Origin of the sequence: Chryseobacterium panacisoli (assembly GCF_008274625.1) — a bacterium.
In the GTDB taxonomy this organism is placed as follows: Bacteria; Bacteroidota; Bacteroidia; order Flavobacteriales; family Weeksellaceae; genus Chryseobacterium; species Chryseobacterium panacisoli.
The window spans coordinates 806021-921363 of the sequence record NZ_VTRU01000001.1 but is presented as its reverse complement, the minus strand read 5'-3'; the positions used below and the strand labels follow the sequence as shown (position 1 = coordinate 921363).

The 115343-nt window shown below is 36.0% G+C and carries 98 protein-coding genes and 1 tRNA gene (1 of these 99 cut by a window edge); 71 read left to right on the top strand and 28 right to left on the bottom strand.

The window, feature by feature from the left end; genetic code table 11:
- From FW781_RS04330 to FW781_RS04305, 6 genes are all read left to right on the top strand, one after another.
- On the top strand, positions 1–375 hold the final stretch of the coding sequence (locus tag FW781_RS04330; RefSeq protein ID WP_149386285.1) for a SusC/RagA family TonB-linked outer membrane protein. The gene continues 2664 nt to the left of window position 1, outside the view; 375 of the gene's 3039 nt are visible here — the last part of the coding sequence; its start codon lies beyond the left edge, outside the window; the stop codon is at positions 373–375.
- Between the two features lie 19 nt (positions 376–394).
- The gene (locus FW781_RS04325; protein ID WP_172625661.1) at positions 395–2473 is read left to right on the top strand and encodes a RagB/SusD family nutrient uptake outer membrane protein; all 2079 of its coding nucleotides are present in this window, start codon (positions 395–397) and stop codon (positions 2471–2473) included.
- Positions 2474–2748: 275 nt separating this feature from the next.
- A complete protein-coding gene (locus tag FW781_RS04320; RefSeq protein WP_149386283.1) occupies positions 2749–4851 on the top strand; it encodes a bifunctional aldolase/short-chain dehydrogenase in 2103 nt (700 codons plus the stop codon).
- Between the two features lie 190 nt (positions 4852–5041).
- The gene (locus tag FW781_RS04315) at positions 5042–6322 is read left to right on the top strand and encodes a sugar isomerase (RefSeq protein WP_149386282.1); all 1281 of its coding nucleotides are present in this window, start codon (positions 5042–5044) and stop codon (positions 6320–6322) included.
- A 341-nt stretch (positions 6323–6663) separates the two neighbouring features.
- A complete protein-coding gene (locus FW781_RS04310) occupies positions 6664–8049 on the top strand; it encodes an FGGY-family carbohydrate kinase (RefSeq protein ID WP_149386281.1) in 1386 nt (461 codons plus the stop codon).
- A gap of 3 nt (positions 8050–8052) precedes the next feature.
- Positions 8053–9201, top strand: a complete 1149-nt coding sequence (locus FW781_RS04305; RefSeq protein WP_149386280.1) for an alpha-hydroxy acid oxidase — start codon at positions 8053–8055, stop codon at positions 9199–9201.
- Between the two features lie 193 nt (positions 9202–9394).
- On the opposite strand, the gene FW781_RS04300 is transcribed toward FW781_RS04305, so the two are convergent.
- From FW781_RS04300 to FW781_RS04270, 7 genes are all read right to left on the bottom strand, one after another.
- Positions 9395–9838 carry a nuclear transport factor 2 family protein gene (locus tag FW781_RS04300; RefSeq protein ID WP_149386279.1) on the bottom strand — a complete coding sequence of 148 codons (444 nt, stop codon included), beginning with the start codon at positions 9836–9838 and terminating at the stop codon, positions 9395–9397.
- A gap of 86 nt (positions 9839–9924) precedes the next feature.
- Entirely contained in the window at positions 9925–10971 is a 1047-nt protein-coding gene (locus FW781_RS04295; protein ID WP_149386278.1) for a GntR family transcriptional regulator, read from the bottom strand.
- A 224-nt stretch (positions 10972–11195) separates the two neighbouring features.
- Positions 11196–12284: a glycoside hydrolase family protein gene (locus tag FW781_RS04290; RefSeq protein WP_149386277.1), complete on the bottom strand. Its 1089-nt coding sequence runs from the start codon at positions 12282–12284 to the stop codon at positions 11196–11198.
- A 184-nt stretch (positions 12285–12468) separates the two neighbouring features.
- Positions 12469–14607 (bottom strand): hypothetical protein, encoded by a 2139-nt coding sequence (locus tag FW781_RS04285; RefSeq protein WP_149386276.1) that lies wholly within the window; start codon positions 14605–14607, stop codon positions 12469–12471.
- 6 nt (positions 14608–14613) lie between these two features.
- On the bottom strand, positions 14614–18177 hold the full coding sequence (locus FW781_RS04280; RefSeq protein ID WP_149386275.1) for a DUF4450 domain-containing protein: 3564 nt from the start codon (positions 18175–18177) through the stop codon (positions 14614–14616).
- 1 nt (position 18178) lies between these two features.
- The gene (locus FW781_RS04275) at positions 18179–19582 is read right to left on the bottom strand and encodes a glycoside hydrolase family 28 protein (protein WP_149386274.1); all 1404 of its coding nucleotides are present in this window, start codon (positions 19580–19582) and stop codon (positions 18179–18181) included.
- Between the two features lie 382 nt (positions 19583–19964).
- A tRNA-Arg gene (locus FW781_RS04270) sits at positions 19965–20038 on the bottom strand.
- A 60-nt stretch (positions 20039–20098) separates the two neighbouring features.
- Between FW781_RS04270 and FW781_RS04265 the strand changes: the two genes are divergently transcribed.
- The 3 genes from FW781_RS04265 to FW781_RS04255 are packed head-to-tail and all read left to right on the top strand — an operon-like array spanning position 20099 to position 23877.
- Positions 20099–21145: an ABC transporter substrate-binding protein gene (locus FW781_RS04265; protein WP_172625660.1), complete on the top strand. Its 1047-nt coding sequence runs from the start codon at positions 20099–20101 to the stop codon at positions 21143–21145.
- A gap of 43 nt (positions 21146–21188) precedes the next feature.
- Positions 21189–21833, top strand: a complete 645-nt coding sequence (gene mtgA, locus FW781_RS04260) for a monofunctional biosynthetic peptidoglycan transglycosylase (protein ID WP_149386273.1) — start codon at positions 21189–21191, stop codon at positions 21831–21833.
- 13 nt (positions 21834–21846) lie between these two features.
- Entirely contained in the window at positions 21847–23877 is a 2031-nt protein-coding gene (locus FW781_RS04255) for a recombinase (RefSeq protein ID WP_149386272.1), read from the top strand.
- A 59-nt stretch (positions 23878–23936) separates the two neighbouring features.
- Here the strand turns inward: FW781_RS04255 and FW781_RS04250 are convergent, their stop codons facing one another.
- From FW781_RS04250 to FW781_RS04235, 4 genes are read right to left on the bottom strand one after another with little or no spacing between them, the layout of a single operon-like run.
- The gene (locus FW781_RS04250; RefSeq protein ID WP_149386271.1) at positions 23937–24230 is read right to left on the bottom strand and encodes a hypothetical protein; all 294 of its coding nucleotides are present in this window, start codon (positions 24228–24230) and stop codon (positions 23937–23939) included.
- A gap of 1 nt (position 24231) precedes the next feature.
- Positions 24232–24915 carry a hypothetical protein gene (locus tag FW781_RS04245; RefSeq protein ID WP_149386270.1) on the bottom strand — a complete coding sequence of 228 codons (684 nt, stop codon included), beginning with the start codon at positions 24913–24915 and terminating at the stop codon, positions 24232–24234.
- Positions 24916–24962: 47 nt separating this feature from the next.
- Entirely contained in the window at positions 24963–26042 is a 1080-nt protein-coding gene (gene recF / locus FW781_RS04240) for a DNA replication/repair protein RecF (RefSeq protein WP_149386269.1), read from the bottom strand.
- A gap of 3 nt (positions 26043–26045) precedes the next feature.
- Positions 26046–26801, bottom strand: coding sequence for a UbiA prenyltransferase family protein (locus FW781_RS04235; RefSeq protein WP_149386268.1), 756 nt, complete (start codon positions 26799–26801; stop codon positions 26046–26048).
- 18 nt (positions 26802–26819) lie between these two features.
- Here FW781_RS04235 and FW781_RS04230 point away from each other — a divergent pair, with 18 nt between their 5' ends.
- From FW781_RS04230 to FW781_RS04125, 22 genes are all read left to right on the top strand, one after another.
- Positions 26820–32723, top strand: a complete 5904-nt coding sequence (locus FW781_RS04230) for an alpha-2-macroglobulin family protein (protein ID WP_149386267.1) — start codon at positions 26820–26822, stop codon at positions 32721–32723.
- A 145-nt stretch (positions 32724–32868) separates the two neighbouring features.
- A complete protein-coding gene (gene eco / locus FW781_RS04225) occupies positions 32869–33357 on the top strand; it encodes a serine protease inhibitor ecotin (protein ID WP_149386266.1) in 489 nt (162 codons plus the stop codon).
- Between the two features lie 718 nt (positions 33358–34075).
- A complete protein-coding gene (locus FW781_RS04220) occupies positions 34076–35494 on the top strand; it encodes a TolC family protein (protein WP_149386265.1) in 1419 nt (472 codons plus the stop codon).
- Between the two features lie 11 nt (positions 35495–35505).
- Positions 35506–36462: an HlyD family secretion protein gene (locus FW781_RS04215; RefSeq protein WP_149386264.1), complete on the top strand. Its 957-nt coding sequence runs from the start codon at positions 35506–35508 to the stop codon at positions 36460–36462.
- A 66-nt stretch (positions 36463–36528) separates the two neighbouring features.
- Positions 36529–37737, top strand: coding sequence for an ABC transporter permease (locus FW781_RS04210; protein ID WP_149386263.1), 1209 nt, complete (start codon positions 36529–36531; stop codon positions 37735–37737).
- 385 nt (positions 37738–38122) lie between these two features.
- Positions 38123–38578, top strand: a complete 456-nt coding sequence (locus FW781_RS04205) for a DUF1569 domain-containing protein (protein ID WP_149386262.1) — start codon at positions 38123–38125, stop codon at positions 38576–38578.
- Positions 38579–38588: 10 nt separating this feature from the next.
- Entirely contained in the window at positions 38589–39059 is a 471-nt protein-coding gene (locus FW781_RS04200) for a hypothetical protein (protein WP_047388400.1), read from the top strand.
- A gap of 2 nt (positions 39060–39061) precedes the next feature.
- Positions 39062–39466 carry a hypothetical protein gene (locus tag FW781_RS04195; protein ID WP_149386261.1) on the top strand — a complete coding sequence of 135 codons (405 nt, stop codon included), beginning with the start codon at positions 39062–39064 and terminating at the stop codon, positions 39464–39466.
- Positions 39463–39834 (top strand): VOC family protein, encoded by a 372-nt coding sequence (locus FW781_RS04190; RefSeq protein WP_047378065.1) that lies wholly within the window; start codon positions 39463–39465, stop codon positions 39832–39834. Before FW781_RS04195 ends, FW781_RS04190 begins: the two co-directional genes overlap by 4 nt.
- A 15-nt stretch (positions 39835–39849) precedes the next feature.
- Complete coding sequence (locus FW781_RS04185; RefSeq protein ID WP_228720136.1) at positions 39850–40395, top strand: SRPBCC family protein; 546 nt, start codon at positions 39850–39852, stop codon at positions 40393–40395.
- A 42-nt stretch (positions 40396–40437) separates the two neighbouring features.
- On the top strand, positions 40438–40887 hold the full coding sequence (locus tag FW781_RS04180) for a VOC family protein (RefSeq protein WP_149386260.1): 450 nt from the start codon (positions 40438–40440) through the stop codon (positions 40885–40887).
- A gap of 169 nt (positions 40888–41056) precedes the next feature.
- Entirely contained in the window at positions 41057–41449 is a 393-nt protein-coding gene (locus FW781_RS04175; protein WP_149386259.1) for a DUF1398 domain-containing protein, read from the top strand.
- 130 nt (positions 41450–41579) lie between these two features.
- Complete coding sequence (locus FW781_RS04170) at positions 41580–42257, top strand: DUF2490 domain-containing protein (protein WP_149386258.1); 678 nt, start codon at positions 41580–41582, stop codon at positions 42255–42257.
- A gap of 76 nt (positions 42258–42333) precedes the next feature.
- Entirely contained in the window at positions 42334–43338 is a 1005-nt protein-coding gene (locus tag FW781_RS04165; protein ID WP_149386257.1) for a bestrophin family protein, read from the top strand.
- Between the two features lie 83 nt (positions 43339–43421).
- On the top strand, positions 43422–45035 hold the full coding sequence (locus tag FW781_RS04160) for a Na+/H+ antiporter (RefSeq protein ID WP_149386256.1): 1614 nt from the start codon (positions 43422–43424) through the stop codon (positions 45033–45035).
- A 206-nt stretch (positions 45036–45241) separates the two neighbouring features.
- Positions 45242–45667, top strand: coding sequence for an SRPBCC family protein (locus tag FW781_RS04155; protein ID WP_149386255.1), 426 nt, complete (start codon positions 45242–45244; stop codon positions 45665–45667).
- Between the two features lie 3 nt (positions 45668–45670).
- Positions 45671–46177: a GNAT family N-acetyltransferase gene (locus tag FW781_RS04150; RefSeq protein ID WP_149386254.1), complete on the top strand. Its 507-nt coding sequence runs from the start codon at positions 45671–45673 to the stop codon at positions 46175–46177.
- Complete coding sequence (locus FW781_RS04145; protein WP_149386253.1) at positions 46174–46557, top strand: VOC family protein; 384 nt, start codon at positions 46174–46176, stop codon at positions 46555–46557. Before FW781_RS04150 ends, FW781_RS04145 begins: the two co-directional genes overlap by 4 nt.
- 35 nt (positions 46558–46592) lie before the next feature.
- Positions 46593–47615, top strand: a complete 1023-nt coding sequence (locus FW781_RS04140; protein ID WP_149386252.1) for a glutaminyl-peptide cyclotransferase — start codon at positions 46593–46595, stop codon at positions 47613–47615.
- 92 nt (positions 47616–47707) lie between these two features.
- Positions 47708–48670 carry a hypothetical protein gene (locus tag FW781_RS04135; protein WP_228720135.1) on the top strand — a complete coding sequence of 321 codons (963 nt, stop codon included), beginning with the start codon at positions 47708–47710 and terminating at the stop codon, positions 48668–48670.
- Between the two features lie 27 nt (positions 48671–48697).
- Positions 48698–49312 (top strand): deoxynucleoside kinase, encoded by a 615-nt coding sequence (locus FW781_RS04130; protein WP_149386251.1) that lies wholly within the window; start codon positions 48698–48700, stop codon positions 49310–49312.
- 88 nt (positions 49313–49400) lie between these two features.
- Complete coding sequence (locus FW781_RS04125; RefSeq protein ID WP_149386250.1) at positions 49401–49751, top strand: ArsC/Spx/MgsR family protein; 351 nt, start codon at positions 49401–49403, stop codon at positions 49749–49751.
- A gap of 51 nt (positions 49752–49802) precedes the next feature.
- Here FW781_RS04125 and FW781_RS04120 read toward each other — a convergent pair whose 3' ends face one another.
- The 3 genes from FW781_RS04120 to FW781_RS04110 form a co-directional block, all read right to left on the bottom strand.
- Positions 49803–50270 (bottom strand): hypothetical protein, encoded by a 468-nt coding sequence (locus FW781_RS04120; protein WP_149386249.1) that lies wholly within the window; start codon positions 50268–50270, stop codon positions 49803–49805.
- Between the two features lie 64 nt (positions 50271–50334).
- On the bottom strand, positions 50335–50640 hold the full coding sequence (locus FW781_RS04115; protein ID WP_047378055.1) for a DUF493 family protein: 306 nt from the start codon (positions 50638–50640) through the stop codon (positions 50335–50337).
- A 40-nt stretch (positions 50641–50680) separates the two neighbouring features.
- Positions 50681–51352: a DUF4197 family protein gene (locus tag FW781_RS04110; RefSeq protein WP_149386248.1), complete on the bottom strand. Its 672-nt coding sequence runs from the start codon at positions 51350–51352 to the stop codon at positions 50681–50683.
- A gap of 362 nt (positions 51353–51714) precedes the next feature.
- On the opposite strand from FW781_RS04110, the gene FW781_RS04105 reads away from it, so the two are divergent.
- The 17 genes from FW781_RS04105 to FW781_RS22315 all read left to right on the top strand — a co-directional run bounded on the left by FW781_RS04105 (position 51715) and on the right by FW781_RS22315 (position 75897).
- Positions 51715–54531 (top strand): SusC/RagA family TonB-linked outer membrane protein, encoded by a 2817-nt coding sequence (locus FW781_RS04105; protein ID WP_149386247.1) that lies wholly within the window; start codon positions 51715–51717, stop codon positions 54529–54531.
- Positions 54532–54541: 10 nt separating this feature from the next.
- A complete protein-coding gene (locus FW781_RS04100; protein WP_149386246.1) occupies positions 54542–55960 on the top strand; it encodes a RagB/SusD family nutrient uptake outer membrane protein in 1419 nt (472 codons plus the stop codon).
- 69 nt (positions 55961–56029) lie between these two features.
- Positions 56030–57421: a glucoamylase family protein gene (locus FW781_RS04095; protein WP_149386245.1), complete on the top strand. Its 1392-nt coding sequence runs from the start codon at positions 56030–56032 to the stop codon at positions 57419–57421.
- 76 nt (positions 57422–57497) lie between these two features.
- Entirely contained in the window at positions 57498–58205 is a 708-nt protein-coding gene (locus FW781_RS04090; protein WP_149386244.1) for a carboxylesterase family protein, read from the top strand.
- 80 nt (positions 58206–58285) lie between these two features.
- Positions 58286–60613, top strand: a complete 2328-nt coding sequence (gene bglX / locus FW781_RS04085) for a beta-glucosidase BglX (protein ID WP_149386243.1) — start codon at positions 58286–58288, stop codon at positions 60611–60613.
- A 93-nt stretch (positions 60614–60706) separates the two neighbouring features.
- Entirely contained in the window at positions 60707–61105 is a 399-nt protein-coding gene (locus FW781_RS04080; protein WP_172625659.1) for a hypothetical protein, read from the top strand.
- A 118-nt stretch (positions 61106–61223) separates the two neighbouring features.
- Positions 61224–61634 carry a hypothetical protein gene (locus tag FW781_RS04075; protein WP_149386241.1) on the top strand — a complete coding sequence of 137 codons (411 nt, stop codon included), beginning with the start codon at positions 61224–61226 and terminating at the stop codon, positions 61632–61634.
- A 277-nt stretch (positions 61635–61911) separates the two neighbouring features.
- Complete coding sequence (locus tag FW781_RS04070) at positions 61912–63528, top strand: T9SS type A sorting domain-containing protein (RefSeq protein WP_149386240.1); 1617 nt, start codon at positions 61912–61914, stop codon at positions 63526–63528.
- A 5-nt stretch (positions 63529–63533) separates the two neighbouring features.
- A complete protein-coding gene (locus FW781_RS04065) occupies positions 63534–66632 on the top strand; it encodes a hypothetical protein (protein WP_149386239.1) in 3099 nt (1032 codons plus the stop codon).
- 13 nt (positions 66633–66645) lie between these two features.
- Positions 66646–67656, top strand: coding sequence for a hypothetical protein (locus FW781_RS22615; RefSeq protein ID WP_228720134.1), 1011 nt, complete (start codon positions 66646–66648; stop codon positions 67654–67656).
- Positions 67657–67665: 9 nt separating this feature from the next.
- Positions 67666–71268 carry a DUF6443 domain-containing protein gene (locus FW781_RS04055; RefSeq protein WP_149386238.1) on the top strand — a complete coding sequence of 1201 codons (3603 nt, stop codon included), beginning with the start codon at positions 67666–67668 and terminating at the stop codon, positions 71266–71268.
- Between the two features lie 79 nt (positions 71269–71347).
- Positions 71348–71779: a hypothetical protein gene (locus tag FW781_RS04050; protein ID WP_149386237.1), complete on the top strand. Its 432-nt coding sequence runs from the start codon at positions 71348–71350 to the stop codon at positions 71777–71779.
- 32 nt (positions 71780–71811) lie between these two features.
- Positions 71812–73104 carry an RHS repeat-associated core domain-containing protein gene (locus FW781_RS04045; RefSeq protein ID WP_228720133.1) on the top strand — a complete coding sequence of 431 codons (1293 nt, stop codon included), beginning with the start codon at positions 71812–71814 and terminating at the stop codon, positions 73102–73104.
- Between the two features lie 3 nt (positions 73105–73107).
- Positions 73108–73533, top strand: coding sequence for a hypothetical protein (locus FW781_RS04040; protein WP_149386235.1), 426 nt, complete (start codon positions 73108–73110; stop codon positions 73531–73533).
- 65 nt (positions 73534–73598) lie between these two features.
- Complete coding sequence (locus tag FW781_RS22795) at positions 73599–74894, top strand: RHS repeat-associated core domain-containing protein (RefSeq protein ID WP_394349708.1); 1296 nt, start codon at positions 73599–73601, stop codon at positions 74892–74894.
- Entirely contained in the window at positions 74882–75256 is a 375-nt protein-coding gene (locus FW781_RS04030) for a hypothetical protein (RefSeq protein ID WP_149386233.1), read from the top strand. The genes FW781_RS22795 and FW781_RS04030 overlap by 13 nt, the downstream gene beginning before the upstream one ends.
- Positions 75257–75756: 500 nt before the next feature.
- Positions 75757–75897 (top strand): bacteriocin-like protein, encoded by a 141-nt coding sequence (locus FW781_RS22315; protein WP_153816321.1) that lies wholly within the window; start codon positions 75757–75759, stop codon positions 75895–75897.
- 327 nt (positions 75898–76224) lie between these two features.
- On the opposite strand, the gene FW781_RS04025 is transcribed toward FW781_RS22315, so the two are convergent.
- On the bottom strand, positions 76225–76410 hold the full coding sequence (locus FW781_RS04025) for a hypothetical protein (RefSeq protein ID WP_149386232.1): 186 nt from the start codon (positions 76408–76410) through the stop codon (positions 76225–76227).
- 333 nt (positions 76411–76743) lie between these two features.
- Between FW781_RS04025 and purB the strand changes: the two genes are divergently transcribed.
- The 8 genes from purB to FW781_RS03985 all read left to right on the top strand — a co-directional run bounded on the left by purB (position 76744) and on the right by FW781_RS03985 (position 86394).
- Complete coding sequence (gene purB, locus FW781_RS04020) at positions 76744–78171, top strand: adenylosuccinate lyase (RefSeq protein ID WP_149386231.1); 1428 nt, start codon at positions 76744–76746, stop codon at positions 78169–78171.
- Between the two features lie 160 nt (positions 78172–78331).
- Positions 78332–79240 carry a hypothetical protein gene (locus FW781_RS04015; RefSeq protein WP_172625658.1) on the top strand — a complete coding sequence of 303 codons (909 nt, stop codon included), beginning with the start codon at positions 78332–78334 and terminating at the stop codon, positions 79238–79240.
- Positions 79241–79268: 28 nt separating this feature from the next.
- The gene (locus FW781_RS04010) at positions 79269–80240 is read left to right on the top strand and encodes a WG repeat-containing protein (protein WP_149386229.1); all 972 of its coding nucleotides are present in this window, start codon (positions 79269–79271) and stop codon (positions 80238–80240) included.
- Between the two features lie 190 nt (positions 80241–80430).
- Positions 80431–84126, top strand: coding sequence for a phosphoribosylformylglycinamidine synthase (locus FW781_RS04005; RefSeq protein WP_149386228.1), 3696 nt, complete (start codon positions 80431–80433; stop codon positions 84124–84126).
- A complete protein-coding gene (locus tag FW781_RS04000) occupies positions 84110–84520 on the top strand; it encodes a ribonuclease inhibitor (protein WP_228720132.1) in 411 nt (136 codons plus the stop codon). The genes FW781_RS04005 and FW781_RS04000 overlap by 17 nt, the downstream gene beginning before the upstream one ends.
- Before the next feature lie 263 nt (positions 84521–84783).
- The gene (locus tag FW781_RS03995; RefSeq protein ID WP_149386227.1) at positions 84784–85413 is read left to right on the top strand and encodes an SGNH/GDSL hydrolase family protein; all 630 of its coding nucleotides are present in this window, start codon (positions 84784–84786) and stop codon (positions 85411–85413) included.
- On the top strand, positions 85413–85745 hold the full coding sequence (locus FW781_RS03990; protein ID WP_149386226.1) for a gamma-glutamylcyclotransferase family protein: 333 nt from the start codon (positions 85413–85415) through the stop codon (positions 85743–85745). Before FW781_RS03995 ends, FW781_RS03990 begins: the two co-directional genes overlap by 1 nt.
- A gap of 190 nt (positions 85746–85935) precedes the next feature.
- Entirely contained in the window at positions 85936–86394 is a 459-nt protein-coding gene (locus FW781_RS03985) for a GyrI-like domain-containing protein (protein ID WP_149386225.1), read from the top strand.
- 77 nt (positions 86395–86471) lie between these two features.
- Here the strand turns inward: FW781_RS03985 and FW781_RS03980 are convergent, their stop codons facing one another.
- Entirely contained in the window at positions 86472–86927 is a 456-nt protein-coding gene (locus FW781_RS03980; RefSeq protein ID WP_149386224.1) for a lipocalin family protein, read from the bottom strand.
- A gap of 52 nt (positions 86928–86979) precedes the next feature.
- Positions 86980–87366: a diacylglycerol kinase family protein gene (locus FW781_RS03975; RefSeq protein ID WP_149386223.1), complete on the bottom strand. Its 387-nt coding sequence runs from the start codon at positions 87364–87366 to the stop codon at positions 86980–86982.
- A gap of 336 nt (positions 87367–87702) precedes the next feature.
- Here FW781_RS03975 and dnaN point away from each other — a divergent pair, with 336 nt between their 5' ends.
- The 5 genes from dnaN to FW781_RS03950 all read left to right on the top strand — a co-directional run bounded on the left by dnaN (position 87703) and on the right by FW781_RS03950 (position 94057).
- Complete coding sequence (dnaN, locus tag FW781_RS03970) at positions 87703–88833, top strand: DNA polymerase III subunit beta (RefSeq protein ID WP_034699704.1); 1131 nt, start codon at positions 87703–87705, stop codon at positions 88831–88833.
- Positions 88834–89033: 200 nt separating this feature from the next.
- Positions 89034–89864 carry an AraC family transcriptional regulator gene (locus FW781_RS03965; protein WP_149386222.1) on the top strand — a complete coding sequence of 277 codons (831 nt, stop codon included), beginning with the start codon at positions 89034–89036 and terminating at the stop codon, positions 89862–89864.
- 63 nt (positions 89865–89927) lie between these two features.
- Positions 89928–90545: a DUF417 family protein gene (locus FW781_RS03960; protein WP_149386221.1), complete on the top strand. Its 618-nt coding sequence runs from the start codon at positions 89928–89930 to the stop codon at positions 90543–90545.
- A 207-nt stretch (positions 90546–90752) separates the two neighbouring features.
- On the top strand, positions 90753–93155 hold the full coding sequence (gene pheT / locus FW781_RS03955; protein ID WP_149386220.1) for a phenylalanine--tRNA ligase subunit beta: 2403 nt from the start codon (positions 90753–90755) through the stop codon (positions 93153–93155).
- A 491-nt stretch (positions 93156–93646) separates the two neighbouring features.
- Positions 93647–94057, top strand: a complete 411-nt coding sequence (locus tag FW781_RS03950) for an META domain-containing protein (RefSeq protein ID WP_121488240.1) — start codon at positions 93647–93649, stop codon at positions 94055–94057.
- Positions 94058–94105: 48 nt separating this feature from the next.
- Here FW781_RS03950 and FW781_RS03945 read toward each other — a convergent pair whose 3' ends face one another.
- From FW781_RS03945 to FW781_RS03920, 6 genes are all read right to left on the bottom strand, one after another.
- The gene (locus FW781_RS03945) at positions 94106–94345 is read right to left on the bottom strand and encodes a hypothetical protein (protein WP_002977986.1); all 240 of its coding nucleotides are present in this window, start codon (positions 94343–94345) and stop codon (positions 94106–94108) included.
- 52 nt (positions 94346–94397) lie between these two features.
- Complete coding sequence (locus FW781_RS03940; protein ID WP_172625701.1) at positions 94398–95288, bottom strand: 3-hydroxybutyryl-CoA dehydrogenase; 891 nt, start codon at positions 95286–95288, stop codon at positions 94398–94400.
- A 10-nt stretch (positions 95289–95298) separates the two neighbouring features.
- Positions 95299–95709, bottom strand: a complete 411-nt coding sequence (locus FW781_RS03935) for a hypothetical protein (RefSeq protein WP_149386218.1) — start codon at positions 95707–95709, stop codon at positions 95299–95301.
- Positions 95710–95743: 34 nt separating this feature from the next.
- Complete coding sequence (gene bla-A, locus FW781_RS03930; RefSeq protein WP_149386217.1) at positions 95744–96622, bottom strand: CGA/CIA family class A beta-lactamase; 879 nt, start codon at positions 96620–96622, stop codon at positions 95744–95746.
- 65 nt (positions 96623–96687) lie between these two features.
- A complete protein-coding gene (locus tag FW781_RS03925; RefSeq protein ID WP_149386216.1) occupies positions 96688–98418 on the bottom strand; it encodes a cellulase family glycosylhydrolase in 1731 nt (576 codons plus the stop codon).
- 346 nt (positions 98419–98764) lie between these two features.
- Positions 98765–99727, bottom strand: coding sequence for a Gfo/Idh/MocA family protein (locus tag FW781_RS03920; protein WP_149386215.1), 963 nt, complete (start codon positions 99725–99727; stop codon positions 98765–98767).
- Positions 99728–99859: 132 nt separating this feature from the next.
- On the opposite strand from FW781_RS03920, the gene FW781_RS03915 reads away from it, so the two are divergent.
- The 7 genes from FW781_RS03915 (at position 99860) to FW781_RS03885 (ending at position 108095) form a co-directional block, all read left to right on the top strand.
- Positions 99860–100510, top strand: a complete 651-nt coding sequence (locus FW781_RS03915; RefSeq protein ID WP_149386214.1) for a hypothetical protein — start codon at positions 99860–99862, stop codon at positions 100508–100510.
- A 99-nt stretch (positions 100511–100609) separates the two neighbouring features.
- The gene (locus FW781_RS03910; RefSeq protein ID WP_149386213.1) at positions 100610–101260 is read left to right on the top strand and encodes a protein-L-isoaspartate(D-aspartate) O-methyltransferase; all 651 of its coding nucleotides are present in this window, start codon (positions 100610–100612) and stop codon (positions 101258–101260) included.
- A 193-nt stretch (positions 101261–101453) separates the two neighbouring features.
- Complete coding sequence (locus FW781_RS03905) at positions 101454–101717, top strand: prevent-host-death protein (protein ID WP_149386212.1); 264 nt, start codon at positions 101454–101456, stop codon at positions 101715–101717.
- 74 nt (positions 101718–101791) lie between these two features.
- The gene (locus FW781_RS03900; RefSeq protein ID WP_149386211.1) at positions 101792–102778 is read left to right on the top strand and encodes a 2-hydroxyacid dehydrogenase; all 987 of its coding nucleotides are present in this window, start codon (positions 101792–101794) and stop codon (positions 102776–102778) included.
- Between the two features lie 49 nt (positions 102779–102827).
- A complete protein-coding gene (locus FW781_RS03895) occupies positions 102828–103121 on the top strand; it encodes a hypothetical protein (protein WP_149386210.1) in 294 nt (97 codons plus the stop codon).
- Positions 103122–103273: 152 nt separating this feature from the next.
- Positions 103274–105844: a T9SS type A sorting domain-containing protein gene (locus FW781_RS03890; protein WP_172625657.1), complete on the top strand. Its 2571-nt coding sequence runs from the start codon at positions 103274–103276 to the stop codon at positions 105842–105844.
- A 265-nt stretch (positions 105845–106109) separates the two neighbouring features.
- Positions 106110–108095: a urocanate hydratase gene (locus FW781_RS03885; protein WP_149386208.1), complete on the top strand. Its 1986-nt coding sequence runs from the start codon at positions 106110–106112 to the stop codon at positions 108093–108095.
- 47 nt (positions 108096–108142) lie between these two features.
- Here FW781_RS03885 and FW781_RS03880 read toward each other — a convergent pair whose 3' ends face one another.
- The 4 genes from FW781_RS03880 to FW781_RS03865 all read right to left on the bottom strand — a co-directional run bounded on the left by FW781_RS03880 (position 108143) and on the right by FW781_RS03865 (position 111001).
- Positions 108143–108964, bottom strand: coding sequence for a hypothetical protein (locus FW781_RS03880; RefSeq protein WP_149386207.1), 822 nt, complete (start codon positions 108962–108964; stop codon positions 108143–108145).
- On the bottom strand, positions 108964–109536 hold the full coding sequence (locus tag FW781_RS03875; protein ID WP_149386206.1) for a hypothetical protein: 573 nt from the start codon (positions 109534–109536) through the stop codon (positions 108964–108966). The genes FW781_RS03880 and FW781_RS03875 overlap by 1 nt, the downstream gene beginning before the upstream one ends.
- 76 nt (positions 109537–109612) lie before the next feature.
- A complete protein-coding gene (locus FW781_RS03870) occupies positions 109613–110620 on the bottom strand; it encodes a CBS domain-containing protein (protein ID WP_149386205.1) in 1008 nt (335 codons plus the stop codon).
- A gap of 33 nt (positions 110621–110653) precedes the next feature.
- Positions 110654–111001, bottom strand: a complete 348-nt coding sequence (locus tag FW781_RS03865) for a hypothetical protein (RefSeq protein WP_149386204.1) — start codon at positions 110999–111001, stop codon at positions 110654–110656.
- Positions 111002–111455: 454 nt separating this feature from the next.
- Here FW781_RS03865 and FW781_RS03860 point away from each other — a divergent pair, with 454 nt between their 5' ends.
- Entirely contained in the window at positions 111456–112166 is a 711-nt protein-coding gene (locus FW781_RS03860; protein WP_149386203.1) for a DUF6261 family protein, read from the top strand.
- Positions 112167–112686: 520 nt separating this feature from the next.
- On the opposite strand, the gene FW781_RS03855 is transcribed toward FW781_RS03860, so the two are convergent.
- Positions 112687–113064 (bottom strand): helix-turn-helix domain-containing protein, encoded by a 378-nt coding sequence (locus FW781_RS03855; protein WP_149386202.1) that lies wholly within the window; start codon positions 113062–113064, stop codon positions 112687–112689.
- Positions 113065–113869: 805 nt separating this feature from the next.
- Here FW781_RS03855 and FW781_RS03850 point away from each other — a divergent pair.
- Both FW781_RS03850 and FW781_RS03845 read left to right on the top strand, forming a co-directional pair.
- Positions 113870–114574, top strand: a complete 705-nt coding sequence (locus FW781_RS03850) for a TonB-dependent receptor plug domain-containing protein (protein WP_149386201.1) — start codon at positions 113870–113872, stop codon at positions 114572–114574.
- Between the two features lie 307 nt (positions 114575–114881).
- Positions 114882–115178: a hypothetical protein gene (locus FW781_RS03845; protein ID WP_149386200.1), complete on the top strand. Its 297-nt coding sequence runs from the start codon at positions 114882–114884 to the stop codon at positions 115176–115178.
- The last annotated feature ends 165 nt before the right edge of the window (positions 115179–115343 follow it).

The window sequence follows — 115343 nt, the reverse complement described above, 5'->3', positions numbered from 1 at the left end:
ACGGGGCAGGCAACAACCAATTTAGTAAGATTAAAAGAACTGAATCCAAACGAAGATTCAAGCCTTTGGAGCTTAAGCAATACAAACACTTCAAATATTGCCTATCCATCATCATACTATGTAGAAAACGGTTCTTATCTGAGAATTGCCCAGGTAACATTGGGGTATTCTTTTCCTAAAGAATTTTTGAATAAAGTGATGCTGTCTAATGCCCGTATCTATTTTACCGTTAATAATTTGGCGACGATTACAGGTTATTCAGGTTATGACCCTGAAGTTTCTGCGGCAAGCGGGGTGACTGTCACACCTGGGTACGACAGTTCTACGTATCCCCGTTCAAGAAGCTATGTTCTTGGTCTTAATTTAACTTTCTAATGATGTAATATTTAAAATCATGAAAAATATATATAATACTCCCGTGTTTTTAAGAAAATTAATCATTCTTCCCTCAATTTTCGTTGCTGTTTTAGCGATGAATTCATGCAGTGACGATTTTCTGGATCAACCCGCTTACAATTCATTGGATACAGAATCCGTATTTAAAAATATAGATACTGCAGAAATGTTTGTTCTGGGCTGTTACAGAGGTATTGTTCCGACTGAAATGTATTATCAGTTAGGAGCCGGAGATACAGTAACCCACTCTTCAGAAGATGGCTCTACCAATAATTCCAAATATAATATTGCCAACTATCAATATGATGCGTATACTCCTAATACGGTAACGGGGATTTACTCTGCGATGTATGCAGTTATTGAAAGAACCAATATTGCAGTCAGCGGATTAAGCAAAATGGAAGCAAGCCCAAAACGTGATGCTTTATTGGCTGAAGTTAAGGCCATCCGTGCATTTTGTTATTATAATTTAATTCGTGTTTACGGAGACGTTCCTTCAGTTTTTAAACCTTTGGATGAGATGGATCCGAATGATCCGAATACATTATATCCAAAACGTACTTCAAGAGACGAAATTTATGATCATATCATTGCTGATCTTCAGGAATCTGTAGCAAACATTCCAAGTTTTGGGCAAAGCGGATATGCAACAACAGAACGTTTAACAAAACATGGAGTCAATGCCCTATTGGCAAGAATTGCTCTGTATGCAGCAGGATACTCTCTTCGTTGGGACCTGAATACAGGAAGCGGAGCCATGATGTCGCGTCGCAATGATAACAGTAGGATTCAACAATTATATCAGATTGCGGATAATGCCTGTGCTGCTGTTATTAACGGAGGCGCCAATTCTCTGGTTCAGGCTCAGGGGGGCAAAAGTGGTTTTGAAGCCTTGTGGTTCAATTTCTGTCAAAGAAAATTTTCAGTGACCAACTCAGAAATTCTTTGGCAGGTTGCGGAATACGGGGCAAATACAAATTCGGCTTTCGGAGTCTATGCCAATGAAGGTTCTCGTGGGGGAACGTACGGGTCAAGAAAGGCATTACAATTTATTCTTCCTAGCTATTATTTGTCTTTTAATCAGGGAGATACGCGCAGAGATGTTTCTTGTACTTCTTACAGTGTATATTTCTTAAATAATGGTAATGCAAGTGACACCTGGGTGAATGCCGGAACTACATTTTCCTGCATCCTGTCAGGTAAATTCAGGATGGGGTGGTGTGTGGCTCCGCAGGCGGCTGATGCACGTAATTTAAATATTCCTGTGTTAAGATATGCAGATGTTTTATTAATGTATGCAGAAACTCAAAACTATCTAAACGGAGGACCTACTGCTGCAGGAATTTCTGCTTTAATGCAGGTAAGAAACCGTGCAGGAATAGGTGCTGTGCCGGCTCCGTCTGGTCAGCAGGCATTTGAAGCCGCTATTGTTCAGGAGCGTAAATGGGAATTTGCAGGAGAGTTTAATCTTCGTACAGATCTGATCCGTATGAATCGTTTGGCAAGTGAAATTGAAGCGACAAAACAGGCGATGAAAAACTTGTCAAACAAAACAGGAGCCTATGCCAATACACCTGTTTACAGACTTTATAAACTAGAAAAAAATGCGCAGATTTATGGTGATCCGTTTTTAGCATTGAAATATATTGATATTACAGACCCTGCAGAAATGGCAGTAATCACTAATGTTCCGACGAGTTCTACAGGTTTCGCGAATTACCAGACAGCATTAAGAGGTATTGCAGTAGCACACGGACAAACCACTACAATAGATGACAAATGGTATCCTGCGAATATGTTCCAGGCTTATAACAGTACATTTAACAGCAATGCAAAAAGGACAGCCGGATTCATAGGAGCTGCTGCAGGCCAGCTTCAGATCGGTAATATCATCTATACCAAACCAACCGGTTCAGCCGAAAACGGAGGAGTATATCCGAACTGGATTGAAGGTGGAGGAGATGGTCTTTTCTACGGATTTGTACCCAATAAAACAGAATTATTGCCTTTTGCCGCACAGTCGGCAGGTCATCCGTTGGTTGATAATCCAAATCTGTCTCAGCTTCCCGGATACTAATCAGATTAACACTTAAAGTATATTTTAACTATTAACTAAATGAATTTCTGACTGCTGACATTTTATTAATGGTTAAATTTTTCAACCAACATTTTTAATCACAAAATATTAATTATAAATATCCTCAGCCGGATTGTTTTATAAAGATGAATTGACTGGCAAAGATTCAAATGTTAATTTATCTTTAAATACAGTATTTACCAGTATAGTACGGGATGCTGTAAAAAATATTACAGTCTAATTTTGGATAGAAATTCAGAAATATAAGTAAACCAATGGAAAAAGTAAAAACATTCAAATACGTAGACTATTTATGGGACGAAAACAAAGCTGCATCTTTCGGAAATGATCAGGTAGCTTTATTTTTATACCGCTCAAATATATTAGGGGCAGATTTAAGAATTACCAATTACGGAGGGGGTAACACAAGCTGCAAAACCATTGAAAAAGACCCGTTAACTAACGAAGAAGTTGAGGTGATGTGGGTAAAAGGCTCGGGCGGTGACATCGGAACACTAACAAGAAAAGGAATTGCCGGATTATACACAGAAAGATTGAGAAACCTGAAAAATGTGTACCAGGGCTTAGCAGATGAAGACAGAATGGTGGGCTTATTCAATCACTGTATTTTTGACCTGGAAAGCAAAGCTCCTTCTATTGATACACCTTTACACGGTTTACTTCCATTCAAACATATTGATCACCTTCATCCGGATGCTTTAATTGCAGTAGCGGCCGCAAAAGACAGTGAAAAAATCACAAAGGAAATCTGGGGCGATACAATGGGCTGGGTTCCATGGCAGCGCCCGGGTTTCGACTTAGGATTACAATTGGAAAAATGTTTAAATGATAACCCTGGGATCAGAGGAATTGTTTTAGGAAGCCACGGATTATTTACCTGGGGAGATACTTCTTACGAATGCTACATCAACAGTTTGGAAGTTATCGAAAGAGCTTCTGAATATATTGCTGAAAAAATTAGAGAAAAAGGACAGGTTTTCGGTGGACAGAAAGTTGAATCTCTTCCTGCTGATGAGCGTAAGAATAAAGCAGCTCAGCTGATGCCGTTATTACGTGGCCTGGCTTCTTCCGAAAGCAGAATGGTGGGGCACTTCACAGACAGCGATGTGGTTTTGGAATACATCAACAGCAATGATTTGGAGCGTTTGGCACCACTAGGAACTTCTTGTCCGGATCATTTCTTAAGAACTAAGATTCAGCCGTTAGTTTTAACTTTAGATAAAAATGAAGATGTAAGCGATGCTAAAGCTGTTTTAGAAAAACTAACTCCTCTTTTCGAACAGTACAGACAGGAGTACAAAGAATATTATGAAACCTGTAAACACCCGAACAGCCCTGCAATGCGTGATCCGAATCCGGTGATCATCATTTATCCGGGAGTAGGAATGTTCAGTTTCTCAAAAGATAAGCAGACAACCCGTGTGGCAAGCGAATTTTACGTCAATGCAATCAACGTAATGCGCGGAGCAGAAGCTATTTCAGAATACACTTCATTACCAAGACAGGAAGCTTTTGATATTGAATATTGGTTGCTTGAAGAAGCTAAGCTTCAAAGAATGCCTAAAGAAAAGCCATTGTCAAGAAAAATTGCTGTTGTTACAGGAGCCGGAGGCGGAATCGGACAGGCTATTGCAGACAAAATGGTTCAGGAAGGTGCTGTTGTTGTTTTTACAGACCTGAATCAGGAAACTTTAGATTCTGTTACAGAAAAATACAGCAAAGATCAGGCTGTAGCGGTTACTTGTGATGTGACTAATGAAGAGGCTATTGCTAATGCTTTTAAAGACACAGTTTTAGCGTTCGGTGGAGTAGATATCATTGTTCATTCTGCTGGCTTAGCGATTTCCAAATCATTGGAAGATACCACTACAAAAGACTGGGATTTACTGGAAGATGTTTTGGTAAAAGGTCAGTTTTTGATGGTGAAAAATGGGGTGGAAATCATGAAAAAGCAAGGCTTAGGAGGAGATATTGTTAACATCGCAAGTAAAAACGGATTGGTTGCCGGCCCGAATAACGTGGCATACGGAACTGCAAAAGCCGCTCAACAGCATATGACAAGATTACTGGCAGCAGAATTGGCAACAGATAAAATCCGAGTAAATGTTGTAAATCCTGACGGGGTAATTGTAGGAAGTAAAATCTGGGAAGGAGCCTGGGCAGAAGGACGTGCAAAAGCCAACGGAATTTCTGTTGAAGAACTGCCGGCATTTTATGCAAAAAGAAATTTATTAAACGAAATTATCCTTCCTGAAGACATTGCAAACGGAGTTTTTGCGTGCGTTGCCATCTTAGATAAAACCACAGGAAACATCATCAATGTAGACGGAGGAATGGCAAATGCTTTCCCAAGATAAAATTTTAAAATCTAACCACAGAAGTCACAAAAGTTTATTATTGATTCAAGCAAATTTAGAAAAGAGCAAAAAGGTTTAAAATCTTTGATTTCATCCTTCTTTTTGAACTTTTGTTTTCAATAATTTAAGCTTTAAATTATCAAAAGCTTTTGTGAGTTTTGTGGTAAAAATCAATTCAAAAAATCAAAGCATGATTATAGGAAAAGATATCATTGAACAATATAATAAACCAGAAATTGAAAACTTTACGACAGATTTTGATTTTCTACAAAATAAATTAACGAGATCAGGAGCCAATGTTGCTGAAATTGTCAACAAAATTGCTGATTTCCAGGTGGCTATTCCGAGCTGGGCTTTAGGAGCGGGAGGAACCCGTTTTGGAAGATTTTCCTATGGCGGCGAACCTTCTTCTTTAGAGCAAAAATTGGATGATGTAGGTTTAATTCATGCTTTAACACATTCTGCAGGAGCTGTTTCATTACATATTCCTTGGGATATTCCAACTGATGTGAAAGCCATTAAAGAAATAGCTGCCTCCCACGGACTTGTTTTTGATGCCATGAATTCCAACACATTCCAGGATCAGGCAGGAGCTGAGCACTCTTATAAATTCGGTTCTCTGAATGCTGTGAATGAAGATTCAAGAGCCTATGCCGTGGAACACAACAAAGAAGTGATCAGGATCGGAAAAGAATTAGATTCAAAAAGTTTAACGGTTTGGCTGGCGGACGGAGCAAGTTTTCCGGGACAATTGAATTTTCAGACCGCATTGTCAAACACTGAAAAAAGTTTAAAAGAAATTTACGCAGGAATGCCTGAAGACTGGAAACTTTTCATTGAATATAAACCTTACGAACCGAATTTTTATTCAACCACAATTCAGGATTGGGGAACTTCGTTTATGTTAGCCAATGCTTGTGGTGAAAGAGCTTACACACTGGTAGATTTAGGTCATCATTTACCGAATACTAATATTGAACAGATTGTTGCAACCCTTATGTACAAAGGAAAATTAGGAGGTTTTCATTTCAACGACAGCAAATATGGTGATGATGATTTAACGGTAGGTTCCATTAAGCCTTATGCCTTGTTCTTGATTTTCAATGAATTGGTATACGGTATGGAAAACAATCCTCAAAACCCTTATCCGGCCTGGATGATTGATGCAAGTCATAACATTAAAGATCCACTGGAAGATTTATTACAGTCTCTGGAAGCTATTTTAATTGCTTATGCACAGGCACTTCTGGTTGATCAGAAAGCATTAAAAACAGCACAGTTAAACAACGATGTCGTTGGTGCACAGGATATTTTGCAAAACGCCTACAGAACAGATGTTCGTCCTTTATTAAGGGCTGCAAGACTGCAGGCAGGAGCCGCTTTAGATCCGATTGCAGCTTACAGAAGTTTAAAGGTAAGAGAAAATTTAATTGCTGAAAGAGGTTTAGAAACCAAAGCAACGGGATTATAAAACCCTGTTTTAAAACTGATAATTTCAACTTTTGAGTGCAATCGAAAGTTATTATTATATGTATCCTTATATTTTTATCATTAAGGTTGAAAGTGTTTAGATTATTGGGTTTTTAAGTAATATTGCTTAAAGAAATTAGTGGATTTTTTCTGATAATCTTAATATCTGAACACTCCTTAATGGTGTTTAAAACAAATTAGTATACTTTGTTGAGTAAAAAGCCTTTGCAAACTTAAAACGGTTAGTAGTCAAATAAAATATTGTGAACTCAGCGTTTAAAAAATAGATTGCTTTGCTGCTTCGCTCCTCGCAATGACAAAAAATAAAAATTCATCCCAGGAATGTCTAAAAAAAAGGTAACCATTGTATTTGATATTGGAAAAACCAATAAAAAGTTCTTTTTATTCGATAAGAATTATAAAGAAGTTGTTCGGGAATATACAGAATTACCGCTCACTACTGATGAGGATGATTATCCTTCGGAAGACCTTGCAGCCTTACAAAATTGGATAAAAGATAATTTTAATGCCATTCTTGATAATGAAGAATATGAAGTAAAAGCCATCAATTTTTCCACCTATGGAGCGAGTTTTGTGCATCTGGATCAGAAAGGAAATGTTCTGACTCCACTATACAATTACACCAAACCAATGGATCAGGAAATTCTTGATTTATTTTATGAAAAACATGGCAGCAAACTGAAAATTGCCCGCGAAACAGCATCACCTCAGGCAGGAATGCTTAATTCAGGCCTGCAGTTATTCTGGCTGAAATATAAGCATCCGGAAATATTCAGAAAAATCCGTTACAGCCTTCATTTACCTCAGTATTTATCATATTTGTTTACCGGAATTTGTGTGTCGGAGTTTACTTCGATAGGCTGTCACACCAATTTGTGGGATTACGACAAAGCGGATTATCACGACTGGGTGTATGAAGAAGAAATAGATGCTTTATTACCTCCAATTGTGCCTACTTCTGCGAGTATCAATACTTCTTACAGAAATAAAAAAATTAAAATAGGTGTTGGGATTCACGACAGTTCTTCAGCATTACTGCCTTATATTTTAAGCAAAAAAGAGCCATTTTTATTGCTTTCAACAGGAACCTGGAGTATTTCGTTAAACCCTTTTAACGATGAAAGTCTTACTGATGAAGATATCGAAAATAATTGCCTGAATTATATGCGGATTGATGGGAAACGCGTAAAAGCATCCCGTTTTTTCATGGGAAATGAATATAAAATTCAGGTTGAAAAATTATGCGCTTATTATGGAAAAGAATATGGTTTCCACAGAGAAGTACAGTTTGATCAGGATCTGTATTTGCGCTTAATGAAAAATAAAAACATCTATTTTCGCTTTGAAGGAATTATTTTAAAACGAAAAATGATCAGTGAGACAGATTTAAAATCATTTGCTACTTTTGAAGAAGCATATCATCAATTAATGATAGAACTGATGGATTTACAGATTCATACCATCAAGAATGCGATCGGGAATTCGGATATCGAAAACATTTATATCGATGGCGGATTCACTGATAATGATGTGTTTATGAAGCTCATGTCTCACCATTTTCAGCATTACAATGTGATGTCTACCCATTCTCCGCTGGGTTCTGCATTGGGAGCCTCCATGGTGATTTCGAACAAAAAAATAGACGAAACTTTTTTACAGCAGCATTATCAGATGAAAGTGCTTCAACCGTTAATTCTTAATTTATAAAACATGGCATTTCCATTTGACACCCGTTACGCTTCGCTTGAACTTTTAATCGAAAAGGCAAAAAAAAGAATGCCCCGTTTCGCTTTCGAATATCTGGATGGCGGTTGTAATGAAAACATAAACCGGGACAGAAATACGAACGAACTAAGAGAAGTTCTTCTTCGCCCGCGTTATCTGAATAATTACAGCGAAACCAACATGGAAACTGAATTATTCGGAGTAAAATATTCCGCGCCTTTCGGGGTTTCTCCTGTTGGGTTACAGGGATTAATGTGGCCCAATGCACCCGAAATTTTAGCAAAAGCAGCTTTTAAGCATAATATTCCCTTCATATTAAGTACAGTGACAACAAGCAGTCTTGAAAGAATTTCTGAATTAACAGAGGGAAAAGCCTGGTATCAGTTATACCATCCGAGAGAAGAATGGCTGCGCGATGATATTCTCGACCGTTGTGAAGCTTCCGGATATGATGTACTCGTTATTTTAGCTGATGTCCCGACTTTTGGATACAGAGCAAAAGAAATAAGAAACGGCTTATCAATGCCGCCTCAAATTAATTTCAGAAACGTTTCCCAGGCTTTGGTAAAGCCGCAATGGTGTTTAGAGATGCTGAAACACGGTGTTCCGAGTTTTGCAACGATGAATAAGTATATGGATAAAAACATGAATGTAAAACAGCTGGGCCAGTTTATGAACTCTACATTTTCCGGCAGATTGAATTCGGACAGAATCAAGGCGATCCGTGACAAATGGAAAGGGAAATTAGTCATTAAAGGTGTTGCTTCAGACGAAGATGCGGCAGAAGCAGTTCGTTTAGGTTTTGATGGAATGATTATTTCCAATCATGGAGGAAGGCAGCTTGATGCAGGTGAATCTACGATTGCTGTAGTGAAGGAGATCAGCGAAAAATATAAAGGTCAGATTAAAATTATGATGGACAGTGGTGTAAGAACAGGTCCGGATGTTGCCCGTGCTTTAAGTTGTGGTGCTGAATTTACCTTTATGGGAAGAACTTTCATGTATGCAGTGGGAGCTTTAGGGGATAAAGGTGGTGATCATATTATTGAAATGCTAAAAATGCAGTTCAGACAGGTGATGGAACAGGTTTGCTGTGAAAAACCGGAAGATTTGCAAAATTTCAGAGTGAAATAAAATCTTTAAGGTTATATTAATATTCAATTGGAGCGGGCTTTAGCCCGTTTTTCATTGTAAACAGATTCTTATTGATTTTAGTCAGCATTTACAATTCTGTTTTCTGTTTTCAAAATATTTTAAACATAAACAGCTTCAAAATAAAAATTCGCAAAAACAACCTTGCGAATTTTTTTTATTATAATCTGAAAACTTATTTCTTCTTTTCCGATTTTACCGCCTGTCTGGCCAATAGCTTCCAGCCATTTTTCACTTTTACCCAAACCAATAAGATATCCAGTGTCACATCTCCCGGCGCTTTTCCTGCATCAGCCGTTGTTGCATAAAAATGATGACGGACAATGGCGGTATTTCCAACAATACTTACAGTTTGATTCGTAATATCAATCGTTACAAAATCAGACTTTTTGCTGACCAGTTTTTCTACAAACTCCTTGGCGTCATCAATATGGCCTCCTGAATGTCCGTAAGTTAATTCCGGCAGGATCAAAGATTCTAAATCAGATTTTTCACCGCTTATCATTGCTGATCTTAGCTTTTCGGCAGCAGCATTTACAGCGTCCTTATCACTTGTTTTCTGCGCTGAAACACTTACTGCCATCATAAAACCAATGGCAAAAATTAATTTTTTAATCATAATTGAATAATATATTTTGATAGTATTTAAAAGTGTTTTTGTTCTAAATTCGAAAGTATAATTTATGTAATCGATTGCATAATTATTTATAAAGAATCTCTCTGGATAAATTTAAAGACGTTATTCACAGATTCTTTTTTATTTTTCAGAATCATATAAGCAGCAGATTCTCCCATAGCTTTAAAATCTGTGGTAATTACCGTAATTCCCAGCAGTTCTTTAAGAGGCGTTTCATTATAGGAAATAATTCCGATGTCTTTGCCCAGTTCAAGATTTTTCTGCCTGATTTGCTTAACCAGGTTCACCAGATCCCGTTCCCGAATTGTGATGAAAATATCTTTATCCTGTAATTCCATATCGGGATAAATTTCGTCAAGAATTTCATAATCCAGTTTAAAATCCTTACAAAACTTCTCAAAACCACGTACAATACGGAAAGGATAGGGGTGAATGGATTTATCGGGATACACTAAAATTATCTTTTCATATTTCTGTATCTTGTCTAAGCCTTCCTTTAACGCATTATAAATATCATGCTCGAAATCCTGAAAAATAGAGCCGTATTCTCCGGAAATATTAGGCTTGGTATTGTCTAACAGCAAGAGTTTGTTTTTCGGGATTTGTTCAATCATATCTAAAACCTGCTGTGTGGAACTGGTATGTTTAGACTGCTCATCACGGAAATGAGGCATGATCACGTAATAATCAAATCCGCCCAGATTCTTTTTTAAGGAATTAATGAAAAGTGTTTCGTCACAATGGTAAATATACATTTCAACATTGCCTTTGGTACCGATTGCATTGACGAAATAATTATAAATCATCATTTTATAAGTACTTGGTTTGTTGATCAGGAAGAAAATGTTGATCACGTCGTTTTTATTAATCCGTGAGATATAATACCCTTTTCCCTTTACAGATTCGATGATTTGTCTTTTTCGGAGTTCTTTATACGCTTTTTCTACAGTATCTCTTGAAAGAAAGCAAGACTCGCTGAGTTCGTTTATGGAAGGGATTTTTTCACCAATCTTAATCTCTCCGCTATCAATTCCATTAAGAATAGAATCCACAATCTGTTTATATTTAGGAACTCTGGAATGCTCATTGATTATTATTTCAAATGTTTCTGCCATGATGTTGGATAGGAGATGTTTATTTCAGTTTAAAGAATAATTCAAAGGTTAACGAACGGTGCAAGGCAAGTTACAAATATTTATAATATTAATTGTAATTGCAATGGTTCTGCTATAAATTATAACGGAAAAATAGAATTTTAGTATACAAAGTTAGGCATAACATGTAAAAAAATTAATAGTATACTTTAGTGTGGGAGTAAAAAAACAAAAAGGAATAGAATTTAAATTGTAGTGTCTGCTATTTCAAAAACAAAAGATGTAGAAGTTTCAAACTTTCCTCCCTGTGTTGCCCCGAACAGGAATTTAGGAGTCTTACCGTCCTTATCCATTAAAATCATGGGACGTTCCAATCTCCCGAATCGTTTTAAATAACTGGGTGGAGCAGGCTCCTTAACATAACTTTTCATATCAAGGTAAGCGATTTTCGGTTTGGACCAGTTAAGACCGTCCCTGGAAGTTAAATGTAAACCGTATTCATGGTTAAAGAATCCCATATCACGGGCCACTATATGGAACTTTCCATGTTGTTTCCAGATAAAAGCATCTTCCAGCTGGGCATTGTCAGGCTGCAATGAAAAATCAATGACAGGATTATCCTTTATCTTTTCATAAGGACCTGAAGGATGATCAGCCTTTGCCAGTCCATATTTCCGGTTTCCTCTTACCGGACCTTTCTGATTTTCGTATTCTTCAGTATTCCAGGATTTATAAAAAAGCCAGAATTTGCCATCATTTCCTTTTATAAAAGCAGGGTTGGTAGTACAGTGGTCGTCCCATGCGCCTTTTTCTCCGGGAAGAAGCAGAGGTTTTTCCGGTCTTACCCAATCCCCGTCAAGATTTTTTGACGTGGCAAGCCCTATTCTTTTGGTATTTGTTTTTCCGTTTTGGTTACCCATGAAGAAAAGATAATACTGGTCTGCCACTTTGGTAATTAAAGGATTATGACAGGTGGTGGCATCCCAGAATTCGCCGCCTCTGGGAGTAAGAATAACTTGTTTATGTTTGAATTCGTCATAGGGGGAATCTGCTTCTGCCCGGCAGATCTCAGAGCCGTTGAGCCAGCCGCCCATTCCTTTTTCTTTTCTCCATCTGGAATAAAAAAGATGAATCTTACCGTCTTCGCCCCAAATCGGAGAATTACACCAAATATAATAGTTCTCCAATGAAAAGGTCCGTCCGATTGGTTTTAAGCTGAAATAAGGTTTGTCTGAAGATAAACCTGTAAAAGACAGTCCCAGAATCCCGGCTGTGATTCCAAGCGCTGAGGTCTGTAAAAAGTCTCTCCGTGTAAAGTGTCTGGGCTTGTTCATCTCATCTGATTTACGGCTAATTTAGCATAAACATATCAGCAGACTGTCCTGTACTTTCGGTGAACTATTTAATCATACCTTATCTATCTTTGTTATTAGGTTTTGGATTTGAAAAAATTAAGATCAGGACATAAAAAAGCCTGCCTTAAGGCAGACTCTAACTATTACTATATGAATATGAAATTTAAGGCATCTTTTTAAAACCTTCTGCTTTTATTTTCCATGAACCGTCTTTTGGAAAGCCAGGAAATTCGCCTTTGGAATTATCCCAGCCTTCGAGCATCATGGCAACAGCCGTTAAAATTCCTCCGTTTCCGGGAAGATAAATACGGAGACGTTTATCCTGGAAATTATGGCCGTTTTTAAGATAGGTATTAGTCTGAATATTCATGAAAAGAGCATCCAGAGCTTTATCCGGAAGCCCCAGTCTTGCAGCATTCATGGCTGTCATCGGGAAGTCCCAGCCCCAGGTGTGTTCCCAGTTCCATCTTTCCCAAACAATATCCAGTGTATTTTTCATGATTTTTTTATCCAGTTTCGGGGATTCTGGAACCATTCCTAACGCTCCCAGAACGGCGGGATGATCGGTCATCCATTTTGGAAAAGTGAAAGAATCTTTTGCGGATTCGGTTGACAAATAAACGCCATCCTGAACCGGAAGCGGGGCCAATTTTGCAATAACCTCATCCCATTTTTTATCTCTCGGCTGCCCCAATCTTTCCTTCCATTGTTGCGCAACTTTTAACGCCCAGTCCCAATAAGCCACTTCATAAGTGGGATTGTAGGTATCTTTTGCAGGGAAAACTTCCTGTGCCGGAATAACGCCTTTTCCGAGATTATAGCGGTTTTTTTCTTTATCATAATGAGCATAATCTGCCATAAAATCGGCTGTTGCAAAAATCAGGTCTTTATATTTTTCCAACACTTTTTTGTCCTGTTTATTGCGGTACAGAAGTTCGGTCATATAGATGATATGCGGCTGTTCCCAGATCAGGAATGCAGCCACAGAAGATGGGCTTTCATTTCCTTCATTATCAGACATTTTAATCCATCTTACCCCTTTGTAGCCTTGTCTTTCTGCTAATTTTTTTGCTTTTTCAAAAGTCCTGAAATAATAATCCAGCTGTTTTTCTAAAATGTCAGGTCTTCCCCACAAAGCGTAGTGAACACCATGCCACCAATGCATTTCTGTATGTGGCTTTCCGTACCAGCTGTTGAAGGTTAATCCTGTTTCCTGTGGCGGATTGCTTCCTCCACATTGCACTTTAGTTAAATATTCTGACAGAACAATCCTACGTTCCAGTTCGTTTGCTCTGGGGTCTTTACTTCCTTCAAAGTCAACTGCTGCACCGCTTTTCCAGAAAGATTCCCATCCTGAAACACTTTCTTTTTCTGCATCAGCAAATAGCGTTTTTCCGCTTTTCGGGTTTTTAGCTGAAAATTCAACGCTTAATTCTATTTTGTTGTTTTTTGAAGACGGTTCAAACACAAAATAATGTTTTCCCGCTTCACGTAATTTTCCTTCCGTAAAATAGAACTGGGTATAATAATCTGTACTCTGCAGCTTATGATAAATCACGCCTTGTGTTGATTGGGAAGAAACCATTCTTGTCGTATGATCGTTTTCATTGCCATAAAAAGCTGCATCATCCAGAAACTGTCCGGTAGGAGAAGGGTAGCGTGCGAAAACTTTTAACCTGTTTTGAGTAATTAAATCAGACTCAATTTTAACTCCGATTTTATCAGAATTCTGAAAAGAAGCTGTCCAGACTTTTACAGGGATTCCGTCCAGTGAAAATTCACTTTTTATAATTCCTGTCCAAAGATCAATTTTTTGATTAATGTTGGTAAGGTCTGAAATATTTGCTTTCTGACCATCTTTTTTAAGCAGTTCAATACCGATATTACCTAATTGCAGACGGTGTTTGTTGGCTCTGAAATACTCAACGGCTCCTTTATTTCGTTCAGGTTCTTTGAGTTGGACACTGTACATTGCTTTACGTCCTTCATTGTTGAAATCATATGCTTTTAATGTTTCCTCAAATGTATAATCTTTAGTATTTGGAAAGCTGTTCCAGCCCCATTCCGACTGAGTTCCCAAGGAAACTCCATTTTTGTAATATTCAGGAAACGACTGCATTCCGGTAATGTCTACTGTGTAAGCAAATTTTCCGTTTCCAACCGTTAAAGTAGAAAGGGTGTCGGCTTTTGTGTTGACTACATTGTGACGCTGCACTACTTTTTTCCGGTCTATTTTCTGAGCAGTTAATGAAGAAAAGCCTATCAGAAAAATTCCAAGATATACTGCTAATTTTTTACTCATATTTTTTTATTTAAGAATAGTGGCACTCATCAGTCCGATAACGACATCGTTGCTCACTGCTGTTAATTTTATTGATTTTAATTCTCTGCTTGGGTCAATCGGCAGATCCAGAATGGTTGCGGCGCCGCCTTCAACAGCCCGGCTGCTTACTCCTTTAATTTCTGAATATTTCGTTAAACTTCCCCCTTTGTACAATTCCCCGGTTTTCAGCTGTACCCGGTACGGAATTTTATCATCAGGAATTTCGAAAGCAAAATTATCATCAAAAAGATCCTGCTCGATAGGCCACCAGTTCACTGGATTTTTTAGTTCTAGTGCTGTATACGAACCGTCTGAATACTGAACCGTAATTATTCCGTTGGTAATTTGTGACTGCATCGGATTGGTAGAACCTGCCATCAGAAAATAGATTTTTCTTCCTTTTCCTGTAACAGGAATTTCAACCGATTCCGGAAAATTATCCCACTGGCTTGTAAAAACAATGTTCTTTTCTTCGTTATTAATTAAAAAAGGAATTCCTAAAAACTCAAGTTTCCCGTCTTTTCGTTTTTTCATCAGTCCGCTGTCATCAATTTGAGTCGTGGTCAGCGGATAACACCAGTTCCCGATTCCCTGCCAGGGAAGCTGTAGAGTAGGGACATTTAATCTTGGGGAAAGATATTTCTGATTGAAAATTCCGGTTACTCTCTCATTGTATTCTGAGGCTAATGAAACAGGGTTGAACGCGCCTTTATTTTCAATTTCCCAATCCGTAACTTCTACATTTTGCTTGATTCCATTGTATTCAAACTGAATAAAGTTGGTTCCCCTGTTTAAAACATTTGCTGGAATTTCAATTGAAGTATTTTGATTTTTTTGAATTGAAAAAGTTGTGTTTAAGTGATTAATACTCAATTTTCCATTGATTGTATTGGATGATCTAGACTGAATTTGCAGTTTTTTATTCGCCCATTTTATTTCTAAAGGAAAACGGATGTCAACATTTACAGGTTGCCACCAGGTTGTTCCGTTTTGCTCGACTTGCACGAAAAAGGTTCCTTTTCTTTCTTCTTTCACCAGATCAAACTGATTTCCGTTTCGGATTTTTATTAATTCCTGTGGATCATAAACCTGTTGGATCTTATTTTTTAGATCTAAATTGAGTTGAAGGTTTTCAGAAATATAAGCGACATAATCTGTCTTTTCCGTTTTTAATTCATCTCCCGAATACGAAATTTCAATGGCAAATTCTTTTCCTTTTTCTGTTTTTAACTTTACAAAAGGCTGTGAAATAGAATTTGGATGTATTTCAAATTGTACTTTTTTACCGTTTACGGTTACCGATCTTATTTTGGTATGATTCACAGGAATCAATACATCAAGCGAAACCGCATTTGCATAATTTGATTTAAACCAATAACTCGTTTTTTTTGAATTTCGGTTAAACTTAAATTCCCAATCCTGAAGCTTTAGCTCTGCAAAATTCCAGTCTTTGGGAAACCCTGGTTTTATATTGATTTTATTTTCTAATAATTTGGGATAAATTCCGAAGAGCCCTTCCGTTAAAGTTCTTGCAGCCACACCAATAGGATCGGCAAAATCACGGTACAATTCTCCCCGAAAAGCATCATAGTGGGATAGTTGCTCAAAATTCCCAGGACTGATTCCGTAATACATACTTTCGGCCAGATTGCCCTTCCAAAGTCGATAGGCCTCCTCATTTCTTCCTGCCTGCCAATATGCTAAAGCTGTTTGTAAATTCTCTGCCAGCGCCACATTGTTGATCGACCAATCATATGGCTGCCAGCTGGTGGTGGAAAGGGTGTAATAATCTTTATTAATTTCCCCTTTTACTGTTATAGGAATCTTCGGAATATGATTGTTAATGTACTGTGTGTTCTGATAATCTTCAAACTCATTTAAAATATAAGCATCCGAAACATGATAAACTGACCATATTCCGGGCTTGTCATGAAGAATATGATTCCCCAAAGCGTCTTTATATTCAGCAAAATACCCTTTGTTTTTAATCCAAAGCTCGTTTTTCATAGCTTTCAAAATGGATTCAGCTACTTTTTCGTACGGAGTGGAATCTTCGCCAATGATTTTCGCCAGTTTTGCCATTTCACGGTTGGCTCTGTAATTGTAGGCAGAAGTGTGGGTTACCTTTCCACCCGAATACTGCAAGGCATCACTCGCCCAGATTGCAGCATACGCATCGTAAAGGTCTCCCCGTTTGAAATTTCGTTTTTCCCAATCCATGTGACGAACCATTGTAGGCCACATTTTCTTTAAAAAGTCCACATCTCCTGTATAGTTAAAATGAGAAAATAGCTGGTCAAAGAAAACCAGATTCATGTCATAATGATGAGGTTTTGAATTGTCATTGGGATTTCTGGAAATATATCCGCTTGAGAATACTGAAGTTCCCATTTCTTCTTTGTGTCTTGCCAGATGTAAAAGTGTATCCATCTCAACGGGTGCTGAATCCGGGTTTAAAACCTGAGAATTGGAATAGCTTTCAAAGTGTTCTTTTGCACGGTCGTGCCAACTGAGAACATCCGCTGCATAAGCTCCCCGCCAGGCATTTAGCCTCATCCTCCAGGCAACTGCGCCATGAAGAAATGTCGGGCTTTCCCAAATACCATCTGCGGCGACGGCAAGAGTAGCTCCAAAGTTATTTAAATCCGAATCCGGAGTTTTTAATTGGATACGGTTGATTAATGATAACCGTGATTGTTCGGCTTCATTGAAAATATCCGCAAGATGTTTGTCTGAAAAGCTTTGATCTGATTTTCCTTTTTTAATCTGAATATATACCGGATTTTTTTGTGTTGAATATGTTGCGTAAATGACCGGAGATTTTTCTGCTTTATTTTGTGTGAAATCAGATAATTTTTCCAACGTTTTCGCATCGGTTAATTGTAATGAATGGGTGTTTGAAAAACTTCCGCTGATCAATTGGTTTTCTTTTTTCTTGTTTAAATAAGTAAGCTCAAATTGACCTTTATTGATTTGAAACTGGTTGTCTTCACAGTATTCCGGAAGCAAATAAAAACCTGATTCCGGGTCTGCGCCGATGTCGCCGTTTCTGCTGAATGTTTTTCCGCTTGCTCCACCATAAACTGCATAGATTTTTGTTGAAGGATCTATATTTTCTGTCTCCATTTTTAAAATCAGGCCTTCTTCTTTAGATTGCGCCAAAACTATCAGCTTTAAATTTCCATTTCCAAGAATCGGATCTTTAATGGTATACAACATCATGCCCGGACGGTAACGGGTTTCAATGGTATCAGCCTGAATTAATTTTTTAATTGAATCTCCTTTCTGAATAACAAACTGAAGATTACCTCCCATTCCGGGAAGATACAGCGCAAACTCCGGCAAATCTCCTGCTTCTACTCTTGAGGCGCGGTTGTTGCCATACAAAGCTCGGTTGAAGCGATATTTTCCGTTAACCAGTAAAAAATCGCCTTTGTCTTCTTTATAATGCAGCTCTCTTTCATTGTTTTGCCAGTGTCTGGATTGAGAAAAAGAATGTGAGTATGCAGATAAAATGATAAAGCCCGCTAAAATGGATTTTTTTTGCATTTTATTTTTTTAAATCAGTTAATGGCTGTCCGTTAACAGTCACGCTTTTCAGGGTGACATTTTTTAAGAAATCAACTTTATAAGGAATTTCAACATTGTTAATTTTAGCATTGATCATTGTAAAATCTGTTACCGGAGAAGATTCGTAGGCATCAGAAAGGATGGCATATTTTCCGCCTTTTTCAACAGTTAGGTTTTCCACCCAAATATTTCTGATCGTAGGGATGAAGTTACCCGGTTTTTCGTAATGCATATTGAAACGCACCGCAGCTTCTTTATAAGCGCCTACTTTTGTATTGTAGAAGAATACATTTTCGATAATTCCGCCCCGGCTTGAACTGGTTTTAATACGAAGTGCCCTGTCAAGGTTTTTACTGTCCATCACATTTCCAATGGCATAAATATTTTTTGCTCCACCTGCAATTTCGCTTCCGATCACTACGCCGCCGTGTCCGTCTTTCATTTCACAATTTTCGATGATGTGGTTTTCTGCCGGTTTGCCGATACCTCTTCCGTCTTCATCTCTTCCGGATTTTATGGCAATACAATCATCTCCTGTATCAAAATATGAATCTTTGATCCATACGTTTTTACAGGCTTCGGGATCAAAGCCATCATTATTGGGACCGTGGCTGATTACCTTTACTCTTTCAATCAAAACATTTTCACACAATACGGGATTAAGGTTCCACATTGGAGAGTTTTTCACCAAAACATCCGCCATATAGAAATTTTTACTCTTATAAGGCTGAACGAAATTAGGCCTCAAATAATATCCGTCACCGAATATTCTTTCTCTCGGGTCTTTCTTTTGAGCCATGTATTCATGCAGTTTTGCACGGGCAGGATTTTGTCTTCCCGGACGGGATTCGTTCCAGCCATATTTTTTTGCGCCACACCAGAACCACCAATGGTCGTTATCAGAGTTTCCATCCAGTGTTCCTTTTCCGGTTACAGCGATATTTTCTTCCTCGTAAGCATAGATCAACGACGAATAATTCATACATTCCATTCCTTCCCATCTTGTGAAAACAATAGGGTAGTCGTTACTATCCTGGCTGAAAAGGATTGTTGCACCCTCACTAACATGTAAATTCACATTACTTTTTAAATAAATAGCTCCTGTTAAAAAGATACCTTTTGGAACAACAACTCTTCCTCCGCCTTCTGCATTGCATTTTTCGATGGCTTTTTTAAAGGCTTCCGTATTTTTTGTTTTTCCGTCACCAATAGCACCAAAATCAGTAATCAAATAATCTTTTTGTCTGAAGCTGGGCTTTACAATTTGTTTTTTTAATGTATTGATTTCCTGTAAAGGCTGTTCCGAGGAAGTCCATGGTCTGTATTGCCCCGAAGCGGAAATTGATATGATGAATGCGAAAAGTAGTAAAGCGTATTTTTTCATAATGTTAGAAAAATATTAGTTTAAGAAAGAACATCAATATTAAAAATCTCTTTCTTTATCGCAATCTAAAACAATTATGATTAAGAATTATCCTGCACTGTCGGTATAAAATTCATTAATTGCATAAGTAACCCGAGGAATGCTTGGATGTTGTAGCAAAAACGGACGGATGATTCCACTCAGAAGTATGACTGCTCTTAGATTTTCCGGGATAACAATAAATGAGAAGCAATTGTTGGCTATATCCTGAAAGCTAATATTTTATGCAGAGAATTTTCAAACCAAAAGTAAGCAGTTCAATCAATAATACATTGTGATTAAGAGAAAGTTAGAAAATAAAAAAACCGACATCGAAGAGTGAAATCTTCAAATGTCGGTCTTGTGACCTCGACAGGATTCAAACCTGTAACCTTCTGAGCCGTAATCAGATGCGCTATTCAGTTGCGCCACGAGGCCTTGTGTTACCTTGTTGTTTAAAGGTTTGCAAATATAGCACTTTTTTCCGTTCTTTGAAAGATGAAACAAAGAATTTTACTTTTATTTACGGTTTTTGCGCTAACAGCTTGTAAAAGAGAATCAAAAATTTCGTCCTCAGATTGGACCAATATATCTGCCCGCACCCAATTTAAGGAACATGACGGTACCTTGGAGCTAAAATCGGGGAATTTTACCTATAATTTTAAACAAAATCAAACTCCATTCAAGAAAATAATCCTGTTGAATGCGAGTATGGCAGGGTATATTTCGGAGCTTGGAGCAGAAAATTTAATCATAGGAGTTTCCAGCCCAGAGTATGTTTATTCAGATAAAATTCAGAATCTGCTTAAAGAAGGGAAAATCCAGAACGTAGGAAGTGAGCAGAAATATGATGTAGAAAAAATTATCTCTATGAAACCGGATGCTATTTTTACCAATCATATTGCCAGCTTTGACAATACTTACGAGCTGTTGAAAAACAATGGTATTCAGGTAATATTTCTGGATGAGTATATGGAGCAGATGCCTTTGGAAAAAACAGCTTATATCAAACTTTTTGGAGAGTTTTTAGGAAAAGAAAGAGAAGCGGAAACGAAATATCAAGAAGTTGAAAAAAATTATAATGATCTGAAGAAGCTTGCATCAAAGGCTAAAGAAAAGCCTGTGGTACTTGCTAATGAAATGTACGGGGATGTATGGTATCTTCCGGGTGGAAATACTTCTGTTGCCCATTATATTTCAGATGCCAATGCAAATTATATCATGAAGGACAACAAAGATGAAAAAGCATTAACGATGAGTTTTGAAGAAGTATATGCCAAAGCTGGAGGCGTTCAGTATTGGGTGAATGCAGGTAGCCATACTTCAAAAAAAGAAATGCTGGGCATGAATCCTTTCTACGGAAAGCTGGATGTATTCAATAAAGGAAAGATATATACCATAGCAGGAAAAGAAAAACTGAAGGCCAATGATTTCTTTGAAAGTGGGGTGGTAAGAGCAGATTTGATCCTGAAAGATTATATTAAAATATTCCATCCTGAACTTTTACCGGATTATCAGCTTACTTACATGAAAGAATTGCAGTAACTCGGACTATTTGCTTATTTTTGCCTTTCCTTTTTATACAATTATGTGGAAAAAAATTAAACAGCTTATCTTCATCATTCTTGTTCTGAATGTAGTTTTTATTATCTGGGGCCGGTTTTTTAATCCGCCCATTACCCTTACCCAGATCGGAGGCCTTTTTGAATATGGAAAATTACACAGGGATTATATTTCCTATGACGAAATGGGAAACAATGTGAAAAAAGCAGTAATCGCTTCTGAAGATCAGAAATTCTTTGATCATGATGGCTTCGATTATACAGCAATCGAAAAAGCGATGAAATATAATGAGAAAGGCAAAAAAATAAGAGGAGGAAGTACCATATCCCAGCAGACTGCAAAAAATGTATTTCTTTGGCAGGGTAGAAGCTGGGTGAGAAAAGGGCTGGAAGCAGTCTATACTTTTATCATTGAAAAAGTGTGGAGTAAAGATATCATTCTTGAAAGATACCTGAATTCCATTGAAATGGGACAGGGGGTATTTGGGGTGGAAGCTGCTGCACAGTATTATTTTGGAAAATCATCCAAAGACTTAAGTGCTTCAGATGCAGCCTGGATTGCAGCAGTATTACCCAATCCAAAAAAATATGACCCCAAAAATCCGTCTCCCTATTTAAGAAAGAAACATAATTGGATTATGAGACAGATGAGGAATGTGAGTTTGAAATAGTATCTTTGTACTAATGAAATTCTTTAATTCCAGCATAAACTTTGAGTCAGTTCTTAAAAAATATTTTTCTTTTAAGAATGAAACCCTTTCTTTAGAACCCTTTGCAGAGTTTTTAGAGACCATTAAGGAAGCAGACTTTACAGATGTGCTCAATTTTTTCAGAAGCAATCCTAATTTTGCTGAGAACTTTAAGTATTATATCCACAATATCTTTAAAGGAAGACCTTTCAATCTTTCGTTGACGGAAGCTAATATTCTTTCAGAAAATGCCTTCTTTCCGGAACTTAAAAAAAGAATCCTGAATAAGGTCTTACCACCCGTTGAAAACGAAAAGACAGTGTGGTTTATGATTGATAATGTGAGTCTGAGGCCTAAGAAAGACCTGAGATATCTGCATAATCTTCCTGAAAATGAGATTGATGAATTTTTAAACATGATGGGAGCCTCAGATTTTATTCTGAAACCCAATGTGAAAAAAGAACTCATTTTTTCTATGAATATTCTTTCCTGGAGAGTTACGGGGATGGCTATGGAGGTGGAAGTGGTGAGAATGGCTCCGCAGTACAGAAATCTGGACAATCCGTTTCTTGCCCTTCAGAATGAGCTGGAAACATTAGCAGATGATCTGGTAAAAGACCCTGAACTTCAGCTTCACTCCAAAGACAGCAGATATAAGCAGATAAAAATCTACGCAGAACAATGCCTGGAGTTTGTGAATATTGCTTTTAAAAATTCTGCCAAATATGGTATTTCCGGAAAAATTAATCAATCCCTGCTTAAAATCCGCCAGCAGACTGAACGAATTTATGAAATTGTGCAGTTATTGGTCATTGATACCGATGAAGATGTTCTGATAAAATCTAAACAGCTGATCTTTAATATTCTGAGCTATAAATCTCATAAAAATAATATTTCTGATCTGATTAATGATAGTACAAGGCTGATTTCCCACCTTATTACCAATCATACCGCAGAAGCCGGAGCTCATTACATCACTTCTACCCGAAAGGAATATATGACGATGTTCTACAAGGCGAGCGGCGGTGGAATCATTGTAGGAGCACTTTGTGTTTTGAAAATGCTGTACGGGTATATCCCGGGAAGTGACTTTTCACACGCTTTTCTGTATTCGATGAACTATGCAATGGGATTCGTAATGATCTATCTGATGGGCTTTACCCTTGCTACGAAACAGCCGGCTATGACTGCTGCTACCATGACAAAAGTATTGTCTGAAGAAGGAAAGGCCCAAAGAAATAATACTGAGTTTGCCCATTTGGTATCCAAGCTATTCCGAAGTCAGTTTATTGCCTTTGTGGGAAATGTGTTGCTTGCTTTTCCGGTGGCGCTTGCCATTATTTACGGACTGGATGTATTTTTCTCACAAAATCTGGCAGTAGACAGATCAGATAAACTATTAAAAGACCTTGATCCTTTTAAATCAAAAGCGATTCTGCATGCAAGTATTGCAGGGTTTTATCTTTTTATTTCAGGAATTATTTCAGGGAATATCGGGAACAATTCCGTGTTTTACCAGATTCCGGAAAGAATTGCCAAAAACCTTTCTATCAGAAACTTTTTCGGAAAGAAATTTGCAAAAGGACTTTCAAAATACTATGCTAAGAACTGGCCTGGAATCGTTTCCAACTTTTGGTTTGGTGTGTTCCTTGGAGCAACAGCTCCGGTAGGAATGTTTTTCGGACTCGATTTAGATATCAGGCACATCACTTTTGCAGCGGGTAACTTTGCATTGGGATTGTATGGAAAAGATTTTTCAGTAGATTCCTATACTTTCTGGATGTCTTTTGTAACGGTTTTCCTGATTGGTTTCTTCAACTTCCTGGTAAGTTTCAGTTTATCCATGTTCCTGGCATTCAGATCAAGAAAGATGAATTTTGGACAGGTAAGTGAGATCTATAAAGAAATTTTCAGATATTTTACAAAGCATCCGCTGAAATTTTTCCTGCCATTAAGTTCCAGATTGGATAAAAAAGCAGATGACCTGATGAGCAGTACTATTTCTAATAAATCAGAAGAACATTAAATAAAAATAAAAAATGCTGCCCTTAGGTAGCATTTTCTATAGGAATATATCTCTTGTCCTTATAGTATCTGAAGGTCATTAAATTTCTCTTCCCCGAATTTATCCTGAAACTTTTTAAGGTAAAAGCTTTTTCGCAATTTAAAATCATGCTTCAGTAAAGGAGAATCAATTTTAATGATGATGCATTCATTTTCTATATTGACACTTCTGATTTCCTTGAAAAGGCTCTCATCAAGATATTCTTCAAGAAAATCTTTAATGTCAAATGCTATAAGTTTATGTTCAAAGCCATAAATTCTGGCAAAAGACTTCACCAGTTCGGAGGATTGATATTCGCGTTTTTTCTTCTTCATACTATTTTTTCTCTTCATATTCAGTTGTTAGCCCCTTACTTTTAAAAAACTTTTGCAAATCTGGATAAAGATACTCACAAGTTTTGAAAGGATCTAGAATATTTCTGGGCGAAGATTCAATTCCTGAGCATTCAAAACAAATTTCGAAATAAGCAAAAATTTTATCATCTTCATCATAGAATAATATTGCATTTCTTGGAAAGAAACAACCACTGGAGGAAACTGATTTAAAATAATACTTATCACAGGTATTGTAGATTACATCGGTGAGCTCAGAAATCTCAGACAATGTTAAAGTTCTGGATTCCTGAATGCCTGCAAAGATAGATTGTTCAATAGCTTCTCTTAATTCAAACTTTGTATTTTTTTTAATACTATCATAATATTTTGCAAGTCTAATGGAGTCTTCCTTCGTTTTTGACGGTGGCGGGGGAGTTACATAAGAATTGGCAGTGCTTCTTTTTAAATTCAGATTATAAGAAATGATCTTTACCTTAGTTGCTTTACTAAAAGGAAATGCAGCTATTCTCTTATTGAGAGGTGTAGGGCTGAAATCCTTTCTAAGCTCGCCGTCTTTAAAAGAGTGATACTCCGCTAGTAGATCTACATGTTTTTTCTTTTTCTTCTGCCCGTAAGAAAATAGAAAAAGCCCTGAAAATAAAAAGATGAGGATTTTTGCTGTCATATCTCAAATTTCAAACGCATCTCGGAACTCGTACCCCGTATCCCGAATTACACTTCAAAAATAATACTTTCTTCGTTGATTTTCTTTACCACACTTTCAGTTCTTTCCCTATGAGTATCGGTAATGAAGATCTGTCCGAAACTTTCACGATTAACAAGTTCAATCAACTGTGAAACTCTGGTATCATCAAGTTTATCAAAAATATCGTCAAGCAATAGGATAGGCGTCTTTTTTGTGAGTTCTTTCACAAGACTCATCTGAGCCAGTTTTAAAGAAATCAGGAAAGATTTTTGCTGTCCTTGCGATCCAATCTTCTTGATCAGAACATGATCCATTTCAAAAAGAAGATCATCCTTATGAATTCCTTTTGAAGTATAGGTGAGCATACGATCTCTTTCGATGCTTTCCTTTAAAAGATTTTCAAAAGAATCTTCCAGCAAATGAGATTCATAAATAACAGATACGGTTTCTTTCCCACCGGAAATAATTTGATAAAAATTCTGAACAATCGGATTGAGCTGTTCTACAAACGCCTTTCTTTTCTTAAAAATTTTTGTCCCGAATCTGGTGATCGGATCATCATAAATTTCCAGAGAATCCTTATCCCATGTTCTGTTTTTGGCAAAATATTTCAGTAAAGCATTTCGCTGCTGAATTGTCTTCTGATATTGGATGAGGTCAAAAAGATATTCTGAATCCGTTTGAGAAATCATAGAATCCAGGAACTTTCGTCTGCTTTCCCCGGAATCTGAAATAAGATTAGAATCATAGGGCGAAATCATAACACTTGGAAGGTATCCGATATGATCAGCAAGCCTGTCATAGCTTTTGTCATTTTTCTTGATTACCTTTTTAGCTTCCTTGGGCTGGGTAATTCTGATGATATCTTCGCTGTCTTCATTCTGAATTTCAGCATCAAGAGTAAAGAAATCTTCTTCTTTTTTAATATTATTGACATCTGTATTCCCCAGGAAACTTTTTCCTACGGACAAATAATGCAGAGCATCCAGAATATTGGTCTTTCCCACACCGTTATTTCCCACAAAACAGTTGATTTGTGGTGAAAATTCAAATTTTTTCTCAGAGTGGTTTTTGAAATTGTAGAGGGAAAGCTTTTTGATAATCATTCGTCAAAAATACTCCATTATTAGTAAAAATAAAAAAGGAAGTGCCGAACAAGTTTCCACCCCGAATGAGTAATAAGCGTCATCTCTTTTATTATCAGAGAAATAGATAAGAATATAAGTTACGATGCTTGTCATAAAAAAAGCAAGAGCATATTCTAATTCAAGGTAGAAAATTGAGAGTATGCTGCTGATGAAAACAAGTGCGTAGGCAATGTATTTGGTATTTTCTACACCTATCAGCATAGGAAAGGTTTTTACCGTATCACTATTCATATCCCGGATATCAAAAGGAAGCACAAGTGCAGTGATAAAGAAAAAGCTGATCAGGAAAATGGGAATGTTGAAATCCGGAAGGGTAAGCCAGCAATTCACCAGTGCCCACACCAGTCCTACATAGAAAACTTTAAGCAGAGGGATTTTCCGGATATAAACATCGAGAAAAAAGCTATTATAAAGCAGTCCCAATACGACAATAATAAACCATTTCAGAAGTCTTATTTCATTATGATTATGAATGATTAAAAAAGCACATGTGATTCCGGCTATTGCATTTACGATGACTATTTTAAAAAAATGTTTGGTGTATTGATATTTAGTATACAAATAACCACTGAAATAAGTGATGAAAATTAATGCAAAGGTAGGGAAACGGAATGTGTTTTGCTCTTTCATGAAAAATACTGCAAAAAGAGTTCCCATAAGAGAGACATAAAGTTGGCTGTCTATGACAGTTTTTTTCAGTATTTTTAAAATGTTCATTTATCAAAATTAATATATATGAAAAGATTTTCCAAGATTTTTATGCTTTTGCTTGTAATGCTAAGCTTTTCGATGGTATCCGCACAAAAATATTACGATACCCAATGGAAAAAAATTGCTGAAAACAGCACGAAAGGAGCTTATAAATCTAATCTTCCCATTATTTTAGACATACAAAAACAAGCCATGAAAGAAAATAATGCCTTTGAACTGATCCGTTCTCTGAAAGCGGAATTCAGTATTGTAAACCAGACGGTGGACGATGACCAAAATGATTCCGCTTCCCAGTTTTTTAAAAAACTTAAAGATGCAGAAGGCAAACTAAGCGGGGAAGGCAAATTGGTATACAAAGTTTTACTGAATGGTTTTTTCATGGATCATTACAACCAGAACTCATGGAAAATAAACGGAAGAACCAATATCAATTCTCAGGATGTTGCACAGATTGAGACCTGGAGCAAGCTTGATTTTAAAAATTATTTAACAAAAAGCTTTCAGGAACTTGATCAGGAAAAACCTGAAATGAGAAAGATTTCTCTGGGAAAATATAAAAACATATTTTCCGGAACAGGTGATATAGCCTATTTTCCAACATTGTCTGACTGGTATGCGATAAAGAAAGTAGAGTTTTTATCTGAAAACAACATTTTTACAAAAAATGAACTGACAGCCAACCGTACTGCGATCAATGCCATTTATGATGAACTGATTGCTCAGAATACCGGAAATGTAAAGCTGTACTTCATGAAAGAGAATATTACAGAGAATTGTAATTTCAATCACTGTAAAGATAAACTGGAACAACTTCAGAATCTTTTGAAATCTAATGTAGAAGGAGATTATAAAGTGATGATTATGGGAGAAATCATGGATGAACTTGTAGGCAAGAAGAAACCCAAAGAAGCTATTGCAATGGCTGCACAGGCCAAAAATGAATATCCGAAATCTCCATTTATTGAGAATATCAAAAGTAAAGAAGCTCAGATTGTAAATCCATATCTGACCTTAAAATATGAAGCACAGACTCAGAATAACCTGCCGATTCATTTTGTTGCACAATATCAGAATGTATCAGAATTTACCCTGAATATTTATGAAGTAAAAGATGATTTTACCTCGTTGCTTCAATACGTTCAGAACTCTTATTCCGATACTTTCGGGAAACTAAAAAAGAATCTTGTAAGGAAAGAAACATTCCAGCTTCCGGATCCTAAGGATTATCAGAATCACAGAACTTCACTGGAAGTGAAACCACTTCCTTCAGGAGTATATGTAGCAGAATTTACGGTTGCCGGAGCCGACATGAAAGATTCAGATTCCAGACAGAATCTTTATTTTCTGGTGTCCGGAAACAGAATTATTTATCAGTCTAAAACAGAAAGAAACCCTCTTTCTGATGAGTTGAAGCTTGTTAATAGTGAAAACGGAAAACCAATAACCAATGAAGGGCTTAGATTTTATGAATTTGTTTCCAATAAAACATTAAATAAAATTGAGGGTAAAACCAATGAAAATGGAGTATTTAAATTCCCTTCTACTGAAAGTAAAGACTACTACCGGACTTTCCTGATCCAGCAGCCTAAGACCAATGATTTCCAGATCATGCAGATTTATGGAAACAGAGGGGCTGCTGAAGATTATAATCCTAACAAACAAACCCGTTCAACGGCTCAGATCTTCATAGACAGAGGTATTTACCGTCCCGGGCAGACTGTTTATTTCAAGGTGATCAATACGAGACAGGAGAAAGAAGTTGAATCTGTTCTTTCAGGATTAAAACAAAAAATAACTTTATTAAATACCAATAGCGAAGAGGTTTCTTCCCAGGAATTTACTACTAATGAGTTTGGTTCTTATCATGGAAGTTTCATTCTTCCAAAAGGGAAACTGAACGGTAATTTTTATCTTAGAATAGACGGTGAAAGCCAGGGATATAAAAACTTCAGAGTAGAAGAATACAAAAGACCGAAATTTGAAGTCACCTTTGATCCAGTAAAGGATGAATACAAATACGGACAGACTATAGAGCTGAAAGGAAAAGCAGTCATGTTCTCCGGTGTTCCGCTGAACAATACCACAGTAAACTATGAAATTAAGAAGCAGAATATCAGATGGAGATATTTCAGCTGGTATCCACAGGACAATGATAATGAAAACTCAATTCTGGGCGAAGCGAAGACCAATGAAAAAGGAGAATTTACGATTCGTCTGGAGCTTAAAAAAGATGAAAAACTTGAAGGGATACAAATTGATAACTATGCCATCAATGCTTCTGTTACAGACATCAATGGAGAGACACAGACTGCCAATACGCAGTTGAAAGTAGCTTCCGTTTCTCACTATATTCAGGCAGAAAATATCAACAATACTTTTGCAGATGAAAATGTAAAGGTAAAGGTAGAAACCAAGAATTATAATGATCAGAATCTTAAAAAACCATATCAGGTTAAGCTGTCGAAACTGACTGCTCCAGACAGAATTTTTAGAGATAATTTTAAATCTGATGTTCAGAATCTGCCTAAATATTCAAAAGAAGAATTCATCAGCAAATTTCCGCATGATCTGTTTGATAAAAACGATGAAATCAAGAACTGGAAAACGGAAAAAGTATTGGTTGAAAGACAACAGCAGCCATCCACTGATAATTCACAGCCTGCAACCAATCTTGATTTAGGAAAACTGGAAGCAGGAGATTACCAGCTGGAACTTTTCAATATCGAAGGGAAAGACACGATAAAAAGTGCTCAGTATTTCAGTGTTTGGGATAAAGCCTCTTTAAAACCGGCTCAAAAAACATTTCTTACTGTTATCGCTCCGAAAGAAGAATTATCAAGAGGAGAGAAGGCTAAAGTGTATGTGTTCTCAGCAATTCCTGATGCATTGGTCAATGTTTTTGTACAGGACGGATCCGGAAAAACGGTTTCAGAAGTTCATCAAATGAAAAAAGGAATATTAGAATATACAGTTGAAATTCCTAAAGACAAAAGTGTATCCACACTGAATCTGCAGTTCCAGCTGGTTGCATTTAATGATGTGAAAACAGAATCTGCAGCTTTAAATATAAAAGACACTGAAAAGCCTTTAAAAATTGAAACGGTAACCTTCAGAGATAAACTGGAACCGAATTCCAAAGAAAAGTGGACGGTAAAAGTAACCGGAAATGATAAAGAAAAGATCAATGCTGAGGTATTGGCCAACATGTATGATATGTCTTTGGATCAGTTTGCCACAAATAGCTTTAACTGGAGAAAATTGTACACTCCATTTGTGATCGTTACTTCTTATGGGATCAACAATTATCTGCAACAGCAAAACTATCAGAAAAGACTGAGATATTTTGAAGACAGATATGTGCAGGTTCCGCAGTTTAACTGGTTTGACGGCGACTTTTATTCATTGCAGGGGAATGCTGCAGGAGTGGTAATTCAGGAAGGAGTGAAGTCACCGGCTTATGCATTACCGCCATCACCTATTGCAGGAGCTAAGTTTAAAACTGCCAGAGCATCTGTTGCAAAAGAAGTTGTAATGAACGAAGCGGTGGACGCAATGGCAGCTGATGCAGATGGCGTTTTAGATAAAGACGATCAAGAAAAAACACTGGAAAAAGTAGCGGTCCGTCAAAATCTGAACGAAACGGCATTCTTCTATCCGGATCTGAAAACCGATGCGGAAGGAAATGTAAACTTCGAGTTCACTTCTCCGGAAGCGTTGACTAAATGGAAGCTGATGTTCCTTGCGCATACTAAAGATGCAAGAGCAGCCACATTGGAAAAAGAAGTGGTAACGCAGAAAGAATTCTCAGTAACGCCAAACTACCCAAGATTCCTGAGAGAAGGTGATGAACTGAATCTGCAGTCGAAGTTATCTAACCTTACCGATAAAAAACTGAACGGGTCTGCAGAGTTACAAATTCTGGATGCCTTTACCAATGAAAATATTTCTTCAAAATTTGGAATGAGTTCAGGAGCACAAAACTTCAGTTTAAATGAAAACGGAAGCAGTGCATTAACATGGAAACTAAAAGTTCCGGACAATGTTTCCTCTGTTATTTTCAAAGTAGTTGCCAAAGCGGGGCAGTATTCTGATGGTGAGCAGCAGGCGATTGCAGTGTTACCAAACAGAATGCTGGTGACAGATGCTGTTCCTGTTTTTGTGAAAGAAGGAGAAACCAAAACATTTGTATTGGATAATCTTAAAAATAATACCTCCACAACAGCTTCAAATGTTTCCAATACGTTGGAACTGACAACCAATCCGATCTGGGAGATTATGTTTGCACTTCCAAGTCTGAAAAATGATCAGAATAACTCAGCAGATGTAATCTTCAATAAATGGTTTGCAGATGTGCTGGCTTCAGAAATATTCAAAGCTAATCCGAAAATGAAAACGGTTTTTGAAGAATATCAGAACAAAGGATTATTAAAATCAAATCTTGAAAAAAATCAGGAATTGAAACAACTGCTACTGGATGAAACTCCTTGGGTGCTGGAAAGTAAAAACGAAGAGGAGCAGATGCAGAAATTGGCTTTACTATTCGATGTCAATACAATGAAAAATTCTGTCGGTCAGAATTGGGATGAATTCAAAAAGCTGCAAAATCCGGATGGTGGATTCTCATGGTATCCTGGTTATCCGAGTTCATACGGAACATCATTGTATATTCTTAAAAACTTAGGGAAGATCAACTCTTGGTTAAAAGACAATGTAAAAGACTATCAAAGTGCCGATCAGAATGCTGTTACAGCCAAACTGATTCAGTATGTAGATAATGAGGTGAATAAATATTTTGATGCGAAGAAAGGCAATGTATGGAATAACTGGGCTATGGATTATCTGGATACCAGAAACTATTGGGAAAAACAATATCCATTAAAAGGAAAAGGTGCAACCCTGAAAACGTTAGTAAAACAAAAAGCGAAAACAGCTAAGATTACAGATTTCACATTCTTCGGACTTCACCGTGCAGCACTGTTAATGAATGATTACGGTCTGAAAGAGGTGTCTGATAAATTGATGACTTACCTTAAAGAAACCTCTACAGATACAAAAACACAAGGTGTTTACTGGAAGCAGAATCTTAATGACTGGGGATGGTTCGGTTCAAAAGTGGTAAACCACGCCGGAGCATTGGAAGCGTTCAACAAGTTAAAATCTAGCGATCAAAACTTTATTGAAGATATGAAAATCTGGCTGGTGACTCAGAAGGAAGTGAACTCATGGGGAAGCTCAAGAGGTACGGCAGAAGTGATCTTTACTATTCTTAATTCTGGGAAATCATGGACAGGAGCTGAAAGTGATAAAGCTACTATAGTTTGGGGAGGAAAAGAATTGGTCCCTCAGACACAAGCTGCAGGATATGTGAAATCAACAGTGAAGACAGAAGCTGTAGACAAAAACCTAGCGACTGTAACTGTTACAAAACCTGGCCCTGGAATTGTTCAGGGAGGATTGTTCTGGCAGTATTATGAAGATCTCGATAAAATCAAATCTTCCGAAAATTATATTTCCGTGACGAAAGAACTCTATAAAAAAGTGAAAACCGTAAACGGAGAAGAACTTCAGAAAATATCTTCCGAAACCCCGTTGAAAGTAGGGGATAAAGTAACTGTAAGAATGATTCTGAACACAGACAGAGCCATGGAATTTATCCATATCAAAGATATGCGTGCAGCAGGATTTGAACCTGTAGATGTATTATCCGGATATCAGTGGAAAAATAACCTTGGATACTATCAGTCAACCAAAGATGCCTCTACCAACTTCTATATTCAGTACATGCCGAAAGGAAAATATGTTTTTGAATATGATGTGGTGGCCAATGCATCAGGAAAATTCTCCAACGGAATGACTACGATGCAGAATTACTATGCACCGCAGATGAATGCCCATACAAAAGGAAGTAATGTAATAATATCAGAATAATCTATAAAAAGACTGCAGTAAAAACTACTGCAGTCTTTTGTTTATAGGTTTAACAAAATAGAATTAAATCGAAAAAACCAAACAATTGTTTAATTTTGGAATGGTTTTTGGAATGAGGTTAGTATAAATTAAAAAAATTATAAAGATGAAATTTTCTAAAACTTTAATTACAGGATTGGTATTGATGGCTGGAGTAAATGCTTTTGCACAAAAGAAGGCAGAAAAGTTTGAAAAACTAGAAATTGAAATGTTCCCCAAAGCTAAAGAAGGATATAAGCAAGTATATATTCAGCTTCCCATAGCAAAAAACGAAAACGATTTAAAAGTTGAACTTTTTGTAGGTGCTGAAAAAATGTTAGACTGTAACAAGTATTTCCTGATGGGAGAAATGAAAACTCAAGATCTTCAGGGATGGGGCTACAACTATTATGAAGTAGAATCTAAAGGAGAAACTGCCGGAACATTAATGGGATGTTTGGATAAAAAACTGACTAAAAAGTTTGTTACCCTAAAACCTGAAACCGTAAGATACAACAGTAAACTTCCACTGGTATTCTATGTACCGAAAGACATTGAAGTTCGTTACAGAATTTTACGTCCCGATGCTGGCATGAAAAAAGCCGTTCAAAGATAAATCAGCTTATTATAATTATACAGAAAACTCCTCACAGCAATGTGGGGAGTTTTCGTTTTTTACTAGTACAATTTGGAATTAATTGAACGTGTAGTTTGTCACTCCGTAGGAATCCAGCTTCCAAAATTCAGAATCAATTTTTATTTATATTGTTATGATTAACTATAGGTTCTGGTAAAAGAAAATTCCTATTGATTAATTTCCCCATTAAAACACCTTTGCGAACAAGTTTAAACCGATTCATAATGCATTTGCAGACATCGCGTTGTAATATAATTTTTGGCTAAAGCCGATAGAAATTTGATCTTTTATAAAACGGACTAAAGTCCGTTCCTATTGAATATTGTTTCTCACGAATTTTGCTAATTGAAAAGATTGTAATTTTCGGTGTCTCTCCATCCAGGTTTGTCATTCCGTAGGAATCCAGATTTTAAAATTCAGAATGAAAAATACCATAGATGGTTTTTTCCGGTTAAATTCTCTGTTTTCCTTTATTTCCTCATAAAAACACGGCGAAAAGAGAATGGAAAAAGTAGAGTTAAATTTTTTTTCAAAGTTTTTTAGTTTTTAATTAACATTTAAACGGTTGGGGCAAAACTTTATTTTATAAGCTTTTAAACTTAAACATATTTTAAACTTACTTTAAATTCACCATATTGTAGAATTATCTTGAAGGATTTTACTTTTTTTTGCATTATATTTGTTGTAAACATAAACCATGAAAAACAATTTATTGATTTTTACGTTTAGTTTTTTTGCTTTCCCCGCTTTTGGCTGGGCACAGTCTGCGCCGGATTTTAAAGAACTTCTGGATAGTGCTATGGTTCGGGACTCGAATCTTAAAATGCAGGTTACCCAAAACAAACTTACCGATCTTGACGAACACAAACTGAAAGACGTCTTTCTTCCAACTCTGGAATTGAGTGGTAAAGCCGGCTATCTCAACGGGACAGCAAGACTTACGTCACCGGAAATCAATCTCGCTCCCTTTATCAATATTCCGGAAGGAGCTTTTAACAATAATTTCAATGTATCAGGATTTTCAGGTATTGCCAAGGCAGATGCCAAAATGCTTCTGTATTCTGGAGGAAAGGTGAAATATATGAAGAAAGCGGTTGAAGAAAAGAAAAAGTCTGAAGATATCCTTTTGGAGAAAACAAAAGATGAGGTGATTGCCACTATTTCTAAAGCGTATGATCAGCTGGCTTTGATTCATCAGTCCAAAAAAGTGCTGGATGAAAGTAAAAAAAGACTTGATATCAATAGAAAAACAGCAGATAAAGCACTTGGTTATGGTTTGATTACTCCTTACGATCATAAGAAAATTGAACTTGCACAAGCCACCTTAAATGCAAAAATGGTAGAATATGAAGGGAAAAAGGAATTGCTTCTTACCCAACTTTATATTTTAACAGGAATTGACAGAGAGAGACTCAGAATGATTGATCCGGTCCTATCTCCTGTAGAATTGCTTGCCGCAGAAAAAGGAATAGAACAGAGAGCGGAAATCCGTGCACTGGAACACGGCATAAGTGCAGCAGACTATAAAATAAAAGCTGAAAGAACATGGATGATTCCTAAAGTACAACTGATGGCTTCCGCTTACTATATCGGATTGTACGGAAATAGAATCAAGTCCTCAGAAAACATCATTCCGGCAGTTCCGCTACTTGGATATGAAGGAAAAAAACTGGACTGGCGGCCTAATAATATTAACGTGTTTCCTTTGATTACGGCAGGAGTGGGTTTTAAATGGGAGATTTTTGACGGTAAAGAAGGAAAACATGCTGAAGAAACAGCTAAAGTCGGAAAAGAAGTATTACAGAACCAGAAAGAAGATGCACTGAAAAAACTGACATTGAATCTGGCTAATAATCAGACCAATTATGATATCGCTTCTGCTCAGATTGCCTTAAAAGCTAAAGAAAAGGAACTGGCAAAAAATGCACTTGTACAGGCAGAAAAAGAATTCCGGTACGGAATGAGCAAATCCTCTCAGCTTATTGATGCGGAAAGTGATCTTGAAGCTGCAGAACTTGAATATCAGAATGCCATTTTCAACCAGAGAAGAGCGGGAATAGAACTGATGAGATCTACTCAGGAACTGGATATCACCAAATTTTATTTAATCCCTTAAAAATTTAAATGATGCATAAAAATATATCTATACTCTTTGCTGCTCTGTTTTTGTTGGGGAGCTGTGACAAAAAAAATGAAAAGATCAAAGAACCTGAAGGGAAAACTAAAAAGGATGTGATCTCTTTTGCTCCTAAAGTTACCGGAAGGATCTTAAAAATATACGTTTCCGAAGGCCAGACCGTGAAAAAAGGAGATACTCTGGCTCAGCTTGATGTACCTGAAGTATCTGCAAAAATAGCACAGGCACAAGGAGCGGTAAATGCTGCTTCAGCTCAGGAACAAATGGCAAAAAACGGAGCGACATCCGATCAGTTGAGACAGCTTCAGGCCAAATATAAAGGTTTGAAAGAGCAATATGAATTTGCCCAGAAATCTTACAAAAGAGCAAACAATATGTTCCGTGACAGCTTAATGTCTCCACAGGCTCATGACGAAATCTATGCAAAGCTGCAGGGTGCAAAAGCACAATATGATGCAGTAGTTGCAGAATTGGACGACGTCAATAGAGGAACCCGCTTTGAAAAAATAGAAATGGCAGCAGGACAGGCATCACAGGCTAAAGGAGCTTTGCAGGAAGCCAATGTAGCATATTCCGAAAGATATATCATAGCCACCAACGATATGGAAATAGAAACCATCAGTCTAAATACAGGGGAGCTTGCTACAGCTGGTTTTGCCCTGTTTAACGGATATATTCCGGAAAGTACGTATTTCAGATTTACCATCCCGGAAAGTGCTATTTCAAAATATAAAAAAGGGCAGGAAGTAACCATGCAGGTGGTTTATAACAAAGAAAACCTTACAGGAACTATCGTGTATATCAAACAGCTTACAAAGTATGCGGATATTACCACGGCTTACCCTGATTATCAGTTGCAGGATGCCATCTATGAGATTAAAGTAAAACCCAAAGACATGAATAAGGCTAAAAGTATTTTAGTCAATGCTAATGTAATCCTGAAATAAATTGAAAAGAGCAGATGAGACCTCTGCTGAATTTCATTTTGTTCCTCAACATTTAAAAATCTACAGATGAAAGAATTTTTCCGTCTTTTAAAACGTGAGTTCAAACTTTTTATGGGCAATTCAACCTTAAGAACGGTGTTTTTTTTGGCACCGGTCTTTTATGCAACCTTGCTGGGGTTTGTCTACAAAAGCGGAAAAGTTGAAAATACTCCCGTATTGGTAGTCGACAGGGACAATACTCCTCTGTCTAACCAGTTGACGGAAATGCTGGATGATAATAAAAGCATCAAAATTATCAGATACATTCAGGAACCTCTGAGCATCAAAGATGAGGTGATCAGGCATGAGGCAGCAGCGGTAGTGATCATTCCCTCAAGATTTGAAGGAGACATGCTTCAGAAAAAATATCCCGAGCTGAATGTGTATATCAATACTGGAAATGTTTTAACAGCAAATTTTGCCTCCAAAGCCCTTCAGCTGACCATAGGAACGTTCTCTGCCGGAGCATCCATCAAAGCGCTTCAGAAAGCAGGAATGCCTGCAGCAAAGGCTGCAACACAATATGAGCCTTTCAAAGCCAATTATATTACCCTTTTCAATACCACCGGAAATTACCTGATCTTCATGTGGCCGGCAATGCTTGCAGTAGTATTACAGCAGGTCATCCTGTTAGCTATGGCCGTAAGCTTTGCCGCTGAATTTGAAAGAGGTTCTTTTGTGAAAGAATATCTTAAAATGAAAAAATGGGCCTTCCCCACCATGTTGATAAAGGTGATTCCTATCTGGGTGTTTTCTATTCTTATTGTAGGTATTTATTACTTTATGCATATGATTTTCCATGTTCCGATGCCTGAAGGAATATTTAATTTTATTCTCCTGACAGCGGTCTTTGTAGGATCAGTTTCATTTTTGGGAGTATTCATCAGCATTCTTATTCCTGATGCATTGAAAGCAACACAGATTTTGATGGTAATTGCTTCACCGGCTTTCATCATCAGTGGTTTCACATGGCCATTGAGTGCAATGCCTGCTTTTGTTCAGTTTATTGCCAATATTATTCCGCTAACTCCCTTTTTACAGGCTTTCAAAATCTTATTAATTCAAAAAGGATCCGTAGAGCTTACATTTCCTTACCTGAAACATTTAAGTATACTTTTAGTGGTGTATGCCATTATTGGCTGGATTGCTTTAAAGATCAAACTTTGGTTCATTTTCAGAAAAGCGGCGCCGCAGGAAATTGCAGTTGAGAACACTTCTCCGGAGGATGTTGAGTAGTTTTTAGTTGCTGGTTGGTGATTTTTCGTTTCTAGTTGTTAGTTTCTGGTTTCTAGTTTTTGGATGGTTGGTTGTTTTAGTTTTCTGATTATGAGTTGTCTAAATTTAAATTGTTTGACATAATAACAACAAAAAATAAGTCCAAATACGCCATGTCATCTAAGCTCCCCATTCTCAAACCCCGAAACTCGCATCCCACATCCCTGCATTATTCCTTCAACCTTAATCCCTACGCTTAATTCCAAACTCGCAACCCGAATCTCGCACCTCGTATTATTCCTACACATAATCGCAAACCAGCAACCAGCAACTTTCAATTTTTTCTACCGACTATAAAATCAAACAAAAAAACTGATATATTTGTCTGCAGTAAAATAGAAATTATATGGAAAATGTATTTGACGCAAAAGATGCTCAGAATTATATTGATAGGATAAACAGATTGGTGGAAGATACCCATGGTTTGTGGGGGAAAATGACGGTAGATCAGATGCTGGCACACTGTAGTATTACCTATGAAATGATCTATGAACCGGAAAAACACAAAAAGCCGGGAGCTATTGCAAAATTTATATTAAAAACCTTCGTAAAACCTAAAGTAGTAGGAGAGAAAGCATATCCAAGAGATTCTCCTACGGCTCCACAGTTTTTGGTGACAACCAGAAAAAACTTTCACGAAGAAAAAACAAGACTGATTGGTTTTATTCAGAAGACACAGCAATTGGGGGCAGACGCTTTTGATGGGAAAGAATCTTTTTCTTTTGGGAAATTAAAAGCTCAGGAGTGGAATAATATGTTTGCTAAACATCTGAACCACCATCTGTCACAGTTTGGCGTTTAAAACTCACTGCATGAAAAAACTTTTATTACTCTTCCTTCTGGCGGCCAATTTTGTATTGGGGCAGATGCCGGATATTTCAAATACCTGGCTGAACAACAGTAAACCTTATCTGGGAACTATAGGAAACAAAGGCCAGGAACTGAAACTGAAGATCAATATTTCTGAACAGAATAAAAAGAATGATCAGGAGTATTTTGTTTCAGGATATTCTCTTGTGGATACCAACTACACAAAATTTGAAGGTAAGATTACCATTTCAAAATATAAAGATTCCAGGAAGCAGGGAACCGTATTTGGGGAATATGAACTGGCAGAAGAGAATAAAGGGAAACATTCAGGTCTTTTTAAGGGAAGATTTGTCTACAATTTTAAGTGGAATAAGAAAACAGAAAAAATTGAAGGACAATATATTGAACTTATAGGAGACTGGAAAAGTTACGACGGAACAATAGCATTTAAAACCCATTTAAAAAACCAATAATTATGCTGAGAAGAATATTGGCTGTAGTGGTGGGACTTATTGTAGGCTCCATCTGTATTACAATAGTAGAAAAAATAGGACACTATCTGTATCCTCCTCCCGCAGAAGCTGCCACCGGAGATATGGAAGCACTGAAAGCATACATTAATGATGCTCCTTTTATGGCTCTGTTTTTTATTATTCTGGCCTATGCCATAGCAGCAGTTGTTTCCGGGTTTACAGCCTCAAAAATTTCTGATAACGGAAAATCTACAGCAGCTGTAATCTGTGGAATCTTTTTTTTACTGATGACTATTTATATGATGGCATCTTTACCTACTCCAATCTGGTTCTGGATTTTAGGAATCCTTGTTTGGGGATTGGTTTTCGCAGGACATAAACTCGCTTTAAAAACAAAAAAAATATGAAATTAGGAGCTTTTTCTATCAGCTTAAGTGTAAAAGATCTTCAGAAATCCAGAGACTTTTATGAGAAACTTGGCTTTACAACCATGGCAGGAACTACAGAAAGCAATTACCTGATCATGAAAAACGGTTCTACCTTGATAGGACTTTTTCAGGCAATGTTTGACGGAAATATGCTTACTTTCAATCCGGGATGGGATGAAAATGCACAGAATCTTGAATCTTTTGAGGATGTGCGTGAAATTCAGAAAAGATTAAAAGAAAGCGGGGTTGAGATCGGAAAAGAAGCCGATGAAACCACTTCTGGTCCTGAACATATCTACCTGAAAGATCCTGATGGAAATATGATTCTTATAGATCAGCACAGGTAATAATTAAAAATATTCATGATGAAAATATTTAAAAGGATTATCTTACTTTTTGCTGCATTATTAATCATTTTGCTGGTGGTGGCTGCCTTTATTTCAGGGGATTGCAAATATGAAAAAACGATTTCTATCAATGCTCCTGTAGATAAGGTATGGCAAAATACCAATACTTTAAAAGCAATGGATCAATGGAGCCCATGGAATGACCTTGATCCTAATATGAGAAAAGACTGGACAGGCACAACAGGCCAGCCCGGAGAAAAAGTTTGCTGGGACAGTAAAAATGAAAATGCAGGCAAAGGTTGTCAGGAGTTAAAAAAAGTAGATGAAGCAGGTAAAAAAATCGATACGGAAATCAAATTTCTTACTCCCTATGAAAGTGAAGCAAACGCTTATGTAACAGTAGTTCCGGAAGGAAAAGGAAGCAAGGCAACATGGGGATTCACCTCACAGATCCCTTATCCCTTTACTTTGATGAAGCTATTTATGAATATGGAGGATGCTGTCGGAAAAGATTATCAGAAAGGGCTTTCAAGATTAAAAGCTTTATCTGAAAAACCTTAATAAAATACAAATTAAAACTAAACTTAAAAAAACAAAACAATTATGGCAACAGTAAACGTCTACCTTACATTCAATGGAAACTGCAAAGAAGCATTCGATTTCTATAAATCTGTTTTCGGAGGAGAATATCCTTATATCGGAACATTCGGAGAAATGCCTCCAATGGAAGGAAAAGAAACCCCTGAAGAAGACAAAAATAAGATTATGCACGTTTCACTTCCTATTTCTAAAGAAACAATTTTGATGGGAAGCGATACAGGAGGAGAATGGTCTTCCAATTTCAAGACAGGAAATAATTTCTCTATTTCTGTAAATGCAGAATCTAAAGAAGAAGCAGACAAATTATTCGGTGGTCTTTCTGCAGGAGGGCAGGTAACCATGCCAATGGCTGATACTTTCTGGGGAGCTTATTTCGGGATGTTTAGCGATAAATTCGGGATCAACTGGATGGTAAACTATGATGATCCTGCTAAAATGCAGCAACATCCATAACATTAATATTTTGTATTTGAAATATAGTTAGAACTTACCGGCAATCACATTGCCGGTTTTTTATTTGCTCTATATTTGCATCCCAAAAAATTTTTAAATTTGATAAAAAAGTACATCAGAGATCACAAAACGATGGAAGATTTTACTTAACAGCATAAAAACATAAAAAATGAAATTTACAATTGAAGACATTAAAACTGAGCATCAGAAAGTGAAAAGCGGAGCTGATTTCCCGGCCTATATTCAGGCTGTAAAAAAGTTAGGAGTTTCTCATTATACAACCTATGTCTCTGATGGAAATACAGCATATTTTGACAAGGAAAATCAATCTGTTCAGACAGGAAGTAAGTATCATCCGCTTACTGTTTCAGGAGATTTAAACCTTGAAAACTTTAAACTGAGACTCAAACTTCACCAACAGGGAGGAACAGATTATATGACTTTCTGTAATGACTGTGCAGAAAACGGTGTCAAGGGCTGGAAGATGGATCTTCATGCGATGACTTGTACCTATTTTGATCAAAATGAAATTGATGTGCTCACAGAACAGGTTCCGGGATAATCTTTTAGATAAAACCCGATGAAAAGTATTGTATCCGGTTTTCTGTAAATCATGTTATAAATATTACTTGCTATTATTGATTTAAAATATTAATTTTGTTAAAAACGATAGATAATAGTAATTGACAAGCATGAGAAAGGTTTTTACGAAGTTGGTATTCACAATATTAAGTTTAGGGTCCATATTGACATTTGCTCAAAAAAATGATCTGGGAGCATGGTATATGTATTTTGGAAATAATAAGATCAGTAAAAAGCTGAACTGGCATAATGAAATTCAGTACCGTAATTTTGATGCAGTTGGAGATCTGGAACAGTTACTGATCCGTACCGGGATCGGATATGATCTTACCGAAAATAATAACAATGTTTTATTGGGATATGGCTTCATTCTGAGCCAGCCCTATGTAAACGGGGAGAAAAAAGAGAATATTGAGCACAGAATTTTCCAGCAGTATATTACCAAACAGAAGTTCGGACGTTTTTACCTTCAGCACCGTTACCGTTTGGAAGAACGTTTTCTGGAAGATGATTTCAGGATGAGGTTCCGTTATATGCTGGGATTGAATATTCCGATTACTCAAAAGGAAATGCTGCCAAAAACCCTTTATGCTTCAGTATATAATGAGATTTTCCTGCATTTCAACAGCCCGGTTTTCGACAGAAACAGAGTCTATGGAGCTTTAGGATATGTCATTAATAAAAATATGAGGATTGAAGCCGGTTATATGAACCAGATTCAGGAGAACAGAAACCGCGGACAGATTCAGATTGGTTTTTATAACAACATTCCATTTACCAAAAACTGATTATAGCCGCTGCTGAATGCCTGATGAAAGCCATTATTTGAAAAATAAAAATAATAAACACAAAAAATAAACACCTATGCATTCAGGAAAAAGATTTGGAACCCGTGAGTTCATTATCTGGACCAGACGGAGTATTTATGCTCTGATCGTATTATCAGCTATTCCCACTATTCTGTACTTTTTAGGATGGAAATTTCTTTCAGTTCCGTGGCAGCCCATTGCCATTATGGGAACTGCAGTTGCTTTTATCGTTGGATTTAAAAACAATGCCAGCTACAGCAGACTTTGGGAAGCAAGACAGATCTACGGAGCTATTATCAATGACAGCCGTAGTTTCGGATATATTTTGAGAGATGCACTGCTTTCTAAAGATACAGGTAAGGTAAAAGAGATGTTTCTTCGTCATTATGCATGGCTTACGGCATTGAGATTTCAGCTTCGTGAACCAAGAGCATGGGAAAACATGGGTACAAAGCAGTATGATGAATATGCTAAAAAATATGACATTCCGGAGAAGCTTTCCAAACTGGATGAAGAATTGAAAAAATACCTTTCCGAACCCGAGCTTCAGTATATTTTAAGCAAAAAGAACAGAGCAACACAATTGATGGCAAGGCAGAGTAAAGCTTTGTCTGAAGCTTATGAAAAAGGAGAACTCAATGATTTTCAATGGACACAGATCAACCAGCAATTGGTGAAGTTTACAGATAATCAGGGAAAAGCTGAAAGAATTAAAAACTTTCCGTATCCAAGAAACTTCTCTTCAATCACTACCTATCTTTTGCTTTTATTCATTGTTTTTGTGCCTTTCGGATTACTGAAAGAACTTGATAAATTAGGAGAAGGAACAGCAGTAGAAGGATGGACATTGTGGTTTAATATCCCATTTTCCTTATTGGTAACATGGTGCTTCCATACATTAGACAGTGTAGGAGAAGCCTCTGTTAATCCATTTGAAGGAAGTCCCAATGATGTCCCGATTACCCAGATCAGCCGCACCATAGAAATTGATATGAGAGATATGCTGGATGAATCTGATCTTCCGTCAGCCATTACTCCAAAGAACAATATTGTTCTTTAGTTAAAAGATTAAAATGTTTTCTGCAAAAGCGGTTGGGATTTTATTCGAAACAAAAAAATAACACTTAAAAAAACTAACTTAAAATGATTCACAGCTATGTTATAATATCCATTGCAGTACTGCTTTCTGTGATGATATTGGTAATGATCGGCCAGAAATTAAAAGTCGCCTATCCGATTTTTCTTGTGATTGCAGGATTGCTGATAAGCTTTGTGCCGGGAATGCCACGTATAGAAATAGAACCGGATCTTGTTTTTCTTATTTTCCTGCCGCCTATTTTATTTGAGGCAGCATGGTTTACTTCATGGCAGGACTTTCATAAATGGAGAAAGCAGATCTTTTCGATGGCTTTCGGATTGGTGTTTTTAACATCCATCGTTGTGGCTTATCTATCGTCTTCCATTATTCCGGGGCTTACGGTAGCAATGGGATTCTTGCTGGGAGGGGTAAATTCTCCACCGGATGCGGTAGCGGCCACTTCAGTGCTGAAACATATGAAAATCCCTAAAAAAATCACCAATATTCTGGAAGGTGAAAGTCTTATCAATGACGCATCCAGTTTAATTGTATTTAAATTTGCCCTTGCAGCGGTTATTTCAGGACAGTTTATCTGGAGGGATGCTGTTCAGGATTTCTTTACGATGGCTATCGGAGGAATTGCTGTGGGAGTGGCAGTAGGCTTTTTATTTGGAGCATTACTTAGAATTATTCCTACCAATTCTAATATAGACACTATTATTACCCTTATTGTTCCTTACATTATGTATGTGGGAGCAGAGCATTTCCATTTTTCAGGAGTGCTGGCAGTAGTGGCCGGGGGATTACTGATGTCTTACAATTCACACTGTTATTTGAGCCACACCTCAAGGATACAGTCCGGGAACGTATGGAGTGTCCTGATATTCCTGATGAATACCATCATCTTTATTCTGATTGGCCTTGAACTTCCCATTGTAGTGGAAGGAATGAAAGAATATACTATTTCTGAAGGTATTTTCTATAGTGTAGTGATTGGGGGAGCCATCATCGGGACAAGAATTCTGTACAGCTATGCATTGATGTATTTCCCAAGAGTTTGTTCCAAAGAATTGAGGTTGAAAGTTCCGAAACCGGATTGGCGGGAACCTTTCATCATCAGTTTTGCAGCAATGAGAGGAGTGGTTTCACTGGCTGCAGCCTTATCGATTCCCGCTTTTTTGCCAAATGGAGACGCATTTCCGCACAGAAATATTATTTTATTTGTAACCTTTGTTATCATATTGATTACTCTCGTAGGACAGGGATTATTGCTGAGCCCGATCCTGAAATTATTGAATATTCAGGATGCCGGAAGTGAACTGCCGGAAGAAAAACAGGAAGTGATTCTGATGCGTAAACTGAAAGAAACAGCATTGCACAAACTGGATAATGATTTTTCTGAACTGGCAGTTACAAACAGTCTGGTACGTCATCAAAAGCACAAGCTTGAAAATGAAATGATGCTCATGGCTGACAAAGCCCAATGTATGGCTTCCACAGGAGACTATGTATCGGCAATCAATGAAAACAAAGACGTCTCACGGCAGATCATTCAGGCGCAGAGAAACGAACTGCACAGAATGAAAAGAGAAAAGATATTTGATGATCATGTGATGAGAACCATTGAAATGCAGCTGGATTTTGATGAAGCAAAGATTACCGGATTTTCACATGGGTAATTAAGATTAAATAACCATAAAAGTTACAAAAGAATATGGATGGGAATAAGCTTGAGTTATAAAAAAGGCCTGAAAATGAAAGATCTCAGATTTTTAAAAACTTAAGTATACTTTTCATTAAACAAATTCAGGTTAAAACTTTTATGACTTTTGTGGTTAAATATTATAGACAAAATGTTTAATTTTAAACCTATTAAATCTATAATATGAGTACACCCATCACTGTTCAGCACAAAATAAATGTTCCGGCTGAAAAAATCTGGAAAGCATTGACCGATAAAAATGAAATGAAATCCTGGTATTTTGATATCCAGGATTTTGTATTGGAAATAGGTAAAGAATTTAACTTCTACGAACCCGGAGGGGAAAATAAATACCATCATCAGGGTGAGATTTTAGAAATAATGCCCAATCAGAAACTGAAGCACACATGGTCTTATCCTGATTTTTCAGCACTGAAGACTATTGTAACCTGGGATTTGCTTCCGGAAGACGGACAGACACTGGTGAAGGTGACTCACGAAGGAATTGAAAACTTCAAAGATTTAGGAGAAGGTTTTTCAAGAGAAAACTTTACAGAAGGCTGGAAAACTATTCTGGGACAAAGTTTAAAAGAATATGTAGAAAAATAAACAATGATTACATTAGAACCTTTTACAATTGAAGATGCACGATTGCTTATTTCAAAAATAAACGATGAAAGAATGCTCCTTCAGTTTGCCGGACCCGCATATCGTTTCCCACTTACTGCAGAACAGCTGCAAACCGATTTGTCTGATAAAAACAGAACCTTATTTAAAATTACAGATCAGACCAGAAATACCATTAGCCATGCTCAGATTTTTTTAAAGGAAAAGACATTTCTGCTGGGCAGAATTCTGATCTGGGACGAGAACAACAGAGGAAAAGGTTATGGAAAGAAGGTGATGCAGGAACTTCTGAAATATGGGTTTAGTCATTTTGACAAAGAAACTGCCGAACTGAATGTTTATGACTGGAACACCGGAGCTATTGAATGTTACCGGAAAGTAGGTTTTGCTTTTGACCCTGAAGTTAAGAGCGAAGCGAAGATTGATAAAGAAACCTGGATTTCTCTGAATATGAAAATCCATAAAAATACTTTTGAATTACAGGAATCATGATACAGTTTACGGCACTTCGTCCTATTCTCTGGACAGAAAATATTGATGAGACCATAGGATTTTATATGCGTGTTCTCGGTTTTACCCTGGTCGATAGAAATGATGACTGGCAATGGGCTTCTCTTCGTAAAGATGAAATATACATGATGCTTTCTCAGCCTAACCAGCATGAAAGAAATACTTCAATCGGTTTTTCCGGCTCATTTTATTTCAATGTAAATAAGGTGGATGAGCTTTGGGAAGAGCTTAAAACAAAGGCTAAAGTCTGCTATGAGATTGAATCTTTTGAGTGGGGAATGAGGGAATTTGCGATCTATGACAACAATGGTTATATCCTGCAATTTGGTGAACCCATAGATAATATTGGCAATACGGAATAAAATTTGCTATTTTTGGGGAAATATTTAGAAATTCAATGAAAAAAAATATAATAGCGGGTTTTGCAGCGATTTTATTACTGGCATCTTGTAACAAGAATAAAGAAATTCTTGATACACTGAATACTTATAATAATTCAATGGAGTCGAAAGGGTACCATTTCGGAGATAAGCTTGAGCTTCCGAAAGAAGTTACGGAAAATGCAGAAAGTGTAACCATCAGCTTTGGAGATAAAGAAACAACAGATTTAACCGTTGATCCTAAGTTTTTCACATTAGGTGATAATGCTGTGACATTCAACGTTAAAACAAAAGGGGGAGAAGTATTGAATCAGGATGCAACCATTAATGTATTTGCAAAAAATCCTGAAAAAAATATTCCTTACCAGATTGTAGCAGAATATCCTCACGATCCTAAAAACTTTGTACAGGGTTTCCAGGTGGAAGGAAATACCATCTATGAAAGTGACGGACAGAACGGAGCTTCCCAGATTTTAAAATATACCTTGGGAACTACAACGCCGCTTGCTTCTACCAAACAGGCTCAGGAAGACTTTTCTGAAGGAAGTACTATTGTAGGGGATAAAGTGTATCAGCTGACATGGCAGAGCAAAAAAGGATATATTTATGATAAAAGCTCTTTAAAACTCCTTTCAGAATTTGCTTATCCAAATGTATTGGGTGAAGGTTGGGGACTGACCTATGACGGGAAAAACCTGATTGCTTCTGACGGAAGTAAACTGCTGTATTTCCTTGATGTAAATAACCCTTCAAAACTGATCAAATATATCGCTGTTGCAGGAAGTTCTCAGGCATATGATCAACTGAACGAGCTGGAATACCACAACGGATTTATCTATGCCAACGTATGGCAGAAACCGATTATTTTAAAAATTAATCCGGCCAACGGTGAAGTAGTGGGAACTTTTGATTTCACAGAAATTGCCAAACAGAACACAAAAGGAAGTGATGACGTATTGAACGGAATTGCTTTCAAAGGTGAGAATATGTTGGTAACAGGGAAGAACTGGCCGAAGATTTATGAAGTTGTAATTAAATAACAAAAGTTTAATAACAATTTCTATCTGAATAAAATAAAGTATGTAAATTGGTAGCGTTCCATAGGGAGCGCTATCTTTAGTAAAAAAGAATTTTGAGATTACTATATCTGATATTGACTTTTGCTTTCTGTACATTTTCTGCGCAGAACATTATTCCTTTAGATACTTTAAAATTGAAGGAAGCTAAAGATATGCTTGCCGATGATTACGGAAATCTGTATATCTATAAAAATAAAGATTTTAGTTTTACCAAATATGATTCCTTGGGGAAACAGATCGGGAAAATGATGCTTACTGTTCCTTACAAGGTGCAGAATGTGCAAAATCCCCTGAATGTGCCTTTATTTTCTGAAAATGCTCAGGAAATGAAATTTGTAGATCAGAATATGAATGAAATCCAAAGGCTTGATTTTAAGCAGAAATTTGGTTTCATCAGAATGGCTTATGCCGAAGATCTGCAGCAGCTATGGCTTTTGGATGACAGCACAAAACGTCTGATACAGTATAATTTCAGGAATGATACTACGATCAATTCCTATCCGTTTGATATCAGTTTTGAAGATATGATGGATATGCTGATCTACGAAAATAAGGTTTATATTTTAACAAGAAAACATATCAGGATTTACAGCCTGAAATTTGAAAAAATTTTTGAAGCCCCTTTAGAAAACGGAAAACGATTCAGAAGAGAAAATGATGTAATTCTGGTTGTTGCAAGCAATTTTATTTCACAATACGTTCCTGAAAAAGGAATGGTGACGGTTTTTGAAGATCCTGAGGCGCAAATTGTGGATAAAAACATACTTTCTTATTTTGAAATCAAGGGCAACAAACTCTATCTTTACAGCTTTGAAAAAGTAAAGAAAGCCAAACAGCAGAAACAGCTCGAAGCTCAGCCGGAATCTCTGCAGCAATCTACAGAAAAACCAGTAGAAAAGACTGAAGAAAAGCCTGATGAGAATACAGTGGAGAAACCTTCAGACAATACCTTACAGAAATTGATTGAAGATACTTCTATAGTTCAGACTGAAGCAATCGAAAAACTTATCAACTAATCAGTAAATACAAGGAAAAAGAATATTATGCATATTGCAGTTACAGGAAACATCGGAGCAGGAAAAACAACTTTGACAACGATGCTTTCCAAGCATTACGGATGGGATGCACAATTTGAAGACGTAGATCATAATCCTTATCTGGAAGATTTTTATTCAGATATGAGTAAGTGGAGTTTCGCACTGCAGGTTTATTTCCTGGGAAGCAGGTTCCGTCAGGTAAAAGAGATCAGAGAAAGTGGTAAGAACATCATTCAGGACCGTACCATTTACGAAGATGCCCATATTTTTGCAGAAAACTTAAATGATATGAATCTTCTTTCGGACAGGGATTTCAATAATTACTCATCGGTTTTCAATCTGATGAAGTCTTTTGTATCGGCTCCGGACTTGCTGATCTATCTGAAATCGGATGTTCCCAATCTGGTTAAAAAAATCTATAAAAGAGGACGTGAATATGAAGCGTCTATCAGTATCGAATACCTTTCAAAGCTGAACCAGAAATATGAAAAATGGATCTCCAATTATACAGAAGGAAAACTTCTAATCGTTGAGGTAGATGACCTTGATTTTGTGGAAAAACCGGAAGATTTCGGACTCATTCTGGAGAAAATTGAAACAGAACTTCATGGACTGTTTTAACATATTTTTATCAGAACATTAAGACAGACTCAGTTTAATTCTTTTTAAATTTGTCTAAAGCAAGTTTAACTTTTTGAATAATTATATCATGGTAGTTAAAGTTTTACATAACGGGAACTGTTCAAAGTCGAACGCGGTACTGGAATACCTTGACGAAAACGGAGTGCCTTTTGAGATCATTAATATTGTGGAAGACCCACTAAGTGTTCTTGAGATCAGAACCGTGCTGAAAAAGCTTAACCAAAGTGTTTTTCATATCATCCGCAAGACAGATAAGCTGTATATTGATAATTATGCAGATAAAAATTATTCAGAAGAAGAATGGCTTAAAATTCTCTCCGAAAATCCTTCTCTGATCCAAAGGCCAATTTTGGTAAAAGGGTCAGTCGCTATGTTGGGAAGACCTATTGAAAATGTGAAATTCTTTATTGAAAAATAATAAATATACAAACAAAAAAAAATCCGTTCTGTAAAAGAGCGGATTTTTATTTTATTGAGCTTTTGTTTTCTCAGTTCCATTGATCGCATTATATAAAGCTTCCAGCTCTTTTGGTGGATGCCCGGAATCAAAACTTGAAGAAGTATACTCTTTTCCGTTAGAAGTAATAATAATAGAAGCAGCCATGGCACGGTCAGAATGTCTGCCTGTAGTAGGAGATTTAAGATCTGATATCTTAGATAAATCAAGGGTTTCAGCAAGTTTAGAAACTGCTTTCCATTCAGCAGTAGATACCTTAGCATTTACAATGTCTTCATTTGTATTTGTTGTTTTTAATGAAGGTGTTAAAACAATGCTTTTACTGAATCCTCTCGTCCTTTCCGATAACTGAATCTGTTCAATCTTTTGCTGCTGTACTGTAGTGGTGATAGTTGTTGTGCTGTCACTGTTGTTTTTGTGAACACAGCTTGTTGCAGATGTGATTAAGATAATATTAAATAGGATCAGTTGGATGTTCATAGTGTTTTTATTTATGTTTTAAATAATAAAAAACCGCTTCATAATAATGAAACGGTTTCTGTTTTTACAATAGAATAACGCCTTCTATTTTTGCTACTTCTTTATAAATATTCACAACCTGATCTGCATCCAGAACAAATGCATTGATGTTGCAGGCCGTGTATTTTCCATTTTTGCTTTCGCGGTTTCCCAGTGTAAATTTAATGCCGTCAAAAACTCTGTATATTTCAGTAAGCTTTGACTGGTCTGTAGGAATAATAAATTTAAATAAATAATCTTCCGGAAAATCATGATGACCCTCCAGTTTATCCTTTAAAGACTTATAAAAATCTTCAGGATTTGCGTGTTGATTTCCTTGTAATATATCCATCTGCAAGTATTAATATAATATAAATATAACGAAATTTCTCCTATTTTCCAAATGGTCCCAGGAGTGATTTGGAGTTCTGATGCTCGTAATCTTCAATGATGTTGAATAGTCCGTTGACCAGTTGTTCGGAAGCCAGCTGGCTCAGTCCGCCTGAATTGACCGTACTTTTATTTCCTCCTAAAAGGCTGCCCAGGAAATTGCTTCCTGATAACGCTGTATTAATGGTTTTTACAATCCCATATTCATTCAGTTTTTCATCTACTTTAGGAGCAATGGCGGCAATAAGCTGCTGGGATGTCTTTTCCTTCAGAATTTGGGTTGCTGTAGTTCCCTGCATGATTCTTGTTACATCCTGAGCGTTCAGGCTGTTAACAGCACCTTCCAGAATAGGTTTTGAAGTATTCACTGTATAAGCTGCTGCCTGTGCTATATAATCTCTCTCTTTGGCTACCAGTGATGGGGCAATTTTCTCCAGTGTAGAATTGATGTCTCTCAGCTCTTTGGGAAGCGCTTTGTCTACCATATTATTTTGCAGAAAGGCTTCCTTGTTTCCGTAGATGCCCATTCCTTTATCAATACCATTAAGCAGGATTCTTTTGATAATAGAAAGCCCCATGTCCGATGTAGCCAGTGTTGTACATGATTGTACGCTGGTGGTAATAACAGCACCGGTTCCTATGATAAGAGCGGCTGCAATGATATATTTTTTCATTGATCTTTTATTATTGATTTTAAATGCTTTTTCTCAAAAACTGCACCAAAGGTAATTACTATTCTCTATTTAACAAAATATTAAGCTCACAGCATGATTTGGTGATTTTTTGCAGTAAGAATGTTAATTTATAATTAATAAAATGATGGGTAATTAATAATTATTTTAAATATAAAATTATAAAATTTAAAACTTTGTCAATTTAAATATAGTGAAACCTTATAATTTTTAAATATTTAAGATAGTTTAACATTGTTCGATATTTTTTATATTTTTGGCTAATGTCTTTTTTTGAGATTTTAAATAACTCCACTTTAGAGACAGGTACAAATTTGAATTTATTTGAATAAAATTGAAACTATATGAAACAAAGTAATTTAAAGTATTCATGTCTCATTGCTGTTCTGTACTTTGGTATGAACGTCAATGCTCAGACTACTCCAAAAGATACTACTGCCAAAGAGCAGAAGATCGAGGAGGTAGTTTTGATCGGATATGGATCTCAGAAAAAAGAAAACGTTACGGGAAGTATCGGAATGGTTTCTGCAAAGGACCTTGCTGATAAACCAAACGCTAACCCAATAAGCTCAATACAAGGTAAGTTATCCGGGGTACAGGTTTTAAATTCCGGTACGCCGGGAAGTTCTCCGAGAGTAGATATCAGAGGGGTAGGTTCCCTGACTGGTAAAACAGTATTCATCGTTGATGGAATGATCACTGATGACATCTCTTTCCTTGGTCCTCAGGATATTGAGTCTATGAGTGTATTGAAAGATCCTTCCAGTTTAGCCATCTTCGGAGCAAGAGCAGCTAACGGGGCAGTAATCATTAAAACAAAAACAGGAAGAGGGAAACCGATATTCAATTTCAATTCTTATCTGGGAATTAAGAAGGTTACCAATGTTCCTAAAATGACCAATTCTGATCAGTATATTGAGCTTTATAATGAAAAGCTGATGAATGATAATGGGAATCTTAATGGAGCACTTTCCAGAGCTAATTTTCCTGCAGATACAGATTGGTTCAATGAAATTTTCAGAACAAGTATCATTAATTCTAATGATTTCTCAGCTTCAGGAAGTTTAGGAAAGCTTAATTATTATGCAAGCATAGGAAATCTACAGGACGAAGGTAATATTGCTGCAGGGCAGGGTATTAATTCAGGTTCAGGATTTAACAGACTTAATACAAAATTAAACCTTAGTTATAAGATTACTGATAACCTAACCATCGGGAACAATTTCACATTCTCTAAAATGCGTACCGATCAGGCAAAAAATCCTTTATTAAACGCTTATAACGCACCTCCTATCTTTTCTGTGATGAATCCGGGTACAGGAGACTATCAGTTCTTTAACGGATATTCTATTCCTAACCCACGTGCGATATTAGATTTATATCGTTCTCAGAACAGACAGGAAAGATTATTGAACAATGTCTGGGCAGAATATAAATTTTTGCAGGACTTTACTTTAAGAGTAAGCTATACAACAGACAATTATAACACAAATCTGTACGAATATACTCCTACATTTAATTATGTTCCTGTTTCTGATCAGAAGCCTAATAAGCTGATTACAAGAGATTCAAGAAACAGAAATTATATCTGGGACAATACTTTAAGCTGGAAAAAGTCACTAGGAGATCATAACCTTGAAATTCTTGCCGGTTTTTCAAGAACAAGAAATTCTTATTCCCAAACGTATTTAGAAGCACTTAACGTTAATTATGACGGAACCAATGCTTCGATGAATATTTTCAACGGTACTAATATCATTATGATTGATAAAGACGTAGAAGGATATGATGTAGTCCCTTATCAGGATAGAATTGAATCTATGTTTGCCAGAATTAACTATGACTATAAAGGGAAATATCTCTTGAACGGATCTGTTCGTAGAGATGGGACTTCTAAATATTCATCAGGAGACAGACATAGAGTATTCCCTGCGGTAAGTGCCGGATGGGTAATCTCGAAAGAAGATTTTATGAGCAATCAGAATGTATTCAGTCTTTTAAAACTAAGAGCAAGCTGGGGAAAACTGGGTAACCCTGATGTAACAAGAGCTTATACTTTAAGAACTACAATTCTTAAAGAAGGTGCATATTATGGAGATTCGGGATCACCTGCCCAGACTATTGACAGAGTAATTGATCCAAACATAGGTTGGGAAACTACAACGGGTAGAGATATCGGGTTAGAAATGGGATTATTCAATAATAAACTGAAAATTGATGCTACATATTTTGATAAAGATACTGAGGATGTAGTATATGGTGTTACACAAGGAACCGTTTCGGGCGCAAGTAACTGGAAAAACTTTGTTACTAATGCCTATTCATTCAATAACAGAGGTTTTGAAGTTTCTGTAAATTATGACACCAAAATTTCTGATAAAGTAAAATTAGGAGTATATGGTAACCTTACTACTCTTAAAAATAAAATTACATCTGTATATCAAGGTTCATATCTTGAAACAGGAGCCAGTTTATTTGGAAACTCTATTGTAAGATTACAAAACGGACAACCTGTTGGTGCATATTATGGATATGAGGTAGCAGGTGTATTCCAGACGGATGCAGAAGCTGCTGCTTCCGGTCAAACCGGGGCAAAAGCAGGATGGCTTAAATTTACTGATATAGACGGAAACGGAGTAATTGACACCAGAGATAAAACATTCTTAGGAAGCCCGATTCCAAAAGGAACTTATGGATTCGGAGTTAACTTAAGTGTTCATGATTTTGATATTGCTGTAGACTTCCAGGGGGTATTTGGTAACAAAATTTATAACTACAACCGTGAGCAGCGTTATGGAAATGAAAACTGGGATCTTGATTTCTACAACAACAGATGGCATGGTGCAGGAACATCTAATGCATACCCAATGACTACCAACAACCAGTCTATTATTCTTCCAAGTAGTTTCTTTGTAGAAGATGGAAGCTATTTCAGAATCAGAAATATTACGGTAGGATACAACTTACCTAAAGATTTCGCAAAATCTTTATTGCTTACTAAATTCAGACTGTATCTAAGTGCTCAGAACCCTTGGACGAGTTTTAAGTATACTGGATTTTCTCCAGAGATCATGAATACAGATAGAGTGCAGATGGGAGTTGATAATAATATTTATCCAATTTCAGCCATTTATACAATCGGTATGAACTTAACATTTTAATTAGAAGAACATGAAAAAAATATTTTTATCCATCGCTTTATTTTCACTTGTAATAAGTTGTAAAGACGATTATCTGGATATAAAACAGGAAGGAGTAACAGAAGCAGATTCCTTTTTCAAAACTCAGGATGATGCCATGCAGGCAACGAATGCTATTTATGTGTTTTTAAGAAGCTGGGAAAATTCTGCATTTCCTTATCAGTTTATATTTGGAGTGCCGGCAGATGATGTTGTAAAAGGTTCTAATCCTGGAGATGCTTCATTTATTAATGCTTACGATCAGTTTACTTATACAGTAAGTGACGATGGAGTAAGAGGATACTGGATCGGACAATGGCAGGCGGTAAACAGATGTAATCAGGTGATTACAAATGTTCCTAAAATTGAAATGGATGCTACTTTAAGAACAAGATTGGTTGCTGAGGCAAAAATGTTGAGAGCTTATTTTTATTTTAATCTATTAAGAATTTATGGAGGGGTTCCAATCTTTGACGGGATTCCTTCTACTTATACAGTTCCTAGAAATTCTGCAGAAGAAGTTTATAACTTTATTATTTCTGATCTTACCAGTGCAGCAGAAATACTTCCTCAGACTTATGCTGCGGGAGATCTTGGAAGAGTAACCAAAGGAGCGGCTTTAGGATTGCTTTCAAAAGTATATCTGTATAAAAAAGATTGGCAGAAAGCATATGATACATCTAATCAGGTAATGTCTATGGGATATGATTTAGATCCTGATTTCAACCATGTATTCAGAATCGGAGGTGAATTTGGAAAAGAATCCGTATTTGAAGTAAACTGTGAATGTTCTACTCAATTCGGAGGAAGCCAGTATGCTGAAGTACAGGGGGTAAGAAACCAGTTTGGATGGGGATTCTTTACACCTTCCCAGGCTTTGGAAAATGCATTTGAGCCGGGAGATATCAGAAAAGAACTTACAATTCTTAGAAATGGGGAAACGACTCCGGAAGGAGATCTTATTGCAATGGGAGATCCAAACTCTGTAACTACATTCAATCAAAAAGTATATGTTCCTAAAGCTTTGAATAATAATGCTTGTGCTTACGGATCGAAACAGAATATCAGAATTTTAAGATTTGCAGAAATTCTTTTGATTAATGCAGAAGCTGCAAATGAACTGGGTAATACCTCTGTAGCTGTTACTAACCTTAATAAAGTAAGAACCAGAGCGCAGTTGGCAGGTACAACAGCTTCAACACAGTTAGCATTGAGAACTGCAATCTGGCATGAACGTAGAGTAGAACTTGCTTTGGAAGGTGACCGTTTTGTTGACCTTGTAAGAACGGGGCAGGCAGCTACGGTACTTGCTCCTTATGGATTCAAAGCAGGGAAGAACGAACTATTCCCGATTCCATTGGATGCAATGAATGCAAGTTTAGGATTGTTTACACAGAACCCTGGATATTAAAATAAATCATAAACATTAGAGGAGAATGAAAGTTCTCCTCTTCTTTTAGAACCTATAACAAGAGATCTCATGAAAAGGAACATATTATCAATTGCTGTCACCTCTTTATTTTTTGTGTATTCCTGTAAAAATGCTCCTGCAGCAAAACAGGAAGTTGGAAAAACTGAAGCTGTAAAAAGTAATATTACTGATGAACAGCTGATGGATAGAGTACAAAAAGATGCTCTGAAGTATTTCTGGGATTATGCAGAACCTCATTCAATGTTAGGAAGAGAGCGTTATCACGAAGATAATATCTATCCGGATAATGATAAACATGTTATCACTACAGGAGGTTCTGGCTTTGGTCTGGCAACGATTCTTGTGGGAACAGAAAGAGGATTCGTTCCGAGAAAAGAAGCGGTAAAAAGGCTTACTCATATCATGGATTTCCTGGCCAAGGCAGACCGTCACAAAGGTGCCTGGCCGCACTGGATCAATGGGGAAACCGGAAAGACGGTTCCTTTTGGCAAAAAAGATAATGGCGGTGATCTTGTGGAAACCGCTTTCCTTACTTCGGGAATACTGATGGTCCGTGAATACTTTAAAAATGGAAATGCAGAAGAAAAAGCACTGGCAGCAAAATGTGATGAGCTATGGAAAGGGATTCAGTGGAACTGGTATACCAAAGGAGGTGAAAAAGTTCTTTACTGGCACTGGTCACCGGAATACCAATGGGAAATGAACTTCCCTCTGGAAGGGTATAATGAATGCCTCATTACCTATATTCTTGCAGCATCTTCACCTACGTATTCCATTGATGATGAAACGTATTACAAAGGCTGGACAAGAAACGGAACCTACCTTACAGACAAAACAAAATACGGATTACCTCTGTATGTAAAACACAATTACGCTGAAGAATATGGCGGACCGCTTTTCTGGGCGCAATATTCATATATAGGACTGGATCCTACGGGATTATCTGATAAGCTTGTGAAAAACTATTTTGATATCAATAAAAATCAAACCCTTATCGACTACAAATACTGTGTTGAAAATCCAAAGCAATGGAAAGGTTACGGGCCTAACTATTGGGGGCTTACAGCCGGTTATACCAGAAATGAAGATGGAGGTACAGGATACACAGCGCATATGCCCAGCAATGATAACGGTGTGATAACCCCTACAGCCGCACTGAGTAGTTTTCCTTATACACCAAAAGAATCAATGGCTTTTTTAAGATTCATTTATACTCAAAAACCTGAATTTATAGGATCTGCAGGCCCTTATGATGCCTCGTCTATCAATTACGACAACTGGTTTACACCAAGATATCTGGCTATAGATCAGGGGACAATAGCACCCATGATCGAAAACTACAGATCAGGATTCCTTTGGAAACTTTTTATGAATGCTCCGGAAATTCAGCAGGGATTGAAAAAATTAAGCTTTCAGTCACCTAAATATGGAATTAATTAAATTCAATAGAAACGGGCTTTAGCCCGTTTAAAAATAAAAAGATTCAAATCCATGGCTTTAGCCAAAACTTAATAATATGAAATTAAAACTGAAACACATTTCTCTTTTACTGCTGCCGTTCTCATTACAGCTGAGCGGACAGGAAATAAAAGCAGAACTGAATCAAGAAGTTAAAAGGCAGGAAAAAATATCCTACATTCTGGACTATCCTCAGAATGCAAAAGGAAATGTACCTTTGATTGTTTTTCTTCATGGTTCTGGGGAGCGTGGAAATAATCTTGATCTGGTAAAAGCACACAGCCCGTTTACCTATAAAAACCTGATCAAAGAACCCGTTGCTATTCTGGCACCTCAATGTCCGGAAGGATCATGGTGGGATACTGTTACCGTTTATAATCTGATCAAGGAAATTCAGAAAAAATATAAAATTGATGCTTCCCGTATTTATCTTACAGGACTTTCTATGGGAGGATGGGGAACTTTGAAACTCGCCATGGAACATCCTGAAATGTTTGCAGCAGTAGCTTCGGTCTGTGCTCCTACAGATCAGGTAATGACGGCTAGTATTCATCAGTTTAAAGATTTGAATATGAAAATATTTCATGGTGGAATGGATGATATTGTTCTGCCTGCCAATGCTTTTAATTTTTATCAGAAACTGCATCCCGTAAACCCATCTGCAGAATTGGTTATTTTCCCTAATGATAATCATAACTCGTGGGATTCGGCCTATTCAAACCCGAAGCTTTATGAATGGATGCTGTCTAAAAAGAAAGAAAAGTAACCCGACACACAATGATCGAAAGATAAACCCATCGAATTAAAACTAAAAATATAAAAACAATAATTTAAGAAGATAGATTTATGAAAAAGTTAATTGTAATCGCCACTTTAGCATTGGCACCTGTGTTTTCTGCACAGGAAATGGTAACAAAACCCGTTCAGTCCTATCAGACGGCTCAGTACCAGGCTAAAAAGAAAGCATTTGTAGACAACCTTTTGTCAAAAATGACATTGGATGAAAAAATCGGCCAGCTTAACTTACCAAGTTCAGGTGATTTTACGACAGGTCTTGCCAAAAGCTCGGACATCGGTAAAAAAGTCGAACAAGGCTTAGTGGGTGGACTATTCAATATAAAAGGAGCCGAAAAAATCAGAGCCGTTCAGAAAGTAGCTGTGGAAAACAGCCGTCTGAAAATTCCTTTGATCTTTGGGATGGATGTTATTCATGGTTATGAAACTACATTCCCGATTCCATTAGGTTTAGCCGCTTCATGGGATATGAATCTGATTCAGCAGTCAGCAAGAGTAGCGGCAAAAGAAGCTTCTTCTGATGGGATTAACTGGACATTCTCTCCAATGGTAGATATTTCCCGCGAACCAAGATGGGGTAGAGTTTCTGAAGGTTCAGGCGAAGACCCTTATTTGGGAAGTGAAATTGCAAAAAATATGGTGTATGGTTATCAGGGGAAAGATTTATCCGTTGGGAATACCATTCTGGCCTGTGTGAAGCATTTTGCATTATACGGAGCAGGTGAATCAGGAAGAGACTACAATACCGTTGATATGAGCCATGTGAGAATGTTTAACGAATATTTTCCACCTTACAAAGCGGCTGTTGATGCAGGAGTAGCTTCTGTGATGGCCTCTTTCAATGAAGTGGATGGCGTTCCTGCCACCGGAAGCAGATGGCTTCAGACCGAAGTTTTAAGAAATCAGTGGAAGTTTAAAGGCTTTGTGGTGACTGATTACACAGGAATCAATGAAATGGTAGACCATGGTATGGGAGATCTTCAGCAGGTTTCTGCACTGGCTCTGAAAGCGGGTGTTGATATGGATATGGTAGGAGAAGGTTTTTTAACAACATTAAAAAAATCTTTATCTGAAGGGAAAGTAACACAAGCTGAAATTGATCTGGCAGCAAAAAGAGTTCTAGAAGCAAAATATGACTTGGGATTATTTACAGATCCTTACAAATATGGTGATGCAAAACTGGCCGCAAAAGAAGTTTATAACATGGACAACAGAAACGTTGCAAGAAGTGCTGCCGCTCAGTCTATGGTTTTAATGAAAAATGAAAACCAGGTACTTCCTTTGAAAAATTCAGGAACTGTTGCCGTAATAGGACCATTGGTGAACAATTCATTAAACATGGCCGGAACATGGAGTGTTGCTGCAAAACATGATAAAGCAGTAAACCTAATGCAAGGTCTTCAGGCTAACTACGGAAAAGAAGTAAAATTCCTTTCTGCTAAAGGTGCTAATATTGATTATGATGCTAAGCTTGAAGACATCTATGCAGCTCACGGTAAGAAAACAGACAGAGATAACCGCTCCAAAGAAGAATTATTGAAAGAAGCAGTAGATATTGCCAACAAAGCAGATGTTATCGTTCTTGCTATTGGAGAATCTGCGGAAATGAGTGGTGAATCTTCTTCAAGAACAGAAATTACCATTCCTCAGTCTCAGGTTGATTTATTAAACGAATTAAAGAAAACAGGAAAGCCTATTGCAATGGTTCTTTTCACAGGCCGTCCTTTAGCTTTAACCAATGTAAAAGATACTCCTGATGCCATCCTTAATGCGTGGTTTGCAGGATCTGAAGCAGGAAATGCAATTGCAGATGTTCTTTTTGGAAAAGTAAATCCATCAGGAAAACTTCCGATGACTTTCCCAAGAAGCCTTGGACAGGTTCCAATCTATTATAATGCTAAAAATACAGGTCGCCCATTAAGCCAGGAATTAACTGATAAATGTGAGTACCAGAGATTCCGTTCCAACTATATGGATGAATGTAACACACCGTTGTATCCGTTTGGATTTGGGCTAAGTTATACAAAATTCGGATATTCTGATATGGCAGTTTCAAATGCCAACCCGAAAGGAGATCAGACTGTTCAGGCATCCGTTACCGTAACCAATAATGGAAACTTTGATGGTGCTGAGGTAGTTCAGCTGTATATCAGAGATATGGTAGGAAGTATTACAAGACCAGTAAAAGAATTGAAAGGTTTCCAGAAAGTATTTCTGAAAAAAGGTGAATCCAGAAAAGTAACCTTCGATATCACTCCTGAAAATCTGAAATTCTACAACGGAGACTTGAAATATGACTGGGAATCAGGTGAATTTGATATCATGATTGGAACTAACTCTGAGAATGTTCAACACTCAAAAGTTAACTGGACTAAATAATTTAAGAAAAGTTATTCACAGAAATGTGTATTATGTGTTTTTTGGCATGATTTTTAATAATACCACGGTAATTATTATTATATGCAAATCGACATGAAGAAAACAATTTTATTGAGTACAATGTTCTTAGGTTCTTTAGTATTCGCGCAAGAAATGCAAATAAAAGGTGGCGACAGGGATGCACACGGTTGTATTGGTTCGGCAGGGTATACTTACTCTCAGATTAAAAAAGACTGTGTAAGAACTTTTGAACAGAAAATAAAGCTGACAGAAGTGGCTCCAAAAGAAAGTTATACTTCTATAGCTGCCGTTATTTTCAGCAAAGACATGAAAAAAGCTGAGGTTTTTATAAAAGATACCGACTCAGAAAGCATCATTCTTACCAGAGCAGGAGGTAAAGCCAAAGCATGGAAAAAAGATGGTTATGTATTGGTTCCTTACAAAAAAAACGGATATCAGCTTAAAAAGGATAATATTGTGATCTACCAATAAGATCAGATTTCAAAATGAAAACCACTCGGAAGAGTGGTTTTTTTTGTACCTTAGATGAATCAACTAATACCCTATTTGGGGACATAGTTCTACCAACCAGAAAACAAAAATTTTACATATGAAAAAAACAATTTTATTCAGTGCAATGTTCCTTGCTACTTTAATTTTTGCACAAAAACAAGCTCCTGTTCTGGGAGGTGACAGAGATGTTCACGGTTGTATCGGTTCTGCAGGATACACCTACTCACAGTTAAAAAATAATTGTATAAAAACGTTCAATCAGAAAATAAAACTTAAAGAAGTAAACTCGGATAAAAGCTATACCTCAATGACCGCAATAATTTTTACGAAAGACATGAAAAAAGCTGAAGTTTTTATTCCGGATGGAGCCGCGAAAAGCATTATCCTGAATAAAGATGGAAAAGGGAAAATCTGGAAAAGCGGAACTTATATTAAGGACAGCTATGTTTTAACTCCCTATAAAAAAAGCTACCAGATCAAAAAGAATGATGAAGTAGTCTATCAGTAAAATAAAATTCAAAAAATAGGAAACCACTCGAGAGAGTGGTTTTTTTGTGCTGTATACTCATTAGTTTTTAAAATAGATTTTTATGCGACAAGTTTTGTCGTTATCCGGAGATAATTTTGCATCAGGAAAAATGAAAATATCAATATAAATAAAGTGAATTTAACAATAAATAGTATGATTTACAGGATACCACATGAAAGTGATTTTCATATCTTAAAAAGTGTTAAATTTGCGAAGTTTTAAGAAGCTAATTACTAACTCAGAAAACAACATTGGAATGAAAAAAATCTATATTGGTGCATTCACCTTATGCACGGTCTTGGGAATCTCTGCCCAGGAAGTAGTATGGCAGAAAGATATCAAATCCTCTACCCAGGATTTTCTAAGCCAGGTTACTACAACCATTGATCAGCAATATTTAATCACGGGAAGCTCTATCCAAAGCGATAAGCAGCAAGCTTCAGGCAGTAAGCAAAATAATGGTTACGATTTTCATTTGGTAAAGCTAAACCAGCAAGGAAATGATGTCTGGGAGAAATACTTCTCAGGATCAAATCATGATTATTTATCAGCAACAGTCACCACACAGGACGGTGGGTTTCTATTGGCCGGAACCTCTTATTCAGGAAAAGGTTTGGATAAAAAAGATGATTCCAAAGGAGGATCAGATATCTGGCTCATCAGAATCAATGAATTTGGTGATGAATTATGGCAGAAAACCCTGGGAAGCTCTTCCGATGAAGAAGCAAGATCTGTGATTCAAACTACAGATTTAGGGTTCTTTGTGGCCGGCAATGTACAGAACGCTGCAAAAGGTTACGGTTCCAAAGACGTTTGGATTACGAAATTGGATAAAGATGGAAAAGAACTTTCCCAATTAATCTTAGGTGGGAAAGGCTTAGACGAAGTGGAGAAGATGATTCCAACGAAGGATGGAGGAGCTTTATTGGGAATTTATTCCAGGAGTTCTGAGGTCCGTGTTTCGGGATCTGGAGAAAAGACAAGCGAAACCACCCCGAACCCAGTATCCCGTATCGCAAAATCCACAGATAATTTTGGCGAGGGCGACTACTGGATCGTAAAGCTGGACAAAAATGGAAAAGTAGAATGGGAAAAGAACTTTGGAGGGAAAGGAGATGATCATATCAGAACATTGGCATTAACATCAACTGGCTTCATCATTGGTGGAGAATCCAGATCGGAGAGATCGGGAAATAAAACCATAGGCATTGAAGAAGGGACAGACCTTTGGCTGATTTCTTTAAATGAAAGAGGTGATGAACAGTGGCAGAAATCCTATAATTTCAAGAACAGAGATATCCTGATGGGAATGAATGTGATTCTGAATCAAGATGCAAGAATCAAGAACCAAGACGTCACAAAAGGAATATTGTTGGGAGGTTACACACAGGCTGAAGGAAGAATACAGACTGATGATGAAACCTTCTGGATGCTCTATTTGGACCAAAATGGAAATGAGCAATGGAGAAAACATGTGAAAGGAGAATCCAGACAAAGAGAAGAGAGACTTTCAGATTTGAAACTAAATAGAGACGGTTCTATTATTCTGGCTGGAACCAGTGCAGAGGAATTGGGAAAAGAAAACTGGAAGATTGTAAAGCTGGGAGACAAACAGGTTGATCAGCTGATTGAAAAATACGACATTAAAATTTATCCAAACCCTGTTTCAGATTATGCTTATGTAGAAATCGGATTTGATTTCAAAGAAGCAGATATTCTTTTATACGATATGTCTGGAAGACAGCTTCAAAGTATTAAAACAAAGAACAGAGTAACCAAGATTAATACCCAGACTTTGGTACAGGGAGCATATCTGGTGACTATAAAAACGGATACCAATAAAACAGCGAACGCTAAATTGATAAAAAAATAAACTTGATGAAAAGATTATATTCACTCATATTATTAATAATGTTAACTGGCTTTTCTTTCCAATTGCAAGGGCAGGGCCTCAATTTTAAACCGGTCAATATCAAATCACCTGAATCTTACAGTTATGAAAGAATGGGGAATATTCCTATTAATATGAATAGAGGTACTATTGATCTCAATATTCCTTTATTGGATATCAATATTGATGGTTTTAGCAGTTCAATATCATTAGGCTATGATTCTTCAGGATTTATTCCTACAAAAAAATCAGGGTTTGCGGGGCTGAATTGGTCCATTAATGCTTCTGGTGCTATTACACGCGAAGTAAGAGGAATTCCAGACGATTTTACAACTGTTCAATCCGCTTCCCTTAATGGATTTTTATCAGCCATAGCATATAATAAATCAGCTAATGATATTTATACAAAAAATTTTCAGTTGAGCATTGGACTTTCGACTCCTTGGCCAGGAATTTTTAATGGTTCTGTCTCTTCAGAACTTGAGTCTGACAAGTATAATTTTAATTTCTTAGGTATTTCAGGATACTTTACTTTAAGCAATGATGGTACTCCTTTAATAAGATCTAACGATCCCAACCTTGTAGTAGATATCTCTGGGTATTCACAGCAATGGGTTGCCGAACAAACCAATTGCAAACCAGAAATATCATCATTTAAAATAATTGATGGTAATGGAAACAAATATTATTTCGGAGGAAGATATGATAACTTAGAGCTCTCGAGTGATTTAGGAAATTATCAAACTAATCAGGGCGCATATATAGGTGATGCTGACTTTACAATTACTTCCTGGTATCTAAATAAAGTAGAACTTAATAATGGACGTACAATAAAATATACTTATAATGAAGATGATCCTATTGGTGCAGGCAGTAATTACTGTACGCAAAAAAATGCAATGCCACATCTAACGAATGCAGGCAGTTTCAATTTTTCATTTGATATCAACAGGTATTTTTATCAGGAAGCACAAAATACAACAGCACAGTATGATTATTCTTGGGCAGGTTATTCTGTATCAGGATCTTCACAAAGTAGTACTTGGCAAAGTCCATATATTAGAATCAATCTTACCAAAAAAGCAATGCTGAAGGAAATAAATGTTGATAATCTTTATACTATTTTTTTTACTTATGACACCTACAATGATGACTTGGGTTATAAATCGTATAAACTAAAAAAGATTGAAGAAAAATACCAAAATAATATTACTAAAACTATTGATTTTACTATTAGCCCTAAAGGAAGTTCAAAAAGAAGATGGCTACTTACTGCATTAAAGATCAACAATAAAGACTACGGATTTGAGTATTATAAGGATACCTCTTTTCCGGATGATGCTACAAGAGGGGTAGATTATTGGGGATATTATAATGGGAAGCCGGAAACAAATATGATGATTCCTGATTATAAGTTCTATGCTAATACGGGAGATACCGAAATACTCTCAAATAATCGAAATGTAGATTCTAATTTTAATGATATAGGTTTATTGAAAAAAGTTATTTATCCTACAAAAGGATATACGGAATTTTTTTATGAACCTAATACATTCTCTTCCAGATTAATGAAGAATTCGACAACAGCTTTTTTTCCTCAAATAGGTAATGAGACTGGAATAGCAAGTGGTATGAGAATCCAAAAAATGATAGATAATGCGGATAATATAATACCTGTAGTAAAGACTTATAAATATACGAAGGACCTCAACTCCATTGAATCTAGTGGCATTTTAAAATCACTTTATAGTTTTGTTGATTATGTTGAATATAAGCAAAGTGCACCAGGGGGGTACACCTTAAAAAAAGAGCTTAAACAGACTGGTTCAAATATAGAGCTTCAGGCATATTCCAGTAGTAATATTGAGTATTCCAATGTTTTCGAATATGTTGATGGACAAGTGCAAAAGCAGCACACATTCTCAACTTATAAAACAAATCCGGATATACTGAATAGTAACAACTATTTTGTACAGATACATATTCCACAATTTAACTATGATCATACGCTTCAGGATTATCTTAAAAACAAAGAGACCGATCTTGAAGATAGAAGTTTTACCAGAGGAAAATTAATACAGGAAGATTATTATAAAGATAATACAGTGATTAAAACAGTTAAAATGAATTACGGATTTATTGATAAAGATTACTGTAAGAACTTTTCTAAAAATAATATTTTGGCTCTAAATTGTAGGAATGTAAACCAAGATTATACTACTAGGGTAAAAAAAATATCCAATGCATGGGAACTGTTCCAAAAAGAGTTTGTAAAACCTTATGCACTAATTTCATTACAGATTGAAGAAAAGAATATTGGTGGAAATCTAATAACTCAAAATGGTTATGTTTATGATGATATTTCATATTTAAATAACAATAAGATAAATACTACTTTTTCAGATGGTAAAATAGTATCAACTGAAAAAAAGTTTGCTCAGTCCTTAAATAAGCCTGCGCTTATTAATTTAAATATGACAGGAATTCCTTTGCAGGAAATCACTTCACAAACGGTAGGAGTTGCTAATAATTTTTTATCAAAAATAGAACATGTCTATCCGGATTCATTGCCAACCATACAAGGAGGGAATCTAATGGTTCCTCTATCAATTCTTTCATATGATCTTCAGAATATTGCTACTTCAAGAACTGAAATATTCTATGATAAATATGATCCCAAAGGCAATCTTCAGCAGTTTACAACAAAAGATGGCCTTTCCACAGTAATTATCTGGGGATATAACCTAACCCAGCCTATTGCTAAAATAGAAGGTGCGAAATTAACAGATATTCAACAGTCCTTAATTGATTCGATTGTGACAGCTTCTAATACAGATGCTTCCGCTACTCCAAATAATGATGAAACATCGTTTTTATCTGTACTCAATACATTTAGAGATAGTTTGCCCAACTATCAGATAACCACTTATACCTATGACCCTTTAGTTGGGGTAAGAAGCATCACTCCACCATCAGGAATCAGGGAAGTATATCTTTATGATTCGGCTAACAGGCTTAAAGAGATCAGGGGAAACAGCCAAGCGGGCAACTTATTAAAAGAATTTAAATACAACTATAAACAATAAAAAAACTTAAATTATGAAAAAAATACTATTCATTGCAGGAATTTTAGCAGCTCAATTCTCTTTTGCCCAGCAAGGGGCGTTTTCTGAAGTAACCATTCAAAATCCATCTCCTATTTTATATTTAAAAAGAAGTACCAATGATGGAGGATTTATCCGAGGAATTCAAACTCAATATCTGAATGGGGATAAAGGGTGGTTTTTTGGTGATTTACATGGCAGTCAATGGATTGTTTCCAAAGGAGATTATACGAATCCAAAATTGGTTATCAATGATAGTAATGGATATGTGGGAATAGGAACTGTGGCTCCTTTAAGCAAACTTCATGTTGCAGGAACTATTATGGCAGGAGCTGGCGATTCTGTGACCGGAGTTAATGCTTTTTCTATCCCGTATGCCAGTGGCTCAATGAATAACTGGGGAGCATTACGAAGCTCTGGCTCTTCTTATATGAGTTATGGAGTAAAAGCAAATGGAGCAAATGTAGGATGGTTATCAAGCAGTGGGGAAGGGAGCTTTGTAAAAACAGCCATTACGCTCGATAATGAAGGTTTCAGATTATTGGCTTCATCCTCCCAGCAAGTAGCAATAGATTCGCCGGTTTCGATGCCTGAAATCATGAAAATTTCTTCGGCAGGAAATGCTTCACTGCAAGGTAAGCTGGAAGCTAAAGAAGTCAAAGTAACTCTAACTCCAACCGCGGATTTTGTATTTGAAGAAAACTATGACCTTCCCAATCTGGAAGAGGTCGCAAAACATATTAAAGAAAAAAAACACCTTCCTGAAATTGCTTCCGCAAAAGTAATGGAAAAAGAAGGGGTAAATGTTGGTGAATTTCAGATTAAGCTATTGCAGAAAATCGAAGAACTTACTCTATATGCTATTAAACAGGAGAGACAATTAAAAGATCAACAGGAAAAAGTGCAGAAACTGGAAGAAGAAAATGCAGCTCTGAAAAATGTTGTTTCAGAAATAAAACAATTGAAAGAACAGTTTCTTAGAATGAAATCAGAGACAACCCATTAATAGAGAAAAATGTTTAGAAAAATATATATAAGCATTGGGTTGTTATGCGGCCTTTATCATTATGGGCAGGTGGTTTTAACAGCCCCTCCAGCCCCTAACACTGAAGTGGCAGATCCCCAAAGTATACGAATGCTTCCTGGATTCAAGTTCAGTTCTGCCAATGGAACCTTTCGGGCTTACATCGGAGCGTCTTCATCTGGTAACGGGGAAACTTATACTCCCATCACTGTAAATTATTCGTCCAGTATTCCAACGACGGAAAATTATATTTACACCCGACAGTATCTGGTACCCACAACCGTTTCAGACGGATCCCTTCAGCAGGTACAGAGTGTTCAGTTTTTTGATGGGCTGGGAAGACCCAAACAGTTAGTCAATATTAAATCTACTCCCACAGGAAAAGATTTGGTAACCCATATTCCTTATGACGGATATGGAAGACAGGTGGATAGCTGGCTACCGGTTCCTATGAATTCACTGAGTGGAAATATCCAGACCGGAGTAGAAGGAAGTGCAAACAGTTACTATCAGTCTAATGGGATTAATGATACTTATCCTCTTACCCACAAAACCTTGGAAAACTCTCCGCTTGACAGAATATTAAACCAGAAAAATCCAGGTAACGACTGGCAAAGTAAACCTGTTGTTTTTGGATATGAAGCAAATGTCACTGGTGAGGTTAAAAAATATACCACTGTTACCACATGGGTTGATGGGGCTACTTCTTCTGCACTTAGTGTATCCGGTTCATACGGAGATGCACAGCTGTATAAAAACACGGTAACCGATGAAGATAATAATAAAACCATAGAATTTAAAAATGGCAGAGGGCAGACATTGCTGGTAAGAAAAGTTATCAGTGCTTCAGAAAATGCAGACACTTATTATGTCTATAATGAATATGACCAGCTGGCATTTGTTATACCACCTTTAGCTTCGGCTTCAGCAACAGTTTCAGCTTCCGCACTGGAACATCTTTGCTATCAGTACAAATATGATGGTAAAAACAGGCTTGTAGAAAAGAAGCTTCCGGGAAAAGGTCTGGAACAAATGGTATACAATAAAAAAGATCAGGTTATACTGTATCGTGATACTGTTCTCAAAAATGGAATTACCAGTTTTTCAGCAGATCAGTCATGGATGTTTACAAAATATGACCGTTTCGGAAGAGTAGTGTATACAGGGATTACCAGAGATACCAATCCAAGAAATACGATACAGAATACTATTGATAATCAATCTGGTGATACTTTTGAAACCCGTGGTGGAAGTTTTACGCTGAATGGAATGAGTATTGAATATGGAAACACTTCTTACCCTACAGCAGTCGACAAGCTTCTGACTGTAAATTATTATGATACCTATCCTCAGGGAGCTCCGGCAGTGAGTACGGTTTTAAATCAGGAAGTACTGCCGCAGACAACACAGAATTCAGAGGTAAGTACCAAAAGTCTTCCAACCGCTTCTTATACTAAAAATGTTGAAAATGACAGCTGGACAAAAGTGTTTACTTACTATGATAAGAAAGGGAGAGCAATCTCTACCCATTCTTTAAACCATCTTGGAGGATACACGAAGACGGAAAGCTTTCTGAAATTTTCCGGAGTACCGGATTACAGCCTTATTGAACACAAAAGGACGGCCAGTGATACAAAAGTTAATATCAAAGAAACCTATGAGTATGATCATCAGGAAAGACTGGTAAGGCACTGGAATCAGGTCAATGGAGGCGCTCAGGAACTTTTGGCGGAAAACCTTTACAATGACCTGGGACAATTGCAGACTAAAAATGTAGGAAATACTACAGGTAGCCCACTGCAGCGTGTTAAATATGCCTACAATATAAGAGGCTGGATGACAAAAGTTAATGATCCTGCTAATTTGCAGAATAAACTTTTTGCATACGAACTTCGTTATAATAAACCCAACAGCCAGTTTTCGGGTTCTGCCAGATATAACGGAAATATTTCCCAGATGTCATGGATAACGCAGAATGACGCGGTACTGAGAAATTATTCCTATGAATATGATGGCCTTAACCGACTTAAGGAAGGACGTTTCTGGGATGCCATGAACTTAGAAAGAGGAGAATACCACGAGCAGCTTACCTATGACCTTAACGGAAATATAAAAACCCTTTTAAGAAGAGGAAAGCAACTTCCAGGGTATACAGCCCCAGAAGTAATGGATAATCTGGAATACCATTATGAAAATGGGGAACAAAGTAATAAGTTATCTTACTTAAAAGAAATCGGAACCGGAAATTCGATAAGCGGTTACCCGCTAGCATCAGGAAGTACAGGAAGTACTATTACTTATGATGTCAATGGAAATATGAAAACTCAATTGGATAAAGGAATTTCTTCCATCCAATATAATTATTTAAATTTACCAGGAAAGATTACCCAAAACGCCAAAGTAACAGATTATATTTACAGAGCAGATGGCGTGAAAGTAAGAAAGGTTTTCGGAACAGAAACAACTGATTATCTGGATGGTTTCCAGTATACTAATTCAGTATTAAAGTTTTTCCCTACAGCAGAAGGGTATTTTAATGTTGAGACTGGGAAGTATATATACAATTATACAGATCACCTTGGGAATACCAGATTGAGCTATGCTAAAAATGGAGCAGGAACAGAGATGATTGAAGAGAGTAATTATTATCCGTTTGGATTGAAGCATGAAGGGTATAATGTTTTATCGGGGAATTCTGCGTATAAATATAAGTACAATGGCAAGGAGCTTCAAGAGACTGGTATGTATGATTATGGAGCGAGGATGTATATGCCGGATTTGGGAAGGTGGGGAGTTCAGGATGCTTTAGGAGAGTTATATTATAACAATAGTCCTTATAGCTATGTAACTAATAATCCTATAAGGCTTATTGATCCTACAGGAATGTGGATAGATATACAAGATGGAGATACAACTTATCGTTATAATAATGGCAAACTATATACACAAAATGAAAAAACTAAAAAGTGGGATGTTGAAGCAAGCGTAGGGGATACTAGCTATGCAGGGCAAATTTTATCTGCATTAACATCTATATCTAGTGATAAAGAAAGCTCTTTTGGGAAAACTTTTTTAGGTTTATTTGCAAATGACAATATAAATACAACAATACAGTCTAGTGAAGGAACTTCTTATGCAGGGAAAAATGGAACATATACGGATGGTTCAGGTGTAGTAACTTCTTTTACACAAGATGTTAATACATATACATCCAAGTTTGGTGAAACTCCTATAAAGACAAAAATTCCTTTTCATGTAACTTTATTTCACGAATTAGGACACTCTTTTTTTGATCAAATTGCATCCCATGAAGAACTTGGTAAATCTTGGGTAAATGCAGATGATGAAAATAATTTTTCTAAGGATATTCCACAATCAGAAATTGCGGCTTCATATATTGAAAATTTACTGCGCTCCGAACAAGGGCTACCAATCCGAACAAGCTATAGCCCCGATGCAGCTACTTCAACAACATTAGTTAATACTAATAGTATACAATGGCGTCCTACAGTTCGTAATGTCAACACACGAGTTTTCACTATGCCAGTAAATGTTCAGGTTATTTACAATAAAATATTGAATAGTAAAAAATAATATCATGCGAAAATATATTTATATGTCTTTGTTCTTTTTTTTCTTGAATTGTAATCCCTTGTATAAACAATATAAAGAAATGAATAAAAATGCTAAGGGAAATTTATATAATGAACAACTTAGAAATATTAAATCTATTCTTTCTAAAGAGAATAGAAGAGCTATTTTAATAATATCTTGGGAAAAAAATATCTTGGGAGAAGATGGGGGACTTTATTATAAGGCATTAATATATGATCCATTAAGCGGGGAAAAGAAATTGTTTAGAACAACAGAAAGAAATCCGGAAACGATAATAATCCCTGAAGATAATTCTGATGTGAATTTCAAAGAATTGATATACATATTAGACAACTATATAAATGGTAATGAAGAATATCTATTGTCGTTAAAGGACTCCTTTAATAGTGCGGAAATTGGATATCCTTATTACATTTATGATTTTGCGAAGGATAAAAAAATAAAAATAAAATCCTTTGTTTTCGATAAAAACGGAAAATTGATTCAATAGTTTCTATTGATGAACATATAAAAACCACTGCTTTGCACAGTGGTTTTTATCTTATAAACAGCTTCAATCAATTATATTCCTCCATTCAATATAATTATCTAAATTTACCAGGTAAGATTACCCAAAACTCCAAAGTAACAGACTATATTTACAGAGCAGACGGAGTAAAAGTAAGAAAGGTTTTCGGGACAGAAACAACTGATTATCTGGATGGCTTCCAATATACAGATTCGGTATTAAAATTCTTCCCAACGACAGAAGGGTATTTTAATGTTGAAACCGGAAAGTATGTGTATAATTATACTGACCACCTTGGAAATACCAGATTAAGCTATGCTAAAAATGGAGCCGGAACAGAGATCATTGAAGAGAGCAATTATTACCCGTTTGGATTGAAGCATGATGGATATAATGCATTAGCAGGAAATCCAGCATATAAATACAAGTACAATGGTAAGGAGTTGCAAGAAACGGGCATGTATGCAATGGATTTCCGTCACTACATGCTAGATATTGGAAGATTTACAGGAATGGATAGATTTTCTGAATTAGCCCCAGCTATAAATTCCTATCGCTTTGCATTTAATAATCCCATTTTATATTCTGATCCTACGGGGCTTTTTGAAACTAGAAAAGAAGCAAGAGCGTATAGGAAAACACATGGTATTAAAGATACTATAAATAAAGAAAGTGATGGTTCATATGCTATTAATGACAGGGCTAATTATGTGAGTTATAATCAAGGAGCAGAACCTTCCGGGGATAGTCATCCAGGAGATGGTGTTGCGGAAAGGGCTTTATTAATAGGTAAAAAAGGAAACTCAAATAAGACATATGACCCTTCTACTATTGGACAGAATATATTTTATTTATCTTATCTGGGGGGAAATAATCCCAAAAATAGATTTGATAAGAGACTAGACGATTTTACTTATATTCCAATGCGTTTATCTGAATATCCTGCAATTGGTCATGATAGAAGATATGATAATTTGAAAATAGCAGGAGCAAAAGGTTTACTGACAAATACTAGAGCTATAGGAACAGATTATAAATTTGTAGGAGAAGAATTGAGTATTGCATTAAATCCATTTAGTGGTGCAGCAGATGTCGATAGATTACAGGCCGCTTCAGTGAGTATAGGTTTAGGCATAGCTGCATTGCCAAAAACATTATTTAAATATTCCGCATCAAATAATGCTTATGACTTTATTCAAGATGTGAAATCCGATTATAAAAAAGCTAGTCAAGGTGTTACAAATACTCCAACTGGTGCTACTCGTAATGAGATGATAAAAGATGGCTTGAAGGACTTCAATAAATGACTTATGAAAAAAATAATTATTTTAATATTTATTACTTTTTGCTTATATTCCTGTAATTACTTTAATGCTGGTAGTTATCCTTATGCAGAAGTTTACACTATAAATAAAAAAGAGTCTTCTTTTTTAAATGATATTGATCAATTTAAGAAAGAGCATCCAGAATTTATAGTTCCAACTAAGTATAATATTAGAGATGGAAAAAATTCACATTGGAATTTTATTTCTTTTTACGCAAATAGTAAAATTTATTGTACTTGGACAAGAGAGGCGGTTGATTCCACTAAAACGGATTTTGCATTTATTGGAATTTATAAAAATATAGATAAAAACAAGGATTATATAGAAATAAATAAGAATGATGATGAGGAAAATACCCGGGAAAAGAAATTTTTTGAAACAAAAATATTAAATCCAATTTTAAAAAAGTAAAAGAAGAAAATAGTGCTGGATGTACTTATTTGATATTTCCCCACGTTGGCGCGAGCATCTGGCTCGTGTCTACAAGTAAAACAAAACCACTGTATAAGCAGTGGTTTTTTTATGTTATAAGCTCTTTCAGTCGATTGTATACTTTCATCCAATATAATTATCTAAATTTACCGGGCAAGATTACCCAAAACTCCAAAGTAACAGACTATATTTACAGGGCAGATGGCGTGAAAGTAAGAAAGGTTTTTGGAACGGAAACAACCGACTATCTGGATGGCTTCCAATATACTAACTCAGTATTAAAATTCTTCCCAACAGCAGAAGGGTATTTTAATGTTGAGACTGGGAAGTATATATACAATTATACAGATCACCTTGGGAATACTAGATTGAGCTATGCTAAAAATGGAGCAGGCACAGAGATCATTGATGCCAATAACTATTATCCTTTTGGATTGAAACATCAGGAGAGTCCTATTGTGCCAACTCCTTTTGGAGGTGTTCCCTATAATTATAAGTACAATGGAAAGGAGCTCCAAGAAAGTGGTATGTATGACTATGGAGCAAGATTCTATATGCCGGATATTGGGAGATGGGGAGTGGTGGATCCGCTAGCAGAGAAGATGACAAGACATAGTCCTTACAATTACGCGTTTAATAATCCAATAAGGTTTATTGACCCTGATGGCAGGGAAAATCAAGATTGGTTACAACGAGGAAATCAAATATTTTTTGATTCGGAAATAAAAACCCAAGAACAGGCTACTGCTAAGTATGGAGAAAATGCACAGCATCTTTCGGAAGGTAGTTCAATTACAACAAAAGAGAATGGGGAAATAATTTCTCAATATACTTTCCACGATAATGGAACAATAACAAATGCTGATGGTTCTCAAAAAAGCAGTAAAGAAACATTTGAAACAAAAGACGGAACTACTATTATAGGAACAGAAAGTAAAGGGACTAGCATAACCTTTAGTATAAATGGAGTTTTAGGAGGCGGATTTGGATTTGACGTTGGTTTAGTTAAAGACTCTGGGAATAATTGGGGACTATCCTTTAATAAAAATATAAACTTCGGTTTAGGTTTTGAGGGTGGCTTCGGTATAGGACGAATTTCTTCAAGTCATTCCGGACCATTTTTATTAGAAGATTATGCTGGTGAAGCAAAATCTTTTATATCACCTATTGGTGTTACATATGGGGGAACTTTTGATCCCAATTCTACACCTTTGGAAATGATGAATCCTTTAAATGTAGGAGCAGGAAAAAGAGGGGTTACCGAAATAAGTGCAGGATTAAAAGGAATTGGCACAGGAGTCTTTTATAAACGATTTAAAACATCTGTATGGGATTTTTAAAAAGAAATATTAACAAAATTATTTTATTATTCTTCGGAATTGTGCTTTGTGGGATAATTATAAAAAAAATATTTGATCCCAACCTATCTAAATATAAATATTTTAATCAGCACTGTAATGGACAAGTTATTTCAAACTCATATGACCTTATGACTCATTTTAATATTGTCAAATCATCAGATGGTAATAAAGTTTATTTGGAAGATTTAAAAATAATTTCATTAATTAAAATAGGAGATTCTATAGTGAAGAATAAGGACGTTACTTACTTTACTGTTTATAAAAAAAACAATACTAAAGTAATTTATGATATGTACAATAAAAATTTAAAAATAGTACCGTGTCCACAGCAGAATAAATAATATTCCTGCATTCAGAAATATTTTAGTCAATTGAACTCAATAATAGAACATGATGAAATATAATTATGAATAGTAGAATTATTATAAGAGCAATTATATATTTAATGATGTTTTGTGGAATAATCATAGTAATTGATATTATATATAATATTATAGTTTCTCATCAATTAAAATCAGCTAACATAATATTTGATGTTATTTTTGGTTTTCTATATTGGATATTATTTATTTTTCTGGGAGACTTCAAAAATAGTATTTTGGCTTTGATAATATATTCTACGATAAAATCATTAAAATTTAAGATGCATCCGGGAATTTTTTATTGATGTTGTTGAATCTTAAATTCAAAATAAAGTATAATATTGATAAATGATTTATTTGTAAACTATATAAAATGAGTAGTTTATATTTTCATATCCGAAAAATCTGTATATTGTATTACCAAATTAAAGCGTAATCCGAAAAGCATATAGAGTAGGAAAAAATTAAAAAATAAGACTATGAAAAACCTAAGAAAACTTTCAAAAAGAGAATTAAAAACAGTTCAGGGAGGAATTCCAATGTGTCTGCCAGGATACTTTTGGTGTTCATTTGTGAAAAAATGTATTTCTGTGGGATCACCATGTGGACTTATTGATTAATCTGATTGATGACAATAATGTAAGAACAGGCTGCTTCAGAAATGGAGCAGCCTATTTTATTATCGACTTAGGAATCAGGGGCGTTAAGAAAATTTGAATGTAATCTGTTAAAAAAAATCCACTGTCTGAGCATGGGTTATAAGATAGAACCGAAGCAGAACCATATGATTCATACGAGTTTGGAAATTTTAGGAGTACAATCAAATTTTTAGCGGATGATTCCCGTTTTGAACTTTTGTATACTTTTATTTCAAGACAAAAGTATAAGTGAAAAAAAACGTTATTTTGTAGTCCTAATTACAGAACTTTCGTGCGATCAAAAATAAATTATATACTAGCCGTTAGTATCATTATTTTAAATATGCTGACACTGTCAGCCAATATATACATTGTTAAAAAAGGATTTTCTCCGCTTGAAGGAGGATTTAATTTTTCAATAATGCTAATGATTTCAAATACTTTTATCATTCCTGCAGTCGCAACATTTTTTAAAAATTTAAGTGATAAATTCATAATATTATTATTGAATATATTAGGAATGTTTATAGCTGTTTTAGGAATTTTTCTGGCTTTTATGATGATAACAATCCAATGTTAAACTTAGTATAACATTATAGAACCGAAGCAGAGCCATATGATTCATGCGAGTTTGGAAATTTTAGGAGTACAATCAAATTTTTAGCAGATAATTTCCGTCCTGAACTTTTGTATACTTTTATTTCGGGGTAAAAGTATCAATGAAAACTCTTTATTTGATTCAGAATATGGTTGAAAAATCATAAAAGCAAGATTTTTATCTCTCACTGAAAAACCGTATTTTTGTACATCTAAAAAGTAAAAGAACGAATGAATTCCTACAAAAATCCATTGGAAGAGCGCTACTCCAGTGAAGAAATGTTATTTAACTTCTCACATAATAACAAATTCCAGAATTGGAGAAAGCTTTGGATAGCTCTTGCTGAAATCGAAAAAGACCTTGGACTTGAAATTACAGACGAGCAGATCGTTGAGTTAAAAGCTAATGCTGAAAACATCGATTATGAGAAAGCAGCAGAGTATGAGAAAAAATTCCGTCATGATGTAATGGCTCACGTTCACGCTTATGGTGATGTGGCACCTTCAGCAAAAGGAATTATCCACCTGGGAGCTACTTCGGCTTTTGTAGGAGACAATACAGACTTAATTCAGATTCGTGACGGACTTTTAATCTTAAAGAAAAAGTTGGTTAACGTAATGAAGAATTTAGCAGACTTTGCTATTCAGTATAAAGACCTTCCTACTTTAGGGTTTACACACTTTCAGCCGGCTCAGTTAACAACGGTTGGAAAAAGAGCAACACTTTGGTTACAAAGTTTAGTTCTTGATATCGAAGAGCTGGATTTCTTTCTTGAAACCCTTCGTTTCAGAGGAGTAAAAGGAACTACAGGAACTGCTGCAAGTTTCCTTGAACTTTTCAACGGTGATTATTCTAAAGTAAAACACTTAGATAAAGAACTTTCAAAAAGATTCGGTTTCGATAAAGTTTTCGGAGTTTCCGGACAGACTTACGATAGAAAAATTGATGCGAAAGTAGTTGCTTTATTAGGAAATATAGCACAGTCTGCACACAAATTTACAAACGACTTACGTTTACTTCAAAACCTTAAGGAAATTGAAGAACCATTCGAGAAAAACCAGATCGGTTCATCGGCAATGGCATACAAGCGTAACCCAATGAGAAGCGAAAGAATCGGGGCGTTGGCAAAATACGTAATGTCTTTGACAACAAGTTCTGCAATGGTAGCTTCTACACAGTGGTTTGAAAGAACATTAGATGACTCTGCAAACAAGAGATTAACAATTCCACAGGCATTTTTAGCGGTTGATGCTATTCTATTGATCTGGAACAACATCATGAACGGAATTGTAGTATATCCGAACAGAATCAACAAACATATTATGGAAGAACTTCCTTTCATGGCAACAGAATATATTATCATGGAAGAAGTAAAAGCTGGGGGTGACCGTCAGGAAATCCATGAGGTGATCAGGGTTCACTCTATGGAAGCTTCCAAGAAAGTGAAAGAAGAAGGTAAAGAGAATGATCTTATCGAAAGAATCTTAAACGATGATTCTTTAAAACTGGACAAATCAAAACTGAAAGAGGTTCTAGATCCTAAAAACTTTATTGGTTTCGCGCCGATCCAGACGGAGGAATTCATCAAAAATGAAGTACAGCCGATTATAGACCAAAACAAAGACTTAATAGGATTGGAAGCTGATCTTAAAGTATAAAACAATATGCAGTCTTTTGGGCTGCATATTTTATTTAATTCGTATGAAGATTTACCTGTTTTTTATTTTGTTTTTATTTCCTGTGATGATATTTTCTCAGGATTTAAAACCGAATAAAAAAATCAGATCCGATGCCGACTTTAGCCATATAGTTTCAGGGATGAACGCTCCTTTTAGTTTGGGTGACTTTTCCAGAACGGCATTGTTTACAAACTCTAAAAATGACAGCGTTTTTGCTGCAGAGTATGAAAATAAGAATAACGATGCCTTGTTTAAATTCAAAATTATTCCGGCTTTTCTTGATGAAGAAAGGCTTTTAAATCATTATTATAAAGATTTAACTGAAAGAAAATATACTCCTAAAAAAAGTGAAAAAGTAAATAAAGGAATAACCTTTAAAGAAGGAAAGTTTAAGCTTTACGGAATCAGTAGCTATTTTAACCATCTTAACAGAATGATTAATGTAAGAATTTATGATGCGGGGTTTTGGGTTTTTATTTCAGAAATAAGCCAAAAAGGAAATGATACTTTACTTCTGGATAAAATGCATGACGAATTTTTAAAGAATTTACAACCAGCAAAAATTGTACAAAATAATCCTTTAACAAGATATTCGAATATTATTTATGCACCTATTGCTGCTCGTGACACTGTATTATTAAGAATCACCATGAGTAGTGCTACAAATAAGATGAAATGGATATATGAGAATATTGATAAATATGAAAGAGCTTCAGGAATTCCAGGAATCCTTTTAGATTTTCACATTGCGGGAATAAATGGTTTTATAGATTACAAAACGAAAAAAAATTCTACATCAATTAAAGAAGGTAATTTCACAGTAGATAAATTGATTTCGTTCTTCACAAAACTTCGAAATGATGGTTTTATAGACGAATATTTAATGGAGCAGTATAACTATTTATTAAGTCCTCCAGAAAATCATCAGTTTGATTATGAAGGTTATCAGAAGTGGAAGCTAAACAATTCTATAGACTATGATGTTGCTAATAAGTATTATATTATTGTAAATTCGCGTAAGAAAACAGATCTCACTAAAGACGAGTAAATTAAGCTTTGAAACCATTCCCAATTCAATGAAAAAAAATCTTTTAACCATTATATTAATACCGATAATTTCTTTTTCTCAGGGAAAAGAAGATTTATATTATTTTAAATCCAAAGACTCTCTGGTTGGAGTAAAAGATAAAGCCGGAAAAATAATTGTTCCTGCACAGTTCAAAATATTTTCATTCTTAAAAGATGGGGATCCGGTAGAAGGAGAAACCATTCTTTTTGATGGCAGTAGAGAAGGCGAAAAACCAGAGAAAAATGCATGGGGATATGTGTATGACAGAAAAGGAAAATTTTTGTATCAGCCTTTTCTTTATGACAATAGTGCAGATTACTTCTCAGAAGGACTGAGAAGATTGGTTAAAAATGGTAAAGTAGGATTCGCAGACCGAAACGGAAAGACAATTATTGAAGCTGAACATGATTTTGCATCACCCTTTAATTACGGATATGCTGCATTTTGTGACGGTTGCGATTGGGAAAAAACCAATGATGAGCACAGAGCCATTGTAGGGGGGAAATGGAGTGTGATGAATACCAAAGGACAAACCGTTCAGCCGGTTGCCAAACCGTCTGGAAATGAAGTTGAAATAGATGGAAAATATTACCCAAATCCATTTCAATACAATGAAAAAGAAAAAAATATCCTTCACTTCTTTGAAAAACAGGAGAAAAAACTTTCAGATCTTTATTATGTAAACTTTTATAATAAGTTATCTGAAAATGAAAAGAATCTGTTTTTTGAAATCGTAGAAAGACCAAAAGAAAACTTCCCGTATTATCAGGTAAATACTTATGACTACAGGAAAAAGGAATTGGATATGCTTTACCGCTTCAAATTTATGGTTTCAGAAGATGGTAAATCGTTTTATGCTATAGAAGATTACAATGAAAAAAAAGTTCCTTTTGAAAACTGGTTGAAAGAAGAAATAAAGAATGCAGAAGACTTTCAGAAAGAACATAAGGATAATCCTAATAAATTTATCAACAAATAAAGATAAAATTGGAAATTCTACAGTTCAAATTTGATGAAGATAGACTTATTCCTTTAAATTTGTACAGAATAATGGTTAGAGGGAAATATTTCTCTCAAAAATTTCCAATATAGATGGGTTTAAAGAAAGAAACTTTAGCTCAGAAAAAGTAAAAAGAAAAATAAATCTAATATTAAAAATCTGACATCTAATGTCTAATAACAAAAGAATTTTCGTAGAAAAAAGAGGAATTTTCGATGTTGAAAGTCCAAAAATTTTTGATGAAGTAAAAGCGGTTGTTCCGGCAGTTCAAAGCGTGAAAGTATACAATGTGTATGATATTTTCAATCTGAATGACGGAGAATTTGAAAAAGTGGTAAACAATACCTTCGTAGACCCTGTTACTGATATTTTGCACACAGAAAACCCGTCAAAAGCTGTTCATTTCGGAATGGAGTTTTTGCCTGGCCAGTATGATCAGAGAGCAGATTCTGCACAGCAGTGTATTGCATTGCTTACAGAAAATGAAAAATCAAAAGTAAGAAGTGGAAAACTAATCGAATTTGAAGGAGTTTCTGAAGCAGATCTGGTTAAAATTAAAGACCTTCTGATCAACAAAGTAGAATCTCAGGAAAAAGACTTATCAATTCTGGATATTCCTGCAGATGAAACACCGTCAAAAGTAATCATTCACGAAAATTTCATCAGTTTCAATGATGCTGAACTTGAAACCTTCTATAACAATCATGGTTTTGCATTAGGATTGGACGACCTGAAGTTCATTCAGGAATACTTCAAAACTGAAGAAAGAAATCCTACGGAAACAGAATTAAAAGTATTAGATACATACTGGAGTGACCACTGTCGTCACACTACGTTTGAAACAGAATTGTCAGACATTCAGTTTGAGGGTCAGTTCAAACATACATTGGAAACGATCTTCAATGACTATATTGAAAAAAGAAAATTCTTAGGCCGCGAATTAAAGCCAATTTCTCTAATGGATCTGGCAACTGTATGCGGTAAATATTTCCATAAAACAGGGAATCTGGATAACCTTGTTATTTCTGACGAGATCAATGCATGTACTATCCAGATTGAAGCAGAATACGACGGTAAAAAAGAACCTTGGTATTTATTATTCAAAAACGAAACACACAATCACCCAACGGAGATTGAACCTTTTGGTGGAGCTTCAACTTGTTTGGGAGGAGCTATCAGAGACCCGTTATCAGGAAGATCTTTCGTTTTCCAGGCGATGAGATTAACAGGGGCTGCAGATGTTTTGGAACCGGTTGATAAAACATTACCAGGAAAATTACCTCAGAAAACCATCACAAAACAGGCTGCCAACGGATATTCATCTTACGGTAACCAGATAGGCCTTGCAACGACAATGGTTTCTGAAATCTATGACGAAGGATACAAAGCCAAGAGAATGGAAGTAGGTTTCGTTACCGGAGCTGTTCCTGTGGATTGGGTAAGACGTGAAAAGCCTGAAAATGGTGATTCCATCATTATTTTAGGAGGCGCAACAGGTCGTGACGGAGTAGGAGGCGCAAGCGGAAGCTCAAAAGAACAGGACGAAACTTCTATCCATACCATGAGCTCAGAAGTTCAGAAAGGAAATGCAGTAGAAGAACGTAAAATTCAGAGACTATTCAGAAATCCTGAAGTGACGAAGCTGATTAAAAAATCAAACGACTTCGGAGCAGGAGGTGTTTCTGTGGCGATTGGTGAAATTGCAGACTCTTTAGAAGTAAATCTTGATGTATTACCCTTAAAATATGAAGGATTAAACGGAACTGAACTGGCTATTTCTGAATCTCAGGAAAGAATGGCAGTGGTCGTAGATCCTCAGGATAAAGAAAAATTCATTAAATTCTGTGAAGCTGAAAACATTGTTGCCGTAGAAGTAGCGAAAGTAACAGATTCCGGAAGAATGCAGATGTTCTGGAAAGGAGACAAAATTGTAGACCTTTCAAGAGCTTTCTTAGATACCAACGGTTGTTCAAAATCTCAGGACGTGAAAATCAATCACCTTGAAGACGTAAAAGAAGAAACAAAAGCGTTCACCGCAGAAAACTTCCTGAACATCTTAAAAGATAAAAATGTAGCTTCCCAAAAAGGATTGCTTGAAATGTTTGACTCTTCAATCGGGGCAACTACAGTAGCAATGCCTTTAGGTGGAAAATATCAGCAGACCCTGATGGAGGGAAGTGTTCAGGCACTGCCAATTTTAGGAGCAAAAGACGTGAAAACAGTTTCTTTGGCAAGCTGGGGATTTGATGCAGGAATTTCAAAACAAAACTCACTGTTAGGATCATCTTATGCCGTAGTGGAGAGTGTTGCGAAAATTGTAGCCATGGGAGGTGATTATAAAAATATCAGACTAAGCTTCCAGGAATACTTCGAGAAACTAGGGCAAAACCCGGAGAAATGGGGTAAACCTTTAGCTTCTCTTTTAGGAGCTTATGATGCACAGATCAATTTAGGTCTTGCAGCCATCGGAGGGAAAGATTCCATGAGTGGAACGTACCAGGATCTGAATGTTCCGCCAACCCTGATTTCTTTTGCATGTGCCAATGGAGATAAAGAAAATATCATCTCTCCTGAATTGAAAAATGAAGGAAACAAACTGTATTTCTTCAATCATATCGCTCAGGAAAGCGGACTTCCAAACTATGATGCTTTAAAAGAAGTTTTTGAATTTATTTTCGAAAATATTAAAGCTGGAAAAATTGTTTCTGTGAAAACAGTGAAAGAAGGAGGTCTTGCAGTCGCTTTAGCAAAAATGAGCTTCGGAAACAGATTAGGAGCTGAGGTTAATGCTGATGAAAATGTTTTATTGGCTAAAAATATCGGAAGCTTAATTATTGAAGCAAAAGAAGAATTAAGCTCAGCTGCTCTTCAGCTTATCGGAGAAGTAAAAGATTCTGGTATTGTAAAAATCAATGGTCTTGAATCCAATATCACAGATCTTGTATCAGCGAATACAAATACATTCGAGAACCTTTTCCCGACAGTTGAAAAAGAAAAAATTACGGTTGAAATTGATGAAAAATCAAACTCAATCCATCCAAGAAATATCATTATTAAAAAACACGGAATTGCACAGCCGAAAGTGTTTGCTCCGGTATTCCCGGGAACCAACTGTGAGTATGACACATTAAATGCATTCCAGAAAGAAGGCGCTGTGGTAAGCAGCTTACCTTTGATCAATATCAACCACCAGTTATTGGAGGAAAGCATTGATGCATGGGTGGAAGAGATCAGAACCTCTCAGATTCTGGCATTCTCCGGAGGTTTTTCCGCAGGTGACGAGCCGGATGGTTCTGCAAAATTCATTGTTAACGTTCTGAAAAACGAGAAGATGAAAAATGCAGTTCATGAATTGTTAGACAGAGACGGTATGATTATCGGGATCTGTAACGGATTCCAGGCTCTTGTAAAATCTGGATTGCTGCCTTATGGAAGAATCAAAGATTTGGATGAAAACTCTCCAACGCTGGCTCATAATGCCATCAGAAGACACATCTCTCAGATGGTAACAGTAAAAGTGGTGAATGATGAAAGCCCTTGGTTAAAAGGAATGAAAGGTCAGACCTTCACCATTCCGATTTCTCACGGAGAAGGACGTTTCATGGCTTCAGAAGAAGAGATCAAAAAGCTGTATGAAAACGGACAGATTGCGACTCAGTACATCGATTTCGATGGAAATATCGCTCATGGAATGCCGTTCAACCCGAATAACTCATTATTCGGAATTGAAGGAGTCACCAGCCCATGTGGAAAGATCTATGGAAGAATGGGACATCCGGAACGATTTGCTGAAGGTCTCATGAAAAATATACCAACTGCGAATTATCACAATATATTCAAAAACGGAGTTGAATACTTCAAATAATAATACAAGAAAAATGATCGTCATCCATGGCGGTCATTTTTCATCTTTAGGAGGTTTCTATGAAGAAGCTTCCAGCGTTCTGATGAAAGATGTAGATTGGAAAGTAGGAACGCTGGATGGATTTGATGACATTCTCTATGGAGGTTTCGGAATATTTGAAAACAAAGAAGAAATTGAAATCATCTGGAAAGAATCACAGAAATCAAAAGAAGATCTGGGCTTTAATGCCACCTGTGAATTTTACGAAAATAAGATCAGGCAGGGAAAACCATTCAACACAGAATTGATTCAGCAGAAATTAGATGATTTGACTGAAGGAAAAGGGCAGACCCTTTTTGAAATCCTGGTGGAAATTATCGAGTCACATAGGAATATTGCTCTGAAGCTGGAATAATGAGCAATGGGTAATTAGAAAAATCTTAAACCATTAAGAACAGTAGAGATTTTAAGATAAGTTAAGATTCATCAACGATGAATAAAGCAGTCTGCTTACTAATAGCTTCAGCTTTTATCTTAATAATTCTTCACTCCTTACAAAATCTTGATGGTTCAAATAAAAATTCAGCATAGATTCCTATAAATTCAACGGTTGATGATCATTAAATAATTTTTTCTTAATATTTTTACTTAAACAAAACAGAAAACAATAAGAATTGAATGAAGAAAATTATTTACGGGCTGTTCTTCGGTGACAGTATTACTTACGGGGAATATGACGGCGTTTTTGGAGGCTGGGTAGATATTTTGAAAAGATATGCCTTGCAGCAATTTCACGAAGGAAATGGAGATGAACTTATTTTATTCAATTTAGGAATCGGAGGAGAAACTACAGAAGGATTACTGAAAAGAATTCCCCACGAGCTCAGCGCAAGAAATTCCGCAGACGGAAACATTGTCTTTTTAAGCTATGGAGCCAATGATCTTGCCGTAAAAGAAGGTGCGCAGATCGTAGACCCTGAAAAATTTAAGAGCAATATGAGTGCTGCCATCGCACATGCCAAAGAATTTTCCAACGAAATTTATCTTGTGAGCATTCTCCCTTTCTCTGAAAAAATTGATGGAGTAGTGGTAAGCTCCGGGAAAAAAAGAATTAACGAAGATGTTGTGATCTATAATCAAATGCTTAAAGATCTTGCAGCAGAACATTCACTGGGATATATTGATTTTTATGCTGCTTTCCTGGAAGATAAAGAGATTTTATTATCTGCAGACGGAGTACATCCCAACGAAAAAGGCTATGGAATGATGGCTGAGGTTGCTATCCCAATCATTGAAAAATATTTATAATGCCGAATTTATTTTCTTACGGAACTTTACAGAAAGAGCAGGTACAGATGGAAACCTTTGGAAGGCTTTTACAAGGTGAGAAAGACATTTTATCAGGATATAAGCTTAATATGCTTGAAATTACAAACCCTGAAGTCTTACGGAAAAGCGGGCAGAAATACCATCCTGTACTACAGTTTTCAGGAAACGATGAAGATCAGATAGAAGGAGTCCTTTTTGAAGTAACAGAGGCAGAAATCCTTCAGGCAGATGAATACGAAGTGGATGACTATAAAAGAATCGAAACTGTTTTTAAATCCGGAAAGAAAGGATTTATTTACGTCGGAAAATAGTCATTGGCAGGAAAGCGAAGCAATCTCAATAAAAGTTAGTAATTAAATATCCAATAGAGGTGGGCTTTAGCCCATCCTTTCCATAAAATACAAATCCATGGCTTTAGCCAAAACTTAAAATACGCCAATACTCCTGACATACCCTTGTCACAACCTGTCCTTATATTTGTCCTACAACAAAAATCAAAAAATGAATAACGTGAAAGTGGAACCTTTTAAGGTCATCGGAATCTCAGTAAGAACAACCAATGAAAATGAGCAGGCAGCAAAGGATATCCCTGTATTATGGGAAAAAATGATCAGTGAAGATATTCTGAATTCAATTCCGAATAAGATAGACAATACCATTTATTCCATTTATACGGATTACGAAAAAGATCATACAAAGCCTTATACAACAGTTTTGGGGTGTAAAGTGAAAAACCTTGACAATATCCCTGAAGGAATGGTTGGGTATTCTTTTGACGGTGGAGATTACGTGAAATTTACCACAAAAGGAGACCTTTCAAAAGATTTGGTAATCAATGAATGGTTGAAAATCTGGGAAATGGATCTGGGAAGAATATTTACAGCTGATTTTGAGATCTATGGTAAAAAAGCACAGAATCCGTCAGATGCTGAAGTGGATATCATGATCGCTGTGAAATAGAATCAGAAGAAAAATATTGAAAATAATAAAAGCCTGTCACATTCATGCTAGCAGGCTTTCATTATTTTCAATGCGGATTATTTATATAAAACATATTTTGTATAATCATTAATTCCGTCGTTGTTATGATCCTCATTATCCGTTACAAGAAAAATAAATTTGTTGGCGGAAAGCTCAAGTACTTTTGCCGTATTATTTCCTATTGTAATTTCCATATTTGCAGAAGAATAGGTGTAGTTCAGGGTAGCTTCTGCCTTTTGACATTCAGAATTCACACTGTTATAGTCGGTCATATAATACTTCCCGTCATTTCTGAATTCATAAGTGCTTTTCTTCTTGCAGTCATCGGGAGCATATTCTTTTATAACCGTTGTTTTATCAGTGCCGGAAACGGTATATTCAGTTTGTATTTTCCATGTTCCGATAACATTGCTCGTTGTATTTCCATTGTTGTCAACAGGTAAAGTATCGCTGTCGTTACTACATGATGAAAGAAGTACCAATCCCAGAACCCCTGTCAAAATCTTTTTCATAAGTTAATTTTTCGCGAACATAATAAAAAATATTCATTGAAAGTATCTGGAATTATAAAAACAGGTGTTTTATTGTCCTGATCAATCTTAAAATATATTTTCCGTACACCAGAATCCCAACAATCACTGAAGCAATGGCTGTCAGGACTACAGCACCGGCAGCAATGTCTTTAATAAAGCCAATTCTTTTATCGAAATCAGGCTGGATAATATCACAGATCTTTTCAATAGCTGTATTGAAAATTTCAGCACTTAAAACAGCAAAAGAAGCAATAAGAACCAATGCTGCATCTATACTGCTTAATTTGAAATAAAAAATAAGAAAAAGGTTAACAAAGAATGCCAGAACTTCGATCTGGAAATTTCTTTCTGTTTTGATCATCATGAAAACACCCCGGAAAGCATTGAGAAAACTTTTATGAATGGGAGGTTTTTGCATGATTCTGAACTTTTCAGACAAAGATAGGATTTGTATTTTGAATTGGTATGGATTATCTTTTATATTCGAAACAGGATATTATCAAAGGAAATAATCAATATTTATCCTCTTTTGGCTCTAATGCCGACATTTTAAATGCGTTTTGATGAAAAAAGTTACAAAATAGAAAGCTGGATAAAGTGAATATTTTAATGAAAATTGCAAGATCAAAAGAAATTTTAAGCATAATATCAAGGCTCAAAACAGATTAAGGATATTTGTGAAAAACTCCTCCATATTATTCTTTTCTTTATAGTATCTATTTATTATATTTGTAGAAACTTATTTTATAAATCTATGAAATTTATTATTTCAAGTGGTGAACTGCAGAAGGCGTTGCAAACTGTAAGTGGCGTAATATCAAGCTCTCAATCGAGACCGATTTTAGAAAACTATCTTTTTGAATTAGACGGAAATAATGTTACCATTACAGCATCTGACGGCGAGACAACTCTTGTTACTTCTCTGGAAGTAAAGTCTGATGATACAGGTAAATTTGCTGTTCCTGCTAAAATTTTTCAGGATTTTATCAAGACCTATGGTGAACAGCCTCTGACATTTGTCGTAAAAGACAATGCCGAAGGTACGGGAAGCCAGCTTGAGATTTTAGATGAAAAAGATAATTTCGCAGTAGCATTAGACAATGCTGATGACTATCCTGAATTGCCGGAATTTGACGCTTCACAAAGTGTTACAATGCCAGCTGGGGTTTTGTCTGAAGCTTTGACGAACACCCTATTTGCTACAAGTAATGATTCTCTTCGTCCGGTAATGACAGGAGTTCTTTTCCAGTTTGGAGAAAACGAAACCAATTTCGTATCTACAGACTCCCACAGATTGGTGGTATACAAAAGAGCTGACCTGATGAACGCTGAGCCGATGGAGTTTATCATGCCTAAAAAGCCTCTTAACATTTTCAAAAATATCCTGGCAAGTTCTAACGAAGACGTTACGATCGACTTCAATGAGAATATGGCCAAGTTTACTTTTGGTAAGCATATCTGGATCTGTAGACTGATTGATGGTAAATATCCAAACTATACAGCGGTAATTCCAAAGGAAAATCCAAATGTATTGACGATCAACAGAAATCTTCTATTAGGAGCGATCAAAAGAGCATCTATCATGTCCAATAAATCTACCAATCAGGTAAGATTCAAGCTTTCCGGAAATATTCTTCACCTTCATGCAGAAGATACTGAATATGCCAACAAAGCAGACATGCAGATTCCTTGTGACTACAACGGAGAAGATATCAATATCGGATTCAGCTCTAAATTTTTAACTGAAATGCTGACCATTTTAGGATCTGACGATATCACTATGAAAATGTCTCAACCTAACAGACCAGGGATCATTGAACCACTTGACGGTCTTGAAGAAAATGAAAATATCCTAATGTTATCAATGCCGGTTATCGGGTTGTAATAGTAAGATAACAAATAATAGAAAGCCGGAATTTTCCGGCTTTTGTTTTTATGGAATATTGGTAATTCCTGAAAGAATAGAAAATATGTTTTTTTAAAACACGAATTACACAAATTTTTTCACAAAAATCACAAATGAAAACCATACGGATGGTGTTGTTTGTGAGTCATTAGTGTCATTAGTTTTTAAAATTGCTTATCATGGAAATAAAAATACAGTCTTACCACACCTCAAATCTTCCGTCAGAATTCACCACTGAAAACTACAGGGTTGTTCTATGGAAAGGTTCCGGTGTTTTCTCTGTGGATGATATTAATTATTCTTACAGCGGACACAATATACTGTTTCTTTCCCCTTATCAGAAACTGAAACTGGTCTCGGAATCTGATGAAAATATTGATGTACTTTTCTTCCATGGTGATTATTACTGTATAGAATATCATAAAGAAGAAGTGGCCTGCAACGGGCTTCTTTTCAATAATATTTATCTGAACCCGGGAGTTGAGCTGTCAGAAGGAAATTATCATTATATTCTTGAACTTTTTAATCACATCAAAAAAGAAGAATCTGAAAAGCATCAGTTTTCGGAATCTATTATCAAAACCTATATACAGCTTATCCTCGCCATTGGAAGCAAACAGAAAAGCAGTATTGAGAATAGTAGGTTTTCTCATGATAAACTGCCCAATAAAAATGCTGCTGAATTTCAGAAACTGCTGGAGGTTCATTTTAAAAATGAAAAGGAGCTGTCATTTTACAGTGACAGATTGAGCATAACCAATAATACACTAAGCAAGGCTGTAAAGAAAGAATTTGCAAAAACGCCTACTCAGCTTATCAATGAAAGAATCATCCTGGAATCCAAAAAATTGCTGCATTTAACCTATAGGTCTGTAAAGGAAATTGCTTCAGAGCTAGGATTTACCGACGAATTTTATTTCAGCAGGTATTTTAAAAAATCGGTAGGATGTTCCCCCAAAAAATACAGAGAACAAGTAGGAATCTCTGTGGTGGCGAAAATGTCCATGTAATGTCCTCAAATATCTATGTTAGGGCTGTAAGCGTGTGAATACCTTTGTTAAAAAATAAATCACATGCAAGACAACAGACTTTACCACCGCTTATTACAATTGGATACGTACTTTTTCAATTTTCTCAGAATTTCAGTTTTTATCGTTATGGCCTGGATTGGAGGGTTAAAAGCATTCCATTACGAAGCCGAAGGAATTGTCCCTTTCGTAGCCAACAGCCCTATTATGAGTTTCTTCTACAAAAATGCAGGTCACGAAGTTGTAAATGAAGATAAAAAACTTGTTGCAGAATATACGCTGTATAAAAATCCGGAAGGAAAAGTTATCCAGAAAAATATTGATTGGCATAAAGGAAATGGGACATATACATTTTCTTATGGTTTGGGGACGATGATCGTCATAATCGGACTTTTAGTGTTGCTGGGGATCTGGTTTCCTAAAATCGGAGCAGTAGGAGGGGCTTTAACGTTTTTAATGTCATTGGTTACCCTGTCATTTTTAGGAACCACTCCCGAAGTATATGTGCCGAATCTGGGTGGAGATGATCCGACTCCTCAGTTTGGATTTCCATATCTGTCCGGAGCAGGACGTCTGGTCTTAAAAGATATTATCATGATGGCCGGAGGACTGGTATTATTTTCTGATAGCTTAAAGAAGGTAGTGAGACCGTCTGACCAATAGATTCATCAATCAGAAGAACAACTATTAATGAAAATTAATTATCTTAAAGTCGCTTCTAAATTTCTCTATTTCTCAAAAAAACACGACATTTGTAGCTCGAAAAATCACACTGGAATCAGGGGTGGAATTTCAAATAAAAGTTTCAAAATAGAGCAGATGAAACCCTAAGGCTCATCTGACGAATTAAATAAGTAGATAGATAAACAAATGAAAATATCAAACAACTGGCTGAAGGACTTTGTAAAAACGGAATCAAAAACTGAAAGAATCGGTGAATTCCTTACAGATATAGGTCTTGAGGTTGAAGGGATAGATAAATTTGAAAGCGTAAGAGGCAGCCTGGAAGGAATTGTTGTGGGTAAAGTATTAACCTGCGAAAAGCATCCGAATGCTGACAAACTTAAGAAGACAACAGTAGACGTAGGAAACGGAAAAATATTGAATATTGTTTGCGGTGCTCCCAACGTAGAAGCAGGACAGACCGTTCCTGTAGCCGTTGTCGGAACAAAAATCTATGACAAAACAGGAAACTTTTTTGAAATTAAAGAAGCAAAAATCAGAAGTGAGGTTTCTCAGGGAATGATCTGTGCAGAAGATGAATTAGGTCTTAGCGAAGATCACGGAGGAATTATGGTGCTGGACGAAACCAAATATGAGGTAGGGAAAAACTTTGCAGACTATTTTGAGCTGACTAATGATGAGGTATTTGAAATCGGGTTAACACCGAACAGAACAGATGCCATGTCTCACTATGGGGTTGCAAGAGATTTACATGCTTATCTTTCTACCAACCAACTGAAGTCTCAATTTAATAAAGTAGCTTCCGAGGCTTTGAATAATGAAGGAACTCATGATTTCAAACTGGAAATTGAAGATGCAGAATTATGTCCAAGATACATCGGAGCCGTTATTGAAGACGTAAAAGTAGCAGAATCTCCATCTTGGTTAAAAGACAGACTAAAAGCGATCGGACTAAGCCCGATTAACAACGTTGTAGATATTACCAACTATATTCTTCACGGATACGGACAGCCGCTTCATGCATTTGATGCAGACAAAATTGCAGACAAGAAAGTGAAAGTAGGTGTTGTAAAACCGGGAACGAAATTTACCACTTTAGACGGGGTTGAAAGAACATTGAACGGTTCTGAAATCATGATTAAAGACGGTAAAGATAATCCGATGTGTATCGCCGGAGTATTCGGTGGTGAGAATTCCGGAGTATCGGAAACTACAAAAACGATATTCCTTGAAAGTGCTTACTTCAATCCGATTGCGGTAAGAAAAGGAGCAAAAGCCCACAGCTTGAATACAGATGCTTCTTTCAGATTTGAAAGAGGAGTAGACCCGAATCTTACAAGAACAGCCATCACTCATGCTATTAAAATGATTCAGGAAATTGCTGAAGGAAAATTAGTAGGAGAGTTATTAGAAGAATACCCTAAAAAAATAGAAGATAACTATGTGATTATTAGATTCTCTAAAATTGAGCAGATTTTAGGAACAAAAATTCACAGAGAAAAAGTAAAGGAAATCTTAAAAGCATTGGAAATTCAGGTTTTAAATGAAATTCCGAATGGTTTTGAAATCTCTGTTCCTGCGTACAGAGCAGATGTGACAAGAGAAATTGATGTCATTGAAGAGATTTTAAGAATCTACGGTTATAATAAAATTGATGCTCCACAGAAGTTTTCATTTACGCCAGTTAAGCTTAGCACTAACGATCAGGATGAACTGGAAAATAACTGGGCAAGATCTTTACAAAGCATTGGCTTTAATGAAGTAATGAATAACTCATTGACTTCAGTAAAAGACGAAACAGATGCTGTAAAGCTATTAAATCCTTTGAGCGGAGATTTGGCATTTATGAGAAAGTCTTTATTGGAAGGACTTCTTCAGAATGCAGTATATAACATCAACAGAAAGAATCAGGATATCAAATTCTTTGAATTAGGAAAAATTTATCACAAAAAAGAAAAATACGAAGAAAGAAAACAATTGGCTTTGTTGGTTTCCGGAAGAGATGTTTCTGAAAACTGGCTTCAGCCTAAGTCTGCTGTAAGTTTTTATAACCTTAAAGCGTATGTAAAAGTTTTATTGGAAAGACTGGCTGTAGATTATAAAGAAGTTGCCCTTTCTGACGAAAGATTCTCTGATGCATTGGTCTACGAAGCAGATGGTAAAGCTTTGGTAAGAATTGGAAAAGTTGCCCCTGCCCTGTTAAAGGACTTTGATATTGATCAGGATTGTTTCTATGCAGAAATTGAACTGGAATATGCTCAGGAACTTCGTTCTAAAAACGAATTGAAATTCAAAGACATTCCGAAATTCAACAAGATCAGAAGAGACTTAGCTTTATTGATTGATAAAAATGTAAACTATCAGGATCTATACCAGACCGCTAAAAAGAATAAATCTCCATTCATTAAGAGTGTTAACCTATTCGACGTGTATGAAGGTAAAAATCTTCCTGAAGGCAAGAAGTCTTATGCAATGAGCTTCGAGCTGTTAAACGAAGAAAAAACATTGGAAGAAAAGGAAATCACAGAAGTAATGGATTCTCTGATCAAAGCGTTCCAGAAAGAATTCAACGCTGAGTTGAGATCGTAATCATTAAAAATATATTTCATAAATAATAGAAACGGGCTTTTTAAAGTCCGTTTTTTTTGTTTTAAAATATGAATAGTGTATTCATATTCGTAGGTTTCGGCTGAAGCCAATTGAATACTGGTTTTTAAGTAAACGGGCTAAAGCCCGTTCCTTTTGAATTGTGTTTTATTGCATATTCTCTTATGATTTGGTATTAGGTTTATCCACAATCCTTAAGTCTCAGCATATTATTTTTTAGATATTAATGATCATATTAGATTCCTTTAGAATGAGAAAGACAGAAGGAACAATTTTATTGTAGATAAAATCTTTGCGCCCTAAAAACTTACACCTTGTAAAGCATTTTGCGTCTTTGCGATTACCAACTCTTAATCATTAAAAATAAGCCGAAAATTATTCAAAATACCAAGTGTTAAAGAATAATAAAATTCGCCCCAGCCCGTTTAAATAATATAATTTCCGTAAATTTGGGTTAATTCAAAAAGAAAAAAATGAAAAATCTTTTTTTAAGTATATGTACAGCAGCAGTATTGGCTTCATGTGGATCCATGACAAGTCCGTCTGCTTCTAAAGTAGGAAAAGCTCAGCCTGCCCTTGCCAATACAAAATGGACGCTGGCTGAAACAGTAAAAGGTAAGGTTCCGACATTGAATATTGAAGGAGAGAAAATCACAGGAAATGCAGGATGTAATAACTATTTCGGGACAGCTTCAATAGATCCGTCTACAGGTGGTTTTACAGCCGGACAGATGGGATCTACAAAAATGATGTGTAGCAACATCGGAGTAGAGCAGAACTTTATGGATATGATGGGAAAAGCAAACAAATATGTGATTTCCGGAAATACTTTAGAATTGTATAAAGACAATCTTTTATTATTGAAATTCACTAAATCAGAATAAAAAACAAAAGGAACTCAATTGAGTTCCTTTTTTATGTTTAGAGTGTTATTAATCTTCCTCTTCTTCGTCGTACTTAGCCAACTCTTCGTCGCACCATTTAAACGCTGCTTCTACTACTTTCGTAGCTTCGTCTGCCATAGTTTCTTCATCATCACCTTCAAGATCATCTAACCACTCAACTTCTTCTTCCTCAACGTTTAAGATAAATCTTGGGTATTCTGTATGAACTACGAATAGATCCTCTGGAAACTCCGAATTATCTGCTAATAAAAACTTTGGTAATTTCATTTTTTTAATGTTTTAACTTTCTCAAAGATAAATAAAATTATTGACTTTAAAATTACTTCAAAAACATTTTTGAAACTTTTTCAGCTTTTTTGCTTTCAGAATAATCGTAGAATCCTTCCCCTGATTTTACACCAAGTTTCCCTGCTGTCACCATATTTACAAGCAATGGGTTAGGGGCGTATTTCGGATTTTTGAAACCGTCATACATTACATTCAGAATGGCAAGACATACATCAAGACCAATGAAGTCTGCCAGCTGAAGCGGACCCATTGGATGTGCCATTCCCAATTTCATTACCGTATCAATTTCTTCTACACCAGCCACTCCGTTATAAAGTGTTTCGATAGATTCATTGATCATTGGCATCAAAATTCTGTTAGCCACAAAACCAGGATAGTCATTCACTTCTACAGGAACTTTACCTAAAGTTTTGCTCATTTCATAGATCGCATCAAAAGTCTCCTTGGAAGTAGAATATCCTTTGATAATTTCTACCAGTTTCATGATCGGAACCGGGTTCATGAAGTGCATCCCGATTACTTTATCAGCTCTTTTGGTAGCCGCCGCAATTTTTGTGATAGATATAGATGAAGTATTGGTTGCCAGGATACAGCCTTCAGGAGCCAGTTCATCCATCTGGCCAAAGATCTTCAGTTTAAGATCCATGTTTTCTGTAGCAGCCTCTACAATAAGGTCTGCAGCTCCTACGGCCTCATTCAGTGCTGTAAAAGTAGTGATGTTTCCTAATGTTTCAGCTTTTTGCTCCTCTGTAAGGTTTCCTTTTGCAATGATTCTGTCAAGATTGGTAGTAATGGTTTTCAAACCTCTGTCCAGAGCTTCCTGAGATACATCTACAAGATTTACTTTAAAACCGCTTTGTGCGAAAGTATGTGCAATACCATTTCCCATGGTTCCCGCTCCGATAACTACAATGTTTTTGATCATTTTTCCTTTATTTTTTATAGATAGTTAAATTTTTTACGTCAATAAGATCTGATTGAGAAACAACCGTTGCCGAATCAAAGAAAACGTTTCCTGTATTTGGGGTTTTCTTACTGTTGTTCTGATTAGAAACAGTAGCTGTTAACCCTCTTATAAGACGGCTTTTTTGATTTTTTGTAAGATAGTCAGTCCCAACATATAATGCGAATTCACCTTCTCTGCCTCTGCCTTTCTGTAAAAGAATTTCCAGGCTTTTTACCCTGCTTTTATTTTTAAATTCCTTCAGATAGCTGATGACAGGTTTATCAGATGGAGGGCCGCAGCATACACTTCCATAGCTGATCTCTAAATAATTCTGATTCTTCTGCGAGTAAAAGAATGTGAAAGCCAGCAGAGCCGTTGTTACTATTATTTTTTTCATGTTAAAAAATCGCTTTAAAAATAAGCTTAAAATTCTACTTATTAAAATATTCCCAAACCTCCTTGGAAATATCAGAAATCATTCTGCAGTTTACTGCATCCGTTTCCATTGAATTACTGACAAATACAGCTATTGCATAATGTTTACCATTAGGTAAAGTAATGATGCCAATTTCATTTTCTGCCCCCGTTAAACCCGCGCTGTTCTTTCCGGAAGCTCCCGTTTTTCTGGCCACAGGAGTGTTTTTGGGAAGCTGTTCTACCATTTTGTTTAATCCTGTTGAAGTAGACAGCATTACCTGCATCAGATAATCTGTAGATTTTTTTGATAATAATTTACCGTCATAAAACTTTTTCAGGACATCAACTGCTGATTTTGTAGTGCTGTAATTTTCATACTGAACCTTCCAGTCTTTATGCATTGCCTCTTCGTTATATTTGATCTGAAAACCCTTTACCCCTTTGGAGTTCATAAATTTCTGAACAGTCTGAGTTCCTCCCAACAGTTTAAGAAGGATGTCACAGCCATTATTATCACTTTTAGCAACAGTGTATTCTATCACTTCACTTAACGGAATTTCAACATTTCCTGCGGGATATTTATCACGAAGGGGCGACCATGTATTTTCAAGTAAATTTGATTGGTTCAGTACAATTTTCTGATCTAATGAAAGCTTTCCCTGATCTACAGAATTCAGAACTGCAGCTGTAATATGGAATTTGAACACACTTTGCATCGGAAGTTTTTTATCCGAATTTTTATCATATTTAAAACCATTTTCAAAACCCAGAACAGAAACTCCCACTGTTGCTTTCTTGTTTTTAAGAATTGAATGTATTTTTTGTTCCAATAGTGAGGTCTGGGCAAATGTGAATGCAGAAATCAGAAGAAAGAGAAATGCTGTTTTTTTCATAATATCGAAATTAAAAAGCTCTCTTTTGAACACCAAAAGAGAGCTGCAATTTAAGATAATTATTACTATTTTACTTCAAAATAATTCAGATTGACACCATCATTTTCAAAGAAAATTCTGATCTTGTTTTCCCCTTTCTGAAGGCTGATATTTTTGACTGAAACTGTTTTCCAGTTCTCATTTCCTCCACTGGAAGCCAATGATACCGCAGCTAAAACTTTTCCGGAGGCTGTTTCGATTCTTATTTTTGAATCACTGGCTGCTGCATACCGGATGTCAAACGTATAATTTTTGTCTCCTTTTGACTGAATCGTATATTGTAGCCATTCCCCGGATTCTGTTTTCCCCACATAATACTGATTGGTGATTTTATCATTACATTTATAAATGTCTACACCATCATTTCTCATCTGCTGTCCGGAGTTCCATTCGGATCTTTTGGCAGGATCGCTTACCCAAAGATTAATAAAATCCTTATCCAGATAGGCGGAACCCATTTTGCCCAGATCATATTCTGAAGCAAATATCCTTCCCGGAACCTGATGATTGTTAAATGGCTTTGTTGAAGCATCCGTTGTCTGTCTGAACATTGCATCAATAACATCTTTTTTAACTTCTGTATTATTCAGTTTGTAGTTGTCGGCAATCTGCATTAAAGCCTTTTTCGTATACTCTTTAGAAGGTTTTTCGCCACCGTTTTTCCAGTAATCCAATAATTTTTCATATTCAGGTGTGATCCTGACATTGGTAATTCCTGCAATATTATCAATCTTTTTCATCGGCCAGAATGCATATCCGATGTTATGTTTATCCAAAAGCTGAATAAGCTCAGTAAACCAGACATTGGAATTTTCACCCGTTTCACCAAGCCAGATCGGCATATTGTGCTTTTCCCGGAGATCCAGAGCAAACTTCAGGGTCTGATCATCATTGTAGTTCCAGTATTTATGGAAGCTGAAAGCCATATTGTTGTCCCATATGGCAGGCAGCCCGTTATAATTATTTCCCCAGCCGTTTCCTTCAATGAAAATAATATGCTTTTTATCAACCGTTCTGATTGCAGCTGTGATATCCTGCTGAAGTTTCCAAAGCGGGACATTAGACATTTCATCAGTTCCGTTCGGGTTTTTGCCTGTGAAGTTGATATTAGGCTCATTAATCAGGTCGTAGCCACCAATCCATGGACTGTCTTTATAGCGTTCAGCCAGTTTTTTCCAAAGCGCTATGGTTTTTCTCTGATTTTCTTCATTTTCCCAAAGCGAAGGTTTAGACTTATCATTATCAGAAATATTGACATCATTTCCCTGTCCGCCCGGAGCAGCATGAAGATCCAGGATCAGATAGATTTTATTAGCAGCGCACCATTGAAGCAGATCATCGGTCATTTTAAAACCTTCTTCCAGCCATGTATCTTTTCCTTTTACAGACTCTTTTTCAATCGGAAGCGTGTAAAGATTGTAATGCATGGGAAGTCGTATGGAATTGAATCCTGATTTTGCCAGAAAATCAATATCCTGTTTGGTGATTCCGTTTTTCAGATAAGCCTTATAAAACTCATTCATTCCGTCTTCACCAATTAATTCCGCAATTTTCTCCTTAATCTTATACTGAGGACCGGCAAAGTCAGCTGTCTTCAGCATATAGCCCTCCTGAAGCATCCAGCCGCCAGGGCCCAGGCCTCTCAATTGGATATTTTCACCTTTATCATTAACGATTTTTTGCCCGGAAGTCTTTAATAATTGTGATGTCCCAAATTGAGACAATAAAAGTGCGGATATTACAATAGCTCTTTTCATAATGGTTTCAATGGTTTAAAATGATAGGAAAATTAGAGATTATAATGAATGACGACATTACCAAATGAATCTGTATTCAGATCATTTATGGGGTCAGATATCCATATATGTAAAACAAAATGTTTCAATACTTTATTGAATTGTTCTTCAAATATATTGTTTTTTTGTTTTAAAAAGGATTTTTTATTGATAAATCAGTAATTTTTAACGAAAAGTATTTATTAAAATTTAAAGATCCTGATATCTTGAGAAAATAATGGAAACTAAAAATGCTACCCTATAATCATTATTCAATTATAAGATAGCATTGTATGTATAGCTGCTATAGGACAGCTTATGTTTGTTTTTAGCTGATCAGCTGCATAATCTCCAAAGCGACTTTCAACGCTTCCGTTCCGTCTTCAAGAGAAACTTCTACATTTTTACCGCTTGTGATGGCATCCGCAAAAGAATTCAACTCATCCAGAATAGCATTGTTGGACTGAATATTCGGGTATTCAAACAGAATCTGATTCTTTTCTCCATCCGCATTTTCAATGATCATATCAAATGGAGTGGGGTTTTCGGGAGCATCTTTCATTCTGATCACTTCAGCCTTTTTCTCAAGGAAATCTACAGAGATATAGGCATCTTTCTGGAAGAATCTGCTTTTTCTCATTGCCTTCATAGAAATTCTGGAAGTGGTGAGATTGGCAACACATCCGTTTTCAAACTCTATCCTTGCATTGGCAATATCCGGAGTCTTACTTACCACACAAACACCACTTGCATGGATGTTTTTAACCTTAGATTTAGCCATACTCAGTAGAATATCCAGGTCATGGATCATAAGGTCCAATACTACAGAAACATCTGTCCCGCGGGGATTAAATTCTGCAAGTCTGTGGATTTCTATGAACATCGGATTGCTGATATATTCCTTAGTGGCAATAAAAGCCGGATTGTATCGCTCAACGTGCCCTACCTGTGCTTTAATTCCTTTTTCCTGGCATAAGCGTAAAATTTCTTCTGCCTGCTCAAGAGTCTGTGTTACCGGTTTTTCAATAAAGAAATGCAGCCCTTTTTCAATAGCTTTTAAAGCATAATCATAATGATAAACTGTAGGAGTGACAATATCAAGCATGTCAATCTGCTCAAGCAATTCATCAAAATTTTCAAAATATTTATATCCGAATTCGGCTTCTAATTTCTTTCCGTTTTCAACATCTTTATCATGGAAACCTACAAACTCATATCTATCTGACTGATTAAGAAGTTTTAAATGTATTTTCCCCAAGTGTCCGGCACCTACCAAACCTGCTTTTAACATAGCTGTATTAAATTTTTGTAAATATAGTGAATGTACATTTATAAAATACATGACTTTTCACTTGGAGATATTTAAGTTTGAACGCATGTATTTATTAGAGAAATTACAGTAAATTCACGGTTAGAAAAAATAATGATGAAAAGAATAATTTCGATATTACTCATCTTAGGATTATGTACTGCCGGATGTATAGGAGATAGTCCATATGACCCGCAGGCTCAATGTGGAACTCCGGAAAATTTGATATTTGAAAAAGGAAGTAACCAGCTTTCCTGGAATATGATTAGCCAGGGGGAAGGATATTATGAAATACAGTATGGAGAGCAAGGTTTTACTTTAGGAAATGGAACAACAGTTGTAACCTATAAGAATTCCTATAGTCTACCATTGTATAAGAATAATAAATATGATCTTTACGTAAGAAAAAATTGCGGAATAGACAATGGCCGGAGCAACTGGGCGGGACCTGTTACCGTTTTGGCCAGTAATACAACAACCTGTATAAAACCGGGATATGCAACGTATTCAAAAACTACTTCTTCCGTTTATTCCTCCACTTTTGATGCTACAGTAACCTGGGAAAATGATGGCATTTCTGCATATGAAACTGTTTTGACAACCAGTTCTGCACCACCTGCGAGCGGAGAATTAGTGATTTCAGGTCAAAAAGCCATTTATATAGGATTAAGTAAAACAATGAACTATAATTTTTTTGTCAGAAAGAAATGTGCTGATAATACCTTCAGCGATTTTTACGGACCTTATCCAATAAAATGGAATTGAGAAATAAGAAGAAAGCAGTCATTTTTTGATTGCTTATTTTTTTGGATAATTCTTTGCCCCAATTTCTGAATCTAACTTCTAATTTCTTATTTTTGTCAAATGCAGGATTCGTTTGTACATAAAGGAAAAAGAAAGATTTTAGTTGACTACCTTCGAAACAGAATTGGAATTTCGGACGAAAATGTACTTTCGGCAATGAGTGAAGTTCCGAGACACCTTTTTATTGAAAGTATTTTTGAAGATTTTGCCTATGAAGACAGGGCATTTCCTATTCTGGCACATCAGACCATTTCCCACCCTTCAACGGTGGCAGAGCAGTCTGAGCTGCTGAAGGTAAAGCCGGGTGAAAAAGTTCTGGAGATTGGTACCGGATGCGGATATCAGACGGCTGTTTTATTGGCTATGAAAGCCCATGTATATACGGTTGAAAGGCAGAAAGATCTATTTGATTTTTCCAAAAAGAAACTCAGAGAACTTCATCTGTTTCCAAAATTTCAGAGCTTTGGAGATGGTTTTGCCGGGCTTCCTACTTTTGCTCCCTTTGATAAAATTATTGTAACCTGTGGTGCTTCTACCTTACCGACAGAGCTTTTAAAACAACTGAACATCGGAGGAATCATGGTGATTCCATTGGGACCTACTGATGAACAGGTTTTATACAGATTTACCAAAATAGGTCCTACAGAATTTGAAAAAGAAGAATTCGGGGCTTACAAATTTGTTCCGATGCTTGGAAAAACCAATCAATAGTACGGAATTGGTAAAAGAACTGGTCTCAAACACGAGTTCCATCAATTATCAATCTTATCAATAGAAACGGACTTTAGTCCGTTTTCTTATAAATAAATATTCAACCGGCTTTAGCCAAAATTTAAAATATTTTAACTGATTTCGGAATGAAAATTGGACTCATGTGAGAACCCAATCACTAAAATCTATTATTATGGATACAAACAGATTCAAAGCGTCACATGATTTTAGTAATCTTCAGAAAAACCTGAATAATAATCCGGGATATAGCGTAGAAAGTTATTCCCAACAGGTAAAAGATTACATTCATGACATGAAAAGCAGGAATCAGGAAGCGACCAAACAGGGATTTATGACACAATCTCAGAAATCCGCGAAAGAAGTTTGGACAGAAATTCAGGAAATTGCTTCTGAAGCCTGGGAGAAAAGCAAAGATCATTCAGATGAAAAGAAATAATTTTTAATATTAAAGTTCATGAACCTTACTTTTTGCGAGTGAGGTTTTTTATTTACCATCATTAATCCATCACAATGAAAGTCTTTATCAATAAAAAAATTCCCGAAACAGGAATTAAAATGCTGGAAGAAGCAGGACTGGAAATTACAGTTCCGGAAAAAGAAAACCTTTCTTATGAAGAATGGCTGAATTACTGTAAAAATACCGATACCCTTGTAAGCATTGGGGCAGAATTTAAATATGACAGAAGCTTCTTTGAAGCCTGCCCGAATGTAAAAGCCATTGCTTTATATTCTGTGGGATTCGATCATGTAGATATCAAAGAAGCTACCCAAAGAAATATTCCTGTGGGTAATACGCCTGATGTTTTGAGCAGAGCCACTTCAGATGTTGCTTTTTTACTCATGCAGTCCGTAGCAAGAAGAGCAAGCTACAATTTCCGGAAAGTAAAAGACGGAAGCTGGGGTGCATTTGATCCTTTGCATGCTTTAGGACAAGAGCTTTATGGGAAAACCTTGGGGATTTTTGGACTAGGGCGTATTGGTTATGAAATGGCTGAGAAATCTAAGAAGGCTTTTGGAATGAATATCATTTACCATAACCGTCATCATAATGAAGAAGCGGAACAGGAATTGGGAGCAGCTTATGTTTCTTTTGAAGAGCTGATCAAAAACTCAGATGTACTGAGCATTCATGCCAATTTTACTCCTGACCATAAAGAATTATTCAATGAGTCCATATTTGAACAGATGAAGCCGGATGCTATTTTCATCAATACGGCCAGAGGAGGATTTCACAATCAAAAAGATTTGTATCAGGCGTTGGTTGATCAAAAAATATGGGGAGCGGGTCTTGATGTTACTAACCCGGAACCTATGTCAGCAGATGATCCTATTCTTGAACTTTCAAGTGTCTGTATTTTGCCGCACATTGGTTCTGCCACTATTGAAGCCCGAAACGGGATGGCAAGACTGGCTGCAGGAAACATCATTGCTTTTTCAAAAAATGAAAAAATGCCGCATTGTGCAAATCCTGACGTTTATTCTGCTCATTCATCATAACTTGGAATTATTTTTGTTCTGATTATATAAACCTAAAATCTTAAATATTATGGCACCAGAGAAAAATATTAATCAACAGAACAAGAGGTTAGAACAGATGGATTATAACCCCAACGAAGATATATTTAAGAGAGAAAAACATATTTCGCTTGACGGAGACGGGAATCCTATTTTAGATGAAGATTTTGACGAAGATAAAATAGATAAAGGCTTAGATATTCCGGGAGTGGATGACGATGATGAAATGGAAGAAATAGGAGAAGAAGATGAAGAGAACAACTATTGGAGCCTCAGCGATAATGAAGATGACCATGAAGAAGAAAATGATGATGTTTTAACTTAAACTTCGATGATAACAGACTAGCCTTGCTGAATTTCAGTGAGGTTTTTTGTTAAACAGAAACTTTTCCTTACATAAATGTTTGAATTACTGGGCTGAATCATGTTAATTAATATCAGTATTTTTGCTGAAAACTAATTTTAAACTTTATGATGATGAGTTTCTATACCAGAGCACTACTGGTTTCTTTTTTTAGTGTTATTTTTTCTAATCTTTATTCTCAAGATAAGTATATAAAAGACCCTGATTTTAATGCGGCTTTTCAAACCAATAAATATTTTATTGATGGCAAACGGGAAATCGATTTTAGTATTTCCCAGCCAGACGGGAAAATTCTTGTAGTATATAAAACATTTATGCCTGTTCCGGGAGGTGATATTTACAATATGGTAAGGATCAATCCTGATAATTCCATAGATCCCACTTTTACAACAGCTGTTTTTAACAGGTTTGTGAAAAGTGTCGCTTTGCAGAGCGATGGTAAAATTCTGGTAGCAGGAGGGTTCACTTTACATAATAATGTGGCTTCAAAATATATGGTAAGGCTTACTGCCAATGGAACTAAAGATGCTACTTTCAATATTGGAAACTTTTCATTTCCTCAATTTACCGATAATCCTTCTGTAAACAAAGTAGCAGTGCTTGCCGGAGATAAGATTCTGCTTGGGGGTAATTTTATAACCTATAATGGAGCAACCAAAAAATATATTTTAAAATTGAATACAAACGGATCTGTAGATTCATCATTTGATTTTGATTTTACAGGATATGATTCTGATGTCAGTAATTTTGAACTTCAGCCAGATGGTAAAATTATAACGACTTACTATTTCAATCGTATTTTAAGACATAATGTAAACGGATCTGCCGATACTTCATTTACCCAACCTGATTATTCCAATTTTAGTGGAGTGGGAATTAAAACGGTTGCTGTGAGAAACGATGGTAAAATTTATATTGGCGGAAAATTTATTTTTGGCGGAAATAACCAGTTTTTAATGAGACTGAATGCAGATGGAACAAGAGATCTGGGATTTGTAGTGAAAAGCTTTTATCAGAATTATCCTTCAGGAACTGGTCTTGACGGAGTTTATTCAATCCTTTTACAGCCGGATGGAAAGGCCTTGGTGGGAGGAAGTTTTAAATCGTATGGCGGGCAGTCTGCACCAGGAATTATGCGTTTAAATGATGATGGTTCACTGGATCCTGCTTTTCAGGGGAAAGTAACACGGCTTATCAATGGATATGGATTTTCAGACTATGTTAATAATCTTAGCTTCCATTCGAGCGGGAATGTTATTGCTACCGGTTCTATGAAATATTATAATGAAGATGTGGCAGGGAATATGGTGATGTTTTCTCCTCTGGCCGGAGATAGAATTTCTACGTTTCAAAATATTTGTAAAGGTTTTGACACTGCTCCCAATAAAATATTTATGCAGCCGGACGGGAAAATTATTGTGACAGGTAATTTTTATGCTTATAACGGACAGCCAAGTGATAGGATTGTGCGTCTAAATGCTGACGGAAGTGTTGATAATGGCTTTAAAGTGCCATCACCATTATTATTTCACTCGTCTCAAGAACCTGCTGATATTAAATTCTTACCCAATGGTAAAATATTACTGGGAACAGAAGGAACAATACACGGAGGTGAAAATGGAGGAGGAGTTGTAAGGTTGAATTATGACGGAAGCTTAGATCCTACATTTTTTAGCTTGGTAGGCAATGATCGGGGGTTATTTGGATCCTTAAAATTTAAGAACTTTATCCTGTTTAATGATAATAAGATACTAGTTCCGGGAATGTCTTATTATGTTAAAAATAATGTATCGGTTCCTATTGATAATAAATTCGTAGTCCTGGATCAGGCCGGAAATATAGATACCACCATAGATTATGCAGAGCCTTACAGTTTGCTTAGCAGACTTAAATTACTGCCTGATGGAAAGATCCTGTTAACGGGTTATGACACTAGTTTATCTAAAAGTGTAATGGCCAGACTTTTACCAAATGGACAAATAGACGGAACCTTTACAACAATAACATCTCAACCGAATATTAATGACATGTATCCTGCACCGGATGGAAAAATCTATGCGATTTCCAATCTGATTTTTGGACATAAACTAATGCGATTTAACGAAGACGGAACAGTGGATAATTCATTTATTGCACAATCTTATGATGATGGAATGACTACCAGAGAACAGCCATTTGAATTTGAAAATAATGGTAAGTTTTTTACCGCTTTCACAGAGCTTTTCAACTTTAAAGGGCTGGTAAGACATAATCCCAATGGAACGGTAGATCCTACTTTTGATATCGGAACCGGTTTTGTAACACCATACCCTAATAATTATTCAGATGACGTATCTTCAATTAAGAGACAAGGAAATGGTTTTCTTGTAGGCGGTGAGTTCAGGGAATTTGATGGTCAGCCCGTGAGAGGGCTTGTCAGGCTTATTCCTCAAACAACTTTGCATACCCGAGAAGAGAAAACGGGTAAGAAAAACATGATCTATCCTAATCCGACAACAGGTATTCTGAATGTAAAAACAGAAGGCTTGAATCAATATCAAATTGTAGATAATTTGGGAAGAGTAGTAATCAAATCAGCTGAATTAAAACCAACAATTGATGTTTCTCATCTTCCTATAGGGGTATATTACATCCATCTAAAAGGAAACAAAGAAAATTTTGTTGAAAAATTTATAAAAAAATAAAACTCAAGGTATTTTTAACAAATACTGTACATAAGACCTTACTGAATTTCAGTAAGGTTTTTTTGTATTGAATAATGACTTTCTTTGGAGGGGAATTGAGGCACGTTTATTCAAACATACTATTAATATCATACTGTGAATGATATCTGCGTTCAATAACCCTAAACCCTAAGCCATTTTCATCCTTTCACTTGCCTATATTTTCTAATTTGAATATCTTTAAAACTTCAAACATTGTTTAAAACATAGATCTTTAAATAGCAATATGACATTTCAAGAACAGATACAGCAGGGGATTCCTGATCAGCTGCCACAACCAAAACCATACGAGACCAATATCAACCATGCTCCGAAGCGTAAAGAAATCCTGGGGGAAGAAGAAAAAAAACTGGCATTAAAGAATGCATTACGTTATTTTGAACCTCAGTTTCATGCAGAACTGATTCCTGAATTTAAACAGGAACTGGAAGATTACGGAAGAATTTATATGTACCGTTTCCGTCCGGATTATGAAATGAAGGCGAGACCTATTACAGATTATCCGGGACAATCTGAGCAGGCAAAAGCGATCATGCTGATGATTCAGAACAATCTGGATTATGCAGTAGCACAGCATCCTCACGAATTGATTACCTATGGTGGAAACGGAGCTGTATTCTCCAACTGGGCTCAGTATCTGCTGACCATGAAATATCTTTCGGAAATGAGCAACGAGCAGACATTGGTGATGTATTCAGGACACCCGATGGGACTGTTCCCGTCTCATAAAGATGCACCAAGAGTGGTTGTAACCAATGGAATGATGATCCCGAATTATTCAAAACCAGATGATTGGGAGAAATTCAATGCATTGGGCGTTACACAATACGGACAGATGACGGCAGGAAGTTATATGTATATTGGTCCGCAGGGAATTGTTCACGGGACCACGATTACAGCATTAAATGCTTTCAGAAAAATTAAAAAAGAGCCTAAAGGAGGACTTTTCGTGACTTCAGGATTAGGAGGAATGAGCGGTGCTCAGCCAAAAGCTGGTAACATCGCCGGTTGCGTTACTGTATGCGCAGAAGTAAATCCGAAAATTACTAAAATCCGTCACGATCAGAAATGGGTGAATGAGATCTATGAAGACCTTGATGCACTGGTTAAAAGAGTAAGAGAAGCACAGGCTAACAAAGAAACGGTTTCGCTGGCTTACCTTGGAAACATTGTTGACGTGTGGGAGAAATTCGATCAGGAAGATTTAAGAATTGATATAGGTTCAGACCAAACTTCACTTCACAATCCTTGGGCTGGAGGTTATTATCCGGTAGGACAGACATTTGAAGAGTCTAATACCATGATGGCTGAAAACCCGGAACTATTCAAAGAAAAAGTTCAGGAAACATTGAGAAGACATGCTGCAGCCATCAACAAACATACAGCAAAAGGAACCTACTTTTTCGATTATGGAAATGCCTTTTTATTGGAAGCTTCAAGAGCGGGAGCAGATGTAATGGCAGAAAATCCGACATTGGGAAGAGAATTCAAATATCCGAGTTATGTACAGGATATCATGGGGCCTATGTGTTTTGATTATGGTTTCGGGCCGTTCCGTTGGGTATGTTCCAGCGGAAATCCGGAAGATCTGCAGAAAACGGATGATATTGCTTGTGCAGTATTGGAAGAAATGGTAAAAAACTCTCCTGAAGAGATCCAGCAGCAGATGAAAGACAACATCCAGTGGATCAAAGGAGCACAGGAAAATAAACTGGTAGTAGGTTCGCAGGCGAGAATCCTTTATGCAGATGCAGAAGGAAGAATGAAAATTGCAGAAGCCTTCAACAAAGCTATTAAAAATAGAGAAATAGGACCTGTAGTATTGGGTAGAGACCACCATGATGTTTCAGGAACAGATTCTCCTTACAGAGAGACTTCCAATATCTATGACGGATCAAGATTTACCGCAGATATGGCCATTCACAATGTGATTGGTGACAGTTTCCGAGGGGCTACCTGGGTTTCCATTCACAATGGTGGTGGAGTAGGCTGGGGTGAAGTGATCAACGGTGGTTTCGGAATGCTTCTGGACGGAAGCGATGATGCCGACAGAAGACTGAAGTCTATGCTTTTCTGGGATGTAAACAACGGAATCTCAAGAAGAAGCTGGGCAAGAAACGAAGGTGCTGTTTTCGCGATTAAAAGAGCCATGGAAGCAGAACCTAATCTGAAGGTAACTCTTCCGAATCTGGTAGATGAAAATTTACTGTAAAACATTTTAGATATAAATAAAACCTGCTGTGAAGCAGGTTTTATTCTTTAGGCTGATATTATTTCTAGTACTTTTTCTTTTTCACTCCACAAAATAGGTTCTCGTGAAGATTTTTCATGAAGCAATTCTAGCAAACTTTCAGAACGTGATTTTACGAAGCCATCACAAGAATCGTTAATTATAGATATCTTTTCTGTAATATCTTTATTTTCTACAGATTTTTCTGATATTTCAAAATTAACAATTGATTTTCTTAACCCACTTTCAAAATATTGTGGGGTTGAGCCTGTTACATATGTCAATAAATTGAGCTTATTACCCTTAAATATAATCGCATTAAATTTTATGTTTTTTAAATCTTTCAAATATCTGTCTATCCTGACATTTTGATTATAATGTTGCTTTAAAAAATTATTTGCTTCAGTTCTAAAATTTTCTTTTTCTCGATCATCTTTTTCATCTTTATACCTCAAGCAATAAGCATTAATAACTCCAACTAAAAAATTAGCCATATCAAAAACAAGAGATGCAATATTAGAAATGTTTTCTGTAGATTTATAATAGAAAATATTTTTTTCAGTATCCTCTGTTTGTTTTACATCGTAGGTATATAAGTATGATTGCTTAATTCTTTCAGTAATTTCTTCTTGTTCCTCATTGAAAGATATTTCATAATAGTTTTGATCTAGCCAGCCATAATCAGAAACAATATATTTACCATTTTTACTTTTATAGATAAAAACAGAAATAAACTTAAAGTTAATTGTAGAATAACCTGTAATAATTTCTATGAAGTTATTTCTAACTCTTGCACTAGTTAAGTTGCAAAAAGATGATTTTACTAAATTTATTATTTCATCATTTTCCATTATTCAAAATTTAAGTCATCAAAATTAACCATTTCTTCATAGTTGTAATTCAATGTTGCTTCTTTCAAAACAATTTCAGGACAATCTTTATTTCTAGATTTTGAATTGGTTTCTTGACAAAATAAAGATACTCCAAAATTTATATCATCAACAATAATTTTAGCAGTCTCTTCATTTTTTAGGATGCCATTTTTATAAGCTATGGAAATTCCGTCTGAATTGAATGTATTAAAATGGGGAGTTGTAACTATTTGTTCGCTTAAGGGAATATTCTCATCATAATTTCGATGTGCAGGACCATCTGAATCAAAACGAAAAAAAGGAGTTTTACAAAACTTTTGACTTCTGAACTTTAGGCCATATTTTTTGTTAAGCTTTTTCTTTTCTACAATAAACTCTAAATCATCGAATTCTAATTCTATTTCAGTGTCAGAATTGCCAATCGTCCAATCTTTTTTTGTTTCTTTTTCAACTAAAATAATTTGATCCTTAGTGATAGTTTTCCTCTTTTCAAAGAGCTCTTGAAATTTAATAAAGTTGTCCTTTATTTCGAAAATTGTTTTACTTGCCATACTTTAAAAATTATAATAATATTAATTAATAGACTAGTGCAAGCTTAGGTTCTTTTACTAGTAATGCGATAATGTACTACTTATGCTCAACAATTGCCTGTAAAAAATCTAGAGTTTGTCTTAGTTTTAATAATTTATTTTCTTCCATTTCTTCGGGATTAAAATGCATAACCTCATTTCGAGTTATATTTACATCAGTAAGCATTTTTTGTAGGATAACTCTATCGATTTTAATTTCTAATTTTTTAAAAAGATTTTCATTTTCAATAATTCTTACATAATGTCCAAATGTTAAATCAGATAAGTGTCTGATCTCTTTGTTATATTTTTCCAGATCTAAAACAGTATTTATGTCATCCAGAGTTAATTTGTCATCTAAAATTTGACGAATTAAATTTTCAATTTGTTCAATAAGTAAAAAAGGTTCTGATAAGATAAGAAACTGCTCTCCAATGTCAGTTGCGGTAACAATTCCAGAAATATCTTTTTTTGAATCCTTAACTAAAACAACTTCTTTGTCTAATATTATTTTAACTGCTTTAAAAAGAGGTTCATCATAATTTAATACTTCTACAGACTCATAACAATCTTTAACGAATTCGCATTTCTTTCCTAATGCTAATGCCATTCCTATACTTTTCCAACTAACTAAACCAAAAGCTTCTTTAGAACCTGATAGAATTGGGAGTTGTGAATAATTATGTTTTATCATTAAAGTTATTGCTTCGGTTATAGAAGTTTCTTTTCGTACTGAAACTAAACCATAAATATTATCAGGGCAATTTAAATCTGAAGATTTTATAATATTTAAACGAGGAATAACATCAACATATTTGGCTTTTTTTAATTCTCCATTTGATTGTATTGTAGGTTTCAATGAAATTTCCACAGAACCATAAAAATTAGTTCTATCTAATGGAGGTTTCATTTCCAATTCATATTTTTCTAACCAGGAATTTACATTTTCAATGACTCGCCATCCACGTTTTGCCACACCATAATACGATATAACTTGTTTCGTTGATATTTTTTCAGACTTTTTTTGCTTCTTTATTTCTTGTAAAAACTCTTCTAGTTTATTCATTGGCTATAATTTTAGTCAGTTTCAAAAGAGTATTTAAAATATCTTGTATTCAATAAACGTCACATCTGATTCAACCAAATCAACTTCGTCTGTAGATTGATTTATTAAAAATTCAATTGATTTGTTATTTTTAAATTGAGTATTTAGAGAGCTTGTTGAGCCTTCTATAAATTGGATTAGTAATCTTGCATCAGCAATTACTTGCTTTATGATTATTTTATTTCGATTCTGATTTTCTTTATCCTCTTCGATATTTATTATTTGCACATACTCAATACTTTCAACGGGTTTCCCTTTTGAATCTTTGAATCCTTTTAATAATTTTTCTTTGATTAGTTTTATTAATTCCTCTTGAATTTTTTTTTCATCTTTTTCTAACATATTTTATTTTTTAGTATGATTGTTTTGTTACATATTACTTGGAGCGAAAATAAACCTTACATTCACATGTTTACTATCGAATCCTTAACTCTCAAATATAAAAAACTACTATTACAATAATCTCCGTATTTCTACGGAAATTTCCCCAAATATAAACTACATCATTCTCAAAGCCTTACGGTTTTCCGTAACCCAAAAACTCCCTACTTCACAACAACCCCGTTTATAACCTCCCCAACCCCTCCAAAAGTCTAAAACAATAGTAAAACAAACCTCCCGAGTCCTCGGATTGCTAAAAACAAATATGTTTGTGACTTCCCGAGATTTCAGGAAGTCTCCTGCAAGTTGGGGGGGACCTCCCGTGATGTCGGGAGGTTTGTTGTAGGTATGTTTGTAACCCAACAACTTTTTTATATATTTGAGTGTTAATTTATTAAAACCAAAAAACACAAGTATGAAAATTGCACTCACAGAGTTGAGTACTAAAGATCTTGCTACTTTAGCTCAAAGAATTATTTCCAATGCCCAATCCGGCAAATATCCAGTTATCATCAATCATCCGCTTATAGGAGCTTTGCAGTCTTCGTATGTGGAGTATGATAAAGTCTATACAAAGAAAATCTATAGCGGAAAAGGAACAGATGTGGCCACAGCAGATCATGAAAGAGACATGGCGTACAGTAACCTGAAAGCCTTCCTGAACGGTTACAGAAAATTGTCCTCCGCCAAGAACTATCAAAACGCAGAAGAACTGTATCTGGTATTTAAGAAATTTGGGCTGAACCTTGACAGGCTGAGTTACTCTTCCCAAACCGCCCAAATGAAAAAGCTGATAGAGGAACTGGAAACTCCCGAAAATACACAGAAACTATCTGCGCTTTCTCTGGTTGCAGCATATGCGGATATGAAAGCAAAACATCAGTCCTTTGAAACGCTTTTTTCCGAACAGGCGGAAGCTAATGCAGATCTTCGCCAGATGACAAGTGCTACTGCCATCCGAAAAGGTCTGGAGAAAACATTGAAATCTTATTTTAATCTGATTACAGCAATGAAAGATGTTTCCGGCTGGGAGTTTTTCTATAGTGATACCAATGAGCTGGTGAAAGCGGCTAAAAATTCTTCGCTAGGGAAGAAAGAAGGTGGTGATACAGCACCGCAGACATAAGTATTTGTTTTGTTGGAAACACGCTAAGGCGCAAGATTATTTAAGTTTAAGTATTATTTTTTAGGCGCAAGAAAATCTAAGATTTTCAGCAAGTGAAGTGTCATCAATTTTATCGGAGATAAAATCTTTGCGCCTTAAAGCAGGTTGTTTTTACTATCCTTTTGCGCCTTTGCGTTTACCAATAAAACATGTTTTTTGACGCAAAGTTTTTAATTATTACTCTTTTTAAAATAAGGAAGCAAAGGGATGTGGCTGTGCCACTGATGAAGCGGGATGTAAACGGTAGCTTCATAAAATCAATCTTGATTGATTCTTTCTTTGCTCGCTTGAGTATAGTATTTTTTAATTTGATCTTTGCGTTTTCAATTACCGTACAAAAAAACTCAGCATACAGCTGAGTTTTATTTTTTTGAACCATTAAGGATTTTTATGTAGTGAAGGCTAGTTAAGGGGAAACATCAGAGATGTTTTATAAAGCGTGATGCTTAATATTCTTAATACTTTCAACCTTCTTAATGGTTTATTTATTTTTAAGAGCCTTTATTTCTTCCTGTAGCCTTTCGTTTTCCTTCTTCAGGTGTTCTATATAGTCTCTTTGGTTTTCGAGAAGGAATTCGGGTACATTACAATAAAGATTACCATTTATATTATTTCCAAAGCCACTACTTTCAGTGATGTTATCAAAATTATAGATTTGCTTGGCATCTTCTTCTTCATAGATCTCTTCTACAGAAACTTCCAGGTAACGGGCGATTTTTTCCCATTCTTCCTTTCTTATGGCTACATCTCCGCTTTCTTTTCTACTGTAGTTGGATACATCTGTGGCGATGATGTCAGCAATCTGCTGTTGTGTGATGCCTTTTCTTTTTCTTACGTTACGTAGTTTTTCTTTTTGCATGACCCGTATTTTCTACAAATATGCAAAATATTAGTGGAAAAAAATATTTCTTTTTAGAGGAAAATTGTAGGGAAGTAAGATTTCTTAGCCATTGGCGAGCTTTTTACGTTCTTATTGTCATTCCACAGGAATCTATGCTGTAAAAGCTTTTAGATTGATGAAAAAAATAAGAGTTTAGATTCCTTCGGAATGACAAGGTGAGCGCTTAGGAAGCATATATAGACATTTATTTGCCTAGACTTTAATACAAATTATCCGCTTAGATTATCCATGCAGTTTGTCATTCCGTAGGAATCTATGCAGTGAAAGCTTTTGGATTGATGAAAAAAATAAGGGTTTAGATTCCTGCGGAATGACAAGGTGAGCGCTTAGGAAGCATATATAGACATTTATTTGCCTAGACTTTTAATACAAACTATCCGCTTAGATTATCCATGCAGTTTGTCATTCCGTAGGAATCTATGCAGTGAAAGCTTTTGGATTGATGAAAAAAATAAGGGTTTAGATTCCTGCGGAATGACAAGGTGAGCGCTTAGGAAGCATATATAGACATTTATTTGCCTAGACTTTTAATACAAACTATCCGCTTAGATTATCCATGCAGTTTGTCATTCCGTAGGAATCTATGCAGTGAAAGCTTTTGGATTGATGAAAAAAATAAGGGTTTAGATTCCTGAGGAATGACAGGGTGAGTACATAGGAAGACTATGTAAACGATTTTCCAACAAAATTAAAATGTTAGAAAATTTCACAACTCTTTCCAACCTTTTCTGCTATAAGCTCATCTTTATAATAAAAGCTTACTATGAAAATCACAATACCCAAACCCTGTCACGAAAACTGGAATACAATGACCCCTGATGAAAAAGGAAGATTCTGTGCTGTTTGTTCCAAAACAGTACGAGACTTCAGGAAAGCTCCGGATGATGATATTATAGATGTGTTTTCCAAAACTTCGGAAGAGATCTGTGGAAATTTTAATCCATCACAGCTCAACCGGGAGTTGCATTATTCTTATATCAATACTCTTTTTGTGAAATTTGCGGTAGGCGCTATCCTGACAACGGGTGGAATTGTAAGTGTGAATGCACAGCAAAATAAAACCTGCGATACCCTAAAGACTGAAGAAGTAAAGGAAATTGTTTTCAGTACTCAGAGAGACAGAAAATTGCTTGGCTCAGTTTCAGTAGTATCGGCTAATGTTTTATTAGACAGCAAAGAAAAGGAAAGAAAAGAACTCATCACAAAATTGCCGGGATTATCTGTTGGGGAGCCTTCTAAAGATAATAACAGTATACGTATTGGTGGGGCTCCCTCAAGCGGAGTAATCTATCAGCCTATGTATATTGTAGATGGAAAAATAAGTGATTATGAAAAAGTAAAAGCACTGGATCCTAATCTTATAAAAACAATGAATATCCTGAAGGGCGCTTCTGCATCTGCAAAGTTTGGTGAAAAAGCCAAAGGCGGAGTAGTAGTGATTACTACTAAAAAGAAAAGAAAGATTTAACTATCTTAGAGGATAAAAGAGATAACCATGAAACTGACGATTCCTAAGCAATGTCACGAAAACTGAGAACATATGAACCCTGACAAAAAAGTTAAAAACAAAGTCGTTATTATAACAACTAAAAAGAAGAAATAATCAGTAGACAACTTTGAAAAAATATACAGCACACTTTCGGAAAAAGGATTTGGTCCTGATTTCTGATATAGGAAATGAAATCGGAAGAATAATAAAGAGTAGTAAGTTGTTTCATTATGAGGAATATATAGTTTTAAACTCGAAAAAATACAATATTAAGAATGTAGGCTTCTTGAAGAATGATGTAGAGCTTTTTGATGCTAATACAGTAGTTTACTTTACCGATCTGGCCAAAGAAAGAATTATTAAGTCGGGGCAGGGAGTTCAGATCTATTATTTTAAATTAAAAAAGAACCGACAGCTGATTGAAAAAGGGAAAATATTGATCGATATAAGCGAAGAGAAAAGAAGGTTAAAAGAAACTGTTTTTCATGTAGAAGTGGATGATTCTATTGATGATTTGCTTACTTTACTGTTCCTGCATTTTTCAACAAAAGAATTTCATTCTATTGGCGGAGACGGAGATTAAATAGGCTGTACCCAATTTTATCGGAGATAAAATCCTTGCGCCTTAAAAAATATCGTTTTAATTTTATTTTGCGCCTTGGCGTTTTCCAATAACAATACCAAAAAACTCAGCGTTTTGCTGAGTTTTATATTTTTAACCATTAAGAAAATTTTAATTGTTAAGGTA

Coding starts and splice junctions, on each gene's coding strand:
- FW781_RS04325 (WP_172625661.1), top strand. CDS start 395: ATGAAAAATATATATAATACTCCCGTGTTTTTAAGAAAATTAATCATT.
- FW781_RS04320 (WP_149386283.1), top strand. CDS start 2,749: ATGGAAAAAGTAAAAACATTCAAATACGTAGACTATTTATGGGACGAA.
- FW781_RS04315 (WP_149386282.1), top strand. CDS start 5,042: ATGATTATAGGAAAAGATATCATTGAACAATATAATAAACCAGAAATT.
- FW781_RS04310 (WP_149386281.1), top strand. CDS start 6,664: ATGTCTAAAAAAAAGGTAACCATTGTATTTGATATTGGAAAAACCAAT.
- FW781_RS04305 (WP_149386280.1), top strand. CDS start 8,053: ATGGCATTTCCATTTGACACCCGTTACGCTTCGCTTGAACTTTTAATC.
- FW781_RS04300 (WP_149386279.1), bottom strand. CDS start 9,838: ATGATTAAAAAATTAATTTTTGCCATTGGTTTTATGATGGCAGTAAGT.
- FW781_RS04295 (WP_149386278.1), bottom strand. CDS start 10,971: ATGGCAGAAACATTTGAAATAATAATCAATGAGCATTCCAGAGTTCCT.
- FW781_RS04290 (WP_149386277.1), bottom strand. CDS start 12,284: ATGAACAAGCCCAGACACTTTACACGGAGAGACTTTTTACAGACCTCA.
- FW781_RS04285 (WP_149386276.1), bottom strand. CDS start 14,607: ATGAGTAAAAAATTAGCAGTATATCTTGGAATTTTTCTGATAGGCTTT.
- FW781_RS04280 (WP_149386275.1), bottom strand. CDS start 18,177: ATGCAAAAAAAATCCATTTTAGCGGGCTTTATCATTTTATCTGCATAC.
- FW781_RS04275 (WP_149386274.1), bottom strand. CDS start 19,582: ATGAAAAAATACGCTTTACTACTTTTCGCATTCATCATATCAATTTCC.
- FW781_RS04265 (WP_172625660.1), top strand. CDS start 20,099: ATGAAACAAAGAATTTTACTTTTATTTACGGTTTTTGCGCTAACAGCT.
- mtgA (WP_149386273.1), top strand. CDS start 21,189: ATGTGGAAAAAAATTAAACAGCTTATCTTCATCATTCTTGTTCTGAAT.
- FW781_RS04255 (WP_149386272.1), top strand. CDS start 21,847: ATGAAATTCTTTAATTCCAGCATAAACTTTGAGTCAGTTCTTAAAAAA.
- FW781_RS04250 (WP_149386271.1), bottom strand. CDS start 24,230: ATGAAGAAGAAAAAACGCGAATATCAATCCTCCGAACTGGTGAAGTCT.
- FW781_RS04245 (WP_149386270.1), bottom strand. CDS start 24,915: ATGACAGCAAAAATCCTCATCTTTTTATTTTCAGGGCTTTTTCTATTT.
- recF (WP_149386269.1), bottom strand. CDS start 26,042: ATGATTATCAAAAAGCTTTCCCTCTACAATTTCAAAAACCACTCTGAG.
- FW781_RS04235 (WP_149386268.1), bottom strand. CDS start 26,801: ATGAACATTTTAAAAATACTGAAAAAAACTGTCATAGACAGCCAACTT.
- FW781_RS04230 (WP_149386267.1), top strand. CDS start 26,820: ATGAAAAGATTTTCCAAGATTTTTATGCTTTTGCTTGTAATGCTAAGC.
- eco (WP_149386266.1), top strand. CDS start 32,869: ATGAAATTTTCTAAAACTTTAATTACAGGATTGGTATTGATGGCTGGA.
- FW781_RS04220 (WP_149386265.1), top strand. CDS start 34,076: ATGAAAAACAATTTATTGATTTTTACGTTTAGTTTTTTTGCTTTCCCC.
- FW781_RS04215 (WP_149386264.1), top strand. CDS start 35,506: ATGCATAAAAATATATCTATACTCTTTGCTGCTCTGTTTTTGTTGGGG.
- FW781_RS04210 (WP_149386263.1), top strand. CDS start 36,529: ATGAAAGAATTTTTCCGTCTTTTAAAACGTGAGTTCAAACTTTTTATG.
- FW781_RS04205 (WP_149386262.1), top strand. CDS start 38,123: ATGGAAAATGTATTTGACGCAAAAGATGCTCAGAATTATATTGATAGG.
- FW781_RS04200 (WP_047388400.1), top strand. CDS start 38,589: ATGAAAAAACTTTTATTACTCTTCCTTCTGGCGGCCAATTTTGTATTG.
- FW781_RS04195 (WP_149386261.1), top strand. CDS start 39,062: ATGCTGAGAAGAATATTGGCTGTAGTGGTGGGACTTATTGTAGGCTCC.
- FW781_RS04190 (WP_047378065.1), top strand. CDS start 39,463: ATGAAATTAGGAGCTTTTTCTATCAGCTTAAGTGTAAAAGATCTTCAG.
- FW781_RS04185 (WP_228720136.1), top strand. CDS start 39,850: ATGATGAAAATATTTAAAAGGATTATCTTACTTTTTGCTGCATTATTA.
- FW781_RS04180 (WP_149386260.1), top strand. CDS start 40,438: ATGGCAACAGTAAACGTCTACCTTACATTCAATGGAAACTGCAAAGAA.
- FW781_RS04175 (WP_149386259.1), top strand. CDS start 41,057: ATGAAATTTACAATTGAAGACATTAAAACTGAGCATCAGAAAGTGAAA.
- FW781_RS04170 (WP_149386258.1), top strand. CDS start 41,580: ATGAGAAAGGTTTTTACGAAGTTGGTATTCACAATATTAAGTTTAGGG.
- FW781_RS04165 (WP_149386257.1), top strand. CDS start 42,334: ATGCATTCAGGAAAAAGATTTGGAACCCGTGAGTTCATTATCTGGACC.
- FW781_RS04160 (WP_149386256.1), top strand. CDS start 43,422: ATGATTCACAGCTATGTTATAATATCCATTGCAGTACTGCTTTCTGTG.
- FW781_RS04155 (WP_149386255.1), top strand. CDS start 45,242: ATGAGTACACCCATCACTGTTCAGCACAAAATAAATGTTCCGGCTGAA.
- FW781_RS04150 (WP_149386254.1), top strand. CDS start 45,671: ATGATTACATTAGAACCTTTTACAATTGAAGATGCACGATTGCTTATT.
- FW781_RS04145 (WP_149386253.1), top strand. CDS start 46,174: ATGATACAGTTTACGGCACTTCGTCCTATTCTCTGGACAGAAAATATT.
- FW781_RS04140 (WP_149386252.1), top strand. CDS start 46,593: ATGAAAAAAAATATAATAGCGGGTTTTGCAGCGATTTTATTACTGGCA.
- FW781_RS04130 (WP_149386251.1), top strand. CDS start 48,698: ATGCATATTGCAGTTACAGGAAACATCGGAGCAGGAAAAACAACTTTG.
- FW781_RS04125 (WP_149386250.1), top strand. CDS start 49,401: ATGGTAGTTAAAGTTTTACATAACGGGAACTGTTCAAAGTCGAACGCG.
- FW781_RS04120 (WP_149386249.1), bottom strand. CDS start 50,270: ATGAACATCCAACTGATCCTATTTAATATTATCTTAATCACATCTGCA.
- FW781_RS04115 (WP_047378055.1), bottom strand. CDS start 50,640: ATGGATATATTACAAGGAAATCAACACGCAAATCCTGAAGATTTTTAT.
- FW781_RS04110 (WP_149386248.1), bottom strand. CDS start 51,352: ATGAAAAAATATATCATTGCAGCCGCTCTTATCATAGGAACCGGTGCT.
- FW781_RS04105 (WP_149386247.1), top strand. CDS start 51,715: ATGAAACAAAGTAATTTAAAGTATTCATGTCTCATTGCTGTTCTGTAC.
- FW781_RS04100 (WP_149386246.1), top strand. CDS start 54,542: ATGAAAAAAATATTTTTATCCATCGCTTTATTTTCACTTGTAATAAGT.
- FW781_RS04095 (WP_149386245.1), top strand. CDS start 56,030: ATGAAAAGGAACATATTATCAATTGCTGTCACCTCTTTATTTTTTGTG.
- FW781_RS04090 (WP_149386244.1), top strand. CDS start 57,498: ATGAAATTAAAACTGAAACACATTTCTCTTTTACTGCTGCCGTTCTCA.
- bglX (WP_149386243.1), top strand. CDS start 58,286: ATGAAAAAGTTAATTGTAATCGCCACTTTAGCATTGGCACCTGTGTTT.
- FW781_RS04080 (WP_172625659.1), top strand. CDS start 60,707: ATGAAGAAAACAATTTTATTGAGTACAATGTTCTTAGGTTCTTTAGTA.
- FW781_RS04075 (WP_149386241.1), top strand. CDS start 61,224: ATGAAAAAAACAATTTTATTCAGTGCAATGTTCCTTGCTACTTTAATT.
- FW781_RS04070 (WP_149386240.1), top strand. CDS start 61,912: ATGAAAAAAATCTATATTGGTGCATTCACCTTATGCACGGTCTTGGGA.
- FW781_RS04065 (WP_149386239.1), top strand. CDS start 63,534: ATGAAAAGATTATATTCACTCATATTATTAATAATGTTAACTGGCTTT.
- FW781_RS22615 (WP_228720134.1), top strand. CDS start 66,646: ATGAAAAAAATACTATTCATTGCAGGAATTTTAGCAGCTCAATTCTCT.
- FW781_RS04055 (WP_149386238.1), top strand. CDS start 67,666: ATGTTTAGAAAAATATATATAAGCATTGGGTTGTTATGCGGCCTTTAT.
- FW781_RS04050 (WP_149386237.1), top strand. CDS start 71,348: ATGAATAAAAATGCTAAGGGAAATTTATATAATGAACAACTTAGAAAT.
- FW781_RS04040 (WP_149386235.1), top strand. CDS start 73,108: ATGAAAAAAATAATTATTTTAATATTTATTACTTTTTGCTTATATTCC.
- FW781_RS04030 (WP_149386233.1), top strand. CDS start 74,882: ATGGGATTTTTAAAAAGAAATATTAACAAAATTATTTTATTATTCTTC.
- FW781_RS22315 (WP_153816321.1), top strand. CDS start 75,757: ATGAAAAACCTAAGAAAACTTTCAAAAAGAGAATTAAAAACAGTTCAG.
- FW781_RS04025 (WP_149386232.1), bottom strand. CDS start 76,410: ATGAATTTATCACTTAAATTTTTAAAAAATGTTGCGACTGCAGGAATG.
- purB (WP_149386231.1), top strand. CDS start 76,744: ATGAATTCCTACAAAAATCCATTGGAAGAGCGCTACTCCAGTGAAGAA.
- FW781_RS04015 (WP_172625658.1), top strand. CDS start 78,332: ATGAACGCTCCTTTTAGTTTGGGTGACTTTTCCAGAACGGCATTGTTT.
- FW781_RS04010 (WP_149386229.1), top strand. CDS start 79,269: ATGAAAAAAAATCTTTTAACCATTATATTAATACCGATAATTTCTTTT.
- FW781_RS04005 (WP_149386228.1), top strand. CDS start 80,431: ATGTCTAATAACAAAAGAATTTTCGTAGAAAAAAGAGGAATTTTCGAT.
- FW781_RS03995 (WP_149386227.1), top strand. CDS start 84,784: ATGAAGAAAATTATTTACGGGCTGTTCTTCGGTGACAGTATTACTTAC.
- FW781_RS03990 (WP_149386226.1), top strand. CDS start 85,413: ATGCCGAATTTATTTTCTTACGGAACTTTACAGAAAGAGCAGGTACAG.
- FW781_RS03985 (WP_149386225.1), top strand. CDS start 85,936: ATGAATAACGTGAAAGTGGAACCTTTTAAGGTCATCGGAATCTCAGTA.
- FW781_RS03980 (WP_149386224.1), bottom strand. CDS start 86,927: ATGAAAAAGATTTTGACAGGGGTTCTGGGATTGGTACTTCTTTCATCA.
- FW781_RS03975 (WP_149386223.1), bottom strand. CDS start 87,366: ATGCAAAAACCTCCCATTCATAAAAGTTTTCTCAATGCTTTCCGGGGT.
- dnaN (WP_034699704.1), top strand. CDS start 87,703: ATGAAATTTATTATTTCAAGTGGTGAACTGCAGAAGGCGTTGCAAACT.
- FW781_RS03965 (WP_149386222.1), top strand. CDS start 89,034: ATGGAAATAAAAATACAGTCTTACCACACCTCAAATCTTCCGTCAGAA.
- FW781_RS03960 (WP_149386221.1), top strand. CDS start 89,928: ATGCAAGACAACAGACTTTACCACCGCTTATTACAATTGGATACGTAC.
- pheT (WP_149386220.1), top strand. CDS start 90,753: ATGAAAATATCAAACAACTGGCTGAAGGACTTTGTAAAAACGGAATCA.
- FW781_RS03950 (WP_121488240.1), top strand. CDS start 93,647: ATGAAAAATCTTTTTTTAAGTATATGTACAGCAGCAGTATTGGCTTCA.
- FW781_RS03945 (WP_002977986.1), bottom strand. CDS start 94,345: ATGAAATTACCAAAGTTTTTATTAGCAGATAATTCGGAGTTTCCAGAG.
- FW781_RS03935 (WP_149386218.1), bottom strand. CDS start 95,709: ATGAAAAAAATAATAGTAACAACGGCTCTGCTGGCTTTCACATTCTTT.
- bla-A (WP_149386217.1), bottom strand. CDS start 96,622: ATGAAAAAAACAGCATTTCTCTTTCTTCTGATTTCTGCATTCACATTT.
- FW781_RS03925 (WP_149386216.1), bottom strand. CDS start 98,418: ATGAAAAGAGCTATTGTAATATCCGCACTTTTATTGTCTCAATTTGGG.
- FW781_RS03920 (WP_149386215.1), bottom strand. CDS start 99,727: ATGTTAAAAGCAGGTTTGGTAGGTGCCGGACACTTGGGGAAAATACAT.
- FW781_RS03915 (WP_149386214.1), top strand. CDS start 99,860: ATGATGAAAAGAATAATTTCGATATTACTCATCTTAGGATTATGTACT.
- FW781_RS03910 (WP_149386213.1), top strand. CDS start 100,610: ATGCAGGATTCGTTTGTACATAAAGGAAAAAGAAAGATTTTAGTTGAC.
- FW781_RS03905 (WP_149386212.1), top strand. CDS start 101,454: ATGGATACAAACAGATTCAAAGCGTCACATGATTTTAGTAATCTTCAG.
- FW781_RS03900 (WP_149386211.1), top strand. CDS start 101,792: ATGAAAGTCTTTATCAATAAAAAAATTCCCGAAACAGGAATTAAAATG.
- FW781_RS03895 (WP_149386210.1), top strand. CDS start 102,828: ATGGCACCAGAGAAAAATATTAATCAACAGAACAAGAGGTTAGAACAG.
- FW781_RS03890 (WP_172625657.1), top strand. CDS start 103,274: ATGAGTTTCTATACCAGAGCACTACTGGTTTCTTTTTTTAGTGTTATT.
- FW781_RS03885 (WP_149386208.1), top strand. CDS start 106,110: ATGACATTTCAAGAACAGATACAGCAGGGGATTCCTGATCAGCTGCCA.
- FW781_RS03880 (WP_149386207.1), bottom strand. CDS start 108,964: ATGGAAAATGATGAAATAATAAATTTAGTAAAATCATCTTTTTGCAAC.
- FW781_RS03875 (WP_149386206.1), bottom strand. CDS start 109,536: ATGGCAAGTAAAACAATTTTCGAAATAAAGGACAACTTTATTAAATTT.
- FW781_RS03870 (WP_149386205.1), bottom strand. CDS start 110,620: ATGAATAAACTAGAAGAGTTTTTACAAGAAATAAAGAAGCAAAAAAAG.
- FW781_RS03865 (WP_149386204.1), bottom strand. CDS start 111,001: ATGTTAGAAAAAGATGAAAAAAAAATTCAAGAGGAATTAATAAAACTA.
- FW781_RS03860 (WP_149386203.1), top strand. CDS start 111,456: ATGAAAATTGCACTCACAGAGTTGAGTACTAAAGATCTTGCTACTTTA.
- FW781_RS03855 (WP_149386202.1), bottom strand. CDS start 113,064: ATGCAAAAAGAAAAACTACGTAACGTAAGAAAAAGAAAAGGCATCACA.
- FW781_RS03850 (WP_149386201.1), top strand. CDS start 113,870: ATGAAAATCACAATACCCAAACCCTGTCACGAAAACTGGAATACAATG.